The sequence below is a fragment of the Duganella guangzhouensis genome (assembly GCF_009674535.1).
GTDB lineage: Bacteria > Pseudomonadota > Gammaproteobacteria > Burkholderiales > Burkholderiaceae_D > Rugamonas > Rugamonas guangzhouensis.
In genome coordinates, this window is the sequence record NZ_WKJK01000002.1 from 111911 (window position 1) to 225572 (window position 113662).

Below are 113662 nucleotides of genomic sequence, written 5' to 3' on the forward strand. Positions count from 1 at the left end.
AAAAACCAAGTGGAAAGATCTGTCGCCCGAACAGCGCAAGGCGCTGGAGCCGCTGGCCGCCGAGTGGGACGCGATGGAGGCTGTGCGCAAACAGAAATGGCTGGGCATCGCCCGCCGCTGGGCACGCATGTCGCCGGACGAGCAGGTGCGGGTGCAGGAGCGTATGCGCGAGTGGGTGCGCATGACGCCGGAAGAACGTCGCCAGGTGCGTGAGAACTATGCGCGTGCGCAGAAGCTGAATCCGTCGAAGAAATCGAGTTCCTGGGAAAACTATCAGCAGTTGTCCGAGGAACAGAAGAAGGAACTGGCCGCCAAGGGCGCGACCAAGAAACAGGTGGTCAATCTGCCGACGCCGGCACAGGCCAAACTGCAGACCGTGCAGCCGCTGAAGCCAGTGGTGCCGGCCGGTGCTTCGGGCACCGGCACCGCCGCTGCGCCGGCCGCTGATCCAAACGCGTCGCTGCCGAACGCGTCCAACATCACGCCAGTGCCAACCGGTCCCGGCGCGCCTGTCGCAGCGCCAGCCGCGACACCTGCCACCCCTGTGCCGCCAGCGCCCACCGATGTCAAATAATCCGCTGACCCGCCCCACCATCAAGCGCCGTCTGATTTCGATGGTGTACGAAACCCTGCTCGGCCTGGCCGTGCTATTCCTGCCGCTGCTCATCGTCGAGCTCGCCGTCCAGGCCAGCCTCGCCGGCTGGGCTTGGCATCTGCGCCAGCTGGTGGCGTTTCTGGTGCTGGGCTTTTACTTCATCCATCAGTGGACCCGCGATGGTCAGACGCTGGCCATGAAAACCTGGCGCATGCGGCTGGTGAGCACCGATGGCGGTCCAGTGTCGCCGCGTGCCGCCACCGTGCGCTACCTGCTGAGCTGGATGTGGATCGCGCCCGCCGGCTTGATCTGCATGGCGCTCGGGCTGGAACGCTGGCACAAGCTGGAGGTGATTTTTGCCGGTGTCCTGCTGTGGTCGCTGACCGCCTTGCTCGACAAAGACCGCCAATTCCTGCACGACAAACTGGCCGGCACCCGCCTGGTCCAGTTGCCGCCATTGCCGAAGAAAAAGAAGGTCGCAGCGCCGGTGTAATTTCCACAATCTTTCGTGGCAGAATAGGATCTTTCTGCCACTGAAGGACTGAAATGAAACCTGTTCTCCGCGCTGCGGCGCTTATCCTCGCCGCTGCCGCCACGCCGGCGTTTGCCGCCGACATCCCGGCCGCTCCCGTTGCCCGCGTTGCTCCCGTCACCGACACCTATTTCGGTGAAGCCATCGTCGACCGCTATCGCTGGATGGAGAACGACAAAGATCCCGACTGGCTGCCCTTCCTCAAACAACAGAACGCCCACACCCGCGCCATCCTCGACACGCTGCCGAAACGCGACGAGCTGCTGAAGCGCATCCAGCAACTGTCGGGCGACATCGCCGCCCCAGCGCGCGTGCAGAAGGCCGGCGCGCGGCTGTTCTATCAGCAGCGCCCTGCCGGCTCCAACAACTTCAAACTGTTCGTACGAGAAGGCGGCAAGGACCGCGTGCTGGTCGATCCAACCACGCTCGATACCAAGACCAGCCACGTCTCGCTGGACTGGTGGCAGCCCTCGCCGGATGGCAGCAAACTGGTGTACGGCCTGTCGAAAGACGGCAGCGAAGACTCGGTGCTACACATCATGGACGTGCGCAGCGGCGCGGTGCTGAAAGAACGCATCGCCAACACCGAAGGCGCACAACCGAGCTGGCTGGCCGACAGCTCCGGCTTCTTCTACAACCAGCTGACCGGCAAGGTCGCCACGCCAGAGCGCTATCTGGACGCGCAGGTGCGCTTCCACAAAGTCGGCACCGACGCCGGCAAAGATCCGATCCTGATGAAGCACGGCCTGGATAAAGCCGTCCAATATGAAAAAATCCAGGCCCCCTACATCGGCGTGACGCCGCACTCCGACAGCGCCGTGCTGGTGCTGGCGGACGTGCGCAAGGAGCACCGCATCTTCACCGCACCACTGAAAGAAGTCCTGCGTGGCAAAGCGCAATGGAAGGAAGTGGCCGGATTTGCCGATGAAGTGATCGGACTGGATCTGCACGGCGATGACCTGTACCTGCTCACCACCAAAGACCATCCGCGTGGCCGCGTGCTGCACACCTCCGCCAAAGCGCCAGCGCTGGCCGGCGCTCAGGAAGTGGTGAAGGAATCCGCACTGGTGCTGCAAGATCTGGTGCGCGCCAAAGACGGCCTGTATCTGCGCGCGATGGACGGTGGCCTCGGACGCCTGCAACGCCTCGGCAACGATGGCAAAGTCAGCGACATTGCCCTGCCCTTCGACGGCACGCTGGGCGCGGTCGAAGCCGACGCCGATGCGCCGGGCGCACTGGTGATCTTGTCCGGCTGGCTGCAGCCGACCGGCATCTGGTCGGTCAGCGCGGACGGCAAGCTGGCCGACACCGGCATCACGCCGAAACCGAGCATCGACGTCAGCGCCTACACCACCGAACGCCGCTTCGCCACCGCCAAGGATGGCACGCAGATTCCGTACAGCGTGATCTACAAAAAAGGCATCAAGCTGGATGGTAAAAATCCCGCCTTCATTTCGGCTTACGGCAGCTATGGCGCGGCGGCCTATTCGCCGGCGTTTGCCGGCCGCACGCTGGCACTGGTGGACCAGGGCGCAATCGTCGGTTACGCCAATGTGCGCGGCGGCGGCGAGTTTGGCCGCGAATGGCATCGCGCCGGCCAACTGGAGAACAAGCCGAATACCTGGCGCGATCTGATCGCCGTGTGCGAGGACTTGCAGGCCAAGGGCTACACCTCGCCGGCCTATCAGACCATCGGCGGCCGTTCGGCCGGTGGCATCACCATGGGCCGCGCGCTGGAAGAACGTCCAGACCTGTTTGCGGCGGTGGTTTCGGGCGTGGGCTGGCACAATCCGCTGCGCTACGTGGCGGAGCAGAACGGCTACGGCGAGGAACCTGAATGGGGTGCGATTGCCGATCCGGCTGGCTTCAAGGCGCTGAAGAGCATCGACAGCTATCAGCAGGTGGTGGATGGTACGAAGTACCCGGCGGTGCTGCTGACCACCGGTGTGACCGATCCGCGCGTGGCGCCTTTCCATCCGGCGAAGATGGCGGCGCGTCTGCAGGCGGCGACCGCCAGCGGCAAACCGGTGCTATTGCGAGTGGACTTTGACGCCGGCCACGGCATGGGTTCGACCCGCGCGCAACAGGATGCCGAGGCGGCAGATACCTACGCCTTCATTCTGTCGCAGACCAGCGGCAAGTAATCAGAACTTCTCGTATTCCTGCAGGTAGCGCCACTCGCCTGCAGGAAGGCTGGCCATGGCGATGCGGCCGATGCGGATGCGCTTCATGGAAACGACCTTGAGGCCGACTTCCTTGCACAGCTTTTCGATGGTGCCCAGCTTGAGCCCTTTGACCGCCCAGCGCATGCGCGTTTCGTTTTGCCAGCTCACCTTGCCGTTGATCTGATTCAGCTGCTGCAGGCCATTCTCGATGATGGTGCCGGAGACTTCGACGATGATCTCTTGCTCGACATTGTCGTCGCTGAACTTGCGGTTGACGCGGAAGTCCTGGGTGAACACCGTCATGCCACTGGCTTGCGGGTCCAGCGGCAGATGCTCGGTCAGATTGACGACGTGGCGCTTGAGGAAGCGCTGGCCGGGCGCGGTGCGCGTCAGCGTGTCGGCGCGCAGCAGATGCTGCGGTTGTGCCGCGCCGGCCGGCTTGTGCAGCAGCAGCGTGACCGGCACGATTTCCAGCAGCGTGGCGTCATCCGCGATGGTGACGGTCTGCTCCGGCGCGACGCGCGCGCCCGCTTCTTCGGTCAGTACGCCGTCAACGCTGACAAAGCCGCCTTCAATGTAAATCTCGGCCTCACGGCGCGAGCATGGACGCATCTCCGCGACGCGCTTGGACAGGCGAATAGTGTTATCCAAAGAAGTCTCCAAACACGGTGATGGCGCGATCGATGTCTTCGCGCGTGGCGTCCATGTGCGTCACGATGCGCAGGCGCGGTGCCAGCGACACGCGGACGCGCGTCAGCTCCAGCACATCACCCAGGCCTTTGAGCACGAACTGCGGAATGTCGACGTAGAAGATATTGGTCTGCGGCGTGCTGACTTTGATGTTCTTCATCTTCGCCAGCTCGCCGGCGAAATAGGCGGCGTTGTCGTGGTCTTCGGCCAGACGCGAGATATTGTGCTCCAGCGCGTACAAACCACCGGCGGCGAGGATGCCCGCCTGGCGCATGCCGCCACCCAGCATCTTGCGCCAGCGTTTGGCTTCCTTGATGAACGGCCGGCTGCCCAGCAGCACCGAGCCGACCGGCGCACCCAGTCCTTTGGACAGGCATACGGAGACAGAATCGAAGCCCTGCACGATCTCGCGCGGGGTCACGCCCAGCTTGACCATGGCATTGCAGACGCGCGCGCCATCGAGGTGAGTCGACAAGCCACGATCATGCGCCAGTTTGGTCGCCTGCTGCACGTACTCCATCGGCAGCACGCGGCCGTTGATGGTGTTCTCCAGCGCCAGCAGCTTGGTGCGGGCGAAGTGGAAATCATCCGGCTTGATGTACGACTCGATGTCGCTCAGCGCGATGCTGCCATCGGGCTGATTGATAATCGGCTGCGGCTGAATGCTGCCCAGGACCGCCGCACCGCCGCCTTCGTAGCGATAGGTGTGCGCTTCCTGGCCAACCAGGTATTCGTCGCCACGGCCGCAATGCACCAACAGCGCCAGCAGATTGCTCTGCGTGCCGGATGGCGCGAACAGCGCGTCTTCGTAGCCGAACAAATCGGCCGCATATTCCTGCAGACGGTTGACGGTGGGATCATCGCCATAGACGTCATCACCAACGTCGGCGGCGTTCATGGCCGCGCGCATGGCGGCGCTGGGGCGCGTGACGGTGTCGCTGCGCAGGTCGAGCCAGTTTTCCATTACGCCGCCTCTTCGCTGAAGAAGCGATTGCTCATCTCTTGCAGGCCAACCGTGTCCAGCACTTCCTTCAAACGCTCGGCAGGACGCTTGCGCGGCAGATTCTTGTAGGTGGCGATGATGAGTTCATTCTTCATCGAATGCTCCCAGCCTACCAGCTCGGTCACGGTGACGTTGTAGCCATGCGCTTCCAGCTGCAGGCAGCGCAGCACGTTGGTGATCTGGCTGCCGAATTCGCGGGTGTGAATCGGGTGACGCCAGATTTCGGTCAGCGCGGATTTGCCCAGCGACTGGCCCTTGTTCTTCTTCAGTACCGAAGCCACTTCGGCCTGGCAGCACGGCACCAGCACGATGTGCTTGGCCTTTTTCTTCAGCGCGAACTGGATGGCGTCGTCAGTCGCCGTGTTGCACGCGTGGAGCGCGGTGACGACGTCAATCTGCTCCGGCAGCAGCTTCGATTCGGTGGACTCCGCCACCGACAGCGGCAGGAAGGACATGCCGGGGAAGTTGAACTGCTGCGCCAATTCCTGCGAACGCGCCACCAGCTCTTCGCGGGTTTCGATGCCGTAGATGTGCGAATCGTTTTGCAGCGCTTTGAAGAACAGGTCGTAGATGATGAAGCCGAGGTAGGACTTGCCGGCGCCGTGGTCGACCAGCGACACGGCGTCTTTCTCGGCCAGCACTTCCTTCAGCAGCGGCTCGATGAACTGGTACAGGTGGTAAACCTGCTTCAGCTTGCGGCGGCTATCCTGATTCATCTTGCCGTCACGCGTGAGGATGTGCAGCTCCTGCAGCAGCGCCACGGTCTGGCCTTCACGGATTTCCGGCATGTTGTCGGCGCTGGTGACGGTGGCGCCGATTTTCTGCACTGGCTTCTTAGGCTGCTTCATCGATCCACGCCTGCTGAACTGCTTCGAGGACTTTCTCACCGCCGCGCGTGTGGTCGTCGTCGAACTCTTCGAGCTCGATGATCCAGTTGTGCAGATCGGTGAAGCGGATGGTAATCGGATCGATGTCCGGATACTTGTCGTACAGCGCTTCCGCAATCGCGGTGATGTCAGTCCACTTCATATCAGTGCCCGCCTTCGCTTGCGTGATTGATGGTGTACTTCGGAATTTCGACCACCAGGTCTTCGTCCGCGACCACGGCCTGGCACGACAGGCGCGACACGGCTTCCAGGCCCCAGGCTTTGTCCAGCAGGTCTTCCTCGGTTTCGCTGGCTTCGTTCAGCGAGTTGATCCCCTCGCGCACCAGCACGTGGCAGGTGGTGCAGGCGCACGATTTCTCGCAGGCGTGCTCGATGTGGATGTCATTTTCCAGCATGACGTCACACAGGGTTTTGCCGGCTTCGGCTTCGACGACAGCGCCGTCCGGGCACAGTTTGGCGTGGGGCAGGAATACGATTTGTGGCATGTTCAGCTCTATGTTGATTTAAACGACTTGGTCCAGCGATTTGCCGGCCAGCGCACTGCGCACGCTGCGGTCCATGCGGCGCGATGCAAATTCTTCGGTGCCGTGCGCCAGTGCTTCCACCGCCGCCTTCACCGCCTGATGGTCAGCCGCGCCGGTCTGCGACTGCGCTACCACCTCGCGGGTGTTGGCGATCAACACATCGACCGCCACGCGCTCTTGGTCCGACAGCAGCGCCGCATCTTCATCCAGCGCCGACTGGGTGGCCAGCAGAATGCGCTCGGCCTCCACCTGCTCTTCACGCAGCGCGCGCGCTTTCATGTCATCAGCGGCCGACGAGTGCGAGTCTTGCAGCATGCGTGCCACGTCGTCATCGCCCAAGCCATACGAAGGCTTGACGGTGATCGACGCTTCCACGCCCGAGCGCAGTTCGCGTGCCGATACCGACAACAAGCCGTCCGCATCGACCTGGTAGGTGATGCGGATGCGTGCCGCGCCGGCCGCCATCGGCGGAATGCCGCGCAACTCAAAGCGCGCCAGCGAGCGGCAATCGGCCACCAGCTCACGCTCGCCCTGCAGCACGTGCACCGCCAGCGCGGTCTGGCCATCTTTAAACGTGGTGAACTCCTGCGCGCGGGCGCAAGGGATGGTCGAGTTACGCGGAATGATCTTCTCCACCAGCCCGCCCATGGTCTCGATACCCAGCGACAGCGGAATCACATCCAGCAGCAGCCAGTCATCGCCCGGCGCGCGGTTACCGGCCAGCAGATTGGCCTGGATGGCGGCGCCCAGGGCCACTACCTTGTCCGGATCGATATTCGCGTGCGGCGTGGTGTGGAAGTATTCGCTGACCGCGCGGTGCACGTGCGGCATGCGCGTCGCGCCACCAACCATGACCACGCCATCGACATCGTCCGCGTCGACATTGGCGTCGCGCAGCGCTTTCTTGATGGCCTTCATGGTCTTGTCGATCAGGTGCTTGGTGATCTCCTGGAACTTCTCGGCGGTGATAGTCAGGTGGACCTGCTCACCCGACTTCAGCGCGGCGTCCACAGTCACTTCAGACTTGGTGGACAGCAGTTCCTTGGCTTCACGCGCTTTCACCATCAGAACAGCGGTGTCTTCATCCGACAGTGGCGCCAGTTTTTCTTCCTGATGGATGTGGCAGAACAGTCGGTGATCGAAATCGTCGCCGCCCAGCGCGGAATCGCCGCCGGTGGACAGCACTTCGAACACGCCCTTGCTCAGCTTCAGAATCGAGATATCGAAAGTGCCGCCACCCAGATCGTAGACCGCGAAGGTGCCTTCCGAACCGTTATCCAGGCCGTAGGCGATGGCGGCGGCGGTCGGCTCGCTCAGCAGGCGCAGCACGTTCAGGCCGGCCAGTTGGGCCGCGTCCTTGGTGGCTTGGCGTTGCGCGTCGTCGAAATAGGCAGGCACGGTGATCACCGCACCAACCAGATCGTCGCCCAGCGAATCCTCGGCGCGCTGGCGCAGCGTGGCCAGAATCTGTGCCGACACCTCGACCGGGCTTTTCACGCCAGCGATGGTTTTCAGCTGCACCATGCCGCGACCGCTCTCGCGGTCGCCATCAACGAATTGATACGGCAGATTCTCGGCATAAGCGATATCCGCCAGGCCACGGCCCATGAAACGCTTCACGGAGACGATGGTGTTTTTCGGATCGGTGGTCTGCGCGGCCTGCGCCTTGTAGCCGATGTTGGCATGACCGTTAGGCAGATAGCGCACCACGGACGGCAGCAGCGCGCGGCCGTCTTCGTCGTTCAGCACTTCTGGAATGCTGTTGCGCACAGTCGCCACCAGCGAGTTGGTGGTGCCCAGATCGATCCCCACCGCCAGCCGATGCTGGTGCGGTGCAGTGGACATGCCGGGTTCGGAAATTTGCAGAAGTGCCATGAGACGAGACCTGTATTCTTGTTGTCAGCGGTGTCGGCGCCAGCGTGCGGCGCCAGCCATCACGCTTCGATTGCTTCAAAGGCGAAGCGGACTTCTTCGCCGAATTTTTCGAGGAACATCAGCGCGCGCACGCCTTGGGCGGCGGCCTGGAAATCGCTCGCGTTGATCTGCTGTTCGATCTGCGCCAGCTGCTGCTTGCGCGCCTGGCGCAACTGCTCGTCCAACGACTCCAGCGCGTCGCTGTCCTTGGCCGCGCGGGCATCGCCCAGCTCTTCGCGCCACTCCATTTGCTGCATCAGGAAGGCCATCGGCATCGCCGTATTCGACTCGGTCTGCAGATCGACGCCATTCAGCTCGCACAGGTACTGCGCGCGCTTCTGCGGATGCTTCAGGGTCTGGTAGGCTTCGTTGGCGCGGGTGGCCCACTGCATGGCGACGCGCTTTTCGGCGTCGGTGGCGTTGACGAATTTGTCGGGATGGACGCGGTTCTGCACGTCGTGGTAAGCGCTGTTCAGCGCATCCGCGTCGACGGCAAACTGCTTGGGCAGATTGAAGAGTTCAAAGTGATTCTGCATGACGTGTCAGACGCGGAAGCTTTCACCGCAACCGCAAGCGTCTTTCTCGTTCGGGTTGTTGAACTTGAAGCCTTCGTTCAAGCCTTCGCGCGCGAAGTCCAACTCGGTGCCGTCGATGTACGGCAGGCTTTTCGGATCGACGAACACTTTCACGCCGTGCGATTCGAACACGCTGTCGTCAGCGGTCACTTCGTCGACGTATTCCAGCTTGTAGGCCATGCCCGAGCAGCCGGTGGTGCGCACGCCAAAACGCAGACCGATGCCCTTGCCGCGGCGCTCGATGTAGCGGTTGATGTGTTTTGCTGCTTTTTCGGTCAGGGTGATTGCCATGTGATTCTCCCGCGCCCCGGAACTGCCGGGGCGCCGTCGTGATTACGCTGCTACTGGGTGTTTTGCCTGGTAGTCCTGCACTGCGGCCTTGATGGCGTCTTCCGCCAGGATCGAGCAGTGGATTTTCACCGGCGGCAGCGCCAGTTCTTCAGCGATCTGGGTGTTCTTGATCGACAGCGCTTGGTCCAGCGTCTTGCCCTTGACCCATTCGGTCACCAGCGAGCTCGATGCGATGGCCGAACCGCAGCCATAGGTCTTGAATTTGGCGTCTTCGATCACGCCATCGGCGCCCACTTTGATCTGCAGCTTCATGACGTCGCCGCAGGCAGGCGCGCCCACCATGCCGGTGCCTACGCTGTCGTCGCCTTTTTCAAACGCGCCAACGTTGCGTGGGTTTTCGTAGTGGTCCAGTACTTTATCCGAGTAAGCCATTTTGATGCTCCTGTATCTTAATAATTAGTGGGCTGCCCATTGGATCGAATTGATATCGATGCCTTCTTTGAACATGTCCCACAGCGGCGACAGTTCGCGCAGTTTGTTGACCTTGGACTTCATCAGTTCGATCGCGAAATCGATGTCGGCTTCGGTGGTGAAGCGGCCGATGGTGAATCGGATCGAGCTGTGCGCCAGTTCGTCGCTACGACCCAGCGCGCGCAATACATAAGATGGTTCCAGCGAGGCCGAAGTACAAGCGGAGCCCGACGATACCGCCAGGTCTTTCACCGCCATGATCAGCGACTCGCCCTCAACGTAGTTGAAGCTGACGTTCAGGTTGTGCGGCACACGGTGTTCCATGTCGCCGTTGATGTAGGTTTCTTCGATCTCTTGCAGACCTTTGGCCAGACGGTCGCGCAGCGCTTTGATGCGGGCGATTTCGCTGTCCATTTCCACTTTCGCCAGGCGGAACGCTTCGCCCATGCCGACGATCTGGTGGGTCGGCAGCGTGCCCGAACGCAGACCGCGCTCGTGGCCACCGCCGTGCATTTGTGCTTCGATCCGTACGCGTGGCTTGCGGCACACGTACAGCGCGCCCACGCCTTTCGGGCCGTAGGTTTTGTGCGCGGTGAAGGTCATCAGGTCGACCTTGGTTTTTTGCAGGTCGATCACCACTTTGCCGGTCGCTTGCGCGGCGTCGCAGTGGAAGATGATGCCTTTCGAGCGGCACAGTTCACCGATCTGGTCGATCGGCTGGATCACGCCGATCTCGTTATTCACCAGCATGACCGAGATCAGGATGGTGTCCGGGCGGATGGCGGCGGTCAGCTGCTCGATGGTGATCAGGCCGTTGTCCTGCGGTTCCAGGTAGGTCGCTTCAAAACCCTGGCGCTCCAGTTCACGCACGGTGTCCAGCACGGCTTTGTGCTCGGTTTTCACGGTGATGATGTGCTTGCCCTTGGTTTTGTAGAACTGCGCCGCGCCCTTGATGGCCAGGTTGTTCGATTCGGTCGCGCCCGAGGTCCAGATGATTTCGCGCGGGTCGGCATTGACCAGCGCCGCCACGTTGGCGCGCGCCTCTTCCACCGCTTTTTCCGCGGTCCAGCCGTACATGTGGCTGCGCGAGGCCGGATTGCCGAACTGTTCGCGCAGATATGGAATCATCGCATCGGCGACGCGCGGATCGATCGGCGTGGTGGCCGAGTAGTCCATGTAGATCGGGAAGTGCGGCGCGGTCTGGAATTTCACGTCAGCGATGTTTTTTTCTGGGGCGTTCATCTGGTTACTCCGTTAGGGCTTACAGCGCGACGTGGTTGCCATTGCGGGGCATGACCACGACACTCTGTTCAGCGTTCTTCTGCTTTTGTTGATCGACCAGATCCTGCAGCGATACGGAATCCAGATAATCAACCATCTTTTCGTTCAGCGTGGCCCACAGTTCGTGGGTCATGCAGCGCGCGCCGCTGGCGGCGTCCGCGCCATGGCAGTTTTCCTTGCCGCCGCACTGGGTCGCATCAAGCGGCTCATCCACGGCGATGATGATGTCGGCGACGGTGACCTTGTCGGCGCGGCGCGCCAGACTGTAACCACCGCCGGGGCCGCGGATCGATTCAACGATCTCGTGGCGGCGCAGCTTGCCGAACAGCTGCTCCAGGTAAGACAGCGAAATCGCCTGACGCTGGCTGATGCCGGACAGCGTGACTGGACCTTTGCCTTGGCGCAAAGCCAAATCGATCATCGCAGTCACAGCAAAACGGCCTTTGGTGGTCAGACGCATCACTACCTCGGTTGAGTTAAAATATCGACCTTCTTGATTCAGCGCAAAGTTCGCGCAAAGCCCGATTAGTTGATCGATTTAGTCAAGTATACCAAACTTTAACAAAGCTTGCTGGCCGCCACTCAGTCAGCCATTCAGCAGCTGCATAGGGCGGAACAGCTCGTGCATATCCTTATTACCAATGAAGCTAAGGTTGTAAGGGTGCTCCGCCGCGATTTGCGGGAAATCTTTCATTACAGGTAACTTGCTCAGCAGTTCGGCGATTTTTCCCCACAGGATCATCGTCGGCACTTGCTCGGCCTGCTTGGCGAGGCCGGCCATCACGGTCTGGAAGAATGGCAGCCAGGCTTTGGCATCCTTGACCGGCGGCACGTGATGACGGAACACCAGCGAGGCGTTCAACAGCAGGAAGCCCTGCTCGGTCAGCTTGCGCTGCATGTCGGCCAGCGTCAGGATGTGGCTGCCGGCGCCGCTGCGGGCCTGGGCCGAGACCGCCGCCATCGCCTCGCCGGCGGTGCTTTCCAGCTGCAACTGGCCGTCTGCCACCAGCAGCATCTTCATGAAGTTGCGCAGCGAGGTGGCTTTGTTGACCGGCTTCGACAAGCCGCCACCCACCTCGTCCGACCACAGGCTGCGGACGGCCCCATCCATGAAACAGACGCCGGTGGCGCTCTCTGCTCGGGGATATGGACCTTCGCCCACCAGTACATACTTCACCTGCTGCAATGGCAGCGCGAAGGCGGCGAACAGCCGTTGCTCGGTTGGCAGGTAATCGTCCTGCGCCAGTTGCGGCAGGTAGTCCGGTGTGGCGGCCATCATGGCTTCCAGGCCCGAGATCAGCAGCGGGCGCCAGGACATGTCGGCGCGTTCGAGCGCCGCCAGGATGGTGGTCGGGATCGTCATCAGGGGAAATCGCAATCGGGGAAAGGTGAGATTGTAACGCGCCCCGCGCCTCAGCGGCACTTTCTGATAAGAAAGTGTTAATATTATTTTCAAATATTTGTAAAAACTGTGGGGAATAAATGGGCCGTACACGCTGGATTGCCGCTGCTGTGCTGATGATGTCGATGAGCGCCGGCGCGCAAACCCCGTCCACCGCGCTGGACGAGGCATTGGATGCGCCCGGCCGCGCCCACGTCATCAACGAATTTGCGCGTCGTTTGACCGAGCTGCATGTCGATCCGGGCCGCGCCAAGCTGGCCGCCGACGATTTGCGCCAACGCCTGGCGCGCGGCGACTACGACGAATACACGACGGCGCGCGCACTGGCGGCGCGCGTCACGCGCGATCTGGCGGCGGTGGCGCTGGACCGTCATACCTATCTGGAATATGTGCCGTATGAGCTGGGCGACGAGCGCCAGCGCCCTGCCGCGACCGCGCCGTCGGCGGACAACTACGGTCTGCGCAAGTTCGAACTGCTGGCGGATGGCGTCGGCTACCTGAAAATCAGCCGTTTCGCGCCGCTGGATAGGGGCGCACTGGAAGCAGCCGGACGCTTCATGTCGCAGGCTGGCGACTGCCCCGCCCTCATCATCGATCTGCGCGATGCCAGCGGCGACGGCCAGGCGATGGCGGCGCTGTTGTCCAGTTATCTGCTGGAGGACAAGCGCAGCTATCTGTTCAAGGATAAGCAAGTTCACCTGCACGATCAGCTGGACCGCGAAGGCCGCGTGACCGAGGAGTTCTGGACCAGCGCCGAGGTGGCCGGCAAGCGCTTCGGCGCCAACAAACCGCTGTATCTGCTGGTGAATGAGCGCACCAGCGGCGCGGCCGAGGGTTTCGCTTTCGATCTGCAGAAATATGTGCGGCGCTCGCTGGCCGGTGCGCCGGCGCGGGCGGTGGTGGTGGGCGCGCCGACGACGGGCGATGCGCGGGTTGGCGCCAAACAGCGCATCTCGCGGCAGTTGCAAACCTCGATCGCCATTACCCGCGCCAGTAATTACCTCAGCCGCAGCAACTGGGAAGGCAGCGGCGTTCAGCCCGACCGCATGGTCGCGCCCGCCCACGCACTCGACACCGCGCTGGAGCTGGCGCAGGCGGCGATTCGTCCGCGCGTGGCGGGCACGCCGGGAGCTGCGGCCGGTGCTGGCGGATCGGCTCACTCCGGCGCATCGACTGCCTCGGGCGCGACGGCAGCATCGGGCGCGACGGCTGGCTCCGGAACATCCGCTGCGGCGACAGTGTCGGGAACGGCGGGCGCCGCAGCTGGATCGAGCGGATCGGCTGCGACTGCGGCTGGGCGCGCCTCGGGCTCATCCGCCACGCCCGCCCCCGCGCTGCCGCCAGCGCCGCTGCCGGAGCCCGGCAACCGCTGGTAATTACTCGGCGTCCGGCTGCTGGGCGGGATGGGCTTGCTGGAAAGCCTGCAACTCACTGCAGGCGGCGTAAATCCGCATGATGGTCGGATACGGCGTCATATCGACGCCAAAGCGCTGCGCGCCAAACACTTGCGGCACCAGACAGCAATCGGCCAGCGTCGGCGTATCGCCGTGACTGTAGCGGCCGGTGCGTGGATCGTTAACCAGCAGCTGCTCCAGCGCGGCCAAGCCGGTGCGCAGCCAGTGTTGTTGCCAGCCCAGCTTGACGTCCTCACTCACCCCCAAGGTGCCGGTCAGATACTTCAACACGCGCAGATTGCCCAGCGGATGGGTATCGGCCGCGACCGTGAGCGCCAACGCCCTCACCCGCGCGCGATCGGCGGGATTCGAAGGCAGCAATGGCGCCTGTGGCTGGGTTTCGTCCAGATACTCGACGATCGCCAGCGACTGGCCCAGCACTTGGCCATCGTCCTCCAGCGCCGGCACCAGCATGGATGGATTGACGGCACGGTAGGCGTCGCTCAACTGCTCGCCGCCGTTGCGCAACAGATGAATCGGCACCGCGTCGTAATAGACGCCTTTCAGATTAAGCGCAATGCGCACGCGGTAAGCGGCGGAACTACGGAAGTAGGTGTAAAGCTTCATGGATGATCTCCTCCTTGTGCACAGCATTAGATGGCAGATTCCACGGCGATGCAAATCGTATTTTTGCCCGCACAGCGGTGACCATGCACTTCAGGCGCCTGACGTTTAATTTCACTAAAGAAAAGAAAGTTGCATTAAATCCATTGTGGAAGCGCTTTCGTGTTGTGTATCCTTGACCGATGAACATCTTGCACATTGATTCTTGCGCCCTGGGCGACAATTCCGCTTCCCGTCAAACCACCGCTGCGGCCATCGCCGCGCTGACGGCGGCGAACGAACAGGCAATCGTCCTCTACCGCGATCTGGCCGCCGCCCCGCTGTCGCACGCCAGCGGCCCGCTGCTGCAAGTCATCAGCCAGCGCTGGGACGCCGACATTCCGATGAACGCCGAGCTGCGCGCCGAAGCGCTGCAAAGCGCCTCGCTGCTGCAGGAATTCCAGGACGCCGACGTGGTGGTGCTGGGCGCGCCCATGCACAACTTCTCCATCCCGTCGACGCTGAAGGCGTGGCTGGATCGCCTGCTGGAACTGCAAATCGCCGCCGGCACACCACACGCCGACCTGCATCTGCTGCTGGTCACCTCCGGCTGCGCCATCATGGGTGTGCAGGCCGAGGAACAATTGATGGACAACCACGAAGCCCAACTCAAGGCCGCCTTTGAATTCATCGGCGTCAACCGCCTGACCACGGTGCGCGCCGTTGCAGACCTGCCACCGGCACTGCAACTCGCGGCCTGATGATAGCGCTATCGCTGTTTTATAATGCAGCATCATGACTGCGAACACCATCACCATCAATCAACAGATGGACAAGTTTGACGGCCACCACAGCGTCTGGCTGTTTGGTTACGGCTCCTTGATCTACAAGGCGGACTTCCCCTACCTGCAACGTCGCCCGGCCAGCATCGCCGGCTGGACGCGGCGTTTCTGGCAAGGCTCGCACGACCATCGCGGCACACCCGAGGCGCCGGGCCGCGTGGTCACCATCATCGAAGAGGCCGGCGCCATCTGCCACGGCATGGCCTACCTGATCACGCCGGAAGTATTCGCCCACCTAGACCACCGCGAAAAGAACGGCTACCTGCGCCTCGCCATCCCCATCACCTTCGAGGATAGCGACCAGGTCGAGGGCTTGGTTTACATCGCCACGCCCGACAACACCGCCTTCCTCGGCGCCGCCTCGGAACAGGACATCGCCGCCCACATCGCCCGTTCGGCTGGCCCCAGCGGCCCCAACGCCGATTACCTCAACCACCTGGCCACGGCGCTGCGCGAGCTGGGCCGCCACGACCAGCACGTGTTCGACATCGAACGTCACCTGGCCGCGCTGCAGGCCGGCTCAGAATAAATCCATCTGTCCGGCGTCGGCCGCCGCCTTGGCGCGCGCGCCCAGCGGCGGCACCACCAGCGGCCGCGTGAACTGCGACGCATCCATGCGGTGGAAGCGGCTGCCACGCCCGGTCAGCCCCAGCCGTTCAGATGCGATCTTGACGCGCTGGCGTATCAGTTCGGCCCAGACGCCCTCGCCTTTCATGCGGGTGTCGAAATTGCTGTCGTAGTCTTTGCCGCCGCGCATTTCCCGCACGCGGTTCATCACGCGCTGCGCTCGCTCGGGGAAGTGTGTTTGCAACCACTCCTTGAACAGCGGCGCCACTTCCCACGGCAACCGCAGCACCGTGTAGTGCGCGCTGACGGCGCCGGCTTCCTTGACCGCTTCCAGTATCCGCTCGATGTCCGGCTCGGTAACGAAGGGAATGATGGGCGCGATGCTGACCGCCACCGGTATGCCGGCCTCGGTCAGCGTGCGGATGGTGCGCAGGCGGCGCGCGGGGGCGGCCGCGCGCGGTTCCAGCGTGCGGGCGATGACCGGGTCCAGCGTGGTCAGTGTGATGGCGACCCCAGCCTGCTGCTTGGCCGCCATCGGCGCCAGAATGTCGATGTCGCGCTCGATCAGCGAGGATTTGGTGATCAGCCCGACCGGATGCTGGCATTCCTGCAGCACTTCCAGCACACGCCGCGTCAGTCGCAGCTGGCGCTCGCAGGGCTGGTAGGCGTCGGTGTTGACGCCAAGCGCGATCGACTGCGGTTCGTAGCCCGGCTTGGCCAGCTCGCGCCGCAGCATCTCGGGCGCATTGACCTTGGCGAAAATCTTGCTCTCGAAGTCCATGCCCGGCGACAGCCCAAGATAGCTGTGCGTCGGTCGCGCGAAGCAGTAAATGCAACCATGCTCGCAGCCGCGATACGGATTCAACGATACACTGAACGGCAAATCCGGCGAAACATTGCGACTCAGGATAGACTTGCACAGTTCTTCGGTCACTTGCGTTTTCCATGGCCTGGCCTCCTCTTCTTCCCGCTCCCAGCCGTCGTCATAGGCTTCGCGGGCGTTGAGTTCATAACGCCCCTGCATATTGGATACCGCGCCCCGGCCCTTTTGCGCTTTGAGCGAGGGCGGGGGCAGCATCACTTGCTCTTGATTGTTTTCATCATAAGACATGGCGGGACTCAAATACTGTATGCATATACAGTATTCTAGGCCGTAAAAATCGCCATATCAAGCGAAATATCAAATGCGCGGTTTGGGGCCGTGCGTGCCAAGCTGGTATCATGCCGGGCTTCGCCGCAACGCGCGCCCGGCGCGACGTTCGGCAACCTCACAGTGAGCACAACCATGACCAATTCGAGCCAACCTTTGCCGTCTTTTTTCAGCCGGATTTCGATCGCCATCGGCGCCTTCTTCCGCGCCCTGTCCGACGCGGAATACGCCGCGCGCCTGACGCGCATTGACGACACCCCACAACCGAGCGCCGCGCCAGTCGCACCGCCCGCACCAGCCCCTGCCCCGGCGCCCGCCCCGGTTCCAGCACCAGCACCAATCACGCTGCGCGTCGCCACCCCGGACGCCGCACTGCAACTGCTGTCGCTGTTCCAGCGCGAAGCCCGCCTGATCGACTTCACCCAGGAAAACCTGAGCGCCTATTCCGATGCCGACATCGGCGCCGCCGCGCGCGTGGTGCACGAAGGCTGCGCCAAGGTACTGAAAGAACACTTCACCATTCAGCCGGTACGCAGCGAAGCCGAAGGCAGCCGCGTTGAACTGCCGGAAGGCTTTGACGCCGCCAGCGTGCGCCTGACCGGCAACGTGGTCGGCAAGGCGCCGTTCCGTGGCACCCTGAGCCATCGCGGCTGGCGTTCGGCCGAGGTGCGTCTGCCGAAACTGGCGGAAGCGCACGACGCGTCCGTGCTGGCGCCGGCGGAGGTGGAATTATGAGCGATCCACGTTACGCCATCGGCATCGACCTGGGCACCACCCACAGCGCGCTGTCATATGTAGACCTGCAAGCCAGCGATGGCGAAAAGACCCAACACGGCGTGCTGGCGATTCCGCAGCTGACCGCGCCGGGCACCATTGAAGAACTGCCGCTGCTGCCGTCCTTCCTGTATCTGCCGCACGCCGACGAACTGGCGCCCGGCGAAAACAATCTGCCATGGCAGCAAAGCGCGGAAGAGCTGACCGGCGTGGCCGGCGAAATGGCGCGCAGCCGTGGCGCCACCACGCCGATCCGCCTGGTATCGAGCGCCAAGAGCTGGTTGAGCCATCCCGGTGTCGATCGCCGTTCGGCGCTGCTGCCTAACGACGCACCGGAAGAAGTCAGCCGCGTCTCGCCGCTGGCCGCATCGACCCGCTACCTGAGCCACCTGCGCAAGGCGTGGGATCAGGCGCACCCGGACGCGCCGTTCGGTGAACAGGCGGTGACGGTGACGATACCCGCTTCGTTCGATCCGGGCGCGCGTGAATTGACCGCCGACGCGGCGCGCGCCGCCGGCTACACCAATCTCACGCTGCTGGAAGAACCGCAGGCCGCGCTGTATAGCTGGATTCAAGGCAGCGAAGGCCGCTGGCGCAAGGACGTCAAACCGGGCGACATCATTCTGGTGGTGGACGTGGGCGGCGGCACCAGCGACTTTTCGCTGATCGCGGTGCTGGAACGCGACGGCGTGCTGGAACCGCACCGCATCGCGGTCGGTGACCACATTCTGCTCGGCGGCGACAATATGGATCTGGCACTGGCCCATCTGGTGGCGCGCAAGCTGGCCGCCAACGGTACCCAGCTCGACGCCTGGCAGATGCGCGCGCTGACCTACGGCTGCCGCACCGCCAAGGAAAAGCTGCTGGCCGATGCCACCGTGGCCACCTGGCCTATCGTGGTGCCTAGCCGTGGCTCGAAACTGATCGGCGGTTCGATCCGCACCGAGCTGACGCGCGATGAGGTCTCGACCTTTATCCTGGACGGCTTCTTCCCGAAAGTGGACGCCTCTGCGCGCCCTGCGGTGCGCCAGCGCGCCGGCCTGACCCAGCTTGGCCTGCCGTATGCGCAGGACGCCGGCGTCACCCGCCATCTGGCTGCCTTCCTGGCGCGCCAGCTGGGTGCGACGGCGGAACTGGAGGGCTACGCCGGCAAGCAAAGCGCCGACGCGACTTTCCTGCATCCGACTGCGGTGCTGTTCAACGGTGGCGTGTTCAAGTCGGACTTGCTGGCGCAGCGCATCATGGGCACCATCAACGATTGGCTGTACATGGAAGGCGCGGAGCCGGCGCGCATGCTGGATGGTGCCGATCTTGATCTGGCGGTGGCACGCGGCGCGGCTTATTACAGCTATGTGCGGCGCGGCGCCGGTGTGCGGATTCGCGGTGGCACTGCGCGTTCGTACTACGTGGCGATCGAATCGGCGATGCCGGCGATTCCTGGCATGGAGCCGCCGATTCAGGCGCTGTGCGTGGCGCCGTTTGGCATGGAGGAAGGCAGCGAGATCGAACTGCCGAATCAGGAATTCGGCCTGGTGGTGGGTGAGCCGGTGCAGTTCCGCTTCTTCGGTTCCTCGGTGCGCCGTCAGGATCAGATTGGCGATCTGCTGGACTTCTGGGGTCCGGAAGAACTGATCGAGATGAATGAGATCCAGGCCAATCTGTCGCCGGAAGGCCGTCAGGCCGGTGAGGTGGTGCAGGTGCGCCTGCATGCGCTGGCGACCGAATCAGGCACGCTGGAACTGGCGGCTGTGGCCAATGACGGTCAGCGCTGGAAAGTGGAGTTCGACGTCCGCACAGCATGAGTAAATACGTCGTCAGCATCGACCTGGGCACCACCAATACGGTGATGGCCTATGCGGAAGCCGGGAGTGCGCAGATTCAGTTGTTCGAGATCGAGCAGCTGACCGCGCCCGGTGAAGTTGGTGCGGCGGCGTTGCTGCCGTCCTTGCGCTATCACCCTGCCGAGGGTGAGCTGGCGGATGGCGATTTGCAGCTGCCCTGGCGTTCCGATGAACGTATCGTGGTGGGGCAGTTGGCGCGCAAGCTGGGCGCGCAGGTGCCGGGGCGGTTGGTGGCCAGCGCCAAGAGCTGGCTGTCGCATCCGCAGGTGGATCGCACCGCGCCGATTCTGCCGTGGGGTGCGGAGGCTGATGTGGCCAAAGTGTCGCCGGTGGCGGCCAGCGCGTCGTATCTGGCGCATTTGCGCAGCGCGTGGAATACGCGTTTTCCCGCGCAGCCGCTGGAACAGCAGCAGATTGTATTGACCATTCCAGCATCCTTTGATGAGGGCGCGCGTGCGCTGACGCTTGAAGCAGCGCGCATGGCGGGCTTGCCTTCCTTGCGCTTGCTGGAGGAGCCGCAGGCGGCGTTTTACGATTGGCTGTTCCGCCAGCGCGCGTCGTTGTCGTCAGAACTGGCCGATACGCGGTTGGTGCTGGTGTGCGACGTGGGCGGCGGCACCACCGATTTCAGTTTGATGCAGGTGACGGCCGGCGACGGTGCCGCGCAACCGGCGATCAGCCGCATCGGCGTGGGCAACCACCTGATCCTCGGCGGCGACAATATGGACCTCGCCCTCGCCCACGTCGTCGAGGCGCGCCTCGCGGCCAGCGGCAGCGCCGGCGCGGGCAATGCGATCGACGCGACCAACGCGCCCGTTCGCAGTACGCAGGCCAGCGGAGGCGATGCAACCGGCGCGGCTACGAGCGCGGAGCGAGCTGCCGCCACGCCGCCGGTGCGACTGTCCGCCAGTCGCCTGGCGCAGTTGGCGGAGCGCTGTCGCGCGGCGAAAGAGCTACTGCTGGCGGCCGATGCGCCTGAGCGTACCACCGTCACGCTGCTGGGCGCCGGTTCGCGCCTGATCGGTGGCTCGCGTTCGGCCGAGCTGACGCGCGATGAAGTCGCTGCGTTGGTAGTGGACGGCTTCTTCCCCCTCAACCAACAACAGGAACCGGCCAAACGCGGTCGCGGCGCCATCGTCGAATTCGGCCTGCCCTACGCCGCCGATGCCGCCATCACGCGTCACCTTGCAGACTTCCTGCGTCAGCATGCCGCCGCCATGCGCGATGCCCTCGGCCTGCCGGCAGACAGCGACGCGGTGCCAATCCCCGACACTCTGCTGCTCAACGGCGGCGTGTTCCATGCCGACGCCCTCGCGCAGCGCATCGAAGCCGTGCTGACAAACTGGCGCCAACAACCTCTGCGCGTTCTGCACAACGACAATCCCGACGTCGCCGTCGCCAGGGGTGGCGTCGCCTACGCGCTTGGTCAGGCCGGCCAGGCGCCGGTAATCGGCGGCGGCTCCGCGCGCAGCTACTTCCTGCTACTGGACGACGCCGGCCCAGCCGACAAGCCACGCCGCGCCATCTGCATCCTGCCGCGCGGCGCCGCCGAGAACCGCGAAATCCTGCTGGCCGACCGCAGTTTCGCACTGCGCCTCGGCCGCCCGGTGCGCTTCCACCTTGCCTCCTCCACCGCCGATACGCCACAAACCGGCGACGTGGTGCAACTGCAGCCGGACGAATACATCCAGCTGCCGCCGATCGCCACCGTCCTGCGCGACAGCAGCGCCGCCGACGCGCGCAAGGAAATCCCGGTGCAGTTGGCCGCCACGCTGAGCGAAGTCGGCACGCTGGAAGTCCACTGCGTGGCGAAGGAAGACCAACAACGCTGGCTGCTCGAATTCCAGCTGCGCGGCGAGGCTGGCGGTGACAACGAAGCGCCAGACGATGCGGCCATGCCGGCCGGCCTCACCGCCGCCATCGACAAGATCGACCGCATCTTCGGTAGCCGCGCGCAACAGGTCGAATTGAAGGAAGTGAAGCAACTGCGCGGCCAGCTCGAACACCTGCTGGGTAGCCGCGAAAGCTGGGCCACGCCACTGCTGCGCCGCTTATTCGACGCGCTGCTGGAGCGTGCCAAGGGCCGCCGCCGCTCGTCCGAACACGAGCGCGCATGGCTCAACCTGAGCGGCTACTGCCTGCGTCCCGGCTTCGGCCATCCACTGGATGGCTGGCGCATCGAACAACTGTGGGCCATGTACGAAACCGGCATCCAGCACCACAAGGACGCGCAAGTCTGCGCCGAGTGGTGGACGCTGTGGCGCCGCGTCTCCGGCGGCTTGAGCGTGGACGCGCAACTGCGCGTGCTCGACGATTTCGCATTCAACGTGCAGGCCGACGCTGCGGAGCGCGGCCGCCGTCCAGTCACGCTGGTCAACGGCAGCGAGGAAGACATGCTGCGCCTGGGCGCCTCGCTGGAGCGCATCCCCGGCAACTACAAAGCCGAAATTGGCGCCTGGATGTTGGACCAGTTACAGCGGGCCACAAAAGCAGCTGGCAAAGCCGCCGCCAACAAAACCCGCAGCGGCGCTGCCGATCTGGCAAAAGCCGAAGCCACGCAAGGCCGCTTCCTGTGGGGCTTGAGCCGCGTCGGCGCGCGCCAGCCCTTCCACGGCAGCGCGCACGATGTGGTGGACATCGCCACCGTCGAAGCCTGGCTGGATGAAGTCCTCAAGCTGGATTGGAAAAAAGTGGAGCCGGCCGGTTTCGCCGCCGCCCATTTGGCGCGCATGACCGGCGACCGTTCGCGCGACATCAACGACACGCTGCGCGCCGAAGTGCTGCGCCGCCTGCAAGGCGTTGGCGCGCCGGCCAACTGGAGCGCCATGGTGCGCGAGGTGGTGCAGCTCGATCAGGCCGACGAAAAACGCATGCTGGGCGATGCCCTGCCACCCGGCCTCAAACTGATCGCCTGACGTAACTGGCCTGTTGGGCGACGAAGCCGTCGAAGGCCTCGATCAGCGGGTTGTATTGGTTTATATCGTTTTCCAGCTGCGCCAGCGCGTACACCGTGGCTTCCAGCGTCGACAATTGGTCCGGCAGATGCGCCTTGCGGATCAAGTAGTGCGATGGTGGCGTGTCACGCAGCGGTAGCCGTGGCAGCGCTTGCAGCAGCGGATTCAGATACAGCATCTTGCGGCTTTTGCGCCAGGTACCGTCCAACACCACCAGCCGCAGACCGGCCGGATCTTGCAGCCAGGCGCTGTCGAAAGGCTGCGGCGCGGCCAGGTCCAGCGAGGCGTCTTCCGTGTCCGGATATAGCAGCACGTTGCGGCGCTCGGGCGACAACAGCGCCTGCAGGTGCTGTGCGTCGAACGTCTCGCCCACTTCCAGCCGGCTGTTACGCAAGCTCAGATGCAGCAGACGCGCGCTGCCCTTGGCATTGTTCGCTTCCATGGGATGCTGCAGGATCAGCACTTCCACTTTATTGGGCAGTGCTGTCACCCAGCGGCAGATGCAGGTCTGCTGCGGGCGCAGGCACGCGGAGCAAAGGGCGCGCCGCGCGGGACGTTCGGTACTGGCGGTAGTCATAGACCGCCATTGTACCGTGGCTTAGAACTCTTCCCAGCCGTCCGATTCGTTGGCGGTGGCGGCCACTTTCTTAGGTGCCTTGACTGCGGGCTTGGCCGGTGCCGCTACTGCCGGCACCTTGCGCGGCAACGCCTTGGCCCGTACCGGCGCCTTGTGCGTCAGCGCTGGCGCGGACAATGCCGCATCCAGCTTGAACACACTGACCACGTCCGCCAGCTTGGCCGATTGCTCCTGCATCGATTCCGCTGCCGCTGCCGCCTCCTCCACCAGCGCCGCGTTCTGCTGCGTCACCTGATCCATCTGCGTGATGGCGTCGTTGACCTGGGCGATGCCGATGCTTTGCTCTTCGCTGGCATTGCTGATCTGGGTCATGATCTGCGTAACGCGGCTGATGCTCTGGACGATTTCGTCCATGGTCTGGCCAGCCCTGTCCACCAGCTCGGAGCCGATCTGCACCTTCTGCACCGAATCGTCGATCAAGCCCTTGATGTCCTTGGCGGCGGCCGCCGAGCGCTGCGCCAGCACCCGCACCTCCGACGCCACCACGGCAAACCCGCGTCCCTGTTCACCAGCGCGCGCCGCTTCCACCGCCGCGTTCAGCGCCAGAATATTGGTCTGGAAGGCGATGCCGTCGATGACCGCAATGATGTCGACGATCTTGCGCGAGGAATCGGTGATCGAGCCCATGGTGTTCACCACCTCGCCCACCACCGAACCACCACGGCTGGCGATTTCCGACGCGCTGATGGCCAGCTCATTGGCCTGGCGCGCGTTCTCCGCGTTGAAGCGCACAGTGGAGGTCAACTCTTCCATCGACGATGCGGTTTCCTCTAGCGAACTGGCTTGTTCCTCGGTGCGCGAAGACAGATCCTGATTGCCGGCGGCGATCTGCGTGGATGCCGTTGCTATCAGCTCGGTGCCAGTGCGCACCTGGCCCACGATGTTGACCAGATTGGTGTTCATGGTCTTCAGCGCGTGCATCAACTGGCCGGTTTCATCGCTGCTATGCACCTGGATGTCGCTGGTCAAATCGCCCGATGATACGGTTTCCGCCACCTTCACCGCTTCATTGATTGGCTGCGTGATGGTGCGCGTGATCCACCATGCTGCGATCACGCCAAACGCGATCGCGGCCAGGCCCAGCATGATCAGCAGCGTGCGGCCACTCTGATATTGGTGCTGGATCTCGACCGCGCTGGCGTCCAGCAGTGCGCCCTGCTTGTCGGCGAATGCCTTGAGCGCGCCCAGATAACGGATGCGGCTCTGGGTCATGTCGCCTTCGTAAATAGTGGCGGCTTTTTCCAGGTCACCGGCGTTTTTGGCCGCGAATACAGACTTGCGGAAATCGGTGTATGCCTTGCGCGTCTCCAGCACTTGCTTGAACAGCGGCTTGAGTTCTTCCTCATCCAGAGAGGCGCCGATCTGGTCCTGGATCTGGGTGGCGCGGCCGGACGATTCGGCCATCAACGCTTCCAGCTTTTTCTGGTCGGCGGCTTCGCGGACCATGAACGCGCCAGTGGTGCGCGCGGCGTTGACTTCGATGATCTTGCCCCATTCCGCGATCAGCCGTTCATCGCGGATCTTCACGTTGATCATCTCATCGGTCTTGCTACTGGCGCTGCTCAGACGCAGTATGCCTATCGAGGTCATCGCAACCAGCAGTAACAAAATAAGCGAGAAACCTACGCCCAGGCGGGTACCGATCTTGAGATTTTGCATAGCTGGCTCCCTGGCTAAAAGTCCGGATTGTCCAGTTCATGCTAGCACCATTTACCCCCAATCTATAGTGCGAAAAGAAATATTCGGCATTGCACTGCACCAATTATTCAACGGCTGGCGGAGCGCCCAGCAACTCCTCCAGGCCGGACAGCGCGGCGGGGTCCTTGATAACGGTTCTCAGCCAGGCATGCAGCGGTAATTCGCCCCAGCCGGCGGCGCGCTCGGCCAGGTAAGCCACCGGGCTGTGCGGCTCGGTGCGGCGGAAGAAATCAGCAATCAGACGCAGCTGCTGCAAGGCTTGCGTCCTATTTTGCGGCGCGCCGGACAGCGGCATGGCAGCGCTACCAACAGTGGCTTCGGCATCGTCGGTAAGCATGACAAAGCTGCCATGCGGCGCCAGACTGGCGACCACCGCCTGCACCGCCTCGCGCGCGGCGCTGAAACCGGGACCATCGGCGCCCAGTTGCGTATCTACCACGCGCTCCAGCTGGCGCAGCATCGTCAGGCAGTATTCGGCGTCCGCCAGCGTGGGTGTTTGAGCCGCGCATTCCTGCACCAGCAGCGGCGTGCGCGCGAGTAGCCAAAACAGGTTACCGATGCGCTGATCGTAGTCGCCGTCATCGACCAATGGATACAAATCGGTCCAGTATTGTTCGCACAATCCGGCCAGCACCGCGTAGCCGTCGCCCAGGCCGCGCAAGCCGCGCGTTTGGGCCAGCGCTTCGGCCAACCAGGCCGCCAGGCGCAGATCCTTGCTGCGGGTGGCCAACAGATCGGCGCAGCGGCTGGCGACGTAGGACCAGTCGGCTTCCTTCAACGCGGTGGCCCACTCGCCTTGGTCCAGCGTGGGATCGTCGTATTCGCGGGCCTGGGCGACGGCGTCGACATCGGCGTTGAAGGACAGGTCTTCGCCACAGCGACGCTCGGGGCTGACCGGCTGCAGCAGTTGCGCGATACTGAACATCGGCGCCTCCTATTTGATCTGGTATTTGAATTGGCCTTTTCTGTCGGCGCTGGCCTTGATGCGGATGATGGCTTCTTCTTTCGCCATCTTCTCCAGGACCGCCTGCGCGATCTCCGGCAGCAGCGTGCCGTTGAGGATATGGTCGACATTGCGCGCGCCGGAATCCACTTCGGTGCAGCGTGTCAGCACCGCATCCAGCAGCGATGGGTCGTAAATGAATTCGGCGTGATGCTGCTCGTGGATACGGCGCGCGATGCGATCCAGCTTGAGCGCGATGATCTGCGCCAGCACTGCGTCCGGGATCGGATAGAACGGCACCACTTTCACGCGGCCGAGGAAGGCCGGCTTGAAGTGCTTGACCAACTGGGGCCGCAATTGCTGCTCCAGTTGCTCCGGCTGCGGCGGCGTGTCCAGATTCAGGCAGGCCTGCATGATGGTGGCCGAACCTGTATTGGCGGTGGCGATGATGATGGTGTTTCGGAAGTCGATTTCGCGGCCTTCGGCATCGTCCATCACGCCTTTGTCGAACACCTGAAAAAACAGCTCCAGCACATCTGGGTGGGCTTTTTCGATTTCATCCAGCAGCACCACGCTGTAGGGATTGCGCCGCACCGCCTCGGTCAGCACGCCGCCCTGGCCATAACCGACATAGCCGGGCGGCGAGCCTTTGAGACCGGACACGCTGTGCGCTTCCTGGTACTCGCTCATGTTGATGGTGATGAGTTTTCGCTCGCCGCCATACAGCAGATCAGCCAGCGCCAGCGCGGTTTCGGTCTTGCCGACGCCGGACGGGCCGACAAACAGGAATACGCCTTTCGGCTTGTTCGGATCGTCCAGATTGGCGCGCGCGGTGCGCACGCGCTGCGCAACGGCGGCCATCGCGTGCGGCTGACCGAGGATGCGGGCTTGCAGTGCATCCTGCAGCGCCAGCACGGTGCGGATTTCGTCCTTGACCATTTTCCCGAGCGGGATGCCGGTCCAGCCGGAGACGATGGCGGCTACGCTGGCGCCATCCACTTCCAGCGGCACCAGCGGTGTTTCGCCTTGCAGCGCCGCCAGTTCGTCCTTCATGGCGCTGATCTCGGCGGTGCCATTTTCTTCGCCGCGCAGGCGCACGATGGCGGCGACAATGGCTTGCTCACGTTGCCAGCGTTCGTTGAGCTGCGCGTGTTCTTCGAGCAGCGCGGCATGCGTTACCTGTAATTGCTGCAAGCGCTGGCCGTGTGCCAGGTCCGGCTCGCGCTGCAGCGCGGTGATCTCGGCCGCGATGCGTTCGGCCTGGCGCGCGGTGTCCTCCATCGCGGACGGCGTGCCGCTCTGCGCCAGCGCCACGCGGGCGCAGGCGGTATCCAGCACGCTGACCGCCTTGTCAGGCAGTTGCCTGCCGCTGATGTAGCGATGCGAAAGCCGCACCGCCTCCGTCACCGCCTGATCGCGGATGCGCACACCGAAATGGCATTCCATCAGCGGCGCCATGGCGCGCAGCATGGCGCTGGCGATGTCTTCGCTGGGCTCCTCCACCTTCACCACCTGGAAGCGGCGCGCCAGTGCCGCATCTTTTTCGAAGTACTTTTTGTATTCGCTCCAGGTGGTGGCGGCGATGGTACGCAATTCGCCGCGCGCCAGCGCTGGCTTGAGCAGATTGGCCGCGTCGTTCTGTCCAGCCGCGCCGCCGGCGCCTATCATGGTGTGGGCTTCGTCGATGAACAAGATGATGGGTTGAGGACTTTGCTTCACTTCGTCGATGACGTTCTTCAGGCGATTCTCGAACTCGCCCTTGACGCTGGCGCCGGCCTGCAGCAGTCCCATGTCCAGCGTGCGGATATCCACGCTGTTCAGCGCGGCCGGCACCTCGCCGGTGGCGACGCGCAGCGCCAGTCCTTCCACCACCGCCGTCTTGCCCACGCCGGCCTCGCCGGTCAGGATGGGATTGTTCTGGCGGCGGCGAAGCAGGATGTCGACCACCTGGCGGATTTCGGCTTCGCGACCGATCACCGGATCGAGCTTGCCGTCGCGGGCCTGGTGCGTCAGGCTGGTGGTGTACTGGTCCAACGCTGGCGTGCGCGCATTGCCCGCTTGCGCCAGGTCGGCAAGCGGTTCGGCGTTGGATGCCGGGGCTGCGGTCGTCTCTTCCTGCGAGCCATGCGTGTACTTCTCCAGTTGGTGTTTGATTTCGTCGATGGGGATCTGCGCGAACTGCGCCGAGGCGCGCAGCGCCAGTTGCTCCAGTTCTGGCTCGGTCAGCAGCGCCACCAGCAGATGCGCACTGCGGATCTGCGCTGGCTGCGCGGACAGCGATGCGATCAGCCAGGCATGTTCCAGCAACAGCGGCAGGTAGCGCGAGAACACCGGGGTGCGCGTGCTGCCGGTCTTGAACTGGCTGATTTCCTGATGCAGGTCCGCTTCCAACTGGCTCAGATCAACACCGCAGGCACGGGCAATCAACACCAGGTCGCAGCGCTCCTGCTCCAGCAATGCCAGGAGCAGATGCTCAACCTCCACCTCGTACTGTCCCAGCGCCACGCAGATGCTGGCAGCGCGAGTGGCGGCCAGGCGAGTGGTGTCATTTAATTTGCCGATCAGCGTTTTCAAGTTCAGATTCATGCCCTGCCTCCGCGTGCGCTGCGGTTGATCGTGTAATGCAGCGTTGACGGTTGCAGCACCGCGTCAAAGCTGACGGCTTCGGTGTATGGCAATCCGGCCAGCATGCCGTAAATGGCAAAGCTGACGCGGTTGATCGATCCGGGTTGGTATTCCAGTCTGGCCTGCACATTGCGCAGGCGCGGTTCATGGCGCTCGATGGCGGCCTTGAGGGCGGCGCAGATGCGGGCGCGGTCTTCGCTGCTGCTCAGGCACATGCCGGCGAAATCCACTAGTCCGTAGTTGACGATGGAGCGCGCGCATTCGGGCCAGGCGCGCAGCATGTCTTCGGGCAGTGCGCAGCGGGTGTTGAGCAAGTCTTCAAGATCGCGTGCGACGCTGTCCTTGAGCTGTTCCAGCGTCATGCCACGATCGTTGCGGCTGGTGCCGAGCAGACGGTCCAGCAGGCCGGGAGTAAAGCCGTTCATTGCGATGCTTTCGAAAAGGGACCAGGCCGGGCGGCCTGGCCAAAAGCGCGTCGCGAGGCCCGCCAGACACCTGCGCGCGCGGGGGAACGATCAGACGATGCGGTTGCTGGCCAGGTCCCAGCCGCCGGAGGTGTTGCCGCCGGCGCCGCCGCTGATTTTCTGCTGCGTGTACTTCCACTTGATCTTGGAGAATTTGAACGCGACTTCTTCCGCCAGGATGTCGCCTTCTTCCACCGCCGGCGACACCGCGCCGATCAGCACATTCTCGATCTCGATTTCGTAGTATTTAACGCGTTCACCCTGGGCGTCCGCGCGCATGAACTCGAACTTGGCCTTGGGGATGGTGCGGCCAGCCGAGCAGGTTTGCAGCAGGATCGGCGATGCCAGGTCAGCCAGCTTGGAGATCACGATATCGCGATGCTCGCAGCGTTCCGCCGTGTGGCCACCGCCGGTGGAAGCGGTGGCGGATTTCGGCTGCTCCACGCCGAAGCTGACCGATTTGCACTCGATCCAGTCCTTGTGACGGTCGTCATTCGATTCGCCCTTGATGCCATCAATGTACAGATAAACGTCGATTGCCATTGCATGCTCCTGTCTCTATGTCGTTGGGGGGATTAGTAATTGGTCGATTGCGGCAGCTCCGCGACCAAACGGAGTGAAACGGATAATTCATCCAGCTGGAAATGCGGCCGCAGGAAGGAAACGGCGCGGTAAACGCCAGGCCGACCGGCCACCTCGTGCACCTGCACCGAGGCTTCGCGCAGCGGGAACTGCGCCTTCTGGTCCTGGCTGGCGTTATCGTCCAGCAGGACGTATTTCATCAGCCAGCGATTGAGGAAGTCCTCGACGTTGGCGGCCGAGGCAAAGCTGCCGACTTTGTCGCGCATCATGGCCTTCATGTAGTGGGCAATGCGCGAGACGGCAAAGATGTACTGCAATTGCGATGACAACACGGCGTTGGCGTTGGCCGCTTCGGAGCTGTAGCGGCGCGCCTTCTGCGCCGATTGCGCACCGAAGAAGGCGGCGTAGGCGGTGTTCTTGCAATGGACCAGCGAGATGAATCCGAGGTCGCTCAGCTCTTTCTCGCGACGGTCGGTGATGGCAACTTCGGTCGGACATTTGAGCGCCACTTCGCCCTCGCCGGTCTTGAAGGTGTGGGTCGGCAGGTCATCCACCAGGCCACCGCCCTCGACACCGCGGATCGCCGCGCACCAGCCGTAATCGTCGAACGCCTTGGTTAGTTTGGCGCCGAAGGCGTAGGCAGCGTTACACCACAAGTACTTCTGATGATCGGTGCCGTCCACCTCTTCGACGAAGTTAAAGCCTTCCACCACCGTGCCGTCGACAGGATTAAATGGCAGCCGACCGAGGAAGCGCGGCAGCGTCAGGCCGACATAGCGCGAGTCTTCGGATTCGCGGAATGCCTTCCATTTGGCGTATTCCACGGTGTCGAATACCTTGGACAGGTCGCGTGGCTTAGACAGATCGCCGAAAGTCTCCAAGCCGAACAGCTCCGGCGCGGCGGCGGCCACAAAGGGTGCGTGCGAGGCGGCGGCCACGTGCGACATCTGCTCGACGAAGTACATGTCTTCCGGCTGGCGCGAGATTTCAAAGTCGCCCAGCAGCGCCGCATATGGCGCGCCACCAAAGGTGCCGAATTCTTCTTCATAGATTTTCTTGAACATCGCGCTCTGATCGAATTCCAGCGCGGACTGGAAGTCCTTCACCAGTTCGCGCTTGGTGGCGTTGAGCATGCGAATTTTCAGCCCCTGGCCGGTGGCGGAATTCTTTACCAGATAATGCAGGCCGGTCCAACTCTGCTCCAGCTTCTGGAATGCCGGTGCGTGCATGATGGCGCTCAGTTGACTGGAAATCAGACGGTCCAGCTCCGCCACGCGCGCGTCCAGCATCGCGGACAGATTATTGGAGACCACCACCGCGCCATCCAGCACCTGGTTGACCAGCTCCGCGATGATGTCTTTGGCGCGTTCGTGCTCCACGCTGGATTTGGCCACCTTGCTTTGCTCGACGATCTGGTCCAGCAAGCTGGCGCCTTCGAGTGCCGGCGCCAGCTCGGATGCGCTCTGTAGTTGTGCTGACATGTCAGTCTCCCTTTTTCAGGCTGGCCAGCTTGTCGGTGTTGTTGAGCACATCGCTGAGGATGTCCTCCAGCTTGTCGTTCCCGGCCAGCTTGTTACGCAGGTCGGCCAGCTTGCCGCGCGCTTCCAGCAGCTTGGCCAGCGGCTCCACCTGACGCACCACCGACTCGGGACGGAAGTCCGCCATGGATTTAAAACGCAGTTCGACGGCGAAGCTGCTGTCATCGTCCTTCAGCTGATTTGGTACCTGGAAGCGTGCCACGGGTTCCACACCTGCCATCACCTCATCGAAATTGCCGTTGTCGATGTTGACGAACTTGCGATCCTTGAGACGCTTTTTTTCCACGTCCGAGTTACCGCCAAAGTCGCCGACCACGCCCACAACGAAAGGCAGCTCCTTGTTTTCCATGGCGTCGCCGATCTCGACGTCGTAGGTCATCTGCACACGTGGCGCTCGCACCTTGGTCAGGCGCTTCTGAACACTGTCACCGTTAGCCATACAAGCTCCTTTACTTCAATCCGCCGAAGGGATCGCTGTTGTTGGACTGGTTACTATTTTTGGATGTCGTGCTTTTTTTTGAGGCCGCTGGTGCCGACGCCGCCGGCTTGCGGCTTGCGTTCGGATTTGGTACCAGCACATCTTCGACCAGCGTGGTGCGCAACAGCTTGGCCAGCTCCTGCGCTTCGGTACGTAGCGAGCCACTGAGATTGTTTTGCTGACTGAGGTCCGCCAGCGCCTTGGTCGACAAGCGCAGACCACTGACCGCCACGATGCTGCTCCCCAGCTTGTCGTTGGGGTCACGCTGCAGTGCTTCCAGCGCATTCATGATCGCTTCGCCGTAGCTGGCGCGGTCGAACTTGATCTGCGCCATGTGCAGCCAAGGGGTTTTATCGGCCGGATAATCGGCGGCGGCCGCCTTGAGGATGCTGTGTGCTTTGTCGTTGTGGCCTGCTGCGAGTGCGGCGTCGGCATCGGCCAGCGCGCGCTCCAGCGTGACCGGTTGCGGGCGCTCGCTGCGGACCGTGGCGCCGTCCGTCGCGCAGGCCGACAACAACAGCAGACTGGCGCAGCAAGGCAGCCATGTACTTGAAATGCGCATCGGTTTCTCCTTTGCGTAACCGTGTAAGAAGATGGCCATTATTCATGAATGCCTTAGCCGCCGATTGCGCTTACTCAAGCGCCGTCTTCTTTTCTCTTTGCTTGCGCGGTCGCAAAAACAGGCGATACGGCTTTCGTTCTAATGCATGGATCGCCGGGGAGATGACATGAAAACGAAGACGATCGCCATCGCAGCAATGCTGATACTGCCAGTGCTACAAAGCTGCTCCATCCTGCGCGGACCACCGGAGCTGCCGGACACTCAAAAGCCGGCGCGCAGCGTGGCGATACGCCTGCACGCCGGCCCCAATCTCAACGCCGGTGCGAACAAGCAGCCGTTCGCGCTGGCCGTGCGCATCTACAAACTGCGCCAGCCAACCGCCTTTCAGCGTATGCCTTTCGACGCCTTCCTCAGCATGCACAGCGAGCGCGAACTGTTGGGTAACGATCTGTTGGAAGTGAAAGAAGTGATGCTGATCCCGAACCAGCGCTACGAGATGTTGGAAAAAGTCACACGCGAGGCGTACTACATCGGCGTGGTGGCGTTGTTCCGCGCACCGTCGACGGACCGCTGGCGGATAACAGTACCAGCTGCCGATGCTGAAAAATCCGGCATCACCATCGGCCTGCATGCCTGCGCCATCAGCACTGGCGACTCTCTGGTGCCGGTGCACTGCGATTGAATCAGGAGACCATATGAGCATTCCATCCAAAGTGCTTTGGGGCGAAGGACTGTTCCTGCGCCCACAGCATTTCCAGCAGCAGGACCAGTATCACGAAGCGCGCCTGCACCAAACCACGCAAGCACTGCATCCCTACCTTTGGGGCGTACGCGATATCGCCTGGGACTGGGACGCGCTCAAGGCCGGCAAGCTGCGGCTGGAAGCACTGTCGCTGATCTTCCGCGATGGCGAGATCGTCGACGCTCCATCCAGCGCACCGCTGCCGCCGGCGGTAGACCTGTCTCGCATCCCGGCCAGCGTGCTGGAGGTGACGTGGTACGCCGCCCTGCCCTCACTGGCGCCCAACGGCGGCAACACGGCTTCGCCAGGTGAGCAACACAACGCGGCACGCTACCAGCAGACCAGCCGCGAGATGGCGGACCTGTACACGCAAGCCGTCAACGCCGACGTCAGCTTCCTGCGCAGCGCGGCACGATTGCTGTCCGACCTGGAACCACTAGGCGCCTTCGAGTGCGTACCAGTGATGCGGCTGCGGCGCACCGTCACCGGCGGCTTCGAGCCGGATGCGTTATTCATCGCCCCTGCCCTGTCGATTACCGCCACACCCGCGCTCAAGGCCATGCTGGACCGCTTGCTGGACGCGCTGCAGGCCAAGCTGCAATCGCTGCAAGGCCATATGCGTGAACCCAGCCGCAACGTGATCGAATTCCGTTCGGGCGACGTCTCGTCATTCTGGCTGCTGCACACGGTGAGCACATCGGCCGCCGCGCTGATGCACTACGTGCGCAATCCGGCGCTGCATCCGGAGCGGCTGTTCGAATCGCTGCTGGCACTGGCTGGTGCGCTGATGACCTATTCCAAGCAGTACTCGCTGATCGACCTCCCCGGCTACCAGCACGAAGACCCGGCGCCCTGCTTCACGGCGCTGGACCACATCATCCGCGACCTGCTCGATACCGTCATCTCCACCAAATACTTCGCCATCGCGCTGACCGAGGAAAAGCCCAGCTATCACCTGGGCAAACTCGATTCCGGAAAAATTGACCAGCGCACCACGCTGTACCTGGCCGTCAGCGCGGCACTGCCTGCGCTGGAGCTGGTGGAAGTGGTGCCGCTGCGCGTCAAGGTCGGTGCGCCGGACGATGTGGAGAAATGCGTGCTGTCCGCGATGCCGGGCGTGAAGCTGACGCACGCGCCGCAGGTACCAGCCGCGATCCCGGTTCAACCAGACACCTACTATTTCGCATTGGAGGGCAAAGGCATGCTATACGAACAAATGCTTAAAGCGCAGTCGATCTCGATCTACGTGCCGGCCGGCATACGCGATCTGCGCCTCAACCTTATCGCGGTGTCAGCATGACTCAACAAGTCGAACGCCGCGCGATTCCAACGCTGATGGGCGGTCAGCGCAAACAGATCCAGCCAGGCTACGGCCATGTGCAAACACTACTCGACCTGCTGCAGGAAGGCTTCTACCTGCTGTTCATGCTGAAGAATGGCAGCGTGCCGCCGGGCGAAGCTGCCTTCCTCGACACCATCACCGCCTACCTGGCCGAATTCGACCGCGAAGCACGCAAGCTGCGCGCGCAGGGCGAGGACATCGACGCCGCCAAATATGCCTACTGCGCGGCGCTCGACGAAATCATCCTGTCGTCACAGTTCCCGATGCGCTTCGCCTGGGAGCGCAGGCCGCTGCAGTTGGTGATCTTTGGCGATCAACTGGCGGGCGAACACTTCTTCGACCGGCTGGAAGCGCTGCGCAGCATTGGTGGCGCGCGTCTGCCGGCGCTGCAGGTATTCCATATGTGCCTGCTGATCGGCTTTCGCGGCAAATACGCGCTGGATGCCAGCGACAAACTGGCCTATCTGACCGCCCGACTGGGACAGGAGATCGCCCATATGCAGGGCAAGAGCAAAGGCTTCGCGCCGCAGGCGGAACGGCCGGACCAGATCGTGCACAAGCTGCGCAGCCACACGCCGCTGTGGGCGGTGTCCGCCGTGTTTGGCGTGATCGCGCTCAGCGCCTATCTCGGTCTGGAGTCATCGCTGACGCACTCCACGGCCGACACCTTGGCCGCGTATTCCGATCTGGTGAAGCTGGCGCCGCGCCCGGCCTACGTCACCATCACGCTGCCGTAACCGTTACTGCGCAACCCGGAACTCGATGCGGCGGTTGCGGGCGCGCCCCTCCGCCGTGGTGTTCTCGGCCACCGGACGATCAGGCCCCTGGCCGGACACCATCACCATTTCCTGACTAATGCCCTTCCCGGTCAGATAAGTGCGCACCGCCTCGGCGCGCGCCTGGCTGAGCGCCAGATTACTATCGCGCAGACCGATGTTGTCGGTATGGCCGATCACCTCTACCTTCTTGCCGTTGACCTTATGCAGCGCCGCCGCCATTTCATCCAGGATGGCTTGGCCGGAAGGCGTCAGCGTCGCCTTGCCGCTATCGAATTCGATGATGCGCTTGGCCAGCGCGGCATCCAGCAGATTCTGCTCCGCCGCGCTGACACGCAGGCCGTTATTCACCGTGTAGCTGGGATTGAGGCTGGTGGCGATATCGCTGGCGATCTGCTGCCGCTGCGCCTCGTTCGCCACTTCGCCGCGCACGGTGACGTTGGTGCCGTCGATCTTCAGTTCCCCCTTGCTGATCATCTTGAGGTTGGGCGTAATCAGCTTCTGCACATAGCCGTTCCAGTTGGGCGGCAGCGATACCTGGGCGATGGTGACCTGATCGACCACACGTTCGACGCCATACAGCAGGCGCACCTGCGCCAACAGCGCGGCCTTGCTGGCTTCATCTGGCACAGCGCCGGTGACCACGATCTGGCCCGGTGTCTGCGCTGCGGCGTGTGCGGCCAGCAGCAATGCAATCATCATGAGTAACCTGGACATGCGGGCCTCCTGTCAGACAAAGGTTTCGTGGAAAAGCGCCTGGACGGAGCGCAGCGACATCTGCCTCTGCTCCAGGTAGGCGGAGAGCTTTTGCACCTGGACGTCACCGTCGATCAGTTCATCGACCCAGCCGGCGTAATCAAAGCTGATCTGCTGCTCGGCCGCGCTGTGCGGATCGATGATGGCCGCCAGGGTTTCCGGCGCGGCGCCACCAAAGCCGATCACCAGCGCGGCGCGCTCGCTCACATCAGCCAAGAACAGGCTCAGTTCAAAGTCGGATTGCTGCAAAAATGGCGCGATCAGGTTCAGCCAGAATGCGGCCACCAGATACCGCTGTCGCCCGCTAGGGGGTATGGGTAGCACCAGGCTTTTGTCCAGGCGATCGGCGCCGCTACGGCGCACCGGCTGCAGCAGCAGGCCAATGGCGAGGATAGTGCGCCGCACCGAGGCGCTGGACAGCATGGCTTCCAGCGCGCCGATCGTATGGCGATCGAGGAAGTCGGTGTAGGCTTGCGCATGCCGGGGATCGGCCGGGTCGATGTCCACGCGGGTGGCGGACAAAGTGTGCAAGGGGATTTCCGGATCGGGCGAATCCAGTACATCGGCGGTCAGCAGATTCAGTTCTTCCCACAGCGCAGACAGGATCAGAGGACTAAGCGGCATGAAGGCGGTGGGCGCGTCGACTTCGATCGCGCTCATGCTGAGGAAGGGGTAACGGCGCTGCGAAAGGTCGCTGCTGGCGGCCAGATGGCCGGCGATCGCGCGCCGGCTGCGGGTACCGACGAAGGCGAAATGCAGCGGGCGCATGGCGTCGTAATTGAGCTTCCAGCGCGGATCGGCGCTGAGGACATTCATCACTTCCGCCAGCCAGTCGTCCAGCAGGCTGGCGAGGGCCAGATTGTCGGCGGCCTTGACGAAGTCACTGCGTGCCGGCAGCTTGCCGAAGTAGCCGACGCGCGCCACCTGCGGCCCGCGCTTCATCGTGCCGCTCCCGCCTGCGTGTCCGCCAAGGCCGCTGCGGCGCCCGTCGTCGTGGCCGGTGCCGACTGCGCTATCTGCGACGCCACCGCACCAACCGTGGTCGCGCCAGCTCCCGGCATCGCGCCCACGATGGTTTCCGGCAGCCGCATGCCGCGAAAGCCCTGATCCTGCGGCGCCGCCGCGTTGGCGCTGGTATCCGGACTGCTGATGATCTTCAGGCCCATCGCCACCGTGATCGCGCCACTGCTCCAGCGCAGTTCAAACACGCCGCCATCGCGCTTTTGCTTGGCTGCGGCGTCAATCATGCGCTTCAGGCCAAACTGGCCCGGCTCATTAAACACATCCACACTGCGACCATCAAACGCCACCACCGTGATGCGCGCTCCGGGCGTGCCCTGTGTCCCCGGATGCACCATGTTCGCCCACTGCGCCGGCGTGTTCCGATAGCGCAGTTGCTGGCCGTCGATCTCCACCGTGTATTCCAGCGTGCCCGGCGCCGGCATGGGCTGGATCTGAAACACCGTCTGCGCCGCCGCCGGCGAGGCCACGCCGCCCGCCGCGATTGGCGCTATCCATCCCGGAAAACGCGCCACCGTCTGCGGCGAGAGGCTGATACCCATGTCGGCCCACGTTCTCGGCGCCAGCACATCGCCACGCCGTAGCACCAGTGGCCCCAGCGTGGTGGTGGCGAACTTCGCGATCAGGCCATCCGGCCCGAAGAACTGCGCGATCTCCGCACCAGCCGCCTCGATGCGTGCATTGGGCGAGAACGGATACTTGTTGGCCAGCGTCTGCTGGAACGGCTCGTACACCTGCGCCAGCCAGGTCTTGTTAATCTCCGATTCGGCCGGCGTCACCAGCACCGCAAAGGTTTGCATCAAAGGACGTACCAGCAGCGGACGTATGGCCTGCTTCTGCGCGTCTGTCATCCCGGTCAGCATCTGCTCGTCGACGTAACGCAAGGCATCCGCCAGTTCCGAACCGCTGCCTTCCAATGTCTGCTGCATGAACTGCCGCGCACCGGGACCGGGATCGCCCTGATTCTTCAACTGATTCAAACGGCTGCGCAGCTTGGACAGCGACTCCATATAAGCCCGCACCAACGACGCATCCTTGTCCTTGGCCGCCACCAGCTTGCCGATGCCGGCAAACTCGCGCCCCACTGGCCCCATCGGCTGATCCGAACGTCCCGGCTCCAGCCGCAGATTGACGTCGATCTGCGCCGGTGCCCGCCGCAGCAAGCTGTATTTGATCCAGTTGATGAAGCCCGACTGCGCCTCTTTCATCTCCCGGCTCATCACGCTCGGATTGTCCCACGAGGTTTGCTGATGAATCTCCACCAGCAGTTTGGACAACGGCGACGACTGCGGATCGCCCAAGCGGTTCATCGCCGCCACCGCCGCATCGAAGCCATTCAGATTGGCGATGCTGACGCCCTGCACAAACTTCTGCCACTCGCGCGCATAGTCGGCCTTGTACAAATCGTTCAGCCCTTTCTGGATTTGCTCCGGACTGCCCTCCAGCGTCAGATCATCGCGAGCGGCCGTTTTCAGCACCCAGTCGGCGCTTTGCAGCTCATGGTTGGCGGCCTCGCGGAAAGCAGCTTGCACAAACTTCTCCCACGCCTCGCGCGTGTAGGCGCCGGGCACCGCATGGCTACCAGTCACCAACGCCTGATCCTGCTCGCCCACCATGCGCGCCACCGTCATCGCCGCAAAGCGTGTGTTGGCGCGGGCGCGGATGTCGGCGTAGACGCGCTCACGCGCTGGCAGGCCGCGCACTACACGTCGCAGGTTGTCACGCGCCTGGTCCACCAGCGCCAGCTTCAGGTCAATGCGTGGCCAGGCCGGATCGGAGATCTGCGCCAGATAAAACGTCATCAATCGTTCGGCGCTATGGATCATCTGCTCGCGCGGCATGGCGCCGCGATTATTCTCCAGCCACGCGCGCCAGTGACGCGGCAGTTGGTCATTCAGGTGACTGGCCTCGGCGTGCGATTTATCGGCCAGCATCAGATAGCTTTTCAGCGCGTTATACGCATCGTCGACATTGGTGGGCGAGGCTTCCTGAAACTGGCGCCCGGCTTCGGCGGGCCGCGTGGCGCCGGGCGGCTGCAACTCGTCCGCATGCGCGTTCATCTCCGACAACAGCGTTTCGAGATTGGCGACCACCGGCATCAACATCACATTCTTCACGCCGGCGAAGTACTCCTCGCGTAGCTTGCGCTCCAGCTGCTCGCCCTGATAAAGCCCCATCCGCAGCGACCACGGGCGCGCATCGCGATATCTCTCCAACTGCTCGATGCGGTCCTGAATAATTTCCAGCGCCTCCAGGCGCGATTGCAGATCCAACCGTTTGGCCTGCAGCTTGATGACCTTGTCCAAGTCCGCCTGCACATTGCTCACCAGTTGACGATTACCCATGTACGACCAACTCCATCCACCCAGCGAAGCGCCCAGCAGCAGCACCGCCGCAAAGAAGGCCGCATACTTCAAGCGTATCTTGTTCTTGCTGGCGTACTGCGACACCAGATCCTTGTCCGCGAAGATCACCTTGCGGAAGAGATTCAGCAGGAAGAAGCCCGCGTGTCCCGCGCTGGCCTCCGGCGCCGCATTCGCCGTGGTCAACGCAAAGCGCTTGGCTACGCGTACCGATTGCTCGCTCAGCGGCAGCCCTTCCTGCAAAGCGCTGGTGAAGTAAAAGCCACGAAACACCGGCTTGAACTGAAATGGGTTTTCCTCGAATAGCGTGACAAGGAAAGCGCGCAGCGGCACACGGATAGTCGCAAACTCCAAGGGAAAAGTGAACACGCCCGGCTCCATGCGCTCGCGCCGCTGCTGACCCATGTTGGCCAGGCTCATGGCCTTCAAACCGTCGCATAGCTCATCGAAAGCGTGATCGAAGAAAGTCATCACCTGCTGGCTGCTGGTGCTGCGCTGATACGGCATGGTCGCGCCCCATACCCGTTCACGCTCGGCGCGCTCGGCCTGTTCGAAGAATTCGCCAAAGCCCGCGATCAGATCGGCCTTGGTGAACACCACGTACACCGGCGCGAATACCTCCAGCCGCTCGATCAAATCCTGCACGCGCTTACGCAGACTGCGCGCCAGCGTGATGCCGCTTTCAGGATCGTCGCCACGCAACTCAGCGATGCTGACCGCGATAATCACGCCATTGATCGGCGCCCGGCGGCGATACTTCTTCAGCAGATCCAGAAAACCGAACCACTCGGCACGGTGCTCCTCCAGCACCGCATAGCGTCCTGCCGTATCGAGCAGGATGCCTTCGGTGGTGAAGAACCAGTCGCAGTTGCGCGTGCCGCCCACACCGTGCAGAACTTTGCCATCAGCGAAGGGAAACTGCAGGCCAGAGTTGGTGATGGCGGTGCTTTTCCCTGCCGCCGGATTGCCAATCACTACAAGCCAAGGCAATTCGTACAAGGCGTGCTTGCCGGAGACGATGCCCAGCTTGGAGCCTTTGATGGTGTCGAGCGCCTTCAACATGCTGTCGCGGATGGCCTTGACCTCGGCCGCGGTGGGATCTTCCGATGGCTTGCCGATCGCCTCACCCAACTGTTCCGCATCGCGCCGCGCACGCCAGCGGCGCCAGCCCCACACCGCGCCGGCCAGCGCCAGCATCACCACGGTGGCCGCCAGCGCCCAGATCAGCGCCAGTTCCAGCAGTTCCGCCCCCAGGTAGAACAAGGCCGCCATCGCGATCAGGCCCAGGATAGTGAGGTGGCGGCTATCGGTCAGAAAGATCCAGATTCTGCGCAACATAGAAGGTGTCCGGCGAACACTGCGGCGCCCAGGCGACAGGCGGACCCGATCAATGTTGCCACCAACAAAGCCTGCATTTCTTGCGCCAGAACAATGCCTCAGCGCTTGACGGTACCGGGCACGCGCAGTTCGGTGTGGCCGAAATCCATCATGGTCCAGCGTCCGCCCCAGGTCATGCCGGCGGCCTCGGCGGCGGCGCCGTAGAGCTGGTAGCCGCGCATGACCCAGGGATCTTTTTCCGAAATCACCAGCTTGCCGTCGCGCAGAAAGGCGCAGTCGGCCGCCAGGCCGAACTGGTGATAACTCTGGAACGCCCTGGCATTGGTGACGCTGGGACCAGCCGCCGCCAGCGCGTTCTGCCGCTCCGGGCTGCGGTAGCCCTCCAGGATGGCCATGTCATAACCATGACGCTCCTTCATGATGCGGAACACCAGCAGCAGCCGCTGCGCATAGGCCGGGTCCAGTAGCTGCCAGTTGCGGTTGGCGCTGTCCAGCATCGGACGCACTAGTGTGACCTCGGCGGTAGTGAACACCGGTGGCGGCAATGGCGGCGGCGCCGCCAACTGCTCTCCCTGCAGCACGCCGGCGATCTGCTGGTTGATGGCGCGCGTGTCGTCATCGTAGCCGGACAGCATGGTGCGCCCGCCGAGCATCAGCGCCAGCAACGGCGGCACCGTTAGCAGCACCGACGCTGCCAGCAACAGCAGATAGCGCTGGCGCACGAAGCGCAGCGCGCGCCGCAGTCCGCCGCTGGCCTCACGTCCCAATCCCGCCGCCTGCTCGACGCCCTGCCGGCAACCGCCGCGCGCGCGATGACCGGCGCGGCGCCCCATCGCCCCCAACGCGCCCAGCACCACGTCGCGACCGGCCGGGAACAGCAACAGCCAGGCACAAAAACACGTCAACACGAAGAACAACAGCATGGAAAAGAGAAACATGGTGCGCTCCATCAAAACGGGCCGACGCCAGTGACCGGACACTGCATCGTAGGCCGTTCGCCGCGCCGCGACCTCGGCCAGATCAAACGCAAAGGGGATAACGTGGATACGTCAAAGACCAAGCCCGATCTGATGAGCGGAGCGTCGCGCGCCGCCGACAGCAAGCGCATCCTAGCAAATCTGGAACATGGTCCACGGCCGGCGGCCAGCCCCAAGCGCTCGGCCGGCTGGACCATCGATGGCTGGACCATAGGATTGTGTGTGCTGCTGATATTGATGTGCAGCGTGGCATGGATGATGCACGACCGGAGGATCACGCCGGACACGTTCCGGCATGGCTACAGCAGCGACAGCACAACGGCCCGCAAGACGGCCACGCCGTCCATGCACGCCAACGATGCCGTGCCCGATGAGCAGGCTGCAGCCATCATTAATGTCACGCCGCCAGCCACAGGCGATGACGATGTTGAGGAGGCGCGGGTGCCCCACAGCGCACCGGACGCCATGTCGGCAGCACCATCAACGGTACCGGCCACGTCCGCCGCCGTGCCGCCACGCACCACGACGACAGCCCAGCACAAGCCGGCGCCACGCGCGCCATCCGCGCCCTCAGCGCAGGACCGCCCGGCCACACCAGCCAACGGCGACACCGACGTCACCCTGCTGACCGCCCTGGTAGCCCACGCCAACAAACCGGCCGCCGTCACGCCCGAACGCAGCCGCGACATCGTCGAACGGCAGGAAGGCGACAACACCGCGCAACTGCTGACGCGCTGCAAGCAGTTGGGCATGATAGAAGGCATGCTGTGCCGCTCGCGCATCTGCTCCGGCCGGTGGGAAAACGACACCGCCTGCCGCGCGCCGGCACACTGAACGACTTAACCGCGCTTAGGCGAATCCAGCCCTTTGATGACCGCCGGACGCGCCACGAAGGCATCCAGCACGCGCTGCACATTGCTGAACTTGTGGAACTCCACCAGCTCGCCAGCGCCATAGAAATTCACCAGATTGCGCACCCACGGCAGGATCGCGATATCGGCGATGGTGTACTGATCGCCCATGATCCACTGGCGGCCTTCCAGGCGCTGGTCCAGCACACTCAGCAGGCGCTTGGATTCATTGATGTAACGGTCGCGCGGACGCTTGTCCTCATACTCCTTGCCGGCGAACTTGTGGAAGAAGCCGACCTGGCCGAACATCGGGCCGATGCCGCCCATCTGGAACATCACCCACTGAATGGTTTCATAGCGGCCGGCGGCGTCCTGCGGGATCAGCTGGCCGGTCTTGTCCGCGATATACAGCAGAATGGCGCCGGACTCGAACAGCGGCAGCGGTTTGCCGTCCGGACCGTTCGGATCGATGATGGCCGGGATCTTGTTATTCGGATTCAGCGACAGGAACTCCGGCGACATCTGATCGTTCTTGTCGAAGCTGACCAGATGCGGCTCGTACGCCAGGCCGGTCTCCTCCAGCGCAATCGACACCTTCACGCCATTCGGCGTCGGCAGCGAGTACAGCTGAATACGCTCGGGATGCTGGGCCGGCCATTTGCCGGTGATAGGGAATGCGGACAAATCTGCCATGGGATACCTACTCTCAAGATAACGATCTGGCGATTATCCACGAAGCCGGAAAAATCTGCTGACGGCCACAATAACGCGGCAATGTGAGAGTATTTTGGCAATGGAATGTAGGTACAATCAACGGCGCCACCCCTCCCCCCGCCCAAGGACCACCATGACCCAACTGACCGTAACCGCCCATCGCGGCGACTGCAAAACGCTGCTCGCCTACAGCCTGCCCGAAAATCTCGCCGCCGGGCTGGCCGGCTTTACCATCATCTGCCAGCCCGAGGGCGTGGCCCCCTACTATCTGTACAACACGCTGCAGTTCGAGCATCCCGACCAGCATGCCCAGGTAGCGATAGAGCCAGCCTACTCCAGCGTCAACGCACCGCTGCACAAATTCCGCTGGCTGCACGTGCCCGGCTCCTTCCACGGCGCCCCGACGCCCGTCTTCGGCACCTACAAATACACCGTGGTGCCGCGCTATTTCGACCCGCAGGAACACCTGAAGCCGCTGGATACCACACTGGGCTCCAGTGTCGAAGTGTACGTCGGCCCATTTACCAAGGATGGCCTGCAGTTGGGCTTCACACGCGGCTACACCCAGTCGCAAGCCTTCGTCCACCATTTCGGCAGCAAAGCTCGCATCCAGCCAACCGGCCGCGACCTGCTGTACGACACCACACAACAGGCAGGCACCTCGCCGGAGGGCCAACCCTATACCTATGCCGAAGCCTACGACTGGCTGGGCTTTACGGCACGCGACCGCATCTTCGCCTTCCTCGATGAGGTGATCGCCGATCCCAAGCAATACCTGCAAGTGTTTGCCTACGACCTCAACGAACCCGACGTCTGCAAGCGCCTGCTGCAACTGGCTGGCGAAGGCCGCGTACGCATCATCCTCGACAACGCCGGCCTGCATCACTCGGTGGCCACGCCAAAGATGGAAGACCGTTTTGAACAGGCCTTCAACGCCGTCACCAAGGGTGCCGCGCAAATCAAACGCGGCCACTTCGGCAGCTTCGCGCACGACAAGGTATTCGTCTCCTTCACCGCCGAGAAAGCACTGAAAGTCCTCACCGGCTCCACCAACTTTTCCACCACCGGTCTGTACGTCAACTCCAACCACATCCTGGTGCTCGACGACAGCGACGTGGCGCAGACCTATGGCGACATGTTCGAAGCCGTATGGGCCACCGACGTCAAACTCGCCGCGTATGTAAAAACACCGTTCTCCACGCTGGAGTACGACGTCCCGACCACCGCATTGCCGCCCACCCGGATCAGCTTCGCGCCGCACGCGCCGGCGGTGGCGCAGCAGATCCTGCAAGACATCGTCACGCGGGTCGAGGAGGAAGGAACACGAACTGGCGGCAACGCCAGCGTATTGTTTGCGGTGATGGACATCGGCGTCGGCGCCAGCCCGGTCTACGACGCGCTGAAAACCCTGAACGCCAACCCGAAAGTGGTCAGCTTCGGCATATCCGACGATAGCCAGCACATCGCCCTGTACGAGCCGGGCCAACCAACCGGCTTGCTGGTCACCGGCAAGCCAGGACAGACGCTGCTGCCGCCACCGTTCGACCAAGTGCCCAATGTGGTCGGCATCGGGCATCAGATCCATCACAAGTTCGTGGTGTGCGGCTTCAACACGCCGGAAGCGGTGGTGTACTGCGGCTCCTCCAACCTGGTGAGCAGCGGCGAGGAAAAGAACGGCGACAACCTGCTGACCATCCGCGACACCGAAGTGGCCACCGTCTTCGCCATCGAAGCACTGGGCCTGGTCGACCACTTCCAGTTCATGGACCGGATGACGAAAAAGTCCGACGCCGCCAAGCCGCTGGACAAGCTCCCCGCCAACAAACAGAAAGCCGCAAAGCAGGTCGGCTGGTTCCTGTCCACCACCGACGTCTGGACCAAGCCCTATTTCAAAGAGGACGATTTCCGCGCCCGCGATCGCAAGCTGTTCTCTGGCGCTACTGATTGATTGATCATGCTGTCACGACGGGCGGTGATTTGTTCTAAGGTATTGATCCGCCCTTCGCCACGCCTGGCCTGCTCCAGGCTTCGCAACAACGCGGCCTCAAAAGCAGCAATCTCAGGATCAATGATTGGCTTGGTTCGCTTCATCACACCTCTCCTTCGGCAGGTTAGAAGCGGAAATCAACCAAATAGTTCCCCGACACCGCTTGAATAGGTGTTGCTGGGTCAGCCAGGTATTCCGTTTCCCTGGTGCTGTGATACGGGCTGTAAACCCGAACAACGGCCACCTCCCCAAAGTAGCCAAACATGGATGTATGCGAAGAGGAATACTGCAGAAAACCAGAAGCCACCACCGACTCGACGAGCGACTGTAAAGTTACCTGACCATCAAACTCCAAGCTCAAACTCAGCGGGCCAACCTGATCGTCAGCGGCGCAGCATGCCTCTCGCAGCACTTTGATCTTCATGGGTAAGCTCGGGCGCAGATCCATAGCTACTGGCTGAACTATATGCTTCCCCTCCTCTCCATTTGCCCACCACGCTTCAATCTCTGGGAAGCAAGCGATGGCATATTCGACGACTTCATCAGGTTCATAGTGAATGCGGAGCGTCCTGATGACTTCCAGCCACGGGCGCTTCAGATGAAACCAAGAATTCAAGCCGGCGCCACGCGTGCGCTGCAGGCGACCGCTCTGAGTTCGGGGCTTAACCGATCCACCTTCAACGGCATTGAAATTGAAAACGAAATAGGGTCGGTGGTACTTATCCCACTGAACGTCAAGCGTATAAATTAAGTCACCATCGACTTTGCGGAACTCAGTGAAAAACGGATCGCTCGATGGAATTCGTACGAAACCTCGCGACTCTGCGAAAGGATAAAAAAGTCGCTTGAAGGATGCACGCAGGGTGTTGGGCATAACAATGGCTACTGCGTCAGTTTAGCGCCACCCGCCAGGTAAGCTGGCGCCTGCAAAGCTTGCGCATACTGACTCTCGGATATAAACGGCCAATAAACAACGTCGCCAGCTACAGAGACGCGTCGCGAGTAGATACGGCCGGCGGCACCGAGCGTGAGCAAGTTCAGCAAAGTCAGCAGCGCCGATTGAGCGCGTGACAGCACTGGCCAAGAATATGGCAACCCAGATTTCAGGAAGAGAATGCAGCGCACAGCTTTATCGCGTTCCAAAGGCGAGAGTTCGTCAGGGCCAGTCAGGCGATACTCTCTCATATCGCAATACAGCATCCAGAAATATTCGTAAATTGCAGACACTGTGGGATCCGGAGACGATGGAACAGCATCGTCGAATTCGTAATTGGATATCCGGCCGACAACCAGCCAGCGAGCGCATTCCGCCAGTGTTGATCGAGCCCGCTGGAGCTGATGGCTAGTCATTTTTGCGTCATGCCTTGAACGCATTGCGCTTCGCTTTGCGTCTCGCCAGAAACACCCCAAGCATCAAGCCAAGCGACTGAATTAACGAGGCGCCAATGAAGATCACAACAGGAGAAAGCTCTGACTCTTCACTGGGCATTGAACGCATGAGGTTCACCAGAAAATAGAGCAAGCCGCTGGCCGGCACACAAACCGCATACTGCCACCAGGCCTGACGCGTAAAAGTACCGATGGCATAGCCACAAGCGATTGCAATCAGCCAGTAGATCAATTCGAATCCCCTCACGTCAACGTTTTCAAAACATTAACATGCCAGAGAACGGCAATTTGAGCAAGATCCTTGAGTACACCGGAAAAGAAAAATGCCTTGCACGCGAATGCAAGGCATTTTGAATTCTGGCTCCCCGACCTGGACTCGAACCAGGGACCTGCGGATTAACAGTCCGTCGCTCTACCGACTGAGCTATCAGGGAATTGAGGCCAGAATTATATCCAGCACATCCACTTCTGTCTAGTGCCGAGACGCCGAATCATCAGTACGCACAAATAGAAAAAATGCCATGAGGAAAAAGTGCTGTACGATGCAAACAATCCCTTCTCCCAAATTCCCCATGAACTCTTGCTTGAAGTTGCTTGGCGCAATGACCGGATTCGTGCTTTCCGCCTCCGTTAGCGCAGGCAGTGCGGAAAGTGCCATCGCTGGCCTGACGGAAATTTATACATTCCCTCTCTGCGCCGGTGACAGCGTTTTTGCAAGCCGCGCGGTGATTGCTGATGACGGCCATGCACTCGCACTGCAATGTCCCAACGGCCACGTGAGCGTTTGGGAAGAAGGCAAGCAAGAAGTGAAAGATGTGGGGCAAACAGCGCTTTTCCGCACCGCCGTCAGTCTTGGTTTTATCCCGGCCAACTTACACTGCGGCGCCCCCGCCCCTGACATGCCGCCTGACGAAGATTGCGATGTCATCGACCATACGGCCGACTGGTCTGCGTATGTCGTCAAATATCTGGGCGGCACCTATAGCGTGGTCAGCTTGGCCGAGAAATCGCCCCATCCATTAGAGGCCGTTTATTCCGGCGCCGTGTTACTCCCCCGCTCCGGCCCTGCTAGCAAGGTCGTGATGGGGACCAGAGGTGATGATAAAAAACTCGAAATCCGTCACTTGAAAGCATGGTCTGCAACGCCATTCATCTCGCTACCAATCCGACGCGCACTCCTGCAAGGTACGGAAACTTCGGTGAACCACATTTCCTACTCAAATGCGTTTGACCTCGTCATCGTTGGCTGCGGCGGAAACTTTATCTATTTTGAAGATGATGTGACAGCGGTTCGCGCCTACAGCCCAGACGGCACAGAGCGCTGGACCATACGTCAACATTTGAAAAAACCAGCCACCAGCGAAGGCCTGCACGCAGGCTTTACCAGCCTCAATATTCGCGTACAACCATTCCTCCAGGGACGCTATGCAACCGTAGCATCAGACGGAGAGCGCTCGACGTTTGACATCATCGATCTACAGACAGGAAAGATCCTGGGCTCTTCGGCCGGCTACCCAATCGCAGTCGCCGCAACGGCAGCCCGCATACTGGTGCGGGACAATTCCGGCCAACTGAAATTGATCGACGCCGGACCGTTTATCAAGGCAGCGACAAAAAGCAAAAAGCCCAACCTGTAAGGATTGGATTTTTCTTGATTCTGGCTCCCCGACCTGGACTCGAACCAGGGACCTGGGGATTAACAGAACGTCAGAAAAATCGTCACTACCATCACAAGGAAGCAGCATTTAATGTCACCCCAGTACAGTGCGCAAATCAATGCAAAAATCTATAACTCTGGTCCTGCCCTTTTTGAGGCTGTGCGTGCCGTAGTCATCGAACATGCCACGGCCGACAGCGTGATCAGTGTCCACAAGAACAATCAGCAAAAGTTGGTCCGTGAAGTCGAAAACGTACTGACTCAAGCAATTTCGAGGAACGTCAGCCACCACGAACTTTGGCAAGTCATGTGGCAGCGCATTGTCTATGCCGGAACGCTTTCGCGGAAGGCCAACGCTGAAATCAAAAGCATGCAGGCCTTGATCCCGTTATTCCGCGACCTAGAAAATTACCAGCCAGGACGCTATGTATTCGATGAAGGCGAGTGGAATACCTTCTCCGACTACTGGAAGCAGCGACTACCAAAGGATAAGCAGGCAAGCTGGATTCAGCTGTCCAAGGCAGATCGTAACTGGAATCCGGCCGCCCATTTTGCCAATGCAAAAACAACGCCGGAAGTCTGGAAAGTCCTCACGAAAGATAATGCCAGCTATCCGGGCCTGAGATTTTCCGCCTTACGCCATAAGATTAAGCGCTATTACAACGTCGCCGCACAGCTGCACGGCGATAGTCAGCGCGGAGGCAATCCACTGGACCACTTTATGGATGGCTACCAATTCAGCCAGGAACACAAAATTGGCCAGGCATGGATTCAAGAACGGCACGCACTGGGCTTGGTGCAAGCACGCTTCGAAGCTTTACTGGGCAATATGACTGCCCTGCACACGATGATGGATCTGGGCCTGAAAACCATCAAACCTGATCGCGTCATGACCTATCTATTTTCGCAGTTAGGCTGGTTGCAAACCTTGCCACCAAGCCTAACCAAGGAAGAAGTGTTGGCTGTTTATACCAAGCTCAACGTGGTCGAGGAAATGACTAATCGTGCCGACGTATTTGCCGCTAGCCTTGAAAAGAAGGGGTATGCGCAGGCTCATCGCCTGCTCGATATCTGGCTGGTCAAATATGGGCAAGAACCGGAACCCGACTTCGGGATTACCGTGAATCTGCAAAGCCGTGGCAAGGGTATTCGCGGGCTGATGGAATCGCTCACCGTTAATCATACGGCAGATCAGATCGACGCACAGGAGGCTGCTCAGCGATGGCCGATGGCCGATTTTTCAAGAATCGACGTAAAAGCACTGAACGAGGCCATGCCAAAGAATAGAGCAGCGAGGCGTTCTCCCCGGATCATGACGCGAGAGCAAGCCGAAAAAGTCTTTTACGAACATTGGAAGAAGGCGTATGCCGAGCTGCCCCATATTTATCCGAGCCGGGAACAAGGTATCGCGAATGCTCCCAAGGAAGCCATCCTACGCCTGATCAAACGCGGCGTAGATCCTGATGAGGCGTTCCGGCAAGTACTCGACCTCGAGCGCGACGACTGATCCCGGCTACCTCGCCCGCCGCCCACTATGCCCAAATAAACTGCCCCAGGCAGCCGGAAGCCAGCCCAGCGAGAGCGGTCATAGTGTCGCCCTCCCCGGACCAGCCATACGGCCAGCGGACTCCAGCCCCCCAGTCCCGATATGGCTCCAAAACGAAAAAAGGGGCTACACACCGAAGCATGTAACCCCCTGATTCTGTACTACTAAAATTCTGGCTCCCCGACCTGGACTCGAACCAGGGACCTGCGGATTAACAGAAAGAAGCTCCGGCCAGCTGATGGGCACCAAGTAGAAGAAACGCAACGAGTTTTCTAGCCCATGCCGATCTGCTTCAGTTGAAGATTCCTTACTGTTACGCCTCCTTGCTAAATTGGCTAAAATTTTACCTAGAATATTGCAATTAGTTATCTTTAAGATGCATATAGTCATCATTGTGGATGATATGATATTCAGATAGATGAACTGCGGTCTTGAATGCTTAGAGGATGAAAAAGCCTCTCCCTACCAGCGCCAAAGACACGTTTAGCCAGAACATCGGCTTGGTGCCTCACGTGAAAAATCTATCCCAAGAAAAGCTTGCCGAGATGGCCAATCTGCACCGGATGTATGTGGGTCAGATCGAGCGTGGTGACGTGACGCCAACCTTAGAGGCGGCAGAGCGAGTAGCGCAATCACTAGATTTGGAGCTATGGGAAGTATTACAGCCGGGATTTAGTCTGGATGCCGTGATCAAGCAGGAACGCTAATTTCAATACAAGCGTTTTCGAGCCCGCATAGCAAATCCACAACTCATAAATATCTTTGCAATGCCTAAGACCGAACAAGTTCTCAGTATATTTCTGGCAAGCCCTAGTGATGTTGGGGGTGAGCGCGACCTCGTTGACGTATTCGTGAGTGAATGGAATAACCTATGGAGTGAAGACATCGGTGTTCATCTCCGGTTAGTCAGATGGGAAACGCATACTTATCCTGCCGTCGGCGCGGACGGGCAAGATGTAATCAATACACAGATCGGAGAGGAATATGACGTATTTCTCGGGATAATGTGGAAGCGATTTGGTACCCCTACGGGTAGAGCTGCATCAGGGACCGTTGAGGAGTTCGAACGTGCATTGGCACGATATCGGATAAGTGGGGTCCCACAGCTGATGTTCTACTTCAAAAAAGTGGATTCGAACGCCGACGTCGAAGCCTCACAGTTGGAAGCAATTCAACAATTTCGCAGCAAACTGGCGAAAGATGGCCTCCTGTACTGCGAGTTTTCACATCCCGAACAATTCGGTCAACTAGTCAGGGTACACTTGACACGCCATATTCAAGGGTGGGCGAAGCGCCACCGTGAGCTCGTCGTAACACCTCAGAATACGAAAGATGAGTTGAAAGACCGGTATAACAGCTATTTACATAGCATCAAAACTCAAAGTATCGCCCTCCCAGCGATCATTAAGCAATTTGCAAAAATTCATCTCACATATATTACCGCCAACAGCCGCAGGGCAGCGCAAGCGCGCGCGATGACCAATGAAACCCCAGATATTGTCTGGAAGTTATCCTTAATCGAAATGACGAATGAGATGGTCGAATATGCAGATGCTGCCGAAAATTTCGAAGCTACCTTCATCTCTGCATTCTCCATTTTCATCGAAGGTGTTTTAGGAGCTGGAGCGATCTCCATTGCATTTCCCGACATCAAAACTAAATCATTGAATCAGACGCTCACGGATCTTCGTAGAAAACTGCATCCAGTTTATAGATCAACAGGGGAGTATATTGACCAGCTTGCTAAAGTAACGCCGAAGCTAAGCGGGGTCATGTTGACGACCAATGAACGCATTCTCGCAGCACAGAGAAAATTCCGGGAACATGTAAGATTCGGCGAACGTCTACTACTTGAATCGGAAAAATTATTCAACAGCAAGCGATGAGGTTGGGAATTTTAATTCGACCACTATGAATCAAACCGTAACGCCAGACGCACTAGCAAGACTATCTCTATCAGTTCACCCGCTTGTATTTGAAACTGGGCATGCCGATTATCCATACTCGACGCTTGGCACAGTATTTCTAGTTGGCTACGAAGGAAAAATATACGCTATTACAACTAGGCATGGTCTTAATCCAGATAATCCAAGCCCTATATGTATTTATCCTTCTAACACCTCCCTCAAATTATTGCCTTTAGATAATGTCTTTTATGTTTCCACAGCGGACTCTCAGGAGCATTTTGTAGATTTAGCCATCATTGAAATAGCTGCATCTGCTGCGCAAGATATCGATTTGTCTCAAACAACAATTATCAACATTGAGCGTGCCGTGATTCCCGATTGGGAATTTGAGGTGAGCGATATGGATTTCTTCGTCATTGGCTATCCAAGTGAGCGCTCCGATATAGATTATGAGTCTGAAGAGATTAACACAGAGGTCGCCATACTATTTGGCACCTATGCTGGGGATTCAGACCATGCGCATCTTTACCGTTTGCAAATCAAAAACGCGGAAGACTTTAAAGATTTTAACGGATTCAGTGGTAGCCCTGTGTTCATGTGGTATCGGACCGAAGGAAACCTCCCAATCCCGATATTGTGCGGCATGGCACTACAAGGGACTGTGAACAGTAAGTTGATTCACTTTTTACCTATAGAAATCATAATCCACGCCCTGAAGATCAAGAGACAAAAGCACGAATAGGCAACGGATGCTTTACCATAGTTGAACCAGAAACGTAGATGAACTATGTGATCCCGCGAAGAATATAAAGTCAATTTGTCATAATAGCTAATTCCATCATGGCCGAGAATATAAAACACTTTGAAGACATCAACGAATTTTGGAACACCTACCTTGCCATCGGAGCTGGCCACAACGGACCTCCGTTACTATTCCGTGGTGTGTCCAACGTCGCTCACGAACTCATACCAGCACTAGGCAGGCCAAAAGAGCACATGATTGACCAGAGCATCGATATGATAGAAATGAAGATGATGAGCGAGTTCAAACGCCTGTCAATGCCTGTGCTGGATATAAAGCCTGAGACAGATTGGGAGTGGCTCTTTTTGGCTCAGCACTATGGACTCCCTACGAGGTTACTAGATTGGTCAACGAACCCTTTAGTAGCATTGTACTTTGCTGTTGAACATCATGACGACAAGGACGGAGTTGTGAACTATCTGTCGCATCTGATTGCTGACGACTACGCCGAGTTTGACCCTTACACTGCTGACATCCGTAAGGGCACAAAAGGAATTTTGCAGATAATCGCCCTACAGCCATCACAAGGCGTGGTCGTTTTCGTGCGGCCGCAATACAAAGATGTTCGTTACCTCAATCAACGGTCGATCTTCTCATGCCCAGCAAATCCAGTAGAACCGCTTGCGATTGAAGGGATGGAAAAACTGGTCATCAGAGGTGAATGGAAGCATGAGCTTCGCAAACGTCTAAGAGCCCTTGGTGTGTCGGCATCCTTCATCTATCCAGGTATCTCAGGCGTTGCCCAGGAAGTGAAGACTTTTGAACATCATCGGTACGCTCAAGGACGAGCTAAAACTATCACAGCAATGTTAGAACTCCCACCGCTCAATCAGCTTTGATGCACTAGATCAAGCCGCCCTATTAAGCGAGACGGCAATCAAGCTCGTTGATGGTAAAGGGATTGCACTGCTAAGCGATACCGATTGGCTTGATACTAGAGCCAAAAAGTTGACAGCTTTTCTTTGGTCGTCCTAAGCCCACCTGCGCGCCTCCCTGACGCGCAAGCGCAGCCCAAGGGGTGCAAGCACGAGAGCGTTCGCTGCGGCCCACTATGCGCAAATAAACGCGCCCTAAAACGCAAAAACCCAACCGGGTTATGGCTGGGTTCTTGGCATGCTACTGTATTCTGGCTCCCCGACCTGGACTCGAACCAGGGACCTGCGGATTAACAGTCCGTCGCTCTACCGACTGAGCTATCAGGGAATTGAGGGCCGCATTATATACGGCCCCGGTTCAGCTGCCTAGCTGAACGACGATTTATTAGAAACCGCCGCGGAACTGCACGCCAAACTGACGTGGCTCATTGACGAAGCCGGTCAGGTTGTTGAAGTCGATCGCGCCGATCGCTTGCTGCTTGTCCAGGATGTTACGCACGAAACCGGCCACTTCGTATTTGCCGCCGTCCCAGTTGTAACCCAGGCGCAGGCCGCCTTCGGTCAGCGGCTTGCCAGTGAATTCCTTGGCTTCATACAGGAAGTAGTTGATCTTGCTGCGGTACGACCAGTCGGTCAGCACGAACAGGTTACCGTTCTGCAGTGGCCAGTTGTAGCGCGCGGTGGCGTTGAAGATCCACTTGGCGGCTTGTGGCAGCGGGTTGCCGTTGATCGACACCAGACCGTTTGAGCCGATCGGATCGGTGATGGTGCACTGCGCGCACTTGGCCACGTACAGATTCGGATCTTCGATCTTGGTGAAGTTGTACGAACCGCTGAAGCTCATCTTGAAGTCCGGCGTCACGAAGCCTTCGATCTCGCCTTCCAGGCCGCGACCGATGGTCTTGGCAGCGTTGATCAGCTTGGTCACGTTGGAGTTACCACCAACCACGGTCAGCTGCTGGTTCTTCACATCGTAGTCATACACGCTCAGCGACGCGCGGGCGCGGCGGTTGAACAGGTCGGCTTTGATGCCGGCTTCGTACGAGGTGATGGTTTCAGCATCGGCCACGGTGATCGGTACCTGCGACGAGGCGGCGGCGATCGATGGCGCGCGGAAGCCGGTGGCGACGCGGGCGTAGGCGCTGATGTCCTTGTTCAGCTTGTAGGTGCCGCTCAGATCCCAGTTCGCTTTGTTCTTGCTCTCTTCGACCGAGGTGGCGCCCACTTGGGTCACGTTCCAGGCGGTGACGGTGCGGAAGTCTTTCTGGTCGTGGGTGTAGCGCAGGCCGCCACGTACCGAGAAGTCGCTCGACACGTCATAGGTCACCGAACCGAACACGGCGTACGCGGTGTTGTTCTGATGGCTGACCAGATGCGACGCCAGCGCATGGCTGGTGGTGTCGAAGGTGTCGCTGAAGGCTTGGCCGTTTTCCTTGAAGTAGTAGACGCCGGTCTGCCAGTTCAGCGGGCCCGCGTTTTTCGATTCAACACGGAATTCCTGGCTGTACTGTTTCAGGTAGTCGATGCCGCCGGCGGTCTCCACCTGGAATGGAACGATGCCAGGGCCGCTTGGCGTGCCGCCGTCGATGTCGCCATGGCTCAGGTAGTTGTCCACGCCTTCGTAGCCGGTGATCGAGAACAGTTTGACCGAACCCAGATCCCAGCTCAGACGGGCGTTGGCGCCGTTGGTTTTCAGGTTCTGGAAGTTCAGGCCGTTGGTGCTGATCTTGTTGAAGTCGTAGTCGTCAACCAGGTTATTGCTGCCTTTCTGGATGACGTTGGCGCGGAACAGACGAGCGCTGCCGTCGGTGGTGCGCGAGTGCACGTTGAACAGCGCGTTGAAGGTGGTGCTTGGCTTGTACAGGAACTGCACGCGCTCGGCGTGTTCGTTGTAGCCTTCCAGCGCATCGTTCTGGCCGGTGTAGGTGTTGTCGACGAAGTTGTCGCGGTGCTGACGCAGGGTCGACACGCGCATCGCCCATTCGCTCGACAGCGGAATGTTGGCGGCGCCTTCCACGCTGGAGGTCATGTGGGTGGCGACGGAAGCGCTGTAATAGCCTTCGATCTTGTCCAGGTTCGGCTTGGCCGATTCAAACTTGACCACGCCGGCCGGGGTGTTGCGGCCGAACAGGGTGCCTTGCGGGCCGCGCAGCACTTCCACGCCTTCCACGTCGAACACCGGGAAGCCTTTCAGGATGCCGTTTTCTTGCACTACGTCGTCATACACCAGCGATACCGGCTGCGAGGCGAAGCTCGAGAAGTCGGTGTTGCCGTAGCCGCGGATGTAGAAGCGCGGGAAGGTACGGCCATTCGACGATTCCACGTTCAGCGAAGGCACTTTGCCTGCCAGGAAACGGATGTCCTGGCCGCCGGACAGCAGCGTGTCCAGTTTTTCATCTTTCAGCATGGTCACGGAGACCGGTACGTCCTTGATGTTCTCGGCGCGACGCTGCGCGGTCACGGTGACGGTTTCCAGCTGTGGCTGGGTGGTGGCTGCATCGGTCTGCGCAAAAGCGGAGCCGATCGGCAGAATGGCGCCCAGCGCGAGTACGCGCTTGTGCATCTTCGACAGTTTGATCATTCAAGTTCCCGATTTAATGTAGTGCAAAGAGTTAAAAACAGCGTCTCCTGTTCTCTCTTTTAGGTCACTACCCGGCCATCTGCTGTGATCGTGGTAGCGCGTGGCAGCCCTGAATCCGCCCGCGGAGCTATCAATATTGCACTGACTTTTTTGAAAGGCGATATTTTCGAATATTGATACCGTGTATTGCAAGGCGAATATAACTGAAATCCAATTAACGGTTAGAAATTCGGCTAAGCATATGCAATAACTGAATATTCAGTGGGTTAGGCGTGGCAAGCCACCCACACCATGGTGGATTTGCCAACAGTGGAATGGTCGGGGTGGAAAAAATGAGACAGTGGCAACTGTAGGAAAATGACCACAAAAGCAGCACGGCCAGCGCGAGGCTGGCCGTGTGAGGAGGATGCGGGCGGACTTACATGCCCAGCGATTTCAGCAATTCGTCGGCATCGTCATCGACGGCCGAGGCGGCTGGGGACGCGTTGTGGACGGCGTCGCGCTCCTGTTCCAGCAGCGCATCCGGATCGGTGATTTCACTGGAATCGAAATCGCTGACGCGGATAAATTCGGTGCGGTCGATCGCCAGTTCCAGATAGAACACATTGCCCTTCTCGGTGTAGAAGCTGACGCGGCGCATTTCCGGCCGGTCCAGCGGAGTATCGACGCTGAGTACGATCTGCTTGTTCAGCACCAGCATCTTCGGCTGATTCTGGGTGATGTTGGTTTGCAGTTCGCGCCGGATCTTGCCGGTGAAGTCACCAACGATCTGATTCATCAGTTCGCCAAGGATATTCGACACTTCGTCGGAGGTGTGGGAGCCGGCCAGTTCGGACTTCGGCATGCCCATGTGCAGCATGTAGCGCTCGTAGATTTCCATCGCCGTGTCGGCGGCGAAGTTCAGCACCACCAGGCCGGTAAAGCCGCCGTCAAACAAGACGAAGCAACCGATGTCGGGCTTCAGGCCGATCTTGGTGATGCGCTGCACCATGCCGGAATAATTCACCTTGCTTTGTGTTGCCACGTTCAACACCCGAGCGACCGAGTTACACAGACTGACCAGCAGGTCTTCGGTGCCGTAGACAACTGCTTCGTTTTCACCGCTCATAATCTCTACCTCTTACTATTTTTAAGATGACTGCATCGTTTCCAGAGTGCGGATCGCCGCCCCGGAAACAGGTTTCCAGAATACCGACGTGCAAGATTCCCGTCCACTTGTATCGTGCATTCTTATGAATTTAGCGTGCCAAAATGCAAAAACCTCAGTTTACCGCGACCTGAGTAGCCCCATATTTATGGCCTTGGAATCACCACCGCGCCGGCCCGCATTCCCATCGGTCGCAGCAGCTTTTCCACCGTATCCAGCGTGGGGCTGGAGACACCGCGTTCAATGTCCTGCAAAGTGCGCGGCGATACGCCGCAGATTTGTGCGTACTCGGGAATGGTAAAACGCAGCGTCTTGCGGATCTCGCGTATGACTCGTGGAATGGGCAAATCCGGCGCCGCATGCAGCCGCGCCATCAGCGCAGCGCGCAGCTGGTTTTGCTCTATCGGCGTCAAAGTGGCATACCGCTTGTCCATCAGAGCGCCTTCAATTGGCTCAGGTTATTTTCAACAGTTCGGCGCTTGGGTTCGATCAGTTCGCCGATGCCCAGCGCATATGCCTCATCCATCAAGGAGCTCAGCGGCTCGATCATTTCCTTTACTGCCGCGCGTAGTGCCGCCGCATCGATACCGCCGAGTTGTGCCGCCTGATCAATCACACCGCTCCAGTGCGGCGCTCCCCCATCGTCGCGGATCCAGCGCATACGGCGGGCCATACCGTCGGGATGGAGGAACATGGGCGCGAAATCAAACACTGGCGTCAGGCCGATATAGCCATCGTCACGGCGCTGGATAGCAGTATTGCGGGCATGATTATCCGTATTACCCAAGACCACATTCGCAATGTCACGCTTAACGTATTCAATGGTTTCCTGCGGCATGTCGGTGGCGAAGCTCGCCAACCTGCTCAGGAAGTCGTTATGGCTGGGTACCTCGCCGAATTTACTGAGCTGACACACCGAGGCAACGCTTTCCTGGGCATAGCGCTGCACACGGCCGTCAACTACCTTGCGGTCGAAACGCGGGATAAACAGGGCACGACCACGCAACACCAGATCATCATGCACCCGTAGTCCCAGCTGACGCGCCAGCTGCATATACGCGCCCTCGCAGCGCAGGATGTTGGCTAGCGCATGATCAGTGCCGCGGCCAAATTTCACAATGTAGTGTTGTTCAGCTTGCTCATCCGGGAGAGCATGATCGAGATAGAAGAGACCATCACGCGCGCGCGTCAGCAACACCTTGGGCCACTCGCCCTGAATGCCGGACGAGCCGGCAAGGAACAGCCCATGTTGTGCGAGATATTCATTGAAATCTTCAGCGCGCTGCGAAATCTCTTCCATTGTGAAGCCCCGTCCCGGACCATTGGTGCGCATCATCGCCCAGTCGTAAGCTTCTTTGACCCGGACATTTCCGATCGGGTTGCCCGAGCCAGCGCACAGCAATGCCCAGTCTGCAGCGGGGCCGGCGTTCTCATCCCGCCCCAGTTGATGCAACAACTCCTTGCGCCCATGGCCCTGTGGAAGCAAATCAATCAGAAATGGCGGCCAGGTCGCGGAGCTTGCCACCACCAGATCAATTTTATGATTGACCGACAGCGCGGCGGCATCCTGGCGCTGCAAGTGCGCCAAGGTGTAGTCTGCACCATAGCTCAAGAATGTTGGCGCGCCGATGCCCGACGCTTCATCGCCAACCAACGCCAGGCCAGCGGCATCGCGCCAAATTCCATCTATAAAAACCTGCAATGTACATTCTTTGACCATATACACAGCTTAGTATCACATAAAGCGAAAGTCCAAGACTCATATGCGATAGTTTGATGTGCATTTAAGCAGTCTATCATCGCCAATAAAACGTCAGCTATGACAAAATACCGCTTTTAATCACATCAACATTCGTCAGAATCCCTATGCAATTACCAAACTTCAGCGATAAATTCTCCGACAACCTGGCCCTGCTTCCTGCAATGGAGACCGTGGCGGCCATCGAATTGCTCGACCAGTCGGGCACGCCAGTGGCAAAGATCGAGAACAAACCAGGCCAGGCGGGATCGCTGCGCGTTTATGGCTGGCTGGCCGACACACTCGGCGCGATCACCCCCGAGGCAGCGGAACTGGGCCTGAAGATTTATGCCGAACACACCCAGGATGCCCGCGCCAATCCAGGCAAACATCCCAACATCGACCGTCTGTTCAACATTAAAACGGCCGATCAAACCCTGCAGGTGAAAGCGCTGTAACCTCCTCCCAGGCAACCGCGCGCTGGGTTACTTTTTGCTGACCTGGCGCGCCGTGTCATGGTACTGCCACAGCACATTGACGATCTTCCACTCGCTGTGCTGGTTCTTGTACAGATGCAGGTAGTCGATCCATTCGTCGGCCGTCAGCTTGACGGTTGCCACGCGCTGGTCGATGTCGAGGATCTTGATGTCGACCCGTGGCTGCGCCGGAAATTTCGAGCCATCCTTGTTGTAGTTCCTGGCGACCTTGAGCATCGTGTCAAAGTCGGTAGTCATGATGAATTCAGAACCGTCCGCCGCCTGCCAATAAGTGCGCTTGGCGAGCTTGGGATCAAGGCTACGCTCCATGCGCGCCGGATCGGTCTGATGTTGCGATTCGATATAGTCGCGCACCGCGCGTTCGATCAACGGCTTATCGTCGGCATCGGACGCCAGCACCAGCAGTGGCGATGCGACCAACAGCAGAAACAGCAATGCGCGTTTCATGGGATGACCTTTGCAAAGTAGGCAACATAGCCATGAAAACACAAAACCCCATCCCCTGCAATGCGCGGATACACAGACCCAACCTTCGGAAATTTATGTAATGCAGCAGCCCTGCATTCGCGTTATTATCATATTTATAATTAAAATACCCACCGTCCAGACACCGGGGTACCTATGTATAAACGCGCGTATGCATACTTTATTCTGGCCTTGCTCATTGCGATAGGCGGGTTCTATCCCTCGTTCTTTGGACGGCTGGGGCAGACCGATCCGATTCGGATGTTCCATGGCACGATGGCGACCATTTGGTTGCTGATGCTGATTGTTCAGTCGTGGCTCTACGCGCACCGGCGCCTCAAACTGCATCGCCTGATAGGCCGCCTCTCGCTGGTAGTGGTGCCGCTGTTCCTGATTTCCGGGTTCCTGGTGCTACACGACATGCTGTCCGGGCAACAGCGCGGCTTCGTCAAAGCCTTCGGCACGCTGCTGGGCTTTTTAGACCTGACCTCGATTCTGTATTTCGCCTGGACTTACTGCATGGCGATCGCCAATCGCAACCGCATCCAACTACATGCCCGCTACATGGCCTCAACGGCAACGCTGCTGTTGCCGCCTGCCTTGGCACGCCTGATGGTGGGACTGCATTTCCCCTTTGTCACCTCGTTCATCTCGGCGGTGCACGCCGCCTATTTCGCCACCGAGCTGGTGGTGGCCGCCCTGCTGGTGAGCGACAGCCGCAATGGCGGCATACGCAAGCCCTACGTCATTCTGCTAGTGTTCACGGTCCTGCAACACCTCAGCGTGCTCATTACGCCAGGCATCACTTGGTTGAACGACGCAGCACGTGCTTTCGGCGCGCTATAAAAGCCAATAGGCGAATACTCGCCAGGCTCCGCCTAGGCAGCCAGCGCGGCCCGTGTCTCTCTCGGCATCTTCTCGATGACACTTAAGTAGGCTACGGCAGTCGCGTCAGGTTGACGTCGGCCCTGCTCCCAGCCCTTGAGCGTTGCCAATGGAATACGGTAGGTTGACGCAAATGTTTGCTGCGACATTTTCAAGCGCTCGCGTAGAGTGCGCACATCAGGGACGTGCACCATATGCACCTGCGCGACTTTCACTTGCCCTTTGGCATGAGCAACGGCCTGATTGAGACTCTCAATCAAGTCAGTACCAAAATCGCTTCCCATCTTAATCTCCTTTCGCGGCGCCAAGATCTTTCAGTATCGCCGTCAACTTCGTTACTTACCGTTTTTGATCCGGTGTCATGTCCGCACTTGCGGCCTTTGCATAGGCGAGCAGCATGTAGATCGGCGTATCTGAACGATAGTAGAAATAGACCACCCGTGCGCCGCCACGCTTACCTGCTCCCGCCCTTGACCATCGCAGTTTTCGGACTCCACCAGTGCCTGGAATAACATCCCCGCTTTCCGGGTTACGGGCCACATAGTCAATTAATTCAGCCCGCTCCTCATCTGTCCACAGCACCTTGGCCTGATTCAGGAATGCGGGCACCTCAATGACGCTGACGGGCTTAGTCTCCATGCTTAATGGTACGTCATTGACACCCTCGGTGCAAGCCAGCAAAGTAGCAAAGTAGCAAAGCTCACGATAGCGCTCAGGAACAGCAGCAGGCTATAAAAGCCCATCAAACGGGTGCCAAAACGCAAAAACCCAGCCGGTTAGGGCTGGGTTCTTGGCGCACTACTGAATTCTGGCTCCCCGACCTGGACTCGAACCAGCCGAAAATCTCTACGAACTTAATTTTTCTATAGTTTGCTTTTCATTTTCGTCCAGTGTTTTTAAGGCTGCATCAAAAGTTGCAAGAGCCGAATCCCTTTTTGCAATCACCTCCAGCCTCGCCGTAAGCAGATCTGTTACCGTTCCATCTGCTGAAGTCATTTTAGTCGGATCACCGCCTTGTGATTTAATACTCTGTATCACCGCATCAATTTGAGCAAGGCCATTATTAAACTGAACACCTGCGGCAGCTTTTCCGGCAGAAATTTGGCCTCGATAACACGAAAAGAGGCTATGCACATTTCCACCGGTTTCAGAAATTAATTGTCCGCGTGTTGTCGCAACCCTATTCTGCAAATCCTCTGATTTATCTTTAAGCGCTCCTGGATTTATAATTACAGAATTTAGCTTAAATTGCGGTAAACCCAAAACAATCTTTTGTTGTTGCATGAAAAATTCAGGAATCCCCATTATAATTTGGGTATCAGCCCATTTAAATTCCGGAATATCTGTCTTTATTCTTTGCTCCTGCATGAACGGCTCGGGAACGTCGGCAAAAGTGTCAGACCAACGCACTGTACAGTTCGGAACCCCTTTTGTTTTTACGCCAAGAACCGAAATCCATGTATCTTCGCAAAAAAATTCTGGATATTGTCCCGTTTTAATTCTTTTCATTCGCACACTTGGAGTTCCAAACACAATTTCCTGAAGCTTCATTGTTACTTGTGGCACACCAAATATTATCTTTTGATCTTTAACTGTAACTGATGGGGTTCCAAACCTTATTTCTGTATCAGCCCAAGTAACATCAAACTTGAACTGAGCCGCCGCATCTGAATTTTTCAAATCCTCGCCCTCTTTTTGATAGGAATCAAAAGTAGATTTATATTTTTCAGATATTCCAGATACAGATTTTTGCTCGCTTACACATTGCTGCTGAGGCAAACTTGCCTCTTGTTGCGCGCACGCAATTGACGACGTCGCGAAAAACAAAAGAGTAACTTTGGCTACCTTCATCATAATTTCCCCTATTTTGTGTTTTGAAATATATATAATTTAAAACATTAACAAATAGACAGCATTGAGGCAAAATATAAAATTAAACAACAATCATTTTTGATGCAATTATGATATTATCACTTGGGGGGTTTTTGAATCTATCCGAATGTCACAAACCATAATTTCCTGTTAGATGAGTAGTAGGAACCTGTAGCGTTGCGCATGATTTGCTGGCGTGCCCGACTGCCATCAACAAGTGCGCGCACTCTCTCGTGTAACACAGTCTCAGCCCTAGGCATCCTTCCCACCTCCGGACAGGTTCGCCTCTGTGCGTAAATAGACATGTTCTTCAATTTTATTTCCGCTAACGGTACCTGTCGTCATCCTGCACTCGTGTCCCGCCCAGCCATCGACCGGCCAGCAGAGTGCCAGCCTGTGCTACGTGAGCCCAACCCAAGGGGTAGCTGATCCCCAGCGGCCAGCGGCATCACCTTGGCCCACTATGCGCAAATAAACGGGCTCTAAAACGCAAAAACCCAGCCGGTTAGGGCTGGGTTTTTAACATGCTACTGAATTCTGGCTCCCCGACCTGGACTCGAACCAGGGACCTGCGGATTAACAGTCCGTCGCTCTACCGACTGAGCTATCAGGGAATTGAGGCCAGAATTATATCCGCTGAATTGGATTTTGCCTAATTTTTTTGATTACTGGCCAACACAGATAATTTTGGTCACGTAGTCCTTGGCGCCGGACTTCTTGTTGGTCGCCCAATCCACCGCCTCTTGTGCCTCCGCCACCGTCATCACCGTGGCCTTCTCTTTGTTGCGGATGAAGGAAACGCCCTCAAACACGCCTTCCTTGCTGCGCATGACCTTGGCAAACACCGGTGGCTTCTGGTCGCCGTCGCTGATTTTGTTCTGCTGAACCAGGTAACGCTGGTCGATATTGTCCATGGGGCACGCTCCGAGGGAAAGGGGGACTAAAAGCAAAAAGCCCAACCGTAAGGCTGGGCTTTTTAGTATTCTGGCTCCCCGACCTGGACTCGAACCAGGGACCTGCGGATTAACAGTCCGTCGCTCTACCGACTGAGCTATCAGGGATTAGAGGCAACATTTTATACTGTTTCTTTCGCTCTAGCAAGATGCGATTGACTGCGGTATTTCCTGTTGCCGTTTCTTCGTATCGCGCCTTGCAGCGCAACCCGAAGAAACAAGAGTTTAGATGACTTTGGCGATGGCGTCAATAACGACGTCAATATTGCGCGAGTTCAACGCTGCCACGCAGATGCGGCCGGTATCGACAGCGTAGATCGATTGCGCGCGCAGTTGCTCGACTTGCGCCTTGGTCAGGCCCGAATACGAGAACATGCCGATCTGATCGCGCACGAAGGCGAAATCATGGCCTTTGGCGGCCAGTTTGACGACGAACTCTTCGCGCATGGCTTTGATACGCACGCGCATCGCGGCCAGCTCGTCTTCCCACAGTTGACGCAGTTCCGGGGTGGTCAGCACGGTCGCCACTACTTTGCCGCCGTGTACTGGCGGGTTGGAGTAGTTGGTGCGCACCACGCGTTTCAGTTGCGACATCAGGCGGGCAGCTTCTTCGCCGGTGGCAGCCACCACGCTCAGCGCGCCCACGCGCTCGCCGTACAGCGAGAACGATTTGGAGAACGAGTTCGATACCAGCAGCGGGCCGCCGGCGTCCGCGAAGCGACGCACCACGGCGCCGTCTTCAGCGATGCCAGCGCCGAAGCCCTGGTAAGCCATGTCCAGGAACGGCACCAGGCCGCCGGCGGTGATGGCGGCGATCACTTCGGTCCACTGCTCCGAGGTGAGGTCGGCGCCGGTTGGGTTGTGGCAGCAAGCGTGCAGCAGCACGATCGAGCCGGCTGGCATGGCCTTGATGTCAGCGATCATGCCGGCGAAGTTCACGCCGTGGGTCGCTGCGTCGAAGTAAGCGTAGTTGTTGACTTTGAAACCGGCGCTTTCAAACAGCGCGCGGTGGTTTTCCCAGCTTGGGTCGCTGATGTAGACTTCCGCGTCCGGCGCGAAACGCTTCAGGAAATCGGCGCCGATTTTCAGGGCGCCGGTGCCGCCGATAGCTTGCACGGTGACCGCGCGCTTCTCTTGAATTACCGCGCTGTCAGCACCAAATACCAGCTCTTGCACTGCCTTGTCGTAGGCCGCCAGACCTTCGATTGGCAGGTAGGTGCGTGGCGCCGGCGTGGCGATCAGGATTTCTTCCGCTTTCTGTACGCAGGAGAGCAGCGGCACCTTACCGTTGTCGTCATAATAAACACCGACACCCAGATTGATTTTCTGTGGGTTTTGGTCGGCGTTAAAGGCTTCGGTAATACCCAGGATAGGGTCGCGTGGTGCCATGTCGATGGCGCTGAACAAGCTAGGATTCGTCATGATAAGATTGGATTCGATTGGAAGCGGTTCGCAGCAGAGATGTATAGACAGCGCCCTCAAAATAACCATTCAGGCCGCTGGCAGGCCATTATTCTAACAAAGGTCTGAGCAAGATGGCTGAATTACCTGTAGCAGATACCCCTACCGCGACTGTGGTGACCTTCCCGGATTCACCCTTCAAGTTGCACCAGCCCTTCCCGCCCGCTGGCGATCAGCCGACCGCGATCGATCAGCTGTGCGAAGGCATCGACGACGGTCTGTTCTTCCAGACCCTGCTGGGTGTGACCGGCTCCGGCAAGACCTACACCATGGCCAATGTGATCGCCCGCAAGGGCCGGCCGGCCATCGTGTTCGCGCCCAACAAGACGCTGGCGGCGCAGCTGTATTCGGAGTTCCGCGAATTCTTCCCCGAGAACGCGGTCGAGTACTTCGTGTCCTACTACGATTACTACCAGCCGGAAGCCTACGTGCCGCAGCGCGATCTGTTCATTGAAAAGGATTCGTCGATCAATGAGCACATCGAGCAGATGCGGCTGTCGTGCACCAAGTCGCTGATGGAACGGCGCGATGTGGTGATCGTGGCCACGGTGTCGGCCATCTACGGTATCGGTAATCCCAACGAATACCATCAGATGATCCTGACGCTGCGCCAGAAGGATCGCGTATCGCAGCGAGACATCATCGCCCGCCTGATCCAGATGCAGTACACCCGCAACGAAGTGGACTTCGGCCGCGGCACCTTCCGCGTGCGCGGCGATACGCTGGACATTTTCCCGGCCGAGAATGCGGACCTGGCGGTGCGCCTGGAGCTGTGGGACGATGAGCTGGAATCGATCCAGCTGTTCGATCCGCTGACCGGCCGCGTCAAGCAGAAGATCCCGCGCTTCACCGTCTATCCCGGCTCGCACTACGTGACGCCGCGCTCCACCGTGCTGCGCGCGATTGAAACCATCAAACTGGAATTGCGTGAACGCCTGGAGTTCTTCCGCAAGGAGAACAAGCTGATTGAAGAACAGCGGCTGGAACAGCGCACCCGCTTCGATCTGGAGATGATGGCGGAAATCGGCTTCACCAAGGGCATCGAGAACTACTCGCGCCACCTCAGCGGCGCCAAAGCTGGCGAGCCGCCGCCGACGCTGGTCGACTATCTGCCGAAGGACGCGTTGATGTTCCTCGATGAGTCGCACGTGCTGGTGGGCCAGTTGAGCGCCATGTACAACGGCGACCGTTCGCGCAAAACCAATCTGGTGGACTACGGCTTCCGCCTGCCGTCGGCGCTGGATAACCGTCCATTGAAATTCGAAGAGTTCGAGCAGAAGATGCGGCAGACGGTGTTCGTCTCCGCCACCCCGGCCGACTATGAGAAAAACCATGCGGATCAGGTGGTGGAACAGGTGGTGCGTCCGACCGGCCTGGTGGACCCGCTGGTGATTGTGCGCCCTGCCCTGTCGCAGGTGGATGATCTGATGTCCGAGATCACCGACCGCGTGGCCAAGAACGAGCGCGTGCTGGTCACCACGCTGACCAAGCGCATGTCGGAACAGCTGACCGAATACCTGGCTGATCACGGCATCAAAGTACGATATCTGCACAGCGATATCGAAACCGTGGAGCGCGTCGAGCTGCTGCGCGATCTGCGCATCGGCACCTTCGATGTGCTGGTCGGGATCAACCTGCTGCGCGAGGGTCTGGACTTGCCGGAGGTGTCGCTGGTGGCGATTCTGGATGCCGACAAGGAAGGCTTCCTGCGCTCCGAACGCTCGCTAATCCAGACCATCGGCCGCGCCGCGCGTAACCTGAACGGTGTGGCGCTGCTGTACGCCGATCGCATGACCGATTCGATGGAGCGCGCGATCGGTGAAACCGAACGTCGCCGCGCCAAGCAGATCGCCTTCAACGAAGCCAACGGCATCGTGCCGCGCGGCGTGAAGAAGATCATCAAGGACATGATCGACGGCGTCTACAGCGAGAAGGGAGCCAAGGAAGAACTGGTGGTGGCGCAGGAGACCGCCAAGTACGAGGCGATGAGCGAGAAGCAGATCAGCAAGGAAATCAAGCGCCTCGAAAAAGCCATGCTCGATCACGCCAAGAACCTGGAGTTCGAAAAGGCCGCGCAAGTGCGCGACCAACTACACCATCTCAAGCAGCAGCTGTTCGGCGCGCCCGGCGCCGACAATCTGGCTTAAGCGCTTACGGCGCCTTGACGAAGCTGCTCAAGGCGTCGATCAGCTGCGGGGCGACTGGCAGGTCGGGACTGGTGTAGGATTTCTGTTGCAGCGCCTGGTCCTTGCCGACGATTTTCAACACGTGGTTCATGCCGTCGATGATGACCAGCTTCGCTTGCGGCGCGGCGGCGGACAGCGACTTGGCGTCGTCTTCCGACACCTGGATGTCCGAGGTGCCCTGCAGGATCAGCACCGGCATCTTCAACGCGGCGATGGCTTTGCGCGGGTCGTGCTGCAGCATCGAGATCACATACGGTTGCACGTCCGGACGATACAGGAACATCAGCTGCGGCGGCACCACGGCCACGGTATTGCCTTCCTTGAGCGAGGCCATGATGCGGTCGCTCTCGTCCTCCAGCGCTGGTGGCAGCTTGCCTTTCATCTGATCGAGCAGCAGCTCATCCAGTGGGCGACCACTGCCGGCCATCAGCACGCAGGCATCCGCCCCGCCCTGCGCGCAGGCTTCCGATGCGATCAACGCGCCCTCGCTATGCCCCACCATCACCACGCGCGAGAAGCGCGGGTCGGCGTGCAGTTTCTTCAGCCAGGCGGCGGCATCGCCGATGTAATCGTCCAACCGCAGATTCTCTTCCTTGAACGCCGGCAGCGCGCTGGAGCCGATGCCGCGCTTGTCGTAACGGACCGACGCGATGCCGCGCTTGGCCAAGGCCTCCGCCACCATCTTCAGCGAGTCGTTCGGGCCTGGCAGCATGGTGCTGTTGCCATCGCGGTCGGTGGGGCCGGAGCCGGCGTGCAGCAGCACCACCGGCACTTTGCCGCTGATGCCATCCGGCGTCAGCTCGGTGCCGTAGACAGTGCCGCCGCCCACCTCCAGCGATACCGGCCGCTGCGCGGCGGCCGCCGACAGCGATAACATCAACAACGACAGCATCAATTTGAAACGCATACTTTGCTCCATTCAGTGAGGAAGACGTTTGTACATCAAAAGCGAGTAGCCGGCCGCCAGCGGCGCCCATGCCAGCATCAGCGCCAGCAGCATCCAGTGCGGCGCCGCCAGCGCCACGGCGACCAGGCCAAGCAGGCCGCTGGCCACCATCAGCCGCGCCGCCAGCCGGTGCGTGGCATACCACACGGCGTCGCTGGCCAGCGTCCACGGCGTGCGGATGCCCATGAAGAAGTTGCGGCGCACTTTGCCCAGCGGATTCCCCATCAGGATCAGCAGCGCGCACATGCCGGCCGGGATGGCGCGCTGCATCGGCACGCTGCCATGCACCACATCCATCAGCACCAGCGCGTAGACATAGCCCATCAAGGCCACCGTCACCGCGCAAATGTAGTAGTAAGTCGACGCGAAGCTGGCGATGTCGAAGCCGCGCGGCGAAATGCGCGGCAGCAGCATGCACAGCAGCGTGATCGCGCTCATCAGGCCTGGCCCAAGCAGCAGCAAGGCCGCGCGCGGACCATAGCCATCGATGACGCCGGCGGCGTTCCAGTGCACCGGCACTTGCGCCGGCAACTGCGGCCAGTACCACGCGGTGGCCACGCAGGCGGCGGCGATCATCAGCAGGCATGCGACGAGACTACGATTGCTCATTTCTTCCTCCCTTTGGTATCGGTGACGGTCAAGTCCATCATCCAGGACAGCACGTCTTGCAGCACGGTGGTGTTCAGGCCATACCAGATGGTCTGCCCTTCGCGCCGGCGCGTGATCAGGTCCGCTTCCGCCAGCACCGCGAAGTGATGCGACATGGTCGGCTTGCTCATGTCGAATTGCTCGGCCAGTTCACCCGCCGTCATCTCGCCGCCGCGCAGCAGGCGCAGAATCTCGCGCCGGGCGGGATCGGCGATGGCTTTGAAAGCGCTGTTGGTGGCATTCATTAGGCGACCATCTAATTAGATAACCATCTAAATATAGGCTGCATAGCAGCGCGGGTCAAGCACTTTTACAGATCAGAGTGCGACTTCGCCTTCTTTGATTTCGAGCACGCCAGGCAGTTCGCCGAGGCGCTTGCTGACGGCGCTGAACTGCCCTTCCGTCAGCCGCGACAGCGTGATCTGGATTTCATCGATATCGGGTGCGCCGGCCTTGTGGCGCATGACGAAAGTCTTGACGCGGGCGCTGCCAGGTCCCAGCGCTTCGTGCAGCTTAGGCAGCGACAGCGCATCGCGCTCGGTGAAGATCACAATCGCCCGCAACTGGCGGCTGGCGATGAAGCGCCGCTCCAGCGGCTTGATGCCGGCCAGGATGATCAGGATGATGACGGTGGCCGCCACCGCAGGAATATACAGGCCGCCGCCGACCGCCAGCCCGATGCCGGCCACCGACCAGACGCTGGCCGCCGTGGTCAGGCCGCGCACGATCTCGCCGCGCGCCATGATGGCGCCGGCGCCAAGGAAGCCAATGCCGGACACCACCTGCGCCGCCATCCGTGAAGGATCGAGCCCGACGCCCGGCGCCGTAACGTCGGCGAAGCCGTAGGCCGACACGATCATGATCAGGGTTGAACCAACGCACACCAGCATGTGCGTGCGCAGCCCGGCAGCCCAGGCCAGGCGCTCGCGCTCATAGCCGATAAAACTGCCCAGCAAGGCGGACAACGCCAGGCGGCCGATCATGTCCCATTGCGTTACCTGATGCATGGCTTCCTCCACAAAAAACCTTTACAGGGTTTTGACGAACTCGCGTATGCCGCCCAACAGCATTTCCACCGACATCGCGGTCAGGATCAGGCCCATCAGGCGTTCGAAGGCGGTCATCACCTGCGGCCCCAGCACCTTCTGCAGCTTTTCGGCGCTGAGGAACACCGCCAGCCACACCACGCCCACCGCCGCCAGCGCGGCCACGTGCACCAGCACTTCGCCGGTGCTCTCGCGCGAGAACAGCAGCACCGTGGCCAGCGCCGATGGCCCGGCCAGCGCCGGTATCGCCAGCGGCACGATGAACGGTTCGCCGCCCTCCGCTCTGCCCAGCACGCCGTCCGGATGCGGGAAGATCATGCGGATCGAGATCAGCAGCAGGATCACGGCGCCGCCAATGCGTAGCGACACTTCGGACAGGTGCAGTGCGGTCAGGAAGTGGCGGCCGAAGAACATGAAGATCAGCAGCAGGATGAAGGCGATCGCGCATTCGCGCACCACGATGCGCGGCCGGCGCGCCGCCGGCACCGGATTGAGCACGCTGGCAAACAGCGGCACGTTGCCGAACGGGTCGGTCACCAGCAGCAGCAGGATGAAGGTCTGGAAGAAGTCCTGGGTCATGTAAGTCCAAAGTCAAATAAAAAACGGGAGCCGAGGCTCCCGTTCGAGTTTAACACCAGAATCGGTCTATGCCGATTTACGACGACGCGCCATCATGCCAACCAGGCCGAGGCCAGCCAGCAGCATGGCGTAGGTTTCCGGCTCCGGCACCGCCGAAACGTAGTTGTAGGTCACTTTGGCATAAGCATCAAAGGCTGGCAGCACCAGTGAACGGGTGTTGCCGGACGACCCGGTCACCAGACTGGCGGCGGTGCCGGTCACGCTCGCGTGCACTGTGCCCAGACCGGAGAAGGCCGCCTTGGTGGCCGCATCCGAATAGGTGGCATCGCTGTTGAACGACGACGACAGCGGCTGCGAGAAACCCGAGTCGCCACCGAAGTCGTTCTTGGTATCGAAGAGCTTCAGCGTTTTTGCGTACGAATCGCTGTAGCTCACCGTTTGCGTCACGCTGCTGGAGGTCAGGGTCAGCGTGCCGCTGGTGGTGGCGAGGATGTCCGAACCCGACTTCTTGCTCAGGTTTTCCACCTTCACCGTCGTGCCGAGGTCGGTGAAGAACTGGATTTCCACCGACTGCAGAATGCCTAGCGAGGTGTCGAACTTGGCGATATCCAGGCCGCCATTGGCGAGGTAGGCGTTGCCGACGACATTGGAGGTCACGGTGTAGCTGAACACCGGCGTGGCTGCCGCATCTGCTGCCGCCGCAACCGCCAGGGCTGCGAGCGCGATATGAGTGATTTTTTTCATGTTATTCCCGTAGTGTTAGCAGACGCTGACTCAAACCTTGGCGGCGCGCTGTTTGCGCTTGGCCACCACACCCATCATGCCCAGACCCAGCAGCAGCATGCCGTAGGTTTCCGGTTCCGGTACTGCGGCGATATAGCTGTAGGTGATGGAACCATGGCCGCCGGCCTGGGTGGTGAAGGTGGCATCAACGCCAGTCATGTCGGCCAGGGTGCCGCCGTTGGCGGTGATCACGGTGGACAGCGTGCCGCCGCCCGGAGCGCTGAACAGCGCCAGGGTCGCGACATCGGTATAGGTCGCATCGGCGTGGGCGGTGTAGGAATTGCTGTCGGTATAGTTGGCGCCGGCGGCGACCTCCACCTGGCCGCTGAACAATGGCGCGGTCAGCAGCACCAGATTGTCCGAAGGATTGCGCTGCAACGCGATGGTGGCGCTCAGATCGGTGCTGATCTTGACCGAACTGGCGTTGTAGTTGGTCACATCGATACCACCCACCACGTCCGAGTACAGGTCCAGCTTGACCGACTGCAGCGTGCCCAGCGAGCTATCGAATTTGACGAAGCTCAGGAAATCACTCCAGTTTGTGTCCTGGACGTCGATCGAGTTGGAGGTCGCGATAGGCGCCATAACCGTGATGACCGTTGCCGACGCCGAGGCTGCGACGAAACAGCAGCCCACCAACAGTGCTTGCGAAAGTTTCTTCAGTTTCATAAATATTTCCAATACAAATATTATTTCGATTGATCGAGTGACAGATGCAAGTGCCGCGGCGTGTTCTGGGCTGAGATTCACTTACGTCAAAAACTGAATCCATCTTAACATCAAAATTGCAACAATCATTGCTTTATTGCACTCATGAAGTAATTTTGGAAATAATTATTTACCAATGGAAATATTATGTTGTGTAAAATATACAGACGAAAAAAAAGCGGCCCGCAGGCCGCTTTTTTGGTGACGCTAACTGAGTGGAACGCTTACGCGTTGCTCTCACCTTTCTTGATCCACGCCGCCAATTGATGCGGACGCAGGGCGTCGTAGTCTTCGAATGGCTGGTGAATCCACGGGTTGTGTGGCAGTTCTTCCATCTGGTAGTCCGGCTTGAAGGCCGAGCTGCCCTTGGTCCAGATCACTGCGGTTTTCACTTCGGTCACGCCGTCGAAGTTCTGCTTCAGGTGGTCCACCACCTTCATCAGGGTCACGCCGGAATCGGCCAGGTCGTCCAGCAGCAAAATCTTGCCGGACAGCGGGCCCTTGGTCATGGTCATGTACTTGGCGATGTCCAGATCGCCCTGCACAGTGCCCTTCTCGGCGCGGTAGGAGCTGGTCGACAGGATCGCCAGCGGCACGTCGAAGATGCGCGAGAACACGTCGCCCGGACGCACGCCGCCGCGCGCCAGGCACAGCACCATGTCGAATTTCCAGCCGGACTCGTGCACCTTGAGCGCCAGGCGCTCGATCAGGCGGTGGTACTCATCCCAGGAGACCCAGAGGTGTTTTTCGTTGGATTGTGGGGTGCTCATAATTTCCTCGATTACGCGAACGGATGGCGCAGCACGATCGTTTCTTCACGATCCGGACCGGTCGAAACCATGTCCACCGGCACGCCGACCAGTTCTTCAATACGCTTGATGTAGTTGCGGGCCGCCACTGGCAGCGCGTCCATCGACTTGGCGCCGACGGTGGTGTCGGTCCAACCCGGCATTTCTTCGTACACCGGCACGCAACGCGCGGCTTCTTCGGCGCCCGACGGGAAGATGTCGACCGCTTCGCCGTCGATGGTGTAGCCGGTGCACAGCTTCAGGGTTTCCAGGCCGTCCAGCACGTCCAGCTTGGTGATGCACATGCCGGTCACGCCATTGATCTGAACCGAGCGGCGCAGCAGCGCGGCGTCAAACCAGCCGCAGCGACGGGCACGGCCGGTCACGGTGCCGAACTCGTGGCCCACTTGCGCCAGGTGGTGGCCAACGCCGGCGTCGGTTGGCAGTTCCGAAGGGAACGGACCGGAACCCACGCGGGTGGTGTAGGCCTTGGTGATGCCCATGACGTAGTGCAGCATGCTCGGGCCCACGCCGGCGCCGGCGGCGGCATTGCCGGCCACGCAGTTCGACGAGGTCACGAACGGATAGGTGCCGTGGTCGACGTCCAGCAGCGAGCCCTGGGCGCCTTCGAACAGCAGGTTGGCGCCGGCTTTATGCGCTTTGTACAGCGCGCTCGAGACGTCGGTCACCATCGGACGCAGACGCGGCACGTAGGCCAGCGCGTCGTCCAGGGTTTTCTGGTAGTCGACCTTCGGTGCTTTCAGATAGTTTTCCAGCACGAAGTTGTGGTAGTCCAGATTGGCTGCCAGCTTTTCGGCGAAACGCTTTTCGTTCAACAGGTCGGCGACGCGGATGGCGCGGCGCGCCACTTTGTCTTCATAGGCCGGGCCGATGCCCTTGCCGGTGGTGCCGATTTTGGCGTCGCCGCGGGCGGCTTCGCGCGCATGGTCCAGCGCGGCGTGGTAAGGCAGGATCACCGGCGCGGCGTCCGACACTTTCAGGCGCGAGGCAACTTCAACGCCGACCGCTTCCAGCTTGTCGATTTCGCGCAGCACGTCCGGCACCGACACCACCACACCGTTACCGATGTAGCAGGCCACGCCTGGACGCATAATGCCCGACGGGATCAACTGCAGCGCAGTTTTCACGCCGCCGATGACCAGCGTGTGGCCGGCATTGTGACCGCCCTGGAAGCGCACCACGCCTTGGGCGTGGTCGGTCAGCCAGTCAACGATTTTGCCTTTACCTTCATCGCCCCATTGGGTGCCGATGACGACGACGTTTTTTGCGTTTTTCATAGACATCATTCAACCTAAGTTTTTAAGAATCCAGTTACTACCATTCTCGTCGAGCACCAGCGCGCGATCGCACTCGAACTCGTCCAGTTCGTGGCTGTGACCCGGCATACTCTGGATCACCACTTCGCCGGACTTGCGCAGCTCGGCGATTTTTTCCTTCAATTCCGGCGCGTTGCCCCATGGAGCGCGGATCGAATGCTTGCGTTCCGCAGTCGGCAACAGGCGCGCCAGTTCGCGCAGGTCGAGCGAGAAGCCGGTGGCGGGACGCGCCCGGCCAAATGCCTCGCCTACGTGATCGTAACGGCCGCCGCGCGCCACCGCGTTCGGCAAGCCTGGTACATACAGCGCGAACATCGCGCCGCTTTCATACTGATAACCGCGCAGGTCGGCCAGATCGATCTGCACCTGGGCACGGCCGATCGCCGATGCCGCCAGCGCCGCCAGTTCGGCCAGCGCCTTGGTCACGCCCGGCAGCTGCGGCAGCACGTCGCGCGCCTTGCTCAGCACATCGATATCGCCATACAGCGACGGCAACGCCAGCAAGGCGTCGCGCACCTGCGGCGCGTAATCCCTGGTCAGCGCCTGCAGGTCCGGCACATCCTTGGCGCGCAGCGCGGCATGGATTTTAGCCTGATCGCGCTTGGCGGCCGGGCAGTGTTCCAGCAACGCGTGCAGCACGCCGACATGGGTCAGGTCCAGCCGCACATCGGTGAAGCCGGCCAGGGCCAGCGACGACAACGCCAGTTCCTGGATTTCGGCGTCGGCTTCGAGGCCGGCGTGACCGTACATTTCGCAACCGATCTGCAGCGGCTCGCGGGTGGCGTGCAGGCCCGATGGACGGGTATGCAGCACACTGCCGGCGTAGCACAGACGGGTGACCGAAGCGCGGTTCAACAGGTGGGCGTCGATGCGCGCCACTTGCGTGGTCATGTCCGGGCGCAGGCCCAGCATGCGACCCGACAGCTGGTCGACCAGTTTGAAGGTGCGCAGATCGGTGTCTTCACCGGCGCCGGTCAGCAGCGACTCCAGGTACTCCAGCAGCGGCGGCATCACCAACTCGTAGCCATACAAGCGGAAATTATCCAGCATCAGGCGGCGCAACTCTTCAATTTTGCGCGCTTCCGACGGCAATACGTCGGCGATATTCTCAGGCAGCAGCCAATTCGGCATGGGACTATTTAATTAAGAAATGAACAATGCGGCGCACAGGCCACGGCCGCTTAACTGTACGGCCGAACCTGATATTTTACGCGAAAATGCGTCTTTAGAGGGGAAAAAGATGCGATCCGGCAGGCCAAGGGCGCTGCCGGATCGTGGTGCGGCTTACTTTTTGGCCGGAGCCGGGGCTGCGCCGCCGGCGCCCGAGCCCTTGAAGTACTTGAAGAAGTCGGAGCTGGCGTCCATCACCATCACGTCGCCGTGGTTCTTGAAGGTGGTGCGATAGGCTTCCAGGCTACGGTAAAACTTGTAGAACTCCGGATTGCGGCCAAACGCTTCGGCGTAGATGGCCGATGCCTTGGCGTCGCCCTCACCCTTGACCTCTTCGGCCTGGCGATAGGCTTCGGCCAGGATCACGGCGCGCTGGCGCTCCGCATCGGCGCGGATCTTCTCGGATTCAGCCGAACCGGTGGAACGCAGCTCGTTGGCGACGCGGGTACGCTCGGCCTTCATGCGCTCGTACACCGAGTTGTTGATCTGCTCAACATACTCGACGCGCTTGAGGCGCACGTCGATGATCTCGACCCCGATCTGCGCGGCATCCGCCACCACCTTGTTGCGGATCCCGTCCATCACCTTGCTGCGCTGGCCGGAGATCACCTCAGCCACGGTGCGCTTGCTGATTTCCTCGTTCAGCGCGGCCTTGATGATCTGCGACATGCGGTCACGCGCACGGCTTTCGTCGCCGCCAAAGGTCACGTAGTACAGCTTGGGCTGATTCTCGTTGCGGCCAATGCGCCATTTGACGAAGCTGTCCACCAGGATGTTCATCTTCTCGGCGGTGATGAAGCGGTCGGCGTCCGGCGATTCGATGGTGGTGATGCGGTTATCCAGGAACACCACGTTCTGGAACGGTGGCGGCAGTTTGAAGTGCAGACCCGGCTCGCGTATCACTTCCTTGATCTGGCCCAGCGCGAACACGATCGCATATTTGCGCTGGTCGACCACGAACACGGTCGACGACAGCAGCATCAGCGCGATGAACGCCAGGACTACGGTGCTAGCTATGCGGTTCATTAACGGCTCTCCCGGTCACGTAAGGAGTCGCGCGAGCGCGGATCGCGCACGCGGTTGACCTCCACCGACGGCATCAGGTCGGATGGCAAGGCGGTGGTGGACGATGGCGGATTGGCGGCCGCTTGCGCGGCGGCGCGTGCCGCCGCAGCCTGGGCGTCGGTGGCCGCGGCCTGGGCGATCAGCTTGTCCAGCGGCAGATACAGCAGATTGCTGCCGGTTTTGGCATCCACCATCACCTTGGAGGCGCTGGAGAAGATCTGCTGCATGGTGTCCAGATACATGCGGTCGCGCGTAACGGCCGGCGCCTTCTGGTACTCAACCAGCACCTGCTTGAAGCGCGAGGCGTTACCGGTGGCGTTTTCCACCACCATCGAGCGATAGGCTTCGGCCTCCTGCTGCAGACGCGAAGCGTAGCCGCGCGCTTTTGGAATGATGTCGTTGGCGTAGGCCTGGCCTTCATTCTTCTGGCGTTCCAGATCCTGGCCGGCCTTGACGGCGTCGTCAAACGCCACCTGCACCTGCTCCGGCGGCTGCACCGCCTGCAGCGTGACGCTGGAAATCAGCACGCCGGAGGCGTAGCGGTCCAGAATCTGCTGCATCAATTGCTGGGTCTCGAAGGCGACCTTGTCGCGGCCCTCGTACAGCACGAAGTCCATCTTGTTGCGGCCGACGATTTCGCGGATCGAGGTTTCGGCCACCTGGCGCACCGTGTCTTCCTCGTCGCGGTTATTCATCAGCCACGCTACCGGGTTATTCAGCTTGAACTGCACGGCGAACTGAATGTCGATGATGTTTTCGTCATCGGTCAGCATCAGCGATTCGCGCGTCTGCTTGTTCTTGATATTGCCGCGATAGCCGATTTCCACCATGCGCATCTGCGATACCTTGACCGTTTCATCGCTCTGGAACGGATACGGCCAGCGCCAGTTAAAACCGGAGCCGGTGGTATGACTGACCTTACCGAAGGTGTAGACCACGCCGGTCTGGCCTTCCTGCACGATGAACGAACCGCTGGCCAGCCAGATCAGCGCCACCACGGCGCCGATCGCGCCGGCGGTGGCGCGCACGCCGCCGCTGATGTCGGGACGCGGCGCGCCGCCGTCACCGCCACCATTGTTGTTGTCGCCGTTGGGACGCTTCTGACCAAACAAGCCATTCAGTTTCTGATTGAAGTCGCGCCACAGCTGTTCCATGTCGGGCGGACCTTCGCCGGGCTTCTTGCCTTCATTGGCCTGCGGCTTGTTGTCCTTCCCCCAGCGGGGGTCGTTCAGCGACAGCTTCAGGCCGAGTCGTTTCATAAGTGAGGAGACACGCATTAGTGTGATCCAACGTGAGTGAGGGTGGGACTGCTCTCTTCTGCTTCTAATTCTTCTTCTATATCGTAGGACGGCTGCTGTTGCAGACGCGCGCCCGGCGCGGCCTGGGCCCATTCGGTGATGGCGCCGCGCAGCAGATCCAGTCCGGCCCCAGTGCGGGCACTGAGGAAGACCCTGGAAATCTTATCATACTCATCTCGCTCGACAGAGGGTTCGAGACCCGCCGCGTCGATCTTATTCCACACCAGGATTTGCGGGATGTGGTCGGCGCCGATTTCCTGCAGCACCAGGTTGACCTGTTCGATCTGCTCCATGCGCACCGGCGACGCCGCGTCCACCACATGCAGCAGCAGATCGGCGTGGATGGTTTCCTCCAGCGTGGCGCGGAATGCCGCCACCAGCTGGTGCGGCAGCTCGCGCACGAAACCGACCGTGTCGGACAGCACCACGTGCCCTACTTCCTGGTTCATATAGACCCGGCGCGAGGTGGTGTCCAGCGTCGCGAACAACTGGTCGGCCGCATACACGCCAGCCTTGGTGACCGCGTTGAACAGGGTCGACTTGCCGGCATTGGTATAGCCGACCAGCGAGATCGAGAAAGTCTGGGTACGGTTGCGCGAACGGCGCTGGGTCTCATGCTGCTTGCGCAGCTTGGCCAGGCGCGCACGCAGCGCTTTGACGCGCTCACCAATCAGGCGGCGGTCAGTCTCCAGCTGGGTTTCACCAGGACCGCGCAGGCCGATACCGCCCTTTTGCCGCTCCAGGTGAGTCCAGCCACGGATCAGACGCGTGGCCAAGTGCTGCAACTGCGCCAGCTCGACCTGCAGCTTGCCCTCGTGGCTTTTGGCACGCTGGGCAAAGATATCAAGAATCAAGCTGGTCCGGTCCAGCACCCGAATGTTCAGGCGCTTTTCCAGATTGCGTTGCTGCGCCGGCGACAGCGCGTGATTGAAAATGACGATTTCGACGCGATCAGCCAGCACGGCCTGGCCGATTTCGTCGGCCTTGCCGCTGCCGACGAAATAAGCCGCGTCCGGGGAGGAGCGCTTTGCCGTGATGGTGGTCACCGGTTCGGCGCCCGCCGACCGTGCCAGCAGCTGCAATTCCTCGATGCTGGCGGCAAAGTCGCCCTGGCCGAAATCAATACCGACTAGAGCTGCGCGCATACGACGGTCAGACGTTGTGGGAAGAAGCGATACTGCAAACGCTTATTCCGCTTCGTTTTCAATATTGAGGTTGACGGCGCGCGCCGGTACCACGGTGGAGATGGCGTGCTTGTAGACCATCTGGGTCACGGTGTTACGCAGCAAAACGACGTATTGGTCGAACGATTCGATATGGCCTTGCAGCTTGATGCCGTTGACCAGATAGATCGAGACAGGAACGTGCTCTTTGCGCAAGGCGTTCAGGAATGGGTCTTGTAACAGTTGCCCTTTGTTGCTCATAACAGCTCCATTTTATGTTGTTGTGTTGGAAGTGGAGGCGAAACGCTTGATTTCAAGTACGTGGCCCAGCGAAAAGTCACAAAAAAGTCAAACAATTTTCGCTGAAACACCGCTCGCCACGTCAAAAGTGGTGCTTCTAAGCCACTGTAACCTGTTTTTGTTTTTTTTGCAGGGTGTTCCTGCAAAAAAACCGCTTTATTTTTCGGAAGATTTGGCGAACGGATTCTTACCGGTACGCAGTTCGATCCGCAACGGCGTACCGACCAGGTTAAACGTCTCGCGGAAATGCTTCTCCAGATAACGTTTGTACGGTTCGCTGATCGCATCCAGGGCGTTGCCGTGGATGACGATCACCGGCGGATTCATGCCGCCCTGGTGGGCATAACGCATCTTCGGACGGATCGAGCCCTTGCGCTTCGGCTCCTGCTTTTCCACCGCTTCGATCAGCGCGCGGGTCAGCTTAGGCGTCGACAGATCGGCGAAGGCGGCGGCGTAGGCCTGGTTCAGCGATTTCATCAGCGGGCCGATGCCCTGCGCCTTCAGCGCCGAGATGAAGTGCATCTTGGCGAAACCGAGGAAGTCCAGCTTGCGGTCGATGTCGATCTTGATCTCGTCGCGCTGCCACGATTCCAGACCGTCCCACTTGTTGACGGCAATGACCAGCGCGCGGCCGGTTTCCAGCACGAAGCCGGCGATGTGGGCGTCCTGCTCGGAGATGTCCTGCTGGGCGTCCAGCATCAGCACCACCACGTTGGCTTCCGAGATCGATTGCAGCGTCTTCACCACCGAGAACTTCTCGATCGCTTCAAACACTTTGCCGCGGCGGCGGATGCCGGCGGTGTCGATCAGCGTGTACTGCTTGCCTTCGCGCTCGAACGGAATCTCGATCGAATCGCGGGTGGTACCCGGCATGTCGAAGGCGATCACGCGCTCTTCGCCCACCAGGGTGTTGATCAGCGTCGACTTGCCGACGTTGGGACGGCCGACCAGCGCGATCTTGATGCCGCGATCGGTCTTCTCCAGCTCTTCCGGATCTTCCGGACGCTGTTCGAAAGCGGTGTTCAACGCCAGGTCCACCAGATCGTGGACGCCATCGCCGTGGGCCGAAGAAATGACCGCCGGTTCGCCCATCCCCAGTTCATAGAAGTCCGCGACCACGGCGTTGTAGCGCATGCCCTCGGCCTTGTTCACGACCAGGATCACCGGACGACCGCTCTTGCGCAGGAAGTCGGTGATGGTCTTGTCGTGCGGCGTCAGACCCTGACGGCCGTCGACCAGAAACACGACCACGTCGGCTTCGGCCACGGCCTGCTTGGTCTGCTTGGCCATCTGATGCAGGATGCCTTCCTTGGCCACCGGCTCAAAGCCGCCGGTGTCAATAACGAGGAAGGGACGTTCGCCGACACGGCCCTCGCCATAGTGACGATCGCGCGTCAACCCAGGCAAGTCCGCCACCAGCGCATCGCGCGAGCGGGTCAGACGATTAAACAAGGTCGATTTCCCTACATTGGGTCGACCCACTAGTGCGATTACCGGCTTCATTCTTCTTACTCGACCGCTAGCGCGGTCACTGTCCCTGATTGGGTTTGGAAAATCAAATTCGTGCCAGCGACGACAGGATCAGCGTTGATCGCGCTGCCGTCGGTCGCCACACGACCTATGAACGAACCATCTTCCCGCGACAGGAAGTGGATGTAACCCTGGTAGTCGCCCACCGCCACCGTGCGTCCATAGGACACAGGAGTGGACAGCACGCGGTACGACAACTTGTCGTTCTTCCAGGCGTTGGCGCCGTTTTCACGGCTATAGGCGGCCACGTCGCCTTTTTCGTCCGAGACGAATACAAAACGCTGATCCACCGCCACGCCACGATCGGACGAAGCGGCCTTGCTCCAGTGCGGCGCGCCGGTGGTGGCGTCAAAGCATGCCACCCGACCCTGATACGACACGGCGCACACGTCTTTTTCAAAAATCACCGGGGTGCCGGCGATGTCGGTTACACGTTCCAGCTCAGTGGCGCCGCGTGGCTCACCGACCACCACTTCAAAGCGCTGCAGGCCACCGGCCACGTTCAGCGCCAGCAGCTTGCCGCCCGGCTGGGCGATGTAGGCGTTCTGACCGTTGATGACCATGCCCGGCGCATTGCGCAGGGTCAGGGCCGGCACGGTACGGGTCACGTTCCACTTTTTGGCGCCGGTCTTGGCGTCGTAACCGGTGATCATGTTGTCGACGCTGCGCACCACCACCACGCCATTGCCTACTTCCGGCGACGACAGCACTTCGCTGGTCGCCTGAGCTTTCCACAGCTGCTTGCCGCTGACGTCATACGCCAGTATCTGGCCCTTGGCGCCGCCCACCACCACCACTTCGCCATCGGTGCCAACGCCGGCCGTCAGGTCGGTGCCGGTCTTGACGCGCCACGCTTCCTTGCCGGTGGCGGCGTTCAGGCGTACCAGCACGCCGTCGGCATCGGCCACGTACACGCTGTCGCCGGCCAATGCCGGAGTGAACACCGCGTTGCCAGCTTTGCCCAGCGAGTATTTCCACACCACTTTAGGATTCAGCGATGGATTTTTCAGCTCCACCAGCGGCACCGGCTGGGTCTTGCTTTCTTTAGATCCGAACAAGGAACAACCGGCCAACATCGCAAACACGCTTGCTGCAACAACTTTTTCGGTAATACGCATCTTTTTAACCTTGATCTGGATAGGCGCGGCCCACGCCGCGCCGGGAAATTACGCTGCGCCTTTGTCGGCTGGTACGGAACCGCCAATCGCTTCCAGCTTCAACTGGATCAGCTGACGGCCCGGATTCTTCTTGTCGGTCGCATCCAGCGCGGCCTGATAGGCGCTGCGCGCTTCTGCCAGCTTGTTCTGCGCGGCCAGAATGTCACCCTTGCGGTCAGCCACGGCGCCGGCAAACGCTGGCGGCACATCGCCGGCCAGGGTCTTCAGCGCTTCATCGTAGGCTTTTTCGTCCAGCAGCACGCCGGCCAGACGGATCTTGGCCACCGCCTTGAACTCATCCGAACCATGTTCCGCAGCCCATTGCAGCTGGGCCTTGGCCGATTTCAGGTCATTGGCTTCGAACGCGCTCTTGGCCGCCACCAGTGCGCCCATCGGCGCGTAGGCGGTGCTACCAAATTTGCTTTCCATGTCGCCGGCGGCGCGCAGCACCTTGGCGTTGTCCTTGGCCTGCACCGCGTTCTGCAGCTCTTCGTACAGCGCCGAAGCTTGCGAAGCCTGGCTGCGCTGGTAGTAGTTCCAGCCGGTCCAGCCGGAGTACGCCGCGAGGCCGGCGATCAGCACCCAGGTCGTGGCGTTGCCGTACTTGTCCCACCATGCTTTGAGGGACGCTATCTGTTCTTGTTCTTCAAGATCGTATGCCATGGTCTTCGTCTGCGCTTATCGTTGAGTGAATTAGTGGTTGCAGTGCTCGTCGTGCACGTGATGGTGATGATCGCCGCTGTCGGTGATTTGATCGACCACGAAGTCTACTACGTCGTCGAACGGCACCGTGGTTTGTTGCTGCTCCCCTTCCGCCGCGCGCATCGATTTCACGGCGGCGGTGTTATTGGTGACTTCATCTTCGCCGATGATGATGGCGTAGGCGGCGCCGCTGCCGTCGGCCTTCTTCATCTGCGATTTGAAGCTGCCGGCACCGGCCGCGGTGGCGCCGTGCATGATGACGTCCAGGCCGGCGTCGCGCAGGCGCTCGCCCAGCACGAAGGTTTGCAGCTGCGCCGCTTCGCCCTGGTGCACCAGGTAGACGTCGCACTGGCCAGGCGCTTCCGGCTCGCCGGCTTCCTTCATCAGCTCCAGCAGGCGCTCGATGCCCATGGCGAAACCGACGGCGGGCGTTGGCTTGCCGCCGAAGGAGGCGATCAGCGGATCGTAACGGCCGCCGGCGCACACCGTGCCTTGCGAGCCCAGTGAGTCGGTGACCCATTCGAACACGGTACGGTTGTAGTAATCCAGACCGCGCACCAGGCGGGTGTTGATCACATACGGGATGTTGTTGTGGTCCAGGATCTTGCGCACGCCGTTGAAGTGGGCCAGCGATTCCTCGCCCAGGTAATCCATCAGCTTCGGCGCGGCGTTGACCATCTCTTGCATCGCCGGGTTCTTGGTGTCCAGAATACGCAGCGGGTTGCTGTGCAGGCGGCGCTTGGCTTCGGCGTCGAGGATGTCCTCGTGCTTTTCCAGATAGGCGATCAGGTCGACGCGGTGGCGCGCGCGCTCTTCGGCGTCGCCGATCGAGTTCAGTTCCAGGCGGATCTCCGGCAGGCCCAGGTCATCCCACAGGCGGCGGCACATGATGATCAGTTCCGCGTCCACGTCCGGGCCGGTGAAGCCGACCGCTTCGCAGCCGAACTGGTAGAACTGGCGATAGCGGCCGCGCTGCGGACGCTCGTGGCGGAACATCGGGCCGGTGTACCACAGGCGCTTCGGACCTTCGTAGACCAGGTTATGTTCGATCACCGCGCGCACGGCGCCGGCGGTGCCTTCGGGACGCAGCGTCAGCTGGTCGCCGTTCATCGAGTCTTCGAAGGAGTACATTTCCTTTTCAACGATGTCGGTGACGGCACCGATCGCGCGTTTGAACAGCGCGGTGTCTTCCACGATCGGGGTGCGGATCTGCTGGAAGCCATAGCTCTGCACCACCGATTGTGCGGTGTTCTCAAACAGCTGCCACAGGTGCGAGTCCTGCGGCAGGATGTCATTCATGCCCTTAACGGCGACGATTTTTTCAGATTTGGACATATTCTTTACTGTAGTTCTTCTTCACGTAATTCAGTACGATTTCCTGGAATTCCTCGACGATGCGCTCACCGCGCAGCGTGGCCACCTTGGCGCCATCGACAAACACCGGCGCCGCCGGCGATTCGCCCGTGCCCGGCAAACTGATGCCGATGTTGGCATGCTTGGATTCGCCCGGGCCGTTAACGATGCAGCCCATCACGGCCACGTTCATCGCCTCCACGCCCGGATAGGTCTTTTTCCACTCCGGCATCTGCTCGCGCAGGAAGGTCTGGATGTTATCCGCCAGCTCCTGGAACGTGGTCGAGGTGGTGCGGCCGCAGCCTGGGCACGCGATCACCATCGGCGTGAACTTGCGCAGGCCCATGGTCTGCAGGATCTCCTGGCCGACCACCACTTCCTTGGTACGGTCGCCGCCCGGTTCCGGCGTCAGCGAGATGCGGATCGTATCGCCGATGCCCTCTTGCAGCAGCACCGACAGCGCGGCGGTCGAAGCAACGATGCCCTTGCTGCCCATGCCGGCCTCGGTCAGGCCCAGATGCAGCGGATAGTCGCATCGCTTGCCCAGTTCACGGTACACCGCGATCAAATCCTGCACGCCCGAGACTTTGCACGACAGGATGATCTTGTCGCGCGCCAGGCCCAGTTCTTCCGCGCGTTGCGCGTTTTCGATGGCCGAGGTAATCAGCGCCTCGTACATCACCTGCTGCGCGGTCCACGGATTCGCGCGCACCGCGTTTTCGTCCATGATGCGCGCCAGCAGCGCCTGATCCAGGCTGCCCCAGTTGACGCCGATGCGCACCGGCTTGTCGTGGCGCGCCGCCACTTCGATCATTTGCGCAAACTGCGTATCGCGCTTGGCGCCCTTGCCAACGTTGCCCGGGTTGATGCGGTACTTGGACAGCGCCTTGGCGCACTCCGGATAATCGTTCAGCAGCGTGTGGCCGTTGTAATGGAAATCGCCCACCAGCGGCACATCGACTTCCATCTTGTCCAGCTGCTCGCGGATGTAGGGCACCGCTTCGGCGGCTTCCGGACGATCCACGGTCAGGCGCACCAGTTCCGAACCCGCGCGCGCCAGATCGCGGATCTGGATCGCGGTTTCGATGGCGTTGGCGGTGTCGGTGTTGGTCATCGACTGCACCACCACCGGGGCGTCGCCGCCGACCCAGATCTTGCGCTCGCCGTGCTGGATCAGCACGCGGCGGCTGGCGCGGCGGTCGATGGGTCCCGAAGGAATAGCAGTTTGCGTCATGGTTGTGCTCTTACTTGTACTCTTACTTGATATTTACGCGCGAAATCGTGCCACCGGGGATAGCTGGCAACGGCAGCGGCGCGCCGCCCAGCGTGGCCTGCACGCCCGACGGTTTGCCAACGATCAGCAGCGCCGGATCCTTGATATCAAACGTCTCGGTGCTGCCCGCTTTCACCAGCTTCGAAATCAACGGCGTCGTGCCGGGGCGGCGGATTTCCACCCACGAGTCTTCGGTCACCGTCAGCACCAGCTGGTGGCCGACACCGCTCGCCACTGGCGATGCGGCCGGCGCGGCCGGTGTCGGCGCTGGCGCGGCTACCACTGGCGCCGGAGTCGGGGCAGCCGCAGCCGGCGGCGTCACGGTTGCCGGCGCCGTTGCGGCGGCTGGTTCGGTCGCCGGCGGCGTCACACCTGCTACCGAGCTGCCAGTGGCGGCTTGATCGCCAGCTTGCGGCGGCACCGAAATCAGCGGCACGTTAGGCTGCTGCAGCGTCGACGGCTCCTTGACCAGCGTGGTCTCGATGGCCGGCGCCGGCTTGGCCTCTTCCGCCTTGCGCTCGAACAGCGAGGCCGGAATCAGGCCGCTCTGGTAAGCGTAAGCGGCCGCGCCGCCCACCACTACCACCGCGGCCAGGCCGATCAGCCAACCGGCCGGCTTGGACGGACGCTCGCCGCCCAAACTCAAGCGCGATTCCGAGAACGAGGCCGACAAATCCTTGCGCGGCACCACCACCTCGGGGACCGGTGGCGCTGCCGCTTCGATCATCGCCACCAGCGGCGCCGCATCCATCTTCAACACCTTGGCATAGGCGCGTACAAAGCCACGCGTGACCGCCATGTTGGGTAGCGCGGCATAATCGCCGGCTTCCAATGCCTTCACCTGGCGCACCGCCAGCTTCAGTTGATCCGCAATCTGCTCCACCGTCCAGCCCATCGCCTGGCGCTGGGCTGCCAGTAGCGCGCCGGGCGTGGCCTTGCCGGTGCTGCCCTGTTCCTGCGGCGGTTCTGCCCACTCAGAATTCATTGGTACCCCTGTTTCACTCATCAAACGCCCCACGTTGATAAGCAGCATACTCGGCCGACCCGGCGTGGTGACGGCGCAATTGCGTCGCCCATCCCGCTTCCGCGTCCTTATCGCCCAGCTTATGCTGCACCTTAATCGCGAGCCACAGCACATCGGCCGTCAGGCTCTCCATCTTTGCCACCTTGTTCAGGCGGGTGATGAAGAAATTGGCGCGCACATAATCGCCCTTCTCAACATACACCCTGGCCAGATTGGTGTTGGTGGCCGGCAGGTCGGGCGTCAACTGCAAGGCTTGCAGCAGATAACGCTCCGCGCTGGCGTAATCCTTGATCTTCAAAGCGCACGAACCGGCGTTGTTGGCGGCACTGGCCGGCGAACGATAGGCGCGGTTCTTCAGGGCCGCATCAAACAGCGGCAAGGCTTCCTTCGCGCGCCCGGTCTGGCACAGGAAGGAACCGTAATTATTGTCCAGTTCGGGGTTGGACGGAGCCAGTTTGCGGGCGCGGACGAAGTTGTCTTCGGCCAAGGCGATTTCGCCCATTTGCTGGTAAATCAGGCCGCGCATGCCGTAGCCGTCGGCGTAATTCGGGTCGGCCGCCAGCGCCATCTTGACCTCATCCAGCGCCACCGAGTACTGGCCTTGCTGGAAGTAGCCGATCGCCAGTTGCATGCGGATGTCGACCTTGCGCTGCACGGCGGTGGCGTCGGAGGTGGTGGTCAGCTCGGCCTTGTTGCTGCCCGACGAAGCACAGCCGGCCAGCGCCCCTGCCACGCAGAGCGCGACGAGACTGAGCCGGCTACGCTGCGCCAGGAAGGTCATCAGGAACGGATCTCCACGATCTTGCCGAAGTTGGCACCGAACTTGTTCTGATATTCGGCCATTTTTTCCATCCGCTGCTGAACCTTGGTGCGGTCCTGCACTTCGCCGGCCAGCTGGCCGCAGGCGGCGTCGATATCGTCGCCACGGGTTTTGCGGATGGTGGTGACGATGCCGGCATCCAGCAGCACTTGCGCGAAGGCGCTGATGCGCGGGTTCTTCGAACGCAGCAGCCCTGATTCCGGGAACGGGTTGAACGGAATCAGATTGAATTTGCAGTGCACGCCGTACTCGGGGTGCTGCACCAGCGCCACCAGTTCGCGCGCGTGCTCGTCGCTGTCATTGACGCCATCCAGCATGCAATACTCGAAGGTGATGAAGTCGCGCGGCGCAAACTCGATGTAGCGCTTGCAGGCGGCCATCAGCTCCTTGAGCGGATATTTTTTATTCAGCGGGATCAGGCCGTTGCGCAGCTCGTCGTTGGAGGCGTGCAGCGAGACCGCGAGCGCCACCGGCACTTCCTGCGACAGCTTGTCGATCATCGGCACCACGCCCGAGGTGGACAGCGTGACGCGACGGCGCGACAGGCCGTAGGCGTTATCGTCCAGCATCAGCTTGAGCGCGGTGGCGGTCGGATCGAAGTTCAGCAGCGGCTCGCCCATGCCCATCATCACCACGTTGGTGATCTGGCGTTCGCCTTTCGGGCCGGGCTCAATGCCCTTGGTGCGGCGCAGTTCGAATTCGGCCATCCATAGCTGGCCGATGATTTCGCCCACGCTCAGGTTGCGGCTGAAGCCTTGCTTGCCGGTCGAGCAGAAACGGCAGTTGACGGCGCAACCGGCCTGGGTGGAAATGCACAGGGTGCCGCGATTCTCTTCTGGAATGTACACGGTTTCCACGGCATTGCCGTTGCCGACGTCAACCAGCCATTTGCGGGTGCCGTCGGACGAGGTATGGTCGCTGATGATCGCGGGGGCTTTGATCTCGGCGCGGGTTTTCAATTTATCGCGCAGCGACTTGGCCAGGTCCGTCATGGCGTCGAAATCCGAGGCGCCGAATTGATGGATCCAGCGCTGCAGTTGCTTGGCGCGGAACGGTTTCTCTCCCAACTCGGCGCAATAGGCGATGAGCTGCGCGGGATCGAAATCCAGCAAGTTGATCAGAGGTGCGTTCATATGTGGGTTCAAAACAGTACTAATCATTTATCCCGTTTCCGCACCGCAGTGCGGAAACGGAACCTATACAAATTACTTACCGAAGAAGTAAGCGATTTCAACAGCGGCGGCTTCTACCGCGTCCGAGCCGTGAACGGCGTTGGCGTCGATCGAATCAGCGAAGTCAGCGCGAATGGTGCCTTTGTCGGCTTTCTTCGGATCGGTGGCGCCCATCAGTTCGCGGTTTTTCAGAACGGCGTTTTCGCCTTCCAGCGCTTGAATCATGACTGGACCCGAAACCATGAAGTCCACCAGGTCTTTGAAGAAACCGCGCTCTTTGTGAGCGGCGTAGAAGCCTTCAGCTTCTTCACGCGACAGTTGCTTCATTTGAGCGGCAACGATCTTCAGGCCAGCTTCTTCGAAGCGGGTGTAGATTTTGCCGATCACGTTTTTTGCAACTGCGTCAGGTTTGATGATCGACAGGGTGCGTTCGATTGCCATTTGAAAAACTCCAATAAAAAGAAAGGTTTAAAACGAAATTGATAATCCAATCAACCTTTGATTTTACCATAGATGACCCCATATTCCGAAAAACAGCAATAGATAAGCTGGCAAGGGCGCGGGAAATTCCTTTGCAAATGAAGTTTAAGTCGGTATTAAGTGCATTTTAGGCATGTTTTTGCGTATTTTGGACGCAACGTGCTATGCTCTTATCAAAGCTGTAAACCCTATCCTTTACTGGAGGCATTATGAACAACATGCAAAACACCTACGATCTGGCGGGTAGCCGCCGATTGGTACAGCACAACGTGCTGCGCAATACTTACTGGCTGCTGGCCCTGTCGATGGTTCCGACCGTCTTCGGCGCGGTGCTCGGCGTCGCCCTGCATCTGCCACTGAGTGGCGGGCTGATGGCGCTGCTGTTCCTCGGCATCGCCTTCGGCTTCATCTGGGGCATCGAGAAGAACAAGGATTCCGGCCTCGGCGTCGCGCTGCTGCTGGGCTTCACCTTCTTCATGGGCCTGTGGCTGACGCCGCTGCTGTCGCGCATCCTCGGCTTCTCCAACGGCGGCTTCCTGATCATGACCGCGTTTGGCGGCACGGCGGCCGTGTTCGCGACCTTGGCTTCGGTGGCCACCGTCTCCAAACGTGACTTCTCGGGCATGGGCACCTGGTTGTTCGCCGGCTTGGTGATCCTGATGCTGGCCTCGATCGCCAACATCTTCCTGGGCATTCCGGCGCTGGCGATTGTGATCTCGGTGGTGGCGATCGGCATCTTCTCGGCCTACATCCTGTATGACGTGCAGCAGATCGTCAACGGCGGCGAGACCAACTACATCCGCGCCACGCTGCGGATCTACCTGGACGTGTACAACATCTTCACCAGCCTGCTGTCGCTGCTGGGCATCTTCGGCGGCAACCGCGACTAAGCTTCACCGCTTCCCCAAAAAGCCGGCTCCTGCCGGCTTTTTTATTGTCCATCACTTTGTGTCGCCAGCTACAGACTGCCGCCCCGGACCTGGAAACTGGCGGTGGCAACCGGCTTGTCATCGTTGTCGACCAGCGCCAGTTGATGTTGACCTGGTGTGGGGCGCCAGCTGTAGCTGGTGGCGGCCTGGCCTAGCGCTACGCCGTCCAGCTTCCATTGCAGGCCTTGGCCGCCCTGCGCCTGAAAGAAAACGCGCTGGATCGCGTCCGGAATATCCGGGTCGAGCGCGATGATGGCTGAGTCGCCGGGATACAGGATTTTCGGCGCGCGGTGCTGGTCCTGCGCCAGCGCGATGACCGGGCTTTCGGTGCCGGCGATGAACCATTCGTTGCGCGCCGCTTCCAGCGCCGGCTGATACGCGATCTGCTGTCGCAGCACGCCGGCCGGCGGCTTGGGCGCGTGGCTGATCTGGCCGCGATTGAGATAGTCCATCACGTCGCGCCACACCGGCGCCGCCCCGCTGACGCCGGAAACATCCCACATCGACTGCCCGTCAAAATTACCAACCCAGACGCCGACCGTGTACCTGTCCGTGTAGCCCACGCACCAGTTATCGCGCATATCCTTGCTGGTGCCGGTTTTGACTGCGGCCCAGAACGTGGTTGCCAGTTCGTTCTTCAAGCCGAAGGTGACGCTGCGCGCGGCGCGGTCGGCCAGGATGTCGCCGATGATGAAACTGGCGCGCGCGTCCAGCACCCGGCTGGCCGGCACGGCGGCGGTTTTCGGCGCCAGCGTCACCGCGCCGTACATGCCGCCGTTTGCCAGCGTGCGATAGGCGTTGGCTAACTCCAGCAGCGAGACCTCGGCCGAGCCAAGCGCCAACGAATAGCCGTAGTATTCAGCGGGCTGTGTCAAGCTGCTCAGCCCCACGGCACGCAGACGCTCGTGAAAGCGCTCCATGCCCGTCATCACCAGCGTGCGCACTGCCGGCACGTTAAGCGAACTGGCAAGGCTGGTGCGCACGCTGACATAGCCTTTGAAGTTCTTGTCGTAGTTCTGCGGAATATACATGCCGGAAGGCGTGGAGATATCGATGGCCGTGTCGTCCATCAGCGAGGCCGCTGTCAGCTGCTTGCGCTCCAGCGCCAGCTCGTACAGAAACGGCTTGAGTGTGGACCCGGCCTGCCGCAACGCCGCCACACCATCCACTTCGCCGCCACCGGCGTTGCCGACATAAGCGAGGATCTCGCCGCTGGCGTTATCCAGCACAATCACCGCGCCGTCGTTCACATTGCGGCCTTGCAGCGCGGCCAGCTGCTGACGCAGCACATTCTGCGCATAGCGCTGCAAGCCCGCATCCAGCGTGCTGCGCACCGATTGTCCGCTACGCGTCAACAGCTGCTGCGCCACCTGCGGCGCCGGAGGCAAATTGGCCGCCAGTTGCGGACGACCCATCGCCACCACAATCCGCAGCTGAATCTCGTCGCAGGTCGACGGCAGACGCAGCTCCCGCGCCAGGCCGCATGCGCGCTGCGACACCACCTTCTGCCCTGCCGACGGCCCGCGCAGCAGGCTGGCAAGGATCACCGACTCGCTCAGATCCAGCCCCGACGGCGCCTTGCCAAACATGCCGCGCGCCGCCGCGCCCACGCCTTGCAGCTCGCCGCGATACGTCACCATGTTCAGGTACACTTCCATGATCTGCCGCTTGCTCCACTGCGCATCCAGTTCGCGCGCGGCCTTCACCTGATCCCACTTCTGGCCCCAACTGCGGCCTTTGGCGACCGGCTGCAAGGCCGGATCGAGCAAGGCCGCCAACTGCATGGTGATGGTCGACGCGCCGCGCGGCCGGGTGCGGAACAGGTTGTCCCACGCCGCCTGGGCCGCCGCGTTCCAGTCCACGCCGTCATGCTGATAGAAACGCTGGTCCTCAGCCTGCAATACCGCCGCCGGCAGCGCCGGCGAGATATCGTTCAACGCCACCCACGGCAGGCGCCGCACCGCCATGTCGATGCGCAGCGACTGAATCGGCTCGCCATGCCGGTCCAGCAGCTCCGCGTCCGACGAGCGATACGCAGCCCGCACCTCCTCGAACGTCGGTGCCGCGTGGGCGGCGCCGGCCAGCGCCAGTGCCAGTGCGGCGATGATGAAAACTGTCCGCTTCATTTCACGGTAATCGCTGCATTCGGCATCGCGCCAAACATCTCGGGGCTGTACATCGCCTCGACACGCGTTGGCGGCAGGTTGAACTGGCCAGGGTTATTCAAGCGCACAGTGTACTCCACGCTCCATTTGCCTTTCGGGACAAATTGGTAGAACGCGCGGTAGCCTTCAAAGGTCCGCTCCTGGAAGGCCGGATACGCCCAGCCGGTGGCCGCCTCGCCGCCGGTCATCAGCTTCGAATCGCCGCCCAGACCGGAGCCCAGCACCGTGGCGCTGGCGGGAATCGGATCGTCCACCACCACCCAGGTCATATCCGACTGCGCTTCCAGATCCAGATGCACCCGATAGACATCGCCACGCGACCATGCGCCTTTCACCTTCTGCTCGACCGGCGTGATGGTCTTGGCGATGCGGTAGCCGCTCGACAGCGGCGCCTTGAGCGGCACCGCCGACAAAGTCTGCACCGTCGCCCACGGCTTGCCGGCGCCCGTGTGATCCAGCGCCAGCTGGCCGCCGCCACCGCGCGGCCAGGGCAGCATCGCCGTGCCGCCAGCAGGGTCGCCACCAAAGGCGATGCTCTTGCTGGCGTTGCCCAGCGTGACCGCTGCCGTGCCGCTTACCTTGTCTTTCTCGAACAGCGCCGAGAACTTGTCGATCGCCAGCACACCCCAGGCATTCGCCACGGTCGTGCCCCAGCGACCTTTCCGCTGGCGTCCCAGCGCGCCACGCGCCAGGCGACCGATATCCGCTTTCCATGCCGGATTGTCGGCCATGGTCAGCAGCAGGCGGTTGGCGTTGCTGTCGGCGGAGGACATCAACCACCACCAGTCGTCGGTGCGCTCGGTGGAGAAAGTCATGGTCGTGCCTTGCAAATTCAGGCGTGAACGCAGAATCTGATCCGCCTCCTTCAGGCGCTGCGCGCGCTGCGGCAGCTTCTCCGAGCGCTGCAAAATCTGATACCAGTCGATGACGGCGGATGTCGGCCACAGATTCGGCTGTACCGTGAACGACTCCAGATCATCCGCGTGCACCTGCCGCGTGCGTGAGATGGCCTCCAGCGCGGCGATCTTGCGCACCGCCAGATCGGCCGTCGGCAAAGCCGAGTAGCGCACCACTTTGCCGTGCACAAAAGCCAGCAGGCCAGACTCCATGCGGCCGCGCAGGTCTGCCGGAATCTCATAGCCCGCTTCGGCCGCCGCCGACAGCACATAGGCCGTCAGCGTATCGCTGCCCTCATACATCGTGGCGAAATACTTGATCAGGCCATCAGAGTCCAGATGCGCCGGCAGCGTATCGACCGCCGACTGCCACATCGCCCGATCATGCAGCGAGATCGAGCGCGAAGTCACCTGTTCGAAGCAGCGGTACGGATACTTCTGCATGTACGCCTGCACGCCCGGCAGATCGCCGCCCAGCGATGGGCTGAACTGCACCTGCACGCCGCCGCGTCCCGGCACCGCGTCATCCGGCAGCGCCACCTGCATCGACTGCTTGCGGTCCAGTTGCAGCAGCGTCGCCTGCATCACCGTCACCGGCACGGCCGGCACCACCTTCTGCTTGATCTTGATGCGGTCCGTCGACGCCGCACCGCCGCCCTCCACCGCCGCGCTGACATCCCAGTCCAGCGTGCTGACGCCCACCGGCACCTGCACATCCCAGCCGATTTCGCGCGCCTGCCCCGGCTCCAGCGACACCGATTGCGGCGCCAGCGCCTTGCCGCCCGCGCTGGCGCTCAGCGTCGCCTTCACCGGCGCCTCGGTGGTATTACGCAGCGTGAAGCCGGCGCGCAGGCGATCGCCCTCGCGCACCAACGCCGGCAGGCCGGAAAGCAAAATCAGATCCTGCGAACTGCGCACCTCTGTGCGGCCGGTGCCGAACAAATCCGCCTGCGCGTTGGCGATGGCGACGATGCGGAACGCTGTCAGCGAATCGTTAATCGGCACCTGCACCGTGGCTTCGCCTTTCGCATCCAGCGTCACGCGCGCCTTCCAGAACAGCAGCGTATCGAACAGCTCCCGTCCCGCGCCCTTGCCGCCACCACCGCCGGCCGGCACCGCCTTGCGGCCGAAGTGACGCTTGCCGACCACCTGCATCTGCGCGGTGGCCGTGGTCACCTGCAGGCTGCGCTGGCCCATCATTGCTTCCAGCAGATCCCAGCTGGTGTTGGGCATCAGCTCCAGCAGGCCGACATCGACGGCGGCCAGCGCCACTTCCGCGCCAGCCGGCGGCGCCGAACCATCCGGCAGCGTGACCTTGACCGCCACGCTAGCCTTGTCGCGCACCTTGTACACCGGCTTGTCCGCCGTGACCTGCACCTTCAGTTCATTGGCCGACCAGCCCACGCGCAGCGGCGCTATCCCCAGCTTGTAGGCCGGCTTGCCCAAGTCGACCAGCGCGGTCGGCTGCACGCTGTTCACACGGCCGCGCACCACCAGCGCCGAGACGTAGACATTCGGCGCGTACTGCTTCTTGACCGGGATCGTGAACACCGGCTCCTTGCCGCTCAGCGGACGGATGTAGGTATCAATCACGCCCTCGCGCTCCACCGTCACCAGGGCGGTCGCTTCGCGGAACGGCATGCGCACCTGGAAGCTGGCCATTTCGCCAGGCTCGTAGCGCTTTTTTTCGGGCAGCAGATCGATGCGGTCGTTGTCGGTGGCGGCGAACCACCAGTCTTCGCCATCGGCCACCCAGGTTTCGCGATGGGCGACAGCGGCGCGCTGCTGCGCGTCCTGCGTCTTCGCGCGCAGAATCAGGTTGCCGGATGCCGGCGCCTTCACCTGGCAAATCAACAGCCCCTTGTTATCGGTCTTGCCCTCGCACGCCGCGCCCAGCGCTTTGACTTCGCTGCTATTCTCGTATGCATAGAAGCCGCCGATCAAACGGCGACGGTGCGAGTACGACAGGCGCTGGAAGAAGTCCACCGCCACCGGCGCATCGGCCACCGGATTGCCTTGCAGGTCCAGCACCGCCACCGTGAATTTCAACGCGTCCTTGCTTGCCACCCAGCCGTCCGGCTGAATGCCGATCACATACGCGGACGGCCACAGTGGAATGCGCGTAGCGGCGGACAGCGTTTCGCCGTTGGCGTCCTGGAAGGTCATCTCGGCCATCACTTCCTTCGGCGTCTGCACTTCCGGCAGCTGGTCCAGCGTGACGCGGGCGCCACCGGCCTTGTCCAGATTCAGGCTGCGGGTCTTGATGTTGGCCGGGCCTGTGACTTCGCCATCTTCGCCCTCACCCTCGACCATGCCTTCGTCATCATCGAAGGTGCCGGCGTTCTTTTCGGCGCCGACCTTCACATCGCCGTTGCTGAAGCTGAAGTCCGCGTAATCGGCGAAGCTGACGCTCTTGTCCTGCACCACGGTGCGCAACTGCACCGGCGCGTCGCCCGCGCCGCCGCCCGACAGATAACTGAGCTGCATGTCCAGATCCACCGACGAGGCGCGGATAGCCGGCGTCTTCGGCCCTTGCAGCAGCGCCTTCATGGTCGGCACGCGGAACTGTTCGACGCGGAAGCGGCCCGCCGCGCGGCCGCTCAGCATCAGCTGATACCAGCCTTGTTTGGCGTCGGCCGGAATAGTCCACGTGCTCTCGGCCGAACCGCTGGCATGCCACTTGATCGGCACATCGTATTTCTGTTCGCTACCCTCGTGAATGACGTGCAGCGTGCCGTCCTGCTCTTTTGCCGCCAGCACGATGCCCTGCTCCACATGGCGGCGCAGGAAGTGCTTCATGTGCACCGTTTCGCCGGCGCGTAGCAGCGTGCGGTCGAACACCGTGGTGGCGATGACGTTATCGGCGCCGCCATAGCCGCCCGGCAGATTGAAGCGCCAGGTCTCGATGCCGCGATCCCAGTCGGACAAGGTGAACGTCATGTCCGCGCCCAGTCGCGCGCTGACGAAGTAGCGGCCATCGTTGTCCTTGCGCGAGGTTGGCAGTTCTTTGCGGATGTGCGCCAGACCGCCGGCATCGGTCATGCCCTGCCACAGCAAATTACCGTCGTAATCGCGCACCGCCACCTGCGCCTGCGGCACTGGCTGGCCCTTGTCCAGCGACGTCACCCAGACCACCGACGATTCGGCGCCGTGCTTGAAGTGCGCCACCATATTGGTCACCAGCGCCGCCGTGCTGACGTAAGCCTGTTTGCCTACGCCCAGCCCCGCGCCCAACCGGGGACTCGCCAGCTCCACCACATAAAAGCCCGGCTTGCGCAGCGGGATGCCGACGACTTCCATCGCCCGCCCGCCATTCGGCTTGGGCATGACGAAGCGTTCGACCTTGCCGGCTTTAGCGTCCAGCAGCTGCTTGCCCAGACTGTCGCCCCATTGTTCCTGCGGCTGCCAGTTGTAGCTGGTGCCCATGCGCTTGAGCCATCCGATGACTTGCTGATCGGCGTCGCCGCCTTCATTCACGCGCAACGCGGCGCCATCCACCTTGCTGCCCGCCAGCCGCGCTTCAACATTGCGCACCGTAACCGGCAACAGCTTGTCGCCTTGAACCTCGATGATGCCGAAGCGCGCCGGGAACTTGACCAGCGGCGGCTGCGCATCGGTGCGGATCGCCATCGGGAAACTGGCCTGATTGACCAGCGCGCGGCCGGCATCGTCCTTCAGCTTGACCGGCAGCGACAAGGCCAGCTTCGCGCTCTCTGGGAAAGGCCCCTTGAAGTTCAGCCATTGCAGATACTCGGACTTGTCCTCTTCCTTGTCGACGGTGGGCTTGAACACCTTGCCGCCGGGGCCAGTGATCCTGACAGCCAGCGCGTCGGCGCGCGCCACCGGTGCCGAGAAATTCAAGCGCATCGGCAGGAACGGAATGCAGCCGCCATCGGCGGACAGCCTGTCGCAACTGAAGCGCGCGCTGAAGTCCGGCCGCGTGTTGAAGGCCAGCGTTTGGTCCTGCGTGGTGACGATGCCGCTGTCGGCGGCGATGCCGGCGCCCCACACCAGCGACACATTGGCGTCGGCCGGCAATGGACGCTGGCACTGCAGCACCACAATCGGCAACTTGTCGAGCCGCTGGTTATTGACCTTGCCGGTGGCGCGCCACACCACGCCGCGCGCCTTGAAGTACAGCGACAGATAGCGCTCGGTGAACGCCTTGCGCAGCTCCATCACGCGCTGGCGCTCCGCGCCCTGCAGCAGCCGCACGCCGATTTTCTCGTTGATGCCGGCGGCCTGGCACCATGCATGGGCGGCGATGGTCTGTTCATTGGCCGGCGCGTCGAGACCCAGCACGAAAATCTGCTGCTCGTCGATGGCGCCGGCGCCGTCACGCGGCGCCGCTTCCACCACCGCCGGGCCGCCGGTGTCAAAGGAGAACTGACGCTCGCCGCTCAGTGGCTTGCCGGTGATGTCTTTGACGTCATCCTTGAGCGTGAAGCGGCAAGCCACGCCGCCCGGCAGGTCGCGCGCGAAATCGTAGCTCCAGTTTTGGCCATCGATCCAGCGGCCCTTGCCCTCTTCCGGACAATCGACGGTGAACGGATCGCCCAGCCGCATATCGCCCAGCGGGACCATCTGGCCGCTGAAGCGCGCGGTCACCTGGCGCACGCGCTTGACGGTGTCCTTGGGGGAAAACGAAATAACGGAAGTCTCGGCCAGAACGGCCAGCGGCAGGCTGCTGAACGCAGCCAGCGCGATGATGCGGAACAGGAGGCGCATGCCAACTCCAGGCGCTGATTAACAATCAGCTAAGTCTTGCGCACGCCTCCGGCAAAGTCAATTATATTAGAATAAAAACATTAGATCAGATCGAATACCGCCATCGATTCGACGTGCGAGGTGTGCGGGAACATGTTGACCACGCCGGCTTTATCCAGCTTGTAGCCGGCCAGGTTGACCAGCACATTGGCGTCGCGCGCCAAGGTCGATGGGCTGCACGAGACGTAAACGATGCGCTTCGGCAGGAATTCCGGATTGGTTTTGCGCAATTCCCCCAGCGCCAGCGACAGCGCCATGGCGCCATCGCGCGGCGGGTCGATCAGCATGCGGTCGAATTTGCCCAGCGCGATCAAATCTTCCGGCGTCACTTCAAACAGGTTGCGGTTGTAGAAGGTGGTTTTGCCATCCAGGCCATTGGCCTTGGCGTTGCTCAGCGAGCGATCGGTCAGCGCCTGGCTGCCTTCGATGCCGACCACTTCGCGTGCCAGCGTCGCCAGCGGCAGCGTGAAATTGCCCAGGCCGCAGAACAGGTCGGCCACGCGGTCCTCAGGCTGCACATCCAGCAGGCGCAGCGCCTTGTGCACCAGCACGCGGTTGATATGGTGGTTGACCTGGGTGAAGTCGACCGGCTTGAACGGCATGCGCACGCCGTATTCCGGCAGCAGGTAATGCAGCTCCGGCTCCAGCGGGTAGAACGGCGCGGCGGTTTCCGGGCCCTTGGTCTGCAGCCAGAACTGTACTTTGTACTGATCGGCGAAGGCTTTGAGCTTGACCTCGTCGTCGGCAGTCGGCGTCTCCATGACGCGCAGCACCAGCGCGGTGACGTCTTCACCGATCGCCAGTTCGATCTGCGGGATCTGGTTGAACAGCGTCAGCGAACCTATCAGCGCGCGCAACGGCATGAACATGTCCGACACATGTTTCGGCAGGATCTGGCAGCTCTTAATATCGGCCACGAAGATCGATTTCTTTTCCTTGAAGCCGACCAGCACCGTCCCCTTCTTCTCCACCCAGCGCACCGACAGGCGCGCGCGGTAGCGGTAGCCCCAGGTCGGGCCGTACATCGGACGCATGATGTTGTCGGCGGTGACTTTGCCGATGTGCCACAGATTATCTTCCAGCACACGCTGCTTGATCGCCACCTGCGCGCTCGGCTCGATGTGCTGCATCGAGCAGCCGCCGCAGTAGTCGAAATGCACGCACTTCGGCTGCACCCGCATCGACGATTCGCGGTGCAACGCGGTCATGCGAGCCGCTTCCCAACTCTTCTTTTTCTTGAACGTTTCAAAGCTGACGCGCTCGCCCGGCAGCGCGCCCTCCACGAACACCACTTTGCCCGGCGTGCCGTCTTCGTTGTCCTGCAGGTGGCCGACGCCGCGAGCGTCCATGTCGAGCGATTTAATGTCGATGGTATTTTCTTGCATAACGTTTAATCTTGAATGGGAAATGGCAGACGCCGGCATTGCGCCGGGCCGTAATGATAGCAGAATGGGAAGGGTCTACAGCAGGGAATCGCGGACCACGCCGCGCGCGGCCATGGCCCGCTTCAGTTTGACCAGCGCTTCCTGCTGGATCTGGCGCACCCGCTCGCGCGTCACGCCCATCTCCTCGGCCAGGGTTTCCAGCGTGGCCGGATCGTCGTTGTCGAGGCCGAAACGGCGCATGATGACGATGCGCTGCTTGTCCGGCAGCTTGGTCAGCCAGTCGCGCACCAGCAAGGTCATTTCGTGGTGCTCGGCGCGGGCGTCGGGGCTGTCTTCGCTGTCGCCGGGCAGCATGTCCATCAGCGACGATTGCGGATCGTTGTCGAGCGGCGCGTCCAGCGAGGTGGCGTGTTCGGACAGCGCCAGGATATCCTGCACCTCCTCCACCGGGCGGCCGACCAGCTCGGCGATGTCCTCGGCGGTGGCGTCCTTGCCGTTGTGATGCTGCGCTTCGAGATGGTATTTGCCGCGCAGGATCTGGTTCAGCTCGCGCACCATGTGCACCGGCAAGCGCACCGTGCGGGCCTGATTCATGATGGCGCGCTCGATGCTCTGGCGTATCCACCAGGTGGCGTAGGTGGAAAAACGGAAGCCGCGCTCGGGCTCGAACTTGTCGATGGCGCGCATCAGGCCGATGTTGCCCTCTTCTATCATGTCCAGCAACACCACGCCACGGTTGATGTAGTGCTTGGCGATCGACACCACCAGCCGCAGATTATGCTCGATCATGGTCTGGCGCGCGCTGAAGTCGCCGGCCTTGGCCAGCGTGGCGTAATGCACTTCCTGCTGCGCCGTCAGCAACGGCCGGGTGCCGATCTGGTTCAGATAGTGCTGGGTGGTGTCGGTGGACAGCTCGGCCGCCAGCACTTTTTTCAGCTCGTCGACGCTTTCGAGCACCGCGCCGCTCTCCGGCTGGTCAGCCTCGTCCGCACCATCGAGGACCACATCCTCGCTCTGCTCGTCGCGGAAATCGTCCGGGAGCGAGTCGTCATCGATCTGATCGTGCGGCGTAGAGGTCATGGTCAGCTAGCGGTTAGGCAGGAATCTGGACGGGTCCACCGGTTTGCCCTGCTGCCGGATTTCGAAGTGCAGCTTGACGGAGTCGGTATCGGAATCGCCCATTTCCGCGATCATCTGTCCTTTGCTTACGCTCTGCCCTTCCTTGACCAGAATGGTCCGGTTGTGCGCGTAGGCCGACAACAAATTATTACTGTGCTTCACGATCACGAGATTACCATATCCGCGGATGCCGCTGCCGGCATACATTACTTTTCCCGCGCCGGCAGCCACGACTTGCTGGCCAGCCTTGCCGGCGATGTCGACGCCCTTGTTCTTGCCCTCGTCAAAGGTGGCGATCACCTTGCCGTCGGCCGGCCAGACCCAGCTCAGGGCGGCATCGTCGGCCGCCAGCGCCGGCCCGGCGGGCACAGGCGGTGGTGCGGTCGGACGGGTAACGGCCGGTGCCGGCGCGGTGGCCGGCGCGGTGGCCGCCGTGGCGGGCGCGGTGCCGCCTTCCTTGCCGTTTTCGGTGCGCTGCAATTCGGCCAGATTGGCCTCGGTGTACGGTTTTTTGTCGCCTTTCGGGCCATTCTTCTTGACCACCGGCGCCGGCGGCGGCGTCTTGTCGGACGGCGGCATGACGATGGCGGCGGTTTCCACGCCCGGGCTATTGGGTGCGCTATCAGGCGGCGCCACGCGCAGCACCTGATCGACCTTGATGTCGTTCGGGTTGGCCAGATTGTTCCAGGTCACCAGATCGCGGTAATTCTGGCCGAATTCCAGCGCGATGCGGATCAGGGTATCGCCTTTTTTGACAGTGTACAGGCCGCGCTCGTCACGCGCGACCTGCGCCGTTTCGCTCGGCGTGGCGGGTTTGACGGCGGGATGAACGGTGCGGTCGATGACCGGTGCTTGATTCGGAGTGGTCTGGCAAGCGCTCAGGAAGGCAAGCGCGAAGCTCATGGCGAGCAAATTACTTTTTTTTGTCATTCTCATCTTAGTGTCTAGTGGTTCGGGCGCTAAACCACGCCCGGACGCAACGGCACGAAGTGGCAATCTTCCAGTGTCTGGCTGGCCCACTCCGTCTTGCCGATGCGTGTAATCAGTTCCAAATGCTGCGCCCGGACGCCCACCGGGGCGACCAGGCGACCGCCGATGGTCAGCTGTTCCAGCAGTGCTTGCGGCACCTCCATCCCGGCCGCGGCCAGAATGATACCGTCAAACGGAGCCGCTTGCGGCAGCCCAAGCATACCATCTCCGTAATGCAGACGCAGGTTCGGCACGCGCAGCGGCCGCAGATTGGCCTTGGCCAGCTCGTGCAGGGGCTTGATGCGCTCGATGGAATACACCTCCTGCGCCACGCAGGCCAGCACCGCCGCCTGGTAGCCGCAGCCGGTGCCGATTTCCAGCACGCGCTTGAGCTGGCCGCCATTGCGCATCACCTCGATCATGCGGGCGACAATATAGGGCTGGGAGATGGTCTGGTGGTGGCCGATCGGCAGCGAGGCATCGACATAAGCTTGCGGCGCCAGCCCCTCGTCCATGAATATGTGGCGCGGCACCTGGTCCATCGCGCCCAGCACCAGTTGATCCTGCACGCCCTGGTTGGCGATGCGCTGCACCATGGCGCGGCGCACCGCCGCCGACACCAGCGCGCTGTCGCGCGGCGCGGCGGCCGGCGCCGGCTGGGCGCGCTCCAGTGCGTAACCATGTGATTTGGACGGCGTCGCCACCGGACGCGGCGCTGGATGCTGGGGTGGCGCGTAGCGCGCCGCGTTCTGGGTGGCGGTTTGCGGCGTCGCCACCGGTGCAAATACCGTTGCCTTCCTGGCCCCCTTGTCTGTTACCGAGGACAGCGGCAAAGGAAAGGTACGGTTTTTTTCGGTCATGCCAGCGCCTTTGCCAGTGCGTCAAGTTGCGTTTTATGGGTCAGATCGATTTGCAGCGGAGTGATCGACGTGCGGCCGGCCGTGACGGCATGAAAATCCGTGCCCTCGCCGGCATCCTTGCACGCACCCGGCGGGCCGATCCAGTAGATATCCCTGCCGCGCGGGTCCTGGGCTTTGATCACCGGTTCCGACTGATGGCGGCGGCCGAGCCGGGTGGCGACCACTTGATTAAGCTCATCATAAGGGCGGTTCGGTATATTCACGTTCAGCAGATAGGGACGCGGCAACGTTTCATAATAGCGCTGGACGATGTCGCGTGCGTGACGCGCGGCGTCCTCTATATGTTCCCAGCCGTAAGTGCCTTGCGAAAAGGCGATCGCCGGAATGCCGAACAGATAGCCCTCGGTGGCGGCCGCCACCGTGCCGGAGTACAGCGTGTCGTCCCCCATATTGGGACCATTATTGATGCCGGACACCACCAGATCCGGCCGGTAGTCCAGCACGGCGGTCAGCGCCACGTGCACGCAATCGCTGGGTGTGCCGTTGACAAAATAAAAACCATTGGCGGCCTGCTGCACCGACAAAGGCCGGTCCAGCGACAGCGAATTGGAAGCGCCCGAACGGTTGCTGTCCGGCGCCACCACCACGATGTCGGCGATAGGGGCGAGCGCGTTGGCCAGCGCATTGATGCCAGGCGCCAGGTAGCCGTCGTCATTGCTTATCAGGATTCTCATACAGCAGATTTTACCCGAAGCAATGGCCGCACTGCGCGTGCCGGTCGCCTCCTTTTTGTATAAATTTTCGTCAACGCGGCGTGCCGCGGGTGTCGGCCAATTGCAGGTCCAGCGCCAGCAACTCCTCCGGCGTGCGCGGCCACTGGCTGTTGGCCATGGCCGGCTTGCGTGGCGGCTCCGGCCGCTCCAACGCCTCCCTGTAGTCGTCCATGGCGGCATCCTGATGTAGTTCGGGTACCAGCGTCGCCTCGTCCGCCGGCACGCCCATCTGCAACTGCACATCGATCAGTTGCTCGCGGGCGTTGCGGGTTTCCACATGCTCGGCGCCCAGCCGGCCCAGCTGGGTTTGCAGCACCGCATCCAGCAAAATGTGTGCGCCCGGCAAATCTTGCATTTGAAGCAAGGTACGCGCCAGCGTCGCCTTGCTGCGCAAAGTGTCGGCATGGGCGCTGCCCAGCATGCGCTCGCGCGCGGCCAATACCTGTTGCTGCACCGCGCGTGCCTGTTCCAGCTCGCCGCGCTGTATCAGCAGGTCGGCGCGCGCCGCCATGCTGACCAGCGTTTGCAGGTGATCGGCGCCCAGCAGGCGGGTATACGTATCCAGCACGCTGTCTTGCAAAGCCAGCGCCTCGCCCAGCCGCCCCTGCAAACCCAGCGTATGCGCCAGACTGCTGCGCGCCGCCAGCGTGTCGACATGTTCGACGCCCAGCATGCGCTCGCGCGCCTCGACCACGCATTCCTCCAGAAATCGCGCTTCGTCCAGCCGCCCGATGTGACGCAACACCTGCGCCAGACGCATCTTGGTGGCCAGGGTGTCCGGATGATCCTCCCCCAGCCCACGTTGTCGTAGCGACAAGCTTTCCTCGAAACTGGCCAGCGCCGACCGCGACTTGCCCTCGCTCCGATACAGCTCGCCCAGCAGATGCAAGTCGCGCGCCAGCGGCTGCCAGGCGGCGCGCGCCGCCGCCCCGCCCTCGTCCAGCAACCGGCGCGCCTCAGCTATCGTGCCCAGCAACTGGATTTCCGCCCGCGACTGCCATGGAAAGTAGCCCGGCGCCAGCCAGGCCAGGAAGGCTTCGAAGGTGCGCGTCAGCGAAAACCGGTCGCCGCCCTGATCCTGACGCACCGCGACCTGCTCGCCGCCGGGCAAGCTGCGGGTCTGCTGCAGCTGGACTTCGTCGAAATAACTTTCCAGCGACACATGCTGCATGCCGTAGGAATCGCGGATCAGGTCTTCAAAGCTGGGCTGGTAGCCGAGAATGTGCTGGGAGGCATCGCCACGCCGCCATTGCGCGCGCAGCAGGTCGTCACCGATGTCTATCCGCGAAGGCAAGGGATAGACCAGCAGCGGCCGTTGCTCATCCTCATGGCTGCGACGGTAGGTGGTGGCGCGCGCCACCATGTCCTCCACGCCCTCCAGACTCTGGTGACTGGGCGCGAACACCAGCACCAGCTTGCGCGGCAGCAAGGTGGTGCAAATGCCGGCGCTATCGGTGCGGCCGGTGCGGGAATCGACCAGTACATGGAGGAAATGCCGCGCCAGCCGTTGGCCAAAGCAGCGGTACAGCGGCGGACAGCAATTAAATAGGTCGTCCCAGCGCATGGCGGCCAGCCGCTCCGGGTAGCTGTCGTCGAAGCGGCCGGCGCGCATCAGATACAGCTGGCTGCCGTGGTCGACGCGGCTGACATAATGCTCCCAGCTCACCTCGGCCAGCACGGCCTCGGCCAGCGCTTCGCCCGCCAGCTCGGGCGCGGCCAGCCGCAAGCGCTGCAGCTGCTCGCGGCAAGCCTCGAAAAATTCCAGCACGCCGGGCTTGGCTTCTGCGCCGGCGTCAAAATAGTGATGCAGGCCGGGCGCCTCCAGATCCCAGTCAATCATCAGCACCGGCGCGGTGGCGTTCTGCTGTCGCGCCAGCAACACGGCGATATTGGACAAGGCCATGGTGCGCCCGGTGCCGCCCTTATATGAATAAAAAGTAATAACCTCGCCGCTGGCGCTCAGCGGCGGCAATGTCAGGGAGGTGAGTTCCATGGCATACCTTTAACGTGGAAATTGTGGAGGAGGAATGGCACGCCATTCCGGCGGGATGTCAGGCAGCACGAAACGGCTGCAGTCATGCTCGGGCGGCGTGCATCGTTTTAGACAGTGGTAGTGCTCGGCAACGCGGTGGACGATTTTTTCAATGTCCGGGAGGAAATCTGGATTGGTCTTCAAGTCGCCGCTGGCCAGCGTGTAACGCGAAAAATCGACGTACATGCCAGGACCGGTGATCTGCAGCGGCAGGCCGACCGGGTGGCGGGTCATGATGACGGGGATGATCAAATGGCTGGGCAGCGTGTACCACTGGCGCCGCTCCCGTTCGATAAGTTGCATTGCTGCAAACTCGCGCCGGGTGTAACCATGCGCCTCATACTTGGGTGTATAAATGACAATCATGCAAACGCTCTCACACAAGGCGCGGGCGATTTTCTGGTCGATGTCGTCGCCACCGCCAAGTTGCTCACCGTCAACAAAGAGCTCGTCCTCGTTGTCGAAGTGGGGTTCGAGATAGCACTTCAAGGCATCGACCAGGTCGTCCTTGAATTTGCTCATGTAAGCATGCTGGCCATGTGCATAACTGAAAAAGCAGCCGTGACGGATAGTCATGATATCCCTCCTACGTTTAACCAACTCTAACAATCCTTTGTGACGGGACTTTGAGGCAGAACAAACGTGCGGCAGGCCGAACTTTGCGCAAACGGCTGGCGCTTTGCGGTATCATCGAAATATAACGACCGTTCTTTTTTATAACCAAGGAGACCAGAATGAAAGCTGTGGTGTGCGAAAACTGGGGCGTGCCGGATACGCTAAAAGTGCAAGAATTGCAAGATCCACAGCCTGGTCCGGGCCAGGTGGTGATCGAGGTGCAAGCGGCCGGCGTCAATTTTCCGGACGTGCTGATCGTGCAGGGAAAGTATCAATTCAAGCCCGAGCTGCCGTTCGTGCCCGGCAGCGAGGTGGCCGGCATCATCCGCTCGGTTGCTGATGATGTGACAACTTTCAAGCCCGGCGACCAGGTCATCGCCTTCACCGGTGGTTTTGGGCAACAGCTGTTAGCACCGGCACAAGCACTGATACCCATGCCGCCTGGCATGGATTTCGACACGGCGGCCGCCATCACCCTCACCTATGGCACCTCGTATCACGCGATTGTGGACCGGGCCAAGCTAGAAAATGGTGAGAACATGCTAATTCTTGGCGCGGCTGGCGGGGTCGGACTGGCCGCGATTGAGATAGGAAAAGCCCTTGGCGCCCGCATTATTGCTTGCGCCTCGACCGATGAGAAGCTGGAAGTCTGCCGCCAGCACGGTGCCGACGTGCTGATCAACTACAGCACCCAGGATTTGCGCGAGGCGGTGAAGGCGGCGACCGGCGGCAAGGGGCCGGATGTGATTTACGATCCGGTTGGCGGCGATTATGCGGAGCCGGCGTTCCATTCGATTGCGTGGGGTGGACGATATCTGGTGGTGGGCTTCGCCAACGGCGAAATCCCGAAATTGCCACTCAATCTGACCTTGCTCAAAGGTGCGTCACTGGTCGGCGTATTCTGGGGCGAATTCACCAAACGTAATCCAAAAGGCAATATGGCGAATATGCGCCAGTTGCTGCAATGGTTGCATGAAGGGAAGATCAAGCCGCTGGTATCCGCTCGCTATCCGCTGGCACAAGCGGCCCAGGCCTTGAACGATATGGCGGCCAGGAAGGTGACCGGCAAAGTGGTGGTATTGCCTCAAGAGTAACAGACAACCGCGCCGGCGACCGCCACATCGGGTCGCCGGCGCGGCGAATTTTATTACTGGAAGTTACTGCTCGGAATACTTGTTTTTGAAGAAGTCGAGCACGACTTGCTGTTCGCGCGTGCGTTTGAACGCCGGCAAACTCTGCCAAATTCGCTTGCCGTAAGGCTTGGAAATCACGCGCGGATCGCACAACATCAGCACGCCCTGGTCTTTTTCATCACGAATCAGACGGCCGGCGCCCTGCTTCAGATTGATGATCGCTTCCGGCAAAGTGTGGTGCATAAAGCCATTTTTGCCCTGCTTTTCCATCACCTCGATGCGGGCCGCCAGCACCGGATCATCGGGCGGCGCGAATGGCAATTTATCAATAATCACCAGCGACAAGGCGTCGCCGCGCACGTCCACGCCCTCCCAGAAACTTTGCGATCCGATCAACACGCCGTTGCCGGCCTTGCGGAATTGATCCAGCAATTCGGTGCGGCCCTTGTCGCCCTGAATGAACAATGGGAACGGCAAACCGCGCTTCTCAAACTCGTCGCGCAGCACTTCGGCGGCCCGTTTGACCGCGCGCAAAGTCGTGCACAAAAGGAAAGTTTTACCACCGGCGGCCTCGATCACCGGCAAGGCCAGGTTCAGTACCGCGTCGGTATAGCCGAAGGAATTCGGGTCCGGCAAGCCGGTCGGCACATACAAAATGCCCTGTTCTTCGTAGTTGAACGGGCTGGGCCAGGAGCGCGACGGCTCGTCGCCCAGGCCCATTTGCTCGGAGAAATGGCTGAAATCGTTCTTCACCGCCAACGTTGCCGAGGTAAAAATCCAGCTGCGCGGCACGCCTTCGCGCTGGCCATTGAAGATCGGCGCGATCGACAGCGGTGTTTTGTGCAGCTGCAAGGACGAGGTATAGGCCTCGACCCAGAACACGGCCTCCTCGCCCTTGGCGACCTTGGCCTTGGGGTCAAATTTCCACGCGCCCAGACGCTGCTGCAATTCCAGCCCGCGCTGACGGCATTGCTCCAGCGTTTCGGCGCGCTCGGCCTGCTTGTCCAGCACCGCCACCATGCCGTCCAGCTCATCCTTGAGCTTTTCCAGTGCCGGGAAGAAATCGCTGGAGGGCGCGATCTGCGGCAACGACAGCCGTACGATGTCTTGGGGGAAAGTCAGCCGCAGATCGCGCGCGGCTTTTTCCACCACCGTCACCACCTTGCCCCAGTCGGCGCCATCGCGCGCCTGCGACAAGCCTTCGGCCAGCACATCGCGGCACAGTTCCAGCACCTGGGAGGTGGAGAAGGTGTCGCCAAAGAACAGCGTGGCGGTATCCGGCAGCTGGTGCGCCTCGTCGAAGATGATGGTGTTGGCCGATGGCAGCAGTTCGGCCACGCCGGAATCCTTCAGCGCCACATCGGCAAAGAACAGGTGATGGTTGACCACCACCACGTCCGCCTGCTGCGCCTCCTTGCGCGCCTTCATGACGAAGCAATCCTGGTAATACTGGCATTCGGCGCCCATGCAATTGTCGCGGGTCGAGGTCACCAGATTCCACACCGTGGCGTTTTCCGGCACCCGGGCCAGCTCGGCCTTGTCGCCGGACTTGGTCATTTTGAGAAAACGCGAGATTTCACGCAAATAACCAACATCGTCGCGCGAGGTCATGCGACCATTCTGCAGCGTGCGTTCCAGATGGTAGTGGCAGACGTAGTTCGAGCGCCCCTTCAGCAGCGCCACCGAAACCGGCGCCTGCAGGGCATTGCGCACCGCCGGGATATCGCGCAGGAACAACTGGTCCTGCAAGTTCTTGGTTCCGGTCGACACGATGGTTTTGCCGCCCCACAACAGCGCCGGCACCAGATACGCGAAGGTCTTGCCCGTGCCCGTGCCGGCCTCGGCGATCAGCGTGGTCTGGCTGGCGATGGCGGACGCGATCGCCTTGGCCATCTCGGTTTGCGAGCGGCGTGGGCGGAAGTCGCCAACGGCCGGCCCCAGCGGACCGCCAGCTCCGAACAGGCGCTCGACCTCGGAGTCATACTTGCCGGGGGGCTGTTCTGGAGTGGCGCCGATGATGGCGGGCGTGGCTTCGGGGGACGGTGGGAGGTGTTCGGTCAAAATAAGTCGTTATGCCTACGCCGGAACGTCGGGCACCAATTGCATTTTTAGCAGAGTGATATGGTCTTTCAGTTGCAGTTTGCGCTTTTTGAGGCGCCGCAATTGCAGTTGATCGTGGTGACCGTCCAGCGTCAGCATGGCAATGACCGCGTCCAGGTCGCGGTGCTCAACATCAAGTTCAATCAAACGACGCTGAATATCTTGTACATCAGTCATATTTCTCAACCAAATAGTTTCACCGGAACAACACCAATTGCGTACCCGTTGCATACAAACTGCGACCCGGTGCATAGTTTAATCTACGGCGCGTCCGCCGCCAACAAATGATCTTATGAGCGCCTACAAAATAGAAGCCGGGACCGCCCAGCACATCGGCAATCGGCCGCAACAGAACGACCGCGTGGCGCTGTACACCGCCGCCCAGGCGCCCGGTTACGTGATGGCGGTGCTGGCCGACGGCAACAGCAGCCCGCTGGTGTCCGACCAGGTACTGCTGACCAGCAAGCACTTGTTCGACGAATACCGCGTGGGCGACAGCGTCAACCTGCCGCGCTTGCAGCAGCTGCTGGCCAATATTGCGCTGGAAGTGCATCAGATGGTCAAAATGAATCCGCTGGCGGCGGCGACCGAGCCGCAGGCCGCGCTGGCGCTGATGGTGCTGACGCCGCAAGCGCAACTGGTGTGGGCGCATGTGGGCGATGCCCGCGTCTACCGCTTTCGCGGCGAAGCCTGCGCCATGCGCAGCAATGACACCGCCTATGTCGAACACCTGGTCAATCACGACAAGCTGCCGCTGGAGGCGGCCAAAAAACACCGCGCCTCGCGTCTGCTGAACAATGCGCTGGGCAATCGCCTGAAAGACCCCTACGTCAGCACCGGCAGTTACGAAGGCTTGCAGGCCGGCGACGCGCTGATGCTGTGTTCGGATGGTCTGTGGCAGTTGTTTCGCCCCGAAGAACTGGCGGCGGCGGTGGCGCGCAACACGCCGCGCCAGGCCGCCGAACGCCTGATCAACAAAGCCGGCGAGCGCGCCCAGGGCAAGGGCGATAACGCCTCGATGGCCATCATCAAGCTGGTGTCGCCGCCGCCGGAAGCGCCCGGCTACACCGTGCAGAAGATGCGCAGAGCCGTCTGAACCGTCTGATTACTGCTTGGCCGGCGCCTGCTTCTGGGCTTCGGCCTTCTTGCGTTCGGCTTCGTCGCGCTCGGCGGCCTGCTTGGCCTTCTCGGCGTTTTCCGCCATCTTGCGTTTCACTTCGGCCTGACGGCGCTCCGACTCCACCTTTTTACGCTCGAACGCTTCCACGTTGGCGGCGCGTTTGGTGGCGTTGGCGGCGTCCTCGCGCTCCTGACGCTTCACCTTATCTTCATGCTGGGCTTCACGCTCGGCCACGCGCGGACCGGAGGCCGGCTTGGGATCAGCATGCTCTTCCTTCGGCGGCTTGGGCGGCTGGGCGGCGCGCAGCGCGGCTTCCTCGGCATCCTTGCGGGCGCGCTCGGCCAGATCGGCATCGCGCTTGGCGACCGAGTCGACCCGCTTGAAATGCTCGGCGTCGACCTCGCGCGCGCGGATCTCGGCAAGCGCCACGCGGCGCTTTTCCTTGGCCTTGTCCAGGCAGTTATTGACGAAAAACTTGGTATAGCATTCGCGCTCGCTGGTGGCGAATTCGGCGTGCGTGGCCTCGCGGTCCTTGGCCACTTTCGCCAGCGCGACGTTAGCTTCGTCGACCGATTTCACACCTTCGGCTTGCGCCGTGGCGGCTGCGCTCAGCATCGCCAGCGCAATCATGATTGCTTTCATATTCTTATCCTTACGCCAGCGATGCGGCAGCGCCACGCTGCTGGCGGTTCATGTATTCCTGCGACTGCATTTCGACGATACGCGACACGGTGCGATGGAATTCGTTGGCCATGGCGCCGGTGGTGTACAGCTCTTCCGGCTCGACCTCGGCCGACATCAGCAGCTTCACGCCCTGGTCGTAGAACACGTCGATCAGCCAGGTGAAGCGGCGCGCCTCCGACGACATCGAGGCCGACATCATCGGCACTCCGGACAATATCACGGTATGGAAGCGGCTGGCGATTTCCAGGTAATCGTTCTGCGAGCGCGGGCCGCCGCACAGGGTGTTGAAGTCGAACCAGATGATGGTGCCGGCGCGACGCAAGGCGCGGATTTCGCGCGCCTCGATGCGGATCACCGGATCTTCATCGGCGGTTTCGGCCACGCTGGCGTAGGCGTCGCGCAGCGCCTTGTCGGTCTGGGCGTTGAGCGGCGTGTAGTAGGCTTCCACCTGCTCCAGCGCGCGACCGCGATAGTCGATGCCGGCGTCGATGTTCATCACGTCCAGCTTCTCGTACAGCAGCGCGATGGTCGGCAGGATGCGGTCGCGGTGCAGGCCGTCCGGATACAGCAGCTGCGGATCGTAGTTGGAGGTCATGATGAAGGACACGCCATTGTCGAACAGCGCCTTCAGCAGGTTGTACATGATCATGGCGTCGGCCACGTCCGAGATGTGGAACTCGTCGAAGCAGATCAGCCGGTATTTCTTGGCGACGCGTTTGGCCACCTCGTCCAGCGGGTCGGCCACGCCGCGCAGCTCGTCGAGCTGGCGATGCACATCGCGCATGAATTCGTGGAAGTGCAACCGGGTCTTGCGCACCAGCGGCACCACCGAGAAGAAACTGTCCATCAGGAAGGACTTGCCGCGCCCCACTCCACCCCACATGTACACGCCCTTCGGCACCGCCGGGCGGTTGATCAGGCGTTTGAAGGTACTGGAGCGCTGTCCCTTGTACTCCACCCATTCGTCATAGCATTGCTGCAGACGGGTGATCGCGCGCTGCTGCGCTTCATCGGGCTTGTAGCCGCGCTGTGACAGCGCGTTGTGGTAGTACTCTTGGACGTTCATAGTGTTCATTCTGCACAAACAAAAATGGCGGGCCATGGCGGCCCGCCCTGTAGCCCAGCTAAATCAGGCTTAGAAGTTCAGCGTACGCTTGTCGATCGCCAGCGCCGCTTCTTTCGTTGCTTCCGACAGCGATGGGTGAGCGTGGCAGATGCGCGCGATGTCTTCCGCCGATGCCTTGAACTCCATCGCCACCACGGCTTCCGAAATCAGTTCCGAAGCCATTGGGCCGATGATGTGCACGCCCAGGATTTCGTCGGTGGTCGCGTCAGCCAGGAACTTGACCATGCCCGAGGTATCGCCCAGCGCGCGTGCGCGGCCGTTGGCCAGGAATGGGAAGGTGCCGGCTTTGTACGCCACGCCTTCGGCCTTCAGCGTCTGTTCGGTTTTGCCGACCCAGGCGATTTCCGGCGAGGTGTAGATCACCCAAGGGATGGTGTTGAAGTTGGTGTGGCCGTGCTGGCCAGCGATACGCTCGGCCACGGCAACGCCTTCTTCTTCCGCTTTGTGCGCCAGCATCGGGCCACGCACCACGTCACCAATCGCCCATACGCCTGGCAGATTGGTTTTGCAGTCGTCGTCGACGGCCACGAAACCACGCTCGTCCAGCGCCAGACCGACTTTATCAGCGGCCAGGCCGTTGGTGTTCGGGGTACGGCCGATCGACACGATCAGCTTGTCGAACACGGCGGTGTTGGCTTCGCCTTTGGCGTTATCGAATTCCACGGTGACGTTGTTGTCGCCCTTGGTGACTTTGTTGATCTTGCAGCCCAGGTTGATGCTCAGACCTTGCTTGGTGAACAGCTTGTTGGCTTCCTTGGCGATCTGCTCGTCAACTGCGCCCAGGAAGGTCGGCAGACCTTCCAGCACGGTCACTTCCGAACCCAGACGACGCCATACCGAACCCATTTCCAGGCCGATCACGCCGGCGCCGATCACGCCCAGTTTTTTCGGCACGGCCGCGATGTCCAGCGCGCCGGTGTTCGACAGGATCAGTTGCTCATCGAACTCCGCGCCTGGCAAAGCACGGGCGTTGGAGCCGGTGGCGATGATCACTTGCTTGCCGGTGATCGACTCGTTGGCAGGCGCGCTGATGGTCAGCGGGTAGCCTTCGGCGGTAGCGGCGCCAGCGAAGGCGGCGCGGCCGTGGAAGAAGGTCACTTTGTTTTTCTTGAACAGGTACAGGATACCGTCGTTGTTTTGCTTCACAACGCCGTCCTTACGCTTGATCATCTGGCCCAGGTTCAGCGACAGGCCGGCGACGTCGATGCCGTGCTCTTTGAACGCATGGCCGGCGTGCTCGTAGTGTTCCGACGATTGCAGCAGCGCTTTGGATGGGATGCAACCAACGTTGGTGCAGGTGCCGCCTGGAGCAGGACCGCCCTTTTCATTTTCCCATGCGTCCACGCAGGCTACCGAGAAGCCCAGCTGCGCTGCGCGGATGGCGGCGATGTAACCGCCAGGACCGGCGCCGATGACTACTACGTCAAATTGTTTGCTCATGTTTTTAATTTCCAATCAGTTCGTCTTCTGGAACGAAGATCCATAACAGAATGTAGATCGCGAGGCCGAAACCAAAGGTGAGGACGAACATCACGAACAGCAATCGCCAGATCCACGCCTCCACGCCGCTGATGCGACCCAGGCCGCCGCAGACGCCACCGAGCCAGCGGTCGGTGCGCGAGCGGCGCAGCCGCGAAATATCAGAGGTGGCGACGCCGGGACCGGCAGTGCCGGTGGCTTCGCTGTTGAGCAGACGGGCTTTTGCCGCCGCGAACTCTTGGTCCGTCAGCGCACCCGCCTGATTTAGTTCGTGCAAACGCTTGATTTCTTCCGAGACGCTCATTCAAGACCCTCTTGAGAATTCCCCGGGCCGAGGCTGGCCCGGGGTAGCGCGATGAATTACAGGTCCAGCAGCAGGCGGGCTGGATCTTCCAGCGCATCCTTCATGGCCACCAGGCCCAGCACGGCTTCGCGGCCGTCGATGATACGGTGGTCGTAGGACATTGCCAGGTAGTTCATCGGACGCACAACGATCTGGCCGTTTTCAACCACAGCGCGATCCTTGGTGGCGTGCACGCCCAGGATGGCCGATTGAGGCGGGTTGATGATCGGGGTCGACAGCATCGAGCCGAAGGTGCCGCCGTTCGAGATCGAGAAGGTACCGCCGGTCAGGTCGTCCAGGGTCAGCTTGCCTTCTTTGGCCTTGGCGCCGAATTCACCGATTTTCTTCTCGATTTCAGCGATGGTCATCTGGTCGGCGTTGCGCAGGATAGGCACCACCAGACCGCGTGGCGAACCGACCGCGATACCGATGTCGAAGTAGCCGTGGTAGACGATGTCGTTGCCGTCAACCGAAGCGTTCAGGATCGGGTATTTCTTCAGCGCGGCCACAGCGGCTTTAACGAAGAACGACATGAAGCCCAGCTTGACGCCGTGCTCTTTCTCGAACTTGTCTTTGTACTTGTTGCGCAGTTCCATGACCGGAGCCATGTTCACTTCGTTGAAGGTGGTCAGGATCGCGTTGGTCGATTGCGACTGGATCAGACGCTCGGCGATACGGGCGCGCAGACGGCTCATCGGCACGCGCTCTTCCGGACGATCGCCCAGGTTGGCGGCGGCTGGTGCGGCCACTTGCGCCAGTGCTGGTTTGGCGGCTGGCGCGGCCAGTGGTGCCACGGTCGGTGCTTTGGCGCCGGCGGCCAGGGCGTCGCCCTTGGTCACGCGGCCATCTTTGCCGGAACCGGCCACGTCGGAAGCCGACAGGCCTTTTTCCGACAGGATCTTGGCGGCGGCAGGCATCGCCACATCACCTTTGTTGCCACCGGTAGCGGCTGCCGGGGCAGCGGCTGGAGCGGCGGCGGCAGGTGCTGGAGCGGCGGCAGCGGCGGCTGGAGCCGC

At 61.0% G+C, this 113662-nt stretch carries 106 protein-coding genes and 4 tRNA genes (2 of these 110 cut by a window edge); 26 read left to right on the top strand and 84 right to left on the bottom strand.

Features of this window, described 5'->3' with window-relative positions:
* The 3 genes in view from GJ699_RS03605 to GJ699_RS03615 are tightly spaced (at most 53 nt apart) and all read left to right on the top strand, a layout consistent with a single transcriptional unit that may run on beyond the window.
* Nucleotides 1-574, top strand: the 3' portion of a protein-coding gene (locus GJ699_RS03605; RefSeq protein WP_154373212.1) for a DUF3106 domain-containing protein. 152 nt of this gene lie to the left of the window's left edge; 574 of the gene's 726 nt are visible here — the last part of the coding sequence; its start codon lies off the left edge, out of view; the stop codon is at nt 572-574.
* Nucleotides 564-1088, top strand: a complete 525-nt coding sequence (locus GJ699_RS03610; RefSeq protein ID WP_154373214.1) for an RDD family protein — start codon at nt 564-566, stop codon at nt 1086-1088. Before GJ699_RS03605 ends, GJ699_RS03610 begins: the two co-directional genes overlap by 11 nt.
* A 53-nt stretch (nt 1089-1141) precedes the next feature.
* Nucleotides 1142-3271 (top strand): prolyl oligopeptidase family serine peptidase, encoded by a 2130-nt coding sequence (locus GJ699_RS03615; protein ID WP_154373217.1) that lies wholly within the window; start codon nt 1142-1144, stop codon nt 3269-3271.
* On the opposite strand, the gene GJ699_RS03620 is transcribed toward GJ699_RS03615, so the two are convergent.
* The 12 genes from GJ699_RS03620 to GJ699_RS03675 form a co-directional block, all read right to left on the bottom strand.
* Entirely contained in the window at nt 3272-3904 is a 633-nt protein-coding gene (locus GJ699_RS03620) for an RNA pseudouridine synthase (protein WP_371867470.1), read from the bottom strand.
* A gap of 31 nt (nt 3905-3935) precedes the next feature.
* Complete coding sequence (ltaE, locus tag GJ699_RS03625; RefSeq protein ID WP_154373221.1) at nt 3936-4946, bottom strand: low-specificity L-threonine aldolase; 1011 nt, start codon at nt 4944-4946, stop codon at nt 3936-3938.
* Nucleotides 4946-5833 (bottom strand): class I SAM-dependent methyltransferase, encoded by an 888-nt coding sequence (locus tag GJ699_RS03630; protein WP_154373222.1) that lies wholly within the window; start codon nt 5831-5833, stop codon nt 4946-4948. Before GJ699_RS03630 ends, ltaE begins: the two co-directional genes overlap by 1 nt.
* A complete protein-coding gene (gene iscX, locus GJ699_RS03635; protein WP_154373224.1) occupies nt 5820-6014 on the bottom strand; it encodes a Fe-S cluster assembly protein IscX in 195 nt (64 codons plus the stop codon). Before iscX ends, GJ699_RS03630 begins: the two co-directional genes overlap by 14 nt.
* Nucleotide 6015: 1 nt before the next feature.
* Complete coding sequence (gene fdx, locus GJ699_RS03640) at nt 6016-6357, bottom strand: ISC system 2Fe-2S type ferredoxin (RefSeq protein WP_154373226.1); 342 nt, start codon at nt 6355-6357, stop codon at nt 6016-6018.
* 18 nt (nt 6358-6375) lie between these two features.
* Complete coding sequence (hscA, locus tag GJ699_RS03645; RefSeq protein ID WP_154373228.1) at nt 6376-8271, bottom strand: Fe-S protein assembly chaperone HscA; 1896 nt, start codon at nt 8269-8271, stop codon at nt 6376-6378.
* 59 nt (nt 8272-8330) lie between these two features.
* Nucleotides 8331-8846: a Fe-S protein assembly co-chaperone HscB gene (gene hscB / locus GJ699_RS03650; protein WP_154373230.1), complete on the bottom strand. Its 516-nt coding sequence runs from the start codon at nt 8844-8846 to the stop codon at nt 8331-8333.
* 6 nt (nt 8847-8852) lie between these two features.
* Nucleotides 8853-9176: an iron-sulfur cluster assembly protein IscA gene (iscA, locus tag GJ699_RS03655; protein ID WP_154373232.1), complete on the bottom strand. Its 324-nt coding sequence runs from the start codon at nt 9174-9176 to the stop codon at nt 8853-8855.
* 42 nt (nt 9177-9218) lie between these two features.
* Entirely contained in the window at nt 9219-9608 is a 390-nt protein-coding gene (iscU, locus tag GJ699_RS03660; RefSeq protein WP_154373234.1) for a Fe-S cluster assembly scaffold IscU, read from the bottom strand.
* Nucleotides 9609-9632: 24 nt separating this feature from the next.
* Nucleotides 9633-10889, bottom strand: a complete 1257-nt coding sequence (locus tag GJ699_RS03665) for an IscS subfamily cysteine desulfurase (RefSeq protein WP_154373236.1) — start codon at nt 10887-10889, stop codon at nt 9633-9635.
* A gap of 19 nt (nt 10890-10908) precedes the next feature.
* Nucleotides 10909-11388 carry a Fe-S cluster assembly transcriptional regulator IscR gene (gene iscR / locus GJ699_RS03670; protein WP_154373245.1) on the bottom strand — a complete coding sequence of 160 codons (480 nt, stop codon included), beginning with the start codon at nt 11386-11388 and terminating at the stop codon, nt 10909-10911.
* A gap of 126 nt (nt 11389-11514) precedes the next feature.
* Nucleotides 11515-12291 (bottom strand): uracil-DNA glycosylase family protein, encoded by a 777-nt coding sequence (locus GJ699_RS03675; RefSeq protein WP_154373247.1) that lies wholly within the window; start codon nt 12289-12291, stop codon nt 11515-11517.
* A 119-nt stretch (nt 12292-12410) separates the two neighbouring features.
* Here GJ699_RS03675 and GJ699_RS03680 point away from each other — a divergent pair, with 119 nt between their 5' ends.
* On the top strand, nt 12411-13706 hold the full coding sequence (locus tag GJ699_RS03680) for a S41 family peptidase (RefSeq protein WP_154373249.1): 1296 nt from the start codon (nt 12411-12413) through the stop codon (nt 13704-13706).
* Here the strand turns inward: GJ699_RS03680 and maiA are convergent, their stop codons facing one another.
* On the bottom strand, nt 13707-14351 hold the full coding sequence (gene maiA / locus GJ699_RS03685; RefSeq protein WP_154373251.1) for a maleylacetoacetate isomerase: 645 nt from the start codon (nt 14349-14351) through the stop codon (nt 13707-13709). It abuts the gene before it with no gap.
* Nucleotides 14352-14539: 188 nt separating this feature from the next.
* Here maiA and GJ699_RS03690 point away from each other — a divergent pair, with 188 nt between their 5' ends.
* Together GJ699_RS03690 and GJ699_RS03695 are read left to right on the top strand one after the other, a co-directional pair.
* Complete coding sequence (locus GJ699_RS03690; RefSeq protein WP_195763452.1) at nt 14540-15088, top strand: NAD(P)H-dependent oxidoreductase; 549 nt, start codon at nt 14540-14542, stop codon at nt 15086-15088.
* A gap of 34 nt (nt 15089-15122) precedes the next feature.
* A complete protein-coding gene (locus GJ699_RS03695) occupies nt 15123-15698 on the top strand; it encodes a gamma-glutamylcyclotransferase (RefSeq protein WP_154373255.1) in 576 nt (191 codons plus the stop codon).
* Here the strand turns inward: GJ699_RS03695 and GJ699_RS03700 are convergent.
* Nucleotides 15690-16814 (bottom strand): PA0069 family radical SAM protein, encoded by a 1125-nt coding sequence (locus tag GJ699_RS03700; protein ID WP_229261936.1) that lies wholly within the window; start codon nt 16812-16814, stop codon nt 15690-15692. The two genes, GJ699_RS03695 and GJ699_RS03700, sit on opposite strands and share 9 nt — an antisense overlap.
* 207 nt (nt 16815-17021) lie before the next feature.
* Between GJ699_RS03700 and GJ699_RS03705 the strand changes: the two genes are divergently transcribed.
* The 3 genes from GJ699_RS03705 to GJ699_RS03715 are packed head-to-tail and all read left to right on the top strand — an operon-like array spanning nt 17022 to nt 22416.
* Entirely contained in the window at nt 17022-17621 is a 600-nt protein-coding gene (locus GJ699_RS03705; protein WP_154373259.1) for a DUF2760 domain-containing protein, read from the top strand.
* The gene (locus GJ699_RS03710) at nt 17618-19462 is read left to right on the top strand and encodes an Hsp70 family protein (RefSeq protein WP_154373261.1); all 1845 of its coding nucleotides are present in this window, start codon (nt 17618-17620) and stop codon (nt 19460-19462) included. The genes GJ699_RS03705 and GJ699_RS03710 overlap by 4 nt, the downstream gene beginning before the upstream one ends.
* A complete protein-coding gene (locus tag GJ699_RS03715; RefSeq protein WP_154373263.1) occupies nt 19459-22416 on the top strand; it encodes an Hsp70 family protein in 2958 nt (985 codons plus the stop codon). The genes GJ699_RS03710 and GJ699_RS03715 overlap by 4 nt, the downstream gene beginning before the upstream one ends.
* On the opposite strand, the gene GJ699_RS03720 is transcribed toward GJ699_RS03715, so the two are convergent.
* The 9 genes from GJ699_RS03720 to GJ699_RS03760 form a co-directional block, all read right to left on the bottom strand.
* On the bottom strand, nt 22400-23032 hold the full coding sequence (locus GJ699_RS03720; RefSeq protein ID WP_154373265.1) for a tRNA-uridine aminocarboxypropyltransferase: 633 nt from the start codon (nt 23030-23032) through the stop codon (nt 22400-22402). The genes GJ699_RS03715 and GJ699_RS03720 overlap by 17 nt on opposite strands.
* Nucleotides 23033-23053: 21 nt before the next feature.
* On the bottom strand, nt 23054-24751 hold the full coding sequence (locus GJ699_RS03725) for a methyl-accepting chemotaxis protein (protein ID WP_154373267.1): 1698 nt from the start codon (nt 24749-24751) through the stop codon (nt 23054-23056).
* Nucleotides 24752-24854: 103 nt separating this feature from the next.
* Nucleotides 24855-25715: a type VI secretion system protein TssA gene (gene tssA / locus GJ699_RS03730; protein ID WP_154373269.1), complete on the bottom strand. Its 861-nt coding sequence runs from the start codon at nt 25713-25715 to the stop codon at nt 24855-24857.
* A 9-nt stretch (nt 25716-25724) separates the two neighbouring features.
* Nucleotides 25725-28319, bottom strand: coding sequence for a type VI secretion system ATPase TssH (gene tssH, locus GJ699_RS03735; RefSeq protein ID WP_154373272.1), 2595 nt, complete (start codon nt 28317-28319; stop codon nt 25725-25727).
* On the bottom strand, nt 28316-28783 hold the full coding sequence (gene tssE / locus GJ699_RS03740) for a type VI secretion system baseplate subunit TssE (protein WP_154373274.1): 468 nt from the start codon (nt 28781-28783) through the stop codon (nt 28316-28318). Before tssE ends, tssH begins: the two co-directional genes overlap by 4 nt.
* Before the next feature lie 90 nt (nt 28784-28873).
* On the bottom strand, nt 28874-29365 hold the full coding sequence (locus GJ699_RS03745) for an Hcp family type VI secretion system effector (protein WP_154373276.1): 492 nt from the start codon (nt 29363-29365) through the stop codon (nt 28874-28876).
* 32 nt (nt 29366-29397) lie between these two features.
* On the bottom strand, nt 29398-30885 hold the full coding sequence (gene tssC, locus GJ699_RS03750; RefSeq protein WP_154373278.1) for a type VI secretion system contractile sheath large subunit: 1488 nt from the start codon (nt 30883-30885) through the stop codon (nt 29398-29400).
* 1 nt (nt 30886) lies between these two features.
* The gene (gene tssB, locus GJ699_RS03755) at nt 30887-31381 is read right to left on the bottom strand and encodes a type VI secretion system contractile sheath small subunit (protein ID WP_154373280.1); all 495 of its coding nucleotides are present in this window, start codon (nt 31379-31381) and stop codon (nt 30887-30889) included.
* 10 nt (nt 31382-31391) lie between these two features.
* Entirely contained in the window at nt 31392-31982 is a 591-nt protein-coding gene (locus tag GJ699_RS03760) for a hypothetical protein (protein WP_154373282.1), read from the bottom strand.
* 166 nt (nt 31983-32148) lie between these two features.
* Between GJ699_RS03760 and tssJ the strand changes: the two genes are divergently transcribed.
* The 3 genes from tssJ to icmH are packed head-to-tail and all read left to right on the top strand — an operon-like array spanning nt 32149 to nt 34803.
* Entirely contained in the window at nt 32149-32664 is a 516-nt protein-coding gene (tssJ, locus tag GJ699_RS03765) for a type VI secretion system lipoprotein TssJ (RefSeq protein WP_154373284.1), read from the top strand.
* A 13-nt stretch (nt 32665-32677) separates the two neighbouring features.
* A complete protein-coding gene (gene tssK / locus GJ699_RS03770; RefSeq protein ID WP_154373286.1) occupies nt 32678-34024 on the top strand; it encodes a type VI secretion system baseplate subunit TssK in 1347 nt (448 codons plus the stop codon).
* On the top strand, nt 34021-34803 hold the full coding sequence (gene icmH, locus GJ699_RS03775; protein ID WP_154373288.1) for a type IVB secretion system protein IcmH/DotU: 783 nt from the start codon (nt 34021-34023) through the stop codon (nt 34801-34803). The genes tssK and icmH overlap by 4 nt, the downstream gene beginning before the upstream one ends.
* Before the next feature lie 3 nt (nt 34804-34806).
* Here icmH and GJ699_RS03780 read toward each other — a convergent pair whose 3' ends face one another.
* The 4 genes from GJ699_RS03780 to GJ699_RS03795 all read right to left on the bottom strand — a co-directional run bounded on the left by GJ699_RS03780 (nt 34807) and on the right by GJ699_RS03795 (nt 41257).
* Nucleotides 34807-35559 carry an OmpA family protein gene (locus tag GJ699_RS03780; protein WP_154373290.1) on the bottom strand — a complete coding sequence of 251 codons (753 nt, stop codon included), beginning with the start codon at nt 35557-35559 and terminating at the stop codon, nt 34807-34809.
* Between the two features lie 12 nt (nt 35560-35571).
* Nucleotides 35572-36540, bottom strand: coding sequence for a type VI secretion system-associated protein TagF (gene tagF / locus GJ699_RS03785; RefSeq protein ID WP_154373292.1), 969 nt, complete (start codon nt 36538-36540; stop codon nt 35572-35574).
* Nucleotides 36537-40319 carry a type VI secretion system membrane subunit TssM gene (tssM, locus tag GJ699_RS03790; RefSeq protein ID WP_195763453.1) on the bottom strand — a complete coding sequence of 1261 codons (3783 nt, stop codon included), beginning with the start codon at nt 40317-40319 and terminating at the stop codon, nt 36537-36539. The genes tagF and tssM overlap by 4 nt, the downstream gene beginning before the upstream one ends.
* 98 nt (nt 40320-40417) lie before the next feature.
* A complete protein-coding gene (locus GJ699_RS03795; protein ID WP_154373294.1) occupies nt 40418-41257 on the bottom strand; it encodes a M15 family metallopeptidase in 840 nt (279 codons plus the stop codon).
* 102 nt (nt 41258-41359) lie between these two features.
* Between GJ699_RS03795 and GJ699_RS03800 the strand changes: the two genes are divergently transcribed.
* The gene (locus tag GJ699_RS03800) at nt 41360-42130 is read left to right on the top strand and encodes a dihydrolipoyllysine-residue succinyltransferase component of 2-oxoglutarate dehydrogenase complex (protein ID WP_371867451.1); all 771 of its coding nucleotides are present in this window, start codon (nt 41360-41362) and stop codon (nt 42128-42130) included.
* 5 nt (nt 42131-42135) lie between these two features.
* On the opposite strand, the gene GJ699_RS03805 is transcribed toward GJ699_RS03800, so the two are convergent.
* Complete coding sequence (locus GJ699_RS03805; protein WP_154373296.1) at nt 42136-42840, bottom strand: glutathione S-transferase N-terminal domain-containing protein; 705 nt, start codon at nt 42838-42840, stop codon at nt 42136-42138.
* A 154-nt stretch (nt 42841-42994) separates the two neighbouring features.
* Between GJ699_RS03805 and GJ699_RS03810 the strand changes: the two genes are divergently transcribed.
* On the top strand, nt 42995-44809 hold the full coding sequence (locus tag GJ699_RS03810) for a phospholipase D-like domain-containing protein (RefSeq protein ID WP_154373298.1): 1815 nt from the start codon (nt 42995-42997) through the stop codon (nt 44807-44809).
* Between the two features lie 163 nt (nt 44810-44972).
* Here GJ699_RS03810 and GJ699_RS03815 read toward each other — a convergent pair whose 3' ends face one another.
* From GJ699_RS03815 to GJ699_RS03830, 4 genes are all read right to left on the bottom strand, one after another.
* Nucleotides 44973-45722 (bottom strand): hypothetical protein, encoded by a 750-nt coding sequence (locus GJ699_RS03815; protein ID WP_154373300.1) that lies wholly within the window; start codon nt 45720-45722, stop codon nt 44973-44975.
* An 8-nt stretch (nt 45723-45730) separates the two neighbouring features.
* Nucleotides 45731-46198: a hypothetical protein gene (locus tag GJ699_RS03820; protein ID WP_154373302.1), complete on the bottom strand. Its 468-nt coding sequence runs from the start codon at nt 46196-46198 to the stop codon at nt 45731-45733.
* Between the two features lie 7 nt (nt 46199-46205).
* The gene (locus GJ699_RS03825) at nt 46206-46469 is read right to left on the bottom strand and encodes a hypothetical protein (RefSeq protein WP_154373304.1); all 264 of its coding nucleotides are present in this window, start codon (nt 46467-46469) and stop codon (nt 46206-46208) included.
* A 126-nt stretch (nt 46470-46595) separates the two neighbouring features.
* Nucleotides 46596-46671 (bottom strand) — tRNA-Asn (locus GJ699_RS03830).
* Between the two features lie 108 nt (nt 46672-46779).
* Here GJ699_RS03830 and GJ699_RS03835 point away from each other — a divergent pair.
* The 6 genes from GJ699_RS03835 (at nt 46780) to GJ699_RS03860 (ending at nt 52988) form a co-directional block, all read left to right on the top strand.
* Nucleotides 46780-47874, top strand: a complete 1095-nt coding sequence (locus GJ699_RS03835) for a hypothetical protein (protein ID WP_154373306.1) — start codon at nt 46780-46782, stop codon at nt 47872-47874.
* A 111-nt stretch (nt 47875-47985) separates the two neighbouring features.
* Entirely contained in the window at nt 47986-49401 is a 1416-nt protein-coding gene (locus GJ699_RS03840) for a hypothetical protein (protein ID WP_154373308.1), read from the top strand.
* 485 nt (nt 49402-49886) lie between these two features.
* Nucleotides 49887-50147: a helix-turn-helix transcriptional regulator gene (locus GJ699_RS03845; RefSeq protein WP_154373310.1), complete on the top strand. Its 261-nt coding sequence runs from the start codon at nt 49887-49889 to the stop codon at nt 50145-50147.
* Nucleotides 50148-50207: 60 nt separating this feature from the next.
* Nucleotides 50208-51326, top strand: a complete 1119-nt coding sequence (locus GJ699_RS03850) for a DUF4062 domain-containing protein (protein WP_154373312.1) — start codon at nt 50208-50210, stop codon at nt 51324-51326.
* 25 nt (nt 51327-51351) lie between these two features.
* Complete coding sequence (locus tag GJ699_RS03855) at nt 51352-52089, top strand: hypothetical protein (RefSeq protein WP_154373314.1); 738 nt, start codon at nt 51352-51354, stop codon at nt 52087-52089.
* 98 nt (nt 52090-52187) lie between these two features.
* A complete protein-coding gene (locus GJ699_RS03860; protein ID WP_154373316.1) occupies nt 52188-52988 on the top strand; it encodes an FRG domain-containing protein in 801 nt (266 codons plus the stop codon).
* 288 nt (nt 52989-53276) lie between these two features.
* On the opposite strand, the gene GJ699_RS03865 is transcribed toward GJ699_RS03860, so the two are convergent.
* From GJ699_RS03865 to GJ699_RS03885, 5 genes are all read right to left on the bottom strand, one after another.
* Nucleotides 53277-53352: transfer RNA gene (locus GJ699_RS03865), tRNA-Asn, on the bottom strand.
* Between the two features lie 57 nt (nt 53353-53409).
* The gene (locus GJ699_RS03870) at nt 53410-55605 is read right to left on the bottom strand and encodes a TonB-dependent receptor (RefSeq protein WP_154373318.1); all 2196 of its coding nucleotides are present in this window, start codon (nt 55603-55605) and stop codon (nt 53410-53412) included.
* A 418-nt stretch (nt 55606-56023) separates the two neighbouring features.
* Nucleotides 56024-56713: a DUF3334 family protein gene (locus tag GJ699_RS03875; RefSeq protein WP_154373320.1), complete on the bottom strand. Its 690-nt coding sequence runs from the start codon at nt 56711-56713 to the stop codon at nt 56024-56026.
* A 185-nt stretch (nt 56714-56898) separates the two neighbouring features.
* Entirely contained in the window at nt 56899-57186 is a 288-nt protein-coding gene (locus GJ699_RS03880) for a helix-turn-helix domain-containing protein (protein ID WP_154373322.1), read from the bottom strand.
* Nucleotides 57186-58472 carry a type II toxin-antitoxin system HipA family toxin gene (locus GJ699_RS03885; protein WP_154374084.1) on the bottom strand — a complete coding sequence of 429 codons (1287 nt, stop codon included), beginning with the start codon at nt 58470-58472 and terminating at the stop codon, nt 57186-57188. Before GJ699_RS03885 ends, GJ699_RS03880 begins: the two co-directional genes overlap by 1 nt.
* A 146-nt stretch (nt 58473-58618) precedes the next feature.
* Here GJ699_RS03885 and GJ699_RS03890 point away from each other — a divergent pair, with 146 nt between their 5' ends.
* Nucleotides 58619-58948, top strand: coding sequence for a DUF2322 family protein (locus GJ699_RS03890; protein ID WP_154373323.1), 330 nt, complete (start codon nt 58619-58621; stop codon nt 58946-58948).
* Between the two features lie 27 nt (nt 58949-58975).
* Here GJ699_RS03890 and GJ699_RS03895 read toward each other — a convergent pair whose 3' ends face one another.
* Nucleotides 58976-59434 (bottom strand): nuclear transport factor 2 family protein, encoded by a 459-nt coding sequence (locus GJ699_RS03895; RefSeq protein ID WP_154373325.1) that lies wholly within the window; start codon nt 59432-59434, stop codon nt 58976-58978.
* A 174-nt stretch (nt 59435-59608) separates the two neighbouring features.
* Between GJ699_RS03895 and GJ699_RS03900 the strand changes: the two genes are divergently transcribed.
* A complete protein-coding gene (locus GJ699_RS03900; RefSeq protein ID WP_154373327.1) occupies nt 59609-60298 on the top strand; it encodes a hypothetical protein in 690 nt (229 codons plus the stop codon).
* Between the two features lie 32 nt (nt 60299-60330).
* Here the strand turns inward: GJ699_RS03900 and GJ699_RS03905 are convergent, their stop codons facing one another.
* From GJ699_RS03905 to GJ699_RS03935, 7 genes are all read right to left on the bottom strand, one after another.
* Complete coding sequence (locus GJ699_RS03905) at nt 60331-60621, bottom strand: helix-turn-helix domain-containing protein (protein ID WP_154373329.1); 291 nt, start codon at nt 60619-60621, stop codon at nt 60331-60333.
* A 55-nt stretch (nt 60622-60676) separates the two neighbouring features.
* Nucleotides 60677-60976 (bottom strand): type II toxin-antitoxin system RelE/ParE family toxin, encoded by a 300-nt coding sequence (locus GJ699_RS03910; protein WP_154373331.1) that lies wholly within the window; start codon nt 60974-60976, stop codon nt 60677-60679.
* Nucleotides 60977-61183: 207 nt separating this feature from the next.
* Nucleotides 61184-62191 carry a hypothetical protein gene (locus GJ699_RS03915; RefSeq protein WP_154373333.1) on the bottom strand — a complete coding sequence of 336 codons (1008 nt, stop codon included), beginning with the start codon at nt 62189-62191 and terminating at the stop codon, nt 61184-61186.
* A 556-nt stretch (nt 62192-62747) separates the two neighbouring features.
* Nucleotides 62748-62823, bottom strand: a tRNA-Asn gene (locus GJ699_RS03920).
* Nucleotides 62824-62874: 51 nt separating this feature from the next.
* Nucleotides 62875-63123, bottom strand: coding sequence for a hypothetical protein (locus GJ699_RS03925; protein WP_154373335.1), 249 nt, complete (start codon nt 63121-63123; stop codon nt 62875-62877).
* A 71-nt stretch (nt 63124-63194) separates the two neighbouring features.
* A tRNA-Asn gene (locus GJ699_RS03930) sits at nt 63195-63270 on the bottom strand.
* Nucleotides 63271-63387: 117 nt separating this feature from the next.
* On the bottom strand, nt 63388-64584 hold the full coding sequence (locus GJ699_RS03935) for an amino acid aminotransferase (RefSeq protein ID WP_195763454.1): 1197 nt from the start codon (nt 64582-64584) through the stop codon (nt 63388-63390).
* Nucleotides 64585-64697: 113 nt separating this feature from the next.
* On the opposite strand from GJ699_RS03935, the gene uvrB reads away from it, so the two are divergent.
* Nucleotides 64698-66770, top strand: coding sequence for an excinuclease ABC subunit UvrB (gene uvrB, locus GJ699_RS03940; RefSeq protein WP_154373337.1), 2073 nt, complete (start codon nt 64698-64700; stop codon nt 66768-66770).
* A gap of 4 nt (nt 66771-66774) precedes the next feature.
* Here the strand turns inward: uvrB and GJ699_RS03945 are convergent, their stop codons facing one another.
* The 23 genes from GJ699_RS03945 to ndk form a co-directional block, all read right to left on the bottom strand.
* Nucleotides 66775-67716: an alpha/beta hydrolase gene (locus tag GJ699_RS03945; RefSeq protein WP_154373339.1), complete on the bottom strand. Its 942-nt coding sequence runs from the start codon at nt 67714-67716 to the stop codon at nt 66775-66777.
* A 12-nt stretch (nt 67717-67728) separates the two neighbouring features.
* Nucleotides 67729-68364 carry an SdpI family protein gene (locus tag GJ699_RS03950; RefSeq protein ID WP_154373341.1) on the bottom strand — a complete coding sequence of 212 codons (636 nt, stop codon included), beginning with the start codon at nt 68362-68364 and terminating at the stop codon, nt 67729-67731.
* Nucleotides 68361-68648: an autorepressor SdpR family transcription factor gene (locus tag GJ699_RS03955; RefSeq protein ID WP_154373343.1), complete on the bottom strand. Its 288-nt coding sequence runs from the start codon at nt 68646-68648 to the stop codon at nt 68361-68363. The genes GJ699_RS03950 and GJ699_RS03955 overlap by 4 nt, the downstream gene beginning before the upstream one ends.
* Nucleotides 68649-68720: 72 nt before the next feature.
* Entirely contained in the window at nt 68721-69410 is a 690-nt protein-coding gene (locus GJ699_RS03960) for an MgtC/SapB family protein (RefSeq protein WP_154373345.1), read from the bottom strand.
* 21 nt (nt 69411-69431) lie between these two features.
* Nucleotides 69432-70028 carry a MarC family protein gene (locus GJ699_RS03965; RefSeq protein ID WP_154373347.1) on the bottom strand — a complete coding sequence of 199 codons (597 nt, stop codon included), beginning with the start codon at nt 70026-70028 and terminating at the stop codon, nt 69432-69434.
* 66 nt (nt 70029-70094) lie between these two features.
* On the bottom strand, nt 70095-70772 hold the full coding sequence (locus tag GJ699_RS34425) for a choice-of-anchor E domain-containing protein (protein ID WP_229261937.1): 678 nt from the start codon (nt 70770-70772) through the stop codon (nt 70095-70097).
* Nucleotides 70773-70802: 30 nt separating this feature from the next.
* Nucleotides 70803-71480, bottom strand: coding sequence for a choice-of-anchor E domain-containing protein (locus GJ699_RS03975; RefSeq protein ID WP_154374090.1), 678 nt, complete (start codon nt 71478-71480; stop codon nt 70803-70805).
* 263 nt (nt 71481-71743) lie between these two features.
* Entirely contained in the window at nt 71744-72289 is a 546-nt protein-coding gene (locus GJ699_RS03980) for a phosphoribosyltransferase (RefSeq protein WP_154373350.1), read from the bottom strand.
* Between the two features lie 11 nt (nt 72290-72300).
* Nucleotides 72301-73614: an adenylosuccinate synthase gene (locus GJ699_RS03985; protein WP_154373352.1), complete on the bottom strand. Its 1314-nt coding sequence runs from the start codon at nt 73612-73614 to the stop codon at nt 72301-72303.
* Nucleotides 73615-74775: an ATP phosphoribosyltransferase regulatory subunit gene (locus GJ699_RS03990; protein WP_154373354.1), complete on the bottom strand. Its 1161-nt coding sequence runs from the start codon at nt 74773-74775 to the stop codon at nt 73615-73617. It abuts the gene before it with no gap.
* A 153-nt stretch (nt 74776-74928) separates the two neighbouring features.
* A complete protein-coding gene (hflC, locus tag GJ699_RS03995; protein WP_154373356.1) occupies nt 74929-75840 on the bottom strand; it encodes a protease modulator HflC in 912 nt (303 codons plus the stop codon).
* A complete protein-coding gene (hflK, locus tag GJ699_RS04000; protein WP_229261938.1) occupies nt 75840-77138 on the bottom strand; it encodes an FtsH protease activity modulator HflK in 1299 nt (432 codons plus the stop codon). The genes hflC and hflK overlap by 1 nt, the downstream gene beginning before the upstream one ends.
* 17 nt (nt 77139-77155) lie before the next feature.
* On the bottom strand, nt 77156-78322 hold the full coding sequence (gene hflX, locus GJ699_RS04005) for a GTPase HflX (RefSeq protein WP_154373359.1): 1167 nt from the start codon (nt 78320-78322) through the stop codon (nt 77156-77158).
* A gap of 42 nt (nt 78323-78364) precedes the next feature.
* The gene (gene hfq / locus GJ699_RS04010) at nt 78365-78601 is read right to left on the bottom strand and encodes an RNA chaperone Hfq (protein ID WP_072780809.1); all 237 of its coding nucleotides are present in this window, start codon (nt 78599-78601) and stop codon (nt 78365-78367) included.
* 195 nt (nt 78602-78796) lie between these two features.
* On the bottom strand, nt 78797-80143 hold the full coding sequence (gene der / locus GJ699_RS04015) for a ribosome biogenesis GTPase Der (RefSeq protein WP_154373361.1): 1347 nt from the start codon (nt 80141-80143) through the stop codon (nt 78797-78799).
* Nucleotides 80144-80148: 5 nt separating this feature from the next.
* Nucleotides 80149-81288: an outer membrane protein assembly factor BamB gene (gene bamB / locus GJ699_RS04020; RefSeq protein ID WP_154373363.1), complete on the bottom strand. Its 1140-nt coding sequence runs from the start codon at nt 81286-81288 to the stop codon at nt 80149-80151.
* A 48-nt stretch (nt 81289-81336) separates the two neighbouring features.
* Complete coding sequence (locus GJ699_RS04025; protein WP_154373365.1) at nt 81337-81990, bottom strand: YfgM family protein; 654 nt, start codon at nt 81988-81990, stop codon at nt 81337-81339.
* 30 nt (nt 81991-82020) lie between these two features.
* A complete protein-coding gene (gene hisS, locus GJ699_RS04030; RefSeq protein WP_154373367.1) occupies nt 82021-83364 on the bottom strand; it encodes a histidine--tRNA ligase in 1344 nt (447 codons plus the stop codon).
* Nucleotides 83351-84616, bottom strand: a complete 1266-nt coding sequence (gene ispG / locus GJ699_RS04035; protein ID WP_154373368.1) for a flavodoxin-dependent (E)-4-hydroxy-3-methylbut-2-enyl-diphosphate synthase — start codon at nt 84614-84616, stop codon at nt 83351-83353. The genes hisS and ispG overlap by 14 nt, the downstream gene beginning before the upstream one ends.
* A 22-nt stretch (nt 84617-84638) precedes the next feature.
* On the bottom strand, nt 84639-85640 hold the full coding sequence (locus GJ699_RS04040) for a RodZ domain-containing protein (protein WP_154373369.1): 1002 nt from the start codon (nt 85638-85640) through the stop codon (nt 84639-84641).
* A gap of 13 nt (nt 85641-85653) precedes the next feature.
* On the bottom strand, nt 85654-86460 hold the full coding sequence (pilW, locus tag GJ699_RS04045; RefSeq protein WP_154373370.1) for a type IV pilus biogenesis/stability protein PilW: 807 nt from the start codon (nt 86458-86460) through the stop codon (nt 85654-85656).
* Nucleotides 86460-87632, bottom strand: a complete 1173-nt coding sequence (gene rlmN / locus GJ699_RS04050) for a dual-specificity RNA methyltransferase RlmN (protein WP_154373371.1) — start codon at nt 87630-87632, stop codon at nt 86460-86462. Before rlmN ends, pilW begins: the two co-directional genes overlap by 1 nt.
* Before the next feature lie 72 nt (nt 87633-87704).
* A complete protein-coding gene (gene ndk, locus GJ699_RS04055) occupies nt 87705-88112 on the bottom strand; it encodes a nucleoside-diphosphate kinase (protein ID WP_072780823.1) in 408 nt (135 codons plus the stop codon).
* A 248-nt stretch (nt 88113-88360) separates the two neighbouring features.
* Here ndk and GJ699_RS04060 point away from each other — a divergent pair, with 248 nt between their 5' ends.
* The gene (locus tag GJ699_RS04060; protein ID WP_154373372.1) at nt 88361-89041 is read left to right on the top strand and encodes a Bax inhibitor-1/YccA family protein; all 681 of its coding nucleotides are present in this window, start codon (nt 88361-88363) and stop codon (nt 89039-89041) included.
* A 68-nt stretch (nt 89042-89109) separates the two neighbouring features.
* On the opposite strand, the gene pbpC is transcribed toward GJ699_RS04060, so the two are convergent.
* From pbpC to GJ699_RS04105, 9 genes are all read right to left on the bottom strand, one after another.
* Nucleotides 89110-91206, bottom strand: coding sequence for a penicillin-binding protein 1C (pbpC, locus tag GJ699_RS04065; protein ID WP_154373373.1), 2097 nt, complete (start codon nt 91204-91206; stop codon nt 89110-89112).
* Entirely contained in the window at nt 91203-96869 is a 5667-nt protein-coding gene (locus GJ699_RS04070) for an alpha-2-macroglobulin family protein (RefSeq protein WP_154373374.1), read from the bottom strand. The genes pbpC and GJ699_RS04070 overlap by 4 nt, the downstream gene beginning before the upstream one ends.
* 80 nt (nt 96870-96949) lie before the next feature.
* Nucleotides 96950-98293 (bottom strand): 23S rRNA (uracil(1939)-C(5))-methyltransferase RlmD, encoded by a 1344-nt coding sequence (gene rlmD / locus GJ699_RS04075; RefSeq protein ID WP_154373375.1) that lies wholly within the window; start codon nt 98291-98293, stop codon nt 96950-96952.
* Nucleotides 98294-98368: 75 nt separating this feature from the next.
* Nucleotides 98369-99373 (bottom strand): RNA polymerase sigma factor RpoS, encoded by a 1005-nt coding sequence (gene rpoS / locus GJ699_RS04080; RefSeq protein WP_154373376.1) that lies wholly within the window; start codon nt 99371-99373, stop codon nt 98369-98371.
* A 6-nt stretch (nt 99374-99379) separates the two neighbouring features.
* Nucleotides 99380-100342, bottom strand: a complete 963-nt coding sequence (locus GJ699_RS04085) for a peptidoglycan DD-metalloendopeptidase family protein (RefSeq protein WP_154373377.1) — start codon at nt 100340-100342, stop codon at nt 99380-99382.
* Nucleotides 100343-100371: 29 nt separating this feature from the next.
* The gene (locus GJ699_RS04090) at nt 100372-101241 is read right to left on the bottom strand and encodes a protein-L-isoaspartate(D-aspartate) O-methyltransferase (RefSeq protein ID WP_154373379.1); all 870 of its coding nucleotides are present in this window, start codon (nt 101239-101241) and stop codon (nt 100372-100374) included.
* Nucleotides 101238-101975, bottom strand: a complete 738-nt coding sequence (surE, locus tag GJ699_RS04095) for a 5'/3'-nucleotidase SurE (RefSeq protein WP_154373381.1) — start codon at nt 101973-101975, stop codon at nt 101238-101240. The genes GJ699_RS04090 and surE overlap by 4 nt, the downstream gene beginning before the upstream one ends.
* A gap of 70 nt (nt 101976-102045) precedes the next feature.
* Nucleotides 102046-104007, bottom strand: a complete 1962-nt coding sequence (locus tag GJ699_RS04100) for a KGGVGR-motif variant AAA ATPase (RefSeq protein ID WP_154373383.1) — start codon at nt 104005-104007, stop codon at nt 102046-102048.
* Between the two features lie 9 nt (nt 104008-104016).
* A complete protein-coding gene (locus GJ699_RS04105) occupies nt 104017-104622 on the bottom strand; it encodes a toll/interleukin-1 receptor domain-containing protein (protein WP_154373385.1) in 606 nt (201 codons plus the stop codon).
* Between the two features lie 158 nt (nt 104623-104780).
* Here GJ699_RS04105 and GJ699_RS04110 point away from each other — a divergent pair, with 158 nt between their 5' ends.
* Nucleotides 104781-105755 carry an NADPH:quinone oxidoreductase family protein gene (locus GJ699_RS04110; protein WP_154373387.1) on the top strand — a complete coding sequence of 325 codons (975 nt, stop codon included), beginning with the start codon at nt 104781-104783 and terminating at the stop codon, nt 105753-105755.
* Nucleotides 105756-105818: 63 nt separating this feature from the next.
* On the opposite strand, the gene yoaA is transcribed toward GJ699_RS04110, so the two are convergent.
* Both yoaA and GJ699_RS04120 read right to left on the bottom strand, forming a co-directional pair.
* Nucleotides 105819-107855, bottom strand: coding sequence for a DNA repair helicase YoaA (gene yoaA / locus GJ699_RS04115; protein WP_154373389.1), 2037 nt, complete (start codon nt 107853-107855; stop codon nt 105819-105821).
* Between the two features lie 15 nt (nt 107856-107870).
* Nucleotides 107871-108071, bottom strand: a complete 201-nt coding sequence (locus GJ699_RS04120) for a YdcH family protein (protein WP_154373391.1) — start codon at nt 108069-108071, stop codon at nt 107871-107873.
* A 115-nt stretch (nt 108072-108186) separates the two neighbouring features.
* On the opposite strand from GJ699_RS04120, the gene GJ699_RS04125 reads away from it, so the two are divergent.
* Complete coding sequence (locus GJ699_RS04125) at nt 108187-108990, top strand: PP2C family protein-serine/threonine phosphatase (RefSeq protein WP_154373393.1); 804 nt, start codon at nt 108187-108189, stop codon at nt 108988-108990.
* 9 nt (nt 108991-108999) lie between these two features.
* Here GJ699_RS04125 and GJ699_RS04130 read toward each other — a convergent pair whose 3' ends face one another.
* From GJ699_RS04130 to odhB, 5 genes are all read right to left on the bottom strand, one after another.
* Nucleotides 109000-109656 (bottom strand): hypothetical protein, encoded by a 657-nt coding sequence (locus tag GJ699_RS04130; RefSeq protein WP_229261939.1) that lies wholly within the window; start codon nt 109654-109656, stop codon nt 109000-109002.
* Between the two features lie 10 nt (nt 109657-109666).
* Complete coding sequence (zapE, locus tag GJ699_RS04135; protein ID WP_154373395.1) at nt 109667-110764, bottom strand: cell division protein ZapE; 1098 nt, start codon at nt 110762-110764, stop codon at nt 109667-109669.
* Nucleotides 110765-110833: 69 nt separating this feature from the next.
* Nucleotides 110834-112264, bottom strand: coding sequence for a dihydrolipoyl dehydrogenase (gene lpdA / locus GJ699_RS04140; protein ID WP_154373397.1), 1431 nt, complete (start codon nt 112262-112264; stop codon nt 110834-110836).
* A 4-nt stretch (nt 112265-112268) separates the two neighbouring features.
* Nucleotides 112269-112607, bottom strand: coding sequence for a PspC domain-containing protein (locus GJ699_RS04145; protein ID WP_154373399.1), 339 nt, complete (start codon nt 112605-112607; stop codon nt 112269-112271).
* A 56-nt stretch (nt 112608-112663) separates the two neighbouring features.
* Nucleotides 112664-113662, bottom strand: the 3' portion of a protein-coding gene (gene odhB / locus GJ699_RS04150) for a 2-oxoglutarate dehydrogenase complex dihydrolipoyllysine-residue succinyltransferase (RefSeq protein ID WP_154373401.1). 255 nt of this gene lie beyond the right edge of the window; the window shows 999 of its 1254 coding nt (coding positions 256-1254); its start codon lies beyond the right edge, outside the window; the stop codon is at nt 112664-112666.

Bases quoted from the DNA above. Each gene is read 5' to 3' on its own strand.
- zapE (WP_154373395.1), bottom strand. From the start codon at position 110,764: ATGAACGTCCAAGAGTACTACCACAACGCGCTGTCACAGCGCGGCTAC.
- surE (WP_154373381.1), bottom strand. From the start codon at position 101,975: ATGAGAATCCTGATAAGCAATGACGACGGCTACCTGGCGCCTGGCATC.
- GJ699_RS03720 (WP_154373265.1), bottom strand. From the start codon at position 23,032: ATGACTACCGCCAGTACCGAACGTCCCGCGCGGCGCGCCCTTTGCTCC.
- GJ699_RS03900 (WP_154373327.1), top strand. From the start codon at position 59,609: ATGTATAAACGCGCGTATGCATACTTTATTCTGGCCTTGCTCATTGCG.
- pbpC (WP_154373373.1), bottom strand. From the start codon at position 91,206: ATGAAGCGGACAGTTTTCATCATCGCCGCACTGGCACTGGCGCTGGCC.
- tssE (WP_154373274.1), bottom strand. From the start codon at position 28,783: ATGAACGGCTTTACTCCCGGCCTGCTGGACCGTCTGCTCGGCACCAGC.
- GJ699_RS03880 (WP_154373322.1), bottom strand. From the start codon at position 57,186: ATGGACAAGCGGTATGCCACTTTGACGCCGATAGAGCAAAACCAGCTG.
- GJ699_RS03885 (WP_154374084.1), bottom strand. From the start codon at position 58,472: ATGGTCAAAGAATGTACATTGCAGGTTTTTATAGATGGAATTTGGCGC.
- GJ699_RS03990 (WP_154373354.1), bottom strand. From the start codon at position 74,775: ATGCCGAATTGGCTGCTGCCTGAGAATATCGCCGACGTATTGCCGTCG.
- GJ699_RS03925 (WP_154373335.1), bottom strand. From the start codon at position 63,123: ATGGACAATATCGACCAGCGTTACCTGGTTCAGCAGAACAAAATCAGC.
- tssB (WP_154373280.1), bottom strand. From the start codon at position 31,381: ATGGCTAACGGTGACAGTGTTCAGAAGCGCCTGACCAAGGTGCGAGCG.
- GJ699_RS03665 (WP_154373236.1), bottom strand. From the start codon at position 10,889: ATGAACGCCCCAGAAAAAAACATCGCTGACGTGAAATTCCAGACCGCG.
- GJ699_RS03675 (WP_154373247.1), bottom strand. From the start codon at position 12,291: ATGACGATCCCGACCACCATCCTGGCGGCGCTCGAACGCGCCGACATG.
- GJ699_RS03950 (WP_154373341.1), bottom strand. From the start codon at position 68,364: ATGAGCAATCGTAGTCTCGTCGCATGCCTGCTGATGATCGCCGCCGCC.
- rlmD (WP_154373375.1), bottom strand. From the start codon at position 98,293: ATGCAAGAAAATACCATCGACATTAAATCGCTCGACATGGACGCTCGC.
- GJ699_RS04085 (WP_154373377.1), bottom strand. From the start codon at position 100,342: ATGACAAAAAAAAGTAATTTGCTCGCCATGAGCTTCGCGCTTGCCTTC.
- GJ699_RS03905 (WP_154373329.1), bottom strand. From the start codon at position 60,621: ATGGGAAGCGATTTTGGTACTGACTTGATTGAGAGTCTCAATCAGGCC.
- GJ699_RS03610 (WP_154373214.1), top strand. From the start codon at position 564: ATGTCAAATAATCCGCTGACCCGCCCCACCATCAAGCGCCGTCTGATT.
- GJ699_RS34425 (WP_229261937.1), bottom strand. From the start codon at position 70,772: ATGAAAAAAATCACTCATATCGCGCTCGCAGCCCTGGCGGTTGCGGCG.
- GJ699_RS04110 (WP_154373387.1), top strand. From the start codon at position 104,781: ATGAAAGCTGTGGTGTGCGAAAACTGGGGCGTGCCGGATACGCTAAAA.
- tssA (WP_154373269.1), bottom strand. From the start codon at position 25,715: ATGTTCAGTATCGCGCAACTGCTGCAGCCGGTCAGCCCCGAGCGTCGC.
- icmH (WP_154373288.1), top strand. From the start codon at position 34,021: ATGACTCAACAAGTCGAACGCCGCGCGATTCCAACGCTGATGGGCGGT.
- GJ699_RS03960 (WP_154373345.1), bottom strand. From the start codon at position 69,410: ATGCATCAGGTAACGCAATGGGACATGATCGGCCGCCTGGCGTTGTCC.
- GJ699_RS03695 (WP_154373255.1), top strand. From the start codon at position 15,123: ATGACTGCGAACACCATCACCATCAATCAACAGATGGACAAGTTTGAC.
- GJ699_RS03860 (WP_154373316.1), top strand. From the start codon at position 52,188: ATGGCCGAGAATATAAAACACTTTGAAGACATCAACGAATTTTGGAAC.
- GJ699_RS04120 (WP_154373391.1), bottom strand. From the start codon at position 108,071: ATGACTGATGTACAAGATATTCAGCGTCGTTTGATTGAACTTGATGTT.
- tssM (WP_195763453.1), bottom strand. From the start codon at position 40,319: ATGTTGCGCAGAATCTGGATCTTTCTGACCGATAGCCGCCACCTCACT.
- GJ699_RS03700 (WP_229261936.1), bottom strand. From the start codon at position 16,814: ATGCTGCCCCCGCCCTCGCTCAAAGCGCAAAAGGGCCGGGGCGCGGTA.
- hflX (WP_154373359.1), bottom strand. From the start codon at position 78,322: ATGCGCGCAGCTCTAGTCGGTATTGATTTCGGCCAGGGCGACTTTGCC.
- GJ699_RS03820 (WP_154373302.1), bottom strand. From the start codon at position 46,198: ATGACTAGCCATCAGCTCCAGCGGGCTCGATCAACACTGGCGGAATGC.
- ndk (WP_072780823.1), bottom strand. From the start codon at position 88,112: ATGGCAATCGAACGCACCCTGTCGATCATCAAACCTGACGCAGTTGCA.
- GJ699_RS03725 (WP_154373267.1), bottom strand. From the start codon at position 24,751: ATGCAAAATCTCAAGATCGGTACCCGCCTGGGCGTAGGTTTCTCGCTT.
- GJ699_RS03975 (WP_154374090.1), bottom strand. From the start codon at position 71,480: ATGAAACTGAAGAAACTTTCGCAAGCACTGTTGGTGGGCTGCTGTTTC.
- fdx (WP_154373226.1), bottom strand. From the start codon at position 6,357: ATGCCACAAATCGTATTCCTGCCCCACGCCAAACTGTGCCCGGACGGC.
- GJ699_RS04070 (WP_154373374.1), bottom strand. From the start codon at position 96,869: ATGCGCCTCCTGTTCCGCATCATCGCGCTGGCTGCGTTCAGCAGCCTG.
- GJ699_RS03875 (WP_154373320.1), bottom strand. From the start codon at position 56,713: ATGAGCGGTGAAAACGAAGCAGTTGTCTACGGCACCGAAGACCTGCTG.
- GJ699_RS03935 (WP_195763454.1), bottom strand. From the start codon at position 64,584: ATGACGAATCCTAGCTTGTTCAGCGCCATCGACATGGCACCACGCGAC.
- GJ699_RS03945 (WP_154373339.1), bottom strand. From the start codon at position 67,716: ATGCGTTTCAAATTGATGCTGTCGTTGTTGATGTTATCGCTGTCGGCG.
- GJ699_RS04025 (WP_154373365.1), bottom strand. From the start codon at position 81,990: ATGGCATACGATCTTGAAGAACAAGAACAGATAGCGTCCCTCAAAGCA.
- GJ699_RS03980 (WP_154373350.1), bottom strand. From the start codon at position 72,289: ATGAGCACCCCACAATCCAACGAAAAACACCTCTGGGTCTCCTGGGAT.
- rlmN (WP_154373371.1), bottom strand. From the start codon at position 87,632: ATGAACGCACCTCTGATCAACTTGCTGGATTTCGATCCCGCGCAGCTC.
- tssJ (WP_154373284.1), top strand. From the start codon at position 32,149: ATGAAAACGAAGACGATCGCCATCGCAGCAATGCTGATACTGCCAGTG.
- GJ699_RS04090 (WP_154373379.1), bottom strand. From the start codon at position 101,241: ATGACCGAAAAAAACCGTACCTTTCCTTTGCCGCTGTCCTCGGTAACA.
- GJ699_RS04125 (WP_154373393.1), top strand. From the start codon at position 108,187: ATGAGCGCCTACAAAATAGAAGCCGGGACCGCCCAGCACATCGGCAAT.
- hflC (WP_154373356.1), bottom strand. From the start codon at position 75,840: ATGAACCGCATAGCTAGCACCGTAGTCCTGGCGTTCATCGCGCTGATG.
- lpdA (WP_154373397.1), bottom strand. From the start codon at position 112,264: ATGAGCAAACAATTTGACGTAGTAGTCATCGGCGCCGGTCCTGGCGGT.
- ispG (WP_154373368.1), bottom strand. From the start codon at position 84,616: ATGACGCAAACTGCTATTCCTTCGGGACCCATCGACCGCCGCGCCAGC.
- GJ699_RS03705 (WP_154373259.1), top strand. From the start codon at position 17,022: ATGACCAATTCGAGCCAACCTTTGCCGTCTTTTTTCAGCCGGATTTCG.
- GJ699_RS03890 (WP_154373323.1), top strand. From the start codon at position 58,619: ATGCAATTACCAAACTTCAGCGATAAATTCTCCGACAACCTGGCCCTG.
- hflK (WP_229261938.1), bottom strand. From the start codon at position 77,138: ATGAAACGACTCGGCCTGAAGCTGTCGCTGAACGACCCCCGCTGGGGG.
- GJ699_RS03985 (WP_154373352.1), bottom strand. From the start codon at position 73,614: ATGATGTCTATGAAAAACGCAAAAAACGTCGTCGTCATCGGCACCCAA.
- GJ699_RS03910 (WP_154373331.1), bottom strand. From the start codon at position 60,976: ATGGAGACTAAGCCCGTCAGCGTCATTGAGGTGCCCGCATTCCTGAAT.
- iscX (WP_154373224.1), bottom strand. From the start codon at position 6,014: ATGAAGTGGACTGACATCACCGCGATTGCGGAAGCGCTGTACGACAAG.
- tssK (WP_154373286.1), top strand. From the start codon at position 32,678: ATGAGCATTCCATCCAAAGTGCTTTGGGGCGAAGGACTGTTCCTGCGC.
- hscA (WP_154373228.1), bottom strand. From the start codon at position 8,271: ATGGCACTTCTGCAAATTTCCGAACCCGGCATGTCCACTGCACCGCAC.
- iscU (WP_154373234.1), bottom strand. From the start codon at position 9,608: ATGGCTTACTCGGATAAAGTACTGGACCACTACGAAAACCCACGCAAC.
- iscR (WP_154373245.1), bottom strand. From the start codon at position 11,388: ATGCGTCTGACCACCAAAGGCCGTTTTGCTGTGACTGCGATGATCGAT.
- GJ699_RS03845 (WP_154373310.1), top strand. From the start codon at position 49,887: ATGAAAAAGCCTCTCCCTACCAGCGCCAAAGACACGTTTAGCCAGAAC.
- GJ699_RS03805 (WP_154373296.1), bottom strand. From the start codon at position 42,840: ATGGCAGATTTGTCCGCATTCCCTATCACCGGCAAATGGCCGGCCCAG.
- GJ699_RS03915 (WP_154373333.1), bottom strand. From the start codon at position 62,191: ATGATGAAGGTAGCCAAAGTTACTCTTTTGTTTTTCGCGACGTCGTCA.
- der (WP_154373361.1), bottom strand. From the start codon at position 80,143: ATGAAGCCGGTAATCGCACTAGTGGGTCGACCCAATGTAGGGAAATCG.
- GJ699_RS03895 (WP_154373325.1), bottom strand. From the start codon at position 59,434: ATGAAACGCGCATTGCTGTTTCTGCTGTTGGTCGCATCGCCACTGCTG.
- tssC (WP_154373278.1), bottom strand. From the start codon at position 30,885: ATGTCAGCACAACTACAGAGCGCATCCGAGCTGGCGCCGGCACTCGAA.
- hisS (WP_154373367.1), bottom strand. From the start codon at position 83,364: ATGTCCAAATCTGAAAAAATCGTCGCCGTTAAGGGCATGAATGACATC.
- GJ699_RS04105 (WP_154373385.1), bottom strand. From the start codon at position 104,622: ATGACTATCCGTCACGGCTGCTTTTTCAGTTATGCACATGGCCAGCAT.
- ltaE (WP_154373221.1), bottom strand. From the start codon at position 4,946: ATGGAAAACTGGCTCGACCTGCGCAGCGACACCGTCACGCGCCCCAGC.
- GJ699_RS03870 (WP_154373318.1), bottom strand. From the start codon at position 55,605: ATGATCAAACTGTCGAAGATGCACAAGCGCGTACTCGCGCTGGGCGCC.
- iscA (WP_154373232.1), bottom strand. From the start codon at position 9,176: ATGGCAATCACCCTGACCGAAAAAGCAGCAAAACACATCAACCGCTAC.
- GJ699_RS03615 (WP_154373217.1), top strand. From the start codon at position 1,142: ATGAAACCTGTTCTCCGCGCTGCGGCGCTTATCCTCGCCGCTGCCGCC.
- GJ699_RS04145 (WP_154373399.1), bottom strand. From the start codon at position 112,607: ATGAGCGTCTCGGAAGAAATCAAGCGTTTGCACGAACTAAATCAGGCG.
- GJ699_RS03840 (WP_154373308.1), top strand. From the start codon at position 47,986: ATGTCACCCCAGTACAGTGCGCAAATCAATGCAAAAATCTATAACTCT.
- tagF (WP_154373292.1), bottom strand. From the start codon at position 36,540: ATGAAGCGCGGGCCGCAGGTGGCGCGCGTCGGCTACTTCGGCAAGCTG.
- GJ699_RS03850 (WP_154373312.1), top strand. From the start codon at position 50,208: ATGCCTAAGACCGAACAAGTTCTCAGTATATTTCTGGCAAGCCCTAGT.
- GJ699_RS03855 (WP_154373314.1), top strand. From the start codon at position 51,352: ATGAATCAAACCGTAACGCCAGACGCACTAGCAAGACTATCTCTATCA.
- pilW (WP_154373370.1), bottom strand. From the start codon at position 86,460: ATGACCTTCCTGGCGCAGCGTAGCCGGCTCAGTCTCGTCGCGCTCTGC.
- bamB (WP_154373363.1), bottom strand. From the start codon at position 81,288: ATGCGTATTACCGAAAAAGTTGTTGCAGCAAGCGTGTTTGCGATGTTG.
- GJ699_RS04060 (WP_154373372.1), top strand. From the start codon at position 88,361: ATGAACAACATGCAAAACACCTACGATCTGGCGGGTAGCCGCCGATTG.
- GJ699_RS04100 (WP_154373383.1), bottom strand. From the start codon at position 104,007: ATGGAACTCACCTCCCTGACATTGCCGCCGCTGAGCGCCAGCGGCGAG.
- hfq (WP_072780809.1), bottom strand. From the start codon at position 78,601: ATGAGCAACAAAGGGCAACTGTTACAAGACCCATTCCTGAACGCCTTG.
- GJ699_RS03620 (WP_371867470.1), bottom strand. From the start codon at position 3,904: ATGCGTCCATGCTCGCGCCGTGAGGCCGAGATTTACATTGAAGGCGGC.
- GJ699_RS04130 (WP_229261939.1), bottom strand. From the start codon at position 109,656: ATGAAAGCAATCATGATTGCGCTGGCGATGCTGAGCGCAGCCGCCACG.
- GJ699_RS04040 (WP_154373369.1), bottom strand. From the start codon at position 85,640: ATGAATTCTGAGTGGGCAGAACCGCCGCAGGAACAGGGCAGCACCGGC.
- GJ699_RS03680 (WP_154373249.1), top strand. From the start codon at position 12,411: ATGGGCCGTACACGCTGGATTGCCGCTGCTGTGCTGATGATGTCGATG.
- uvrB (WP_154373337.1), top strand. From the start codon at position 64,698: ATGGCTGAATTACCTGTAGCAGATACCCCTACCGCGACTGTGGTGACC.
- GJ699_RS03835 (WP_154373306.1), top strand. From the start codon at position 46,780: ATGCAAACAATCCCTTCTCCCAAATTCCCCATGAACTCTTGCTTGAAG.
- GJ699_RS03810 (WP_154373298.1), top strand. From the start codon at position 42,995: ATGACCCAACTGACCGTAACCGCCCATCGCGGCGACTGCAAAACGCTG.
- GJ699_RS03715 (WP_154373263.1), top strand. From the start codon at position 19,459: ATGAGTAAATACGTCGTCAGCATCGACCTGGGCACCACCAATACGGTG.
- GJ699_RS03760 (WP_154373282.1), bottom strand. From the start codon at position 31,982: ATGCGCATTTCAAGTACATGGCTGCCTTGCTGCGCCAGTCTGCTGTTG.
- GJ699_RS03955 (WP_154373343.1), bottom strand. From the start codon at position 68,648: ATGAATGCCACCAACAGCGCTTTCAAAGCCATCGCCGATCCCGCCCGG.
- GJ699_RS03710 (WP_154373261.1), top strand. From the start codon at position 17,618: ATGAGCGATCCACGTTACGCCATCGGCATCGACCTGGGCACCACCCAC.
- GJ699_RS03965 (WP_154373347.1), bottom strand. From the start codon at position 70,028: ATGACCCAGGACTTCTTCCAGACCTTCATCCTGCTGCTGCTGGTGACC.
- maiA (WP_154373251.1), bottom strand. From the start codon at position 14,351: ATGAAGCTTTACACCTACTTCCGTAGTTCCGCCGCTTACCGCGTGCGC.
- tssH (WP_154373272.1), bottom strand. From the start codon at position 28,319: ATGAATCTGAACTTGAAAACGCTGATCGGCAAATTAAATGACACCACT.
- GJ699_RS03630 (WP_154373222.1), bottom strand. From the start codon at position 5,833: ATGAAGCAGCCTAAGAAGCCAGTGCAGAAAATCGGCGCCACCGTCACC.
- GJ699_RS03795 (WP_154373294.1), bottom strand. From the start codon at position 41,257: ATGTTTCTCTTTTCCATGCTGTTGTTCTTCGTGTTGACGTGTTTTTGT.
- hscB (WP_154373230.1), bottom strand. From the start codon at position 8,846: ATGCAGAATCACTTTGAACTCTTCAATCTGCCCAAGCAGTTTGCCGTC.
- GJ699_RS03815 (WP_154373300.1), bottom strand. From the start codon at position 45,722: ATGCCCAACACCCTGCGTGCATCCTTCAAGCGACTTTTTTATCCTTTC.
- GJ699_RS03780 (WP_154373290.1), bottom strand. From the start codon at position 35,559: ATGTCCAGGTTACTCATGATGATTGCATTGCTGCTGGCCGCACACGCC.
- rpoS (WP_154373376.1), bottom strand. From the start codon at position 99,373: ATGACCTCTACGCCGCACGATCAGATCGATGACGACTCGCTCCCGGAC.
- GJ699_RS03745 (WP_154373276.1), bottom strand. From the start codon at position 29,365: ATGGCAATCGACGTTTATCTGTACATTGATGGCATCAAGGGCGAATCG.